The following is a 113,611-nucleotide window of genomic DNA, read 5'->3' as shown; positions in this document are numbered from 1 at the left end:
GAGCCTTACAAAGGCAAGGGTGTTCGTTACGCCGACGAAGTCGTGCGTACCAAAGAGGCTAAGAAGAAGTAAGGTAACACTATGGATAAGAATTCTGCTCGTATCCGTCGTGCGACCCGCGCACGCCGCAAGCTCAAAGAGCTGGGTGCAACTCGCCTGGTGGTACATCGTACCCCGCGTCATATTTACGCACAGGTAATTGCACCGAACGGTTCTGAAGTTCTGGTAGCTGCTTCTACTGTAGAAAAAGCTATCTCAGAACAATTGAAGTACACCGGTAACAAAGACGCCGCTGCAGCTGTAGGTAAAGCTGTTGCTGAACGCGCTCTGGAAAAAGGCATCAGCAATGTTTCCTTTGACCGTTCCGGGTTCCAATATCATGGTCGTGTCCAGGCACTGGCAGATGCTGCCCGTGAAGCTGGCCTTCAGTTCTAAGGTAGAGGTGTAAGATGGCTCACATCGAAAAACAGGCTGGCGAACTGCAGGAAAAGCTGATCGCGGTAAACCGCGTATCTAAAACCGTTAAAGGTGGTCGTATTTTCTCCTTCACAGCTCTGACTGTAGTAGGCGATGGTAACGGTCGCGTTGGTTTTGGTTACGGTAAAGCGCGTGAAGTTCCAGCAGCGATCCAGAAAGCGATGGAAAAAGCCCGTCGCAACATGATTAACGTCGCGCTGAACAACGGCACCCTGCAGCACCCAGTTAAAGGTGTTCACACGGGTTCTCGTGTATTCATGCAGCCAGCTTCAGAAGGTACCGGTATCATCGCCGGTGGTGCAATGCGCGCCGTTCTGGAAGTTGCTGGGGTTCATAACGTTCTGGCTAAAGCATATGGTTCCACCAACCCGATCAACGTGGTTCGTGCAACTATTGATGGCCTGGAAAATATGAATTCTCCAGAAATGGTCGCTGCCAAGCGTGGTAAATCCGTTGAAGAAATTCTGGGGTAATTGACCATGGCAAAGACTATTAAAATCACTCAAACCCGCAGTGCAATCGGTCGTCTGCCGAAACACAAGGCAACGCTGCTTGGCCTGGGTCTGCGTCGTATTGGTCATACCGTTGAGCGCGAGGATACTCCTGCTGTTCGTGGTATGGTCAACGCGGTTTACTTCATGGTTAAAGTTGAGGAGTAAGAGATGCGTTTAAATACTCTGTCTCCGGCCGAAGGCTCTAAAAAGGCGGGTAAACGCCTGGGTCGTGGTATCGGTTCTGGCCTCGGTAAAACCGGTGGTCGTGGTCACAAAGGTCAGAACTCTCGTTCTGGCGGTGGCGTACGTCGCGGTTTCGAGGGTGGCCAGATGCCACTGTACCGTCGTCTGCCGAAGTTCGGCTTCACCTCTCGCAAAGCAGCGATCACAGCGGAAATCCGTCTGTCTGACCTGGCGAAAGTTGAAGGCGGCGTTGTAGACCTGAACACGCTGAAAGCAGCAAACATTATCGGTATCCAGATCGAGTTCGCGAAAGTGATCCTGGCTGGTGAAGTTTCTACTCCGGTAACTGTTCGTGGCCTGCGTGTTACTAAAGGTGCTCGTGCTGCTATCGAAGCTGCTGGCGGTAAAATTGAGGAATAAGTAGCAGATGGCTAAGCAACCGGGATTAGATTTTCAAAGTGCCAAAGGTGGATTTGGCGAGCTGAAACGCAGACTGCTGTTTGTTATCGGCGCGCTGATTGTGTTCCGTATTGGCTCTTTTATTCCGATCCCTGGTATCGATGCCGCTGTACTTGCCAAACTGCTTGAGCAACAGCGAGGCACCATCATTGAAATGTTCAACATGTTCTCTGGTGGTGCTCTCAGCCGTGCTTCTATCTTTGCATTGGGTATTATGCCGTACATTTCGGCATCTATTATTATCCAGCTGCTGACGGTCGTTCATCCGGCCCTGGCAGAGTTGAAGAAAGAAGGGGAGTCTGGACGTCGTAAGATTAGTCAGTACACCCGTTACGGTACTCTGGTGCTGGCAATATTCCAGTCGATCGGTATTGCTACCGGTCTGCCGAATATGCCTGGTATGCAGGGCCTGGTGTTAAACCCGGGCTTTGCATTCTACTTCACCGCTGTTGTAAGTCTGGTCACAGGGACAATGTTCCTGATGTGGCTCGGCGAACAGATTACTGAGCGTGGTATCGGTAACGGTATCTCAATCATCATCTTCGCCGGTATTGTTGCGGGCCTCCCGCCAGCCATCGCCCATACTATCGAGCAAGCGCGTCAAGGCGACCTGCACTTCCTCCTGTTGCTGTTGGTTGCAGTATTAGTATTTGCAGTGACGTTCTTTGTTGTCTTCGTTGAACGTGGTCAACGCCGCATTGTGGTGAACTACGCTAAACGTCAGCAAGGTCGTCGTGTCTATGCTGCACAGAGCACACATTTACCGCTGAAAGTGAACATGGCGGGGGTTATCCCGGCTATCTTCGCTTCCAGTATTATTCTGTTCCCGGCGACCATCGCGTCATGGTTCGGGGGCGGTACTGGTTGGAACTGGCTGACAACAATTTCGCTGTATTTGCAGCCTGGGCAACCACTTTATGTGTTACTCTATGCGTCTGCGATCATCTTCTTCTGTTTCTTCTACACGGCGTTGGTCTTCAACCCGCGTGAAACAGCAGATAACCTGAAGAAGTCCGGTGCATTTGTACCAGGAATTCGTCCGGGAGAGCAAACGGCGAAGTATATCGATAAAGTAATGACCCGCCTGACTTTGGTTGGTGCGCTCTATATTACTTTTATCTGCCTGATCCCGGAGTTCATGCGTGATGCAATGAAAGTACCGTTCTACTTCGGTGGGACCTCACTGCTTATCGTTGTTGTCGTGATTATGGACTTTATGGCTCAAGTGCAAACTCTGATGATGTCCAGTCAGTATGAGTCTGCATTGAAGAAGGCGAACCTGAAAGGCTACGGCCGCTAATTGGTCGCCTGAGAAGTTACGGAGAGTAAAAATGAAAGTTCGTGCTTCCGTCAAGAAATTATGCCGTAACTGCAAAATCGTTAAGCGTGATGGTGTCATCCGTGTGATTTGCAGTGCCGAGCCGAAGCATAAACAGCGCCAAGGCTGATTATTTCGCATATTTTTCTTGCAAAGTTGGGTTGAGCTGGCTAGATTAGCCAGCCAATCTTTTGTATGTCTGTACGTTTCCATTTGAGTATCCTGAAAACGGGCTTTTCAGCATGGTGCGTACATATTAAATAGTAGGAGTGCATAGTGGCCCGTATAGCAGGCATTAACATTCCTGATCAGAAACATGCTGTGATCGCATTAACTTCGATCTACGGCGTCGGCAAGACCCGTTCTAAAGCCATTCTGGCTGCAGCGGGTATCGCTGAAGATGTTAAGATCAGTGAGCTGTCTGAAGAACAAATCGACACGCTGCGTGACGAAGTTGCCAAATTTGTCGTTGAAGGTGATCTGCGCCGTGAAATCAGCATGAGCATCAAGCGCCTGATGGATCTTGGTTGCTATCGCGGTTTGCGTCATCGTCGTGGTCTGCCAGTGCGCGGTCAGCGTACTAAGACCAACGCACGTACCCGTAAGGGTCCGCGCAAACCGATCAAGAAATAATCGGGGTGATTGAATAATGGCAAAGGCACCAGTTCGTGCACGTAAACGTGTAAGAAAACAAGTCTCTGACGGCGTGGCTCATATCCATGCTTCTTTCAACAACACCATCGTTACTATTACTGATCGTCAGGGTAACGCATTGGGTTGGGCAACAGCCGGTGGTTCCGGTTTCCGTGGTTCTCGCAAATCCACTCCGTTCGCAGCTCAGGTTGCAGCAGAGCGTTGCGCTGAAGCCGTAAAAGAATACGGTATCAAGAATCTGGAAGTTATGGTTAAAGGTCCGGGTCCGGGTCGTGAATCTACTGTTCGCGCTCTGAACGCCGCTGGTTTCCGCATCACGAATATTACTGATGTGACTCCGATCCCTCATAACGGTTGTCGTCCGCCGAAAAAACGTCGCGTATAACGCTCCGTTTTTTAGGTTAGTTGGAGATAGAAAATGGCAAGATATTTGGGTCCTAAGCTCAAGCTGAGCCGTCGTGAGGGCACCGACTTATTCCTTAAGTCTGGCGTTCGCGCGATCGATACCAAGTGTAAAATTGAACAAGCTCCTGGCCAGCACGGTGCGCGTAAACCGCGTCTGTCTGACTATGGTGTGCAGTTGCGTGAAAAGCAAAAAGTTCGCCGTATGTACGGTGTGCTGGAGCGTCAGTTCCGTAACTACTATAAAGAAGCAGCACGTCTGAAAGGCAACACAGGTGAAAACCTGCTGGCTCTGCTGGAAGGTCGTCTGGACAACGTTGTATACCGTATGGGCTTCGGCGCTACTCGTGCTGAATCACGTCAGCTGGTTAGCCACAAAGCAATCATGGTAAACGGTCGTGTTGTTAACATCGCTTCTTATCAGGTTAAAGCGAATGACGTTGTTAGCATTCGTGAGAAAGCGAAAAAGCAATCTCGCGTGAAGGCCGCTCTGGAGCTGGCTGAGCAGCGTGAAAAGCCAACCTGGCTGGAAGTTGATGCTGGCAAGATGGAAGGTACGTTCAAGCGTCAGCCAGAACGTTCTGATCTGTCTGCGGACATTAACGAACACCTGATCGTCGAGCTTTACTCCAAGTAAAGCTTAGTACCAAAGAGAGGACACAATGCAGGGTTCTGTGACAGAGTTTCTAAAACCGCGCCTGGTAGATATCGAGCAAGTGAGTTCGACGCACGCCAAGGTGACCCTTGAGCCTTTAGAGCGTGGCTTTGGCCATACTCTGGGTAACGCACTGCGCCGTATTCTGCTCTCATCGATGCCGGGTTGCGCGGTGACCGAGGTTGAGATTGATGGTGTACTTCATGAGTACAGCACCAAAGAAGGCGTTCAGGAAGATATCCTTGAAATCCTGCTCAACCTGAAAGGGCTGGCGGTGAGAGTTCAGGGTAAAGATGAAGTTATTCTTACTCTGAATAAATCTGGCATTGGCCCTGTGACTGCAGCCGACATCACCCACGACGGTGATGTTGAAATCGTCAAGCCGCAGCACGTGATCTGCCACCTGACCGATGAGAACGCAGCGATTAGCATGCGTATCAAAGTTCAGCGCGGTCGTGGTTATGTGCCGGCTTCTGCCCGAATTCATTCGGAAGAAGATGAGCGCCCAATCGGCCGTCTGCTGGTCGACGCATGCTACAGCCCTGTAGAGCGTATTGCCTACAATGTTGAAGCAGCGCGTGTAGAACAGCGTACCGACCTGGACAAGCTGGTCATCGAAATGGAAACCAACGGCACAATCGATCCTGAAGAGGCGATTCGTCGTGCGGCAACCATCCTGGCAGAACAACTGGAAGCTTTCGTTGACTTACGTGATGTACGTCAGCCGGAAGTGAAAGAAGAGAAACCAGAATTCGATCCGATCCTGCTGCGCCCTGTTGACGATCTCGAGTTGACTGTCCGCTCTGCTAACTGCCTCAAGGCAGAAGCTATCCACTATATCGGTGATCTGGTACAGCGTACCGAGGTTGAGTTGCTGAAAACGCCGAACCTGGGTAAAAAATCTCTTACTGAGATTAAAGACGTGCTGGCTTCTCGTGGTCTGTCTCTGGGCATGCGCCTGGAAAACTGGCCACCGGCAAGCATTGCTGACGAGTAACCGGATCACAGGTTAAGGTTTTACTGAGAAGGATAAGGTCATGCGCCATCGTAAGAGTGGTCGTCAACTGAACCGCAACAGCAGCCATCGCCAGGCTATGTTCCGCAACATGGCAGGTTCACTGGTTCGTCATGAGATCATCAAGACGACCCTGCCTAAAGCGAAAGAGCTGCGTCGCGTAGTTGAGCCGCTGATTACTCTTGCCAAGACTGACAGCGTTGCTAATCGTCGTCTGGCATTCGCCCGTACTCGTGATAACGAGATCGTGGCAAAACTGTTTAACGAACTGGGCCCGCGTTTCGCGAGCCGTGCAGGTGGTTACACTCGCATTCTGAAGTGTGGTTTCCGTGCAGGCGACAACGCGCCGATGGCTTACATCGAGCTGGTTGATCGTTCAGAGAAAGCAGAAGCTGCTGCAGAGTAATCTGCAGTAACGTAAAAAAACCCGCTTCGGCGGGTTTTTTTATATCCGCGATATCCCCACTTCTCTACAATATCTGTATCAATTCTGTTCATCTCCTGGAGCGGGTAATGTGGTTGCTTGACCAGTGGGCAGAACGCCATATTCGTGATGCCCAAAAAAAAGGTGAATTCGACGATCTTCCGGGACGCGGTGAACCCCTTGTGCTTGACGATGACTCGCACATTGCGCCTGAACTACGGGCGGGCTACCGTTTACTGAAAAATGCAGGCTGTCTCCCTCCGGAGCTTGAACAGCGCAGAGAGGCTGTTGAACTGGCCGATCTGCTTAAAGGCATCCGTCAGGACGATCCGCGACATTCTGAACTTAGCCGTCGTCTCGTCCTGATTGAACTCAAGCTTCGCCAGGCAGGAATGAACACTGACTTTCTGCACGGTGAATACGGTAAACGCTTGTTGCGAAGAATAAACGAGGAGTAGCTATGTACCGTATCGGTGAACTTGCGAAGCTCGCGAACGTGACGCCGGATACTATCCGATATTACGAAAAGCAGCAGATGATCGATCATGAAGTTCGTACTGAAGGTGGCTTTCGACTTTATACCGATAACGATCTGCAGCGCCTGCGGTTTATTCGTTATGCGCGCCAGCTCGGCTTCACATTAGACTCGATCCGCGAGTTATTATCGATCCGCATCGATCCGGCACATCACACCTGCCAGGAGTCTAAAAGCATTGTGCAGGCTCGGCTGGATGAAGTGGAAGCACGCATTCAGGAGCTGCAAACCATGCAGCGCTCTCTGCAAAGGCTGAATGATGCCTGCTGCGGTACGGCCCACAGCAGTATTTATTGTTCCATTCTCGAAGCCCTTGAACAGGGGGCCAGTGGAGAAACGCAGGGCTGTTGATTTTTAGTCAAACCGGATCTAGACTCCCGTCGTCATAAACCCTGCTCTGGAGACATTATGAGCCGCTATCAGCACACGAAAGGTCAGATCAAAGACAATGCCATTGAGGCACTACTTCACGACCCGCTATTCAGACAGCGCGTTGAGAAGAATAAAAAAGGGAAAGGAAGTTATCTGCGTAAAGACAAGCATGAAAAACGGAGTAATTGGGAGGCCAGTGGCAAGCAAGCGAATCGCTTATTTACCACTGGCCTTCCTGCTTTAAGCTCTTGATTAAACGCGGTTGTTCTGCTCTTTTAACAGATCGCGGATCTCACTCAGCAGCACTTCTTCTTTCGTTGGTGCAGGTGCTGCAGCCGGCTCTTCTTTCTTACGATTGAGCCTGTTGATCAGCTTGATAGCCATAAAAATGGCAAACGCAACAATCACAAAATCAAATACGTTCTGAATAAATACGCCGTAGTGCATCACGACCGCCGGCACATCACCCTGTGCTTCACGCAGCGTGAAAGCGAACTGTTTGAAATCTATGCCCCCGATTAACAACCCTAAAGGTGGCATGATAATGTCGGCCACTAATGATGAAACAATCTTGCCGAATGCCGCACCAATAATGACACCCACAGCTAAATCCACCACGTTCCCGCGCATCGCAAATTCGCGAAATTCTTTAATAAAACTCATTGTTCTCTCCTTGTGCCAGCTGACGAGTTTTAGTTTAACAAATGATTAGCCAATTGCCATTCGGGATAATTAAACATTATAAAAAATAAAAGGCACAGAAATGAAAAGGATAAAGTAAGGGTGCTCTTTCTGGAGCACCCAATTCTTTAAAGGAAGAATGGACTTGGCTGGAATAAACGTTCGACGTCGGTAATAAACTTTTTATCGGTAAGGAACATAATAACGTGATCGCCTTGCTCAATTCGTAAATTATCATTGGCAATCATGACATCATTTCCGCGCACAACGGCGCCGATGATCGTGCCTGGCGGAAGCTTAATTTCATCGATTGACCGACCCACTACGCGTGACGTGGTTTCATCTCCGTGAGCAACAGCTTCAATGGCTTCCGCCACGCCACGGCGGAGCGATGACACACCGACAATATCCGCTTTACGAACATGGCTCAGAAGCGCTGAAATTGTTGCCTGCTGAGGCGAAATGGCAATATCAATAACGCTGCCCTGAACCAGATCGACATACGCCTTGCGCTGGATAAGCACCATGACTTTTTTTGCCCCCATGCGCTTCGCGAGCATGGCGGACATTATATTTGCCTCGTCATCGTTGGTGACGGCAATAAAGAGATCGACTTGATCAATATGCTCTTCAGCCAGTAGCTCCTGATCGGACGCATCACCATAAAATACGATCGTATTTTGCAGTTTTTCCGCCAGTTCAGCAGCACGCTGTTGATCGCGCTCGATCAACTTCACGCTGTAATCTTTTTCTAACCGATGTGCCAGACCTGCACCGATATTGCCGCCGCCGACCAGCATAATGCGTTTATAGGGTTTTTCGAGACGCTGTAGTTCACTCATCACCGCACGAATATGCTGTGAGGCCGCAATAAAGAAGACCTCATCACCGGCTTCGACAATCGTGGAGCCCTGCGGGCGAATGGGTCTGTCGTGACGGAAAATGGCTGCGACGCGCGTATCGATATGCGGCATGTGCTCGCGCATGGTGGAAAGCGCATTGCCGATCAATGGTCCGCCGTAATAGGCCTTAACCACTGCCAGACTCACTTTGCCCTCGGCAAAGTTTACCACCTGCAGGGCACCCGGATATTCGATCAGGCGGTAGATATTGTCGATAACCAGCTGTTCTGGCGCGATAAGGTGGTCGATGGGGACCGCTTCGGAATTAAACAGTTTTTCAGCATCGCGAACATAGTCCGGAGAGCGAATACGCGCAATTCGGTTTGGCGTGTTGAAAAGCGAGTAGGCCACCTGACAGGCAACCATATTGGTTTCATCAGAACTGGTTACCGCAACCAGCATGTCGGCATCGTCGGCGCCTGCCTCACGAAGAACACGTGGGTGCGAACCATGACCCTGCACCACCCGCAGGTCAAATTTGTCCTGTAAAACACGCAGGCGATCGCCGTTGGTATCAACTATGGTGATGTCGTTGTTTTCCCCAACCAGGTTTTCCGCCAGCGTTCCGCCAACCTGTCCTGCGCCCAGAATGATAATCTTCATATCTCGTGACCTGTTCTCAACATCACTCTTTGATTAGCTTAGCGTAAAAGAAGCCATCACCCTCTTCTGTACCCGGCAGATTCTGCTGACCCGGGCATTCAGGCGTTCCCGTATCTCGCAGCGCCGCGTCCGGGGTACGTTTAAGGAAGGCCGAGATTTGCTGACTGTTTTCTTCCGGCAGCACTGAGCAGGTCGCATAGACCAGCGTGCCGCCGGGTTTGAGACGAGGCCAGATGGCGTCGAGAATGTCGGATTGCAGTTGGGCAAGCTCGTTAATATCACGATCGCGACGCAGCCACTTGATATCCGGATGACGACGAATCACGCCGGTTGCTGAGCAGGGGGCATCCAGCAAAATGCGGTCAAACTGGGTTTCACCACACCATTCCGCGGGTTTGCGCCCATCGCCTTGCTTAACCTGTGCCTTCATGCCCAGACGCTTGAGGTTGTCATAGACGCGTGAAAGACGCTGCTCATCAACATCCACCGCCATCACGCTGGCCTGCGGAGCCACTTCAAGAATATGCGTCGTTTTGCCCCCAGGCGCTGCGCAGAGATCGAGGATCTGCTCACCGTTTTGGGGTTCAAGCCAGGTCATGCAACCCTGAGCCGAGGCATCCTGTACCGTTACCCAACCGTCTTCAAAGCCGGGCAATGCATGTACCGGTGCAGGCGATGCTAAGCGCACGGCATCAGGGTATGCGTCATGGGTGAAGCCGCTCATTCCAGCTTCTTCAAGTAATGCCAGCCATGCGTCACGGGTGTGGTGATTACGATTCACGCGTAACCACATTGGTGGACGCTGGTTGTTAGCATCGGCAATGTCCTGCCACTGCTGCGGATAAGCTTTTTTCAGGCGCTTCAACAGCCAGTCCGGATGCAGGAAGCGCGCTTCGCTTTGGGCAAATTCAGCCAGAAGCTCATCCTGCTGTCGCTGGAACTGACGCAATACGCCGTTGATCAGCCCTTTCAGCTGAGGACGTTTAATCGCAACGGCACCTTCCACCGTCTCTGCCAGCGCGGCATGGGGTGGGATGCGGGTATGAAGAAGCTGATAAAAACCCACCATAATCAAATAGTGTACGGTGCGCTGTTTGCCTGTCATTGGGCGTGACATCAGCTTGTTAATCAACCACTCAAGTTGAGAAAGCGTGCGCAGGACGCCAAAGCAGAGCTCCTGAAGCAGGGCTTTATCCTTATCAGAGACTTTTTGCTGCAGGGGAGGCAGGACATTGCTCAATGACTGGCCCTGCTCAATAACCTGCTCGACGGCCTGAGCCGCCATACTGCGTAGATTTTGTTTTTTCATAACCGTAAAAATAAAAATGCCCGGAAACACCGGGCCTTAAGAATAAATTTGCTCAGGCAAGACGGTTGCCCGGGATAAACCATTCGCGACGGGAATTTAACAGATCCTGAGCGCTCATGGCTTTCTTACCGGCCGGTTGGAGCGATTCAAGATTCAATATCCCTTGCCCAGTCGCCACCTGGATACCGTTCTTGTTGGCGTCAACAATCGTACCGGGTTTGGCCGTAGTAGTACCGCTAATGACGGAGGCTTTCCACACTTTCACTGGCTGCTCATCAATCTCCATCCAGCTCATCGGCCATGGATTGAAAGCGCGAATGCAGCGTTCAAGCTGAGCGGCCGACAGCGACCAGTCGATCCGCGCTTCTTCTTTGCTCAGCTTTTGGGCATAAGTCACCAGCGCGTCATCCTGAACTTCCGGTTTCGCCGTATTGTCAGCAAGCTGCTGGAGCGTCTCGATAAGCCCTTGTGGACCGAGGTCTGCCAGTTTGTCATACAGCGTGGCGCTGGTATCGTCTGACGTAATGGGGCAGGCCAGTTTATACAGCATATCGCCGGTGTCTAAACCTACGTCCATCTTCATAATGGTAACGCCCGTTTCGGCATCGCCTGCCCACAGCGATCGCTGAATAGGTGCAGCACCACGCCAGCGCGGGAGCAAAGACCCATGCACGTTGATGCAACCCAGGCGAGGCATATCGAGCACAGCTTTTGGCAGGATTAAACCATAAGCCACCACCACCATTACGTCGGCTTTCAGGTCAGCGACCAGCTGCTGATTTTCCTGGGGGCGTAACGATGCGGGCTGGAAAACGGGTAGCCCATGCTCTTCTGCCAGCACTTTTACCGGGCTGGGCATCATTTTTTTGCCGCGACCAGCAGGACGGTCCGGCTGGGTAAAGACGCCAACAACCTTGTGACCGGAAGATAACAGCGCGTCAAGATGACGCGCTGCAAAATCAGGGGTTCCCGCGAAGATAATTCGTAGTGTTTTAGACACGATGATCCTTGTATCCGGGGGGCGTTATGCGCGAGAACGCAAACGATCCAGTTTTTCTACTTTCTGACGAATACGCTGCTGTTTCAGCGGTGAGAGGTAATCGATAAACAGTTTACCGACAAGGTGATCCATCTCATGCTGAATACAAATCGCCAGCAGGTCATCTGCTTCCAGTTCGAACGGATTACCGTCACGATCCAGGGCGCGAATTTTCACCTTTTCAGCTCGCGGCACTAACGCACGCTGTTCAGGAATAGACAGACAGCCTTCCTCAATACCGGTTTCGCCACTCTTTTCGAGCAGCTCAGGGTTGATCAGCACCAGGCGGCCATCGCGATTTTCAGAAACATCAATCACGATAATACGCTTATGAATGTCTACCTGCGTCGCCGCCAGGCCAATGCCTTCTTCGGCGTACATGGTATCGAACATATCATCAACGATACGCTGGATTTCTGCATTCACTTCTTTGACCGGTTCAGCGACGATGCGAAGGCGCTCGTCCGGAATATGTAACACTTGCAAAACTGCCATAAATTTCCAGAGTCGTGTTCAGGAGTTGATAAGAATACTACCTCTATTCTAGACAAATCCCCCATCGATTGACAGCATCAGTGACCAATCGCAATGATTGCGGAGGCCGCTTATGGCAGGGGAAAGGATGACGTTGACCGAGATATGGCTACGGCTAATACACACAGGGTCTCTGTGTGGTGATGTAATGCTGGAAGCGGCTGCACGACTGCAGAAGCAGGAAGGCATCGACACGCTTGTCTTAAGAAATGCTGGACTGACAGCAAAGCAGGCTGAACGATTCTTTGCGTTCAATGAGAGTGAGCTGGAACGTAGCCTGCTATGGCTTGAGCAGCCGGGGCATCATTTATTAACGGCCAACCATCCCCTTTATCCCCCTTTGCTCCGCACGATCCCTGATTATCCCGGTGCATTATTCATAAAAGGTAACCCAGAGACGCTTAATACCGTTCAGCTGGCGGTGGTAGGCAGTCGTGCGCCGTCATGGTACGGCGAGCGATGGGGGAAAATCCTGTGCGAACAGCTTACACAAAGTGGTTTCACGATTACCAGCGGGCTGGCCTGCGGTATTGACGGCGTTGCCCACAGCGCGGCACTGTCAGCTAAAGGACAAAGTGTCGCGGTCCTGGGGAACGGTCTTTTTAGCATTTATCCACGCCGACATCAGGCATTGGCGATGCGGCTTATTGAATCTGACGGCGCGATAGTCTCTGAGTTTCCGCTTTCCGCGCAGCCCAGGCCGGCAAACTTTCCGCGTCGTAATCGAATTATCAGCGGGCTTAGCAAAGGCGTGCTGGTAGTTGAAGCTGCGCGGCGAAGCGGTTCACTGGTCACGGCACGATGCGCGCTTGAACAGGGTAGAGAGGTCTTTGCCTTGCCCGGCCCGATAGGTAACCCCGGATGCGAGGGGCCCCACTGGCTGATTAAACAAGGGGCCACACCGGTAACGGAAGTACGGGATATTCTTGAAAATTTGCAATATGGGCTGCAATGGCTGCAGGAAGATCCCGAAAAGCGACAATATTCATCAGATCAGGGAAAGGTGGCATTGCCATTTCCCAAGCTCCTGGCTAACGTAGGAGATGAGGTAACACCTGTTGACGTTGTCGCTGAACGTGCCGGCCAACCTGTGCCAGTAACGGTAGCACAGCTACTCGAACTGGAGTTAGCAGGGTGGATCGCAGCTGTACCCGGCGGCTATGTCCGATTGAGGAGGGCATGCCATGTTCGACGTACTGATGTATTTGTTTGAGACTTACATCCATAACGAAGCAGAAATGCGAGTGGATCAGGACAAATTGACACAGGATCTTACCGATGCGGGGTTTGAGCGGGAAGACATCTATAATGCGTTGATGTGGTTGGAAAAACTGGCTGATTATCAGGAAGGCCTGGCCGAACCGATGCAGCTTGCTTCTGATCCATTGTCAGTACGCATTTATACCGCAGAAGAGTGTGAAAGGCTGGACGCCAGCTGTCGGGGATTCATCTTATTCCTTGAGCAGATTCAGGTGCTGAACCTCGAAACGAGAGAAATGGTGATAGAGCGCGTCATGGCGCTGGATACAGCAGAATTCGAACTGGAAGATCTTAAGTGGGTGATCCTGATGGTTCTGTTTAATATTCCGGGCTGTGAAAATGCCTATCAGCAAATGGAAGAATTACTCTTTGAAGTGAATGAAGGTATGCTGCACTAATTCAATGTGCAGCACCAAGAGTTGTTATGGCCAAATCAGCACTATTCACGGTGCATAAAAACGAGCCCTGCCCGCAGTGCGGGGCTGAACTTGTTATTCGGTCCGGGAAACACGGCCCGTTTCTCGGTTGTTCACACTATCCGGAATGTGATTATGTTCGTCCTCTGAAAAGCCAGGCGGATGGACATATCGTTAAAATTCTGGAGGGTCAGTATTGTCCCGTGTGCGGTGGTGAATTAGCCCTGCGGCAGGGGCGTTTCGGCATGTTTATTGGATGTAGCCGCTATCCAGAATGTGAGCATACGGAACAAATTGATAAGCCTGATGAAACGGCAATTGCGTGTCCTCAGTGTCAGCGCGGTCAGCTGGTACAGCGCCGTTCCCGTTATGGTAAGACCTTCCATTCGTGCGATCGCTACCCTGAATGCCAGTTCGTCATCAATTTTAAACCGGTAGCGGGAACCTGCCCTCATTGCAATTATCCGCTACTGATAGAGAAGAAAACCGCGCAAGGCATGAAACGCTTCTGCGCCAGTAAACAATGTGGAAAGCCGGTTACGGCGGATCAAAATAGTGAATAATAACCTGCCATTAGGCTCCATTGCGCATGCAGTGGACGTACTGAAAAATGAAGAAGTCATCGCCTATCCAACTGAAGCTGTTTTTGGGGTCGGTTGCGATCCTGACAGCGAGACGGCTGTGAGCCGTCTGCTTGCCCTGAAACAAAGACCCGTCGAGAAAGGGCTGATTTTGATCGCTGCGAATTACGAGCAGCTTAAACCTTATATCGATGACTCTATGCTGACGCCGGCGCAGCGCGAGACTATCTTCTCCGCGTGGCCGGGACCAGTGACCTTCGTCTTCCCGGCGCAGCCGACAACCCCGCGTTGGTTAACCGGACGCTTTGATTCCCTCGCCGTTCGCGTAACTGACCATCCGCTGGTGGTTGAGCTTTGTCTGGCATTTGGTAAACCGCTAGTCTCAACAAGTGCTAACCTGACCGGATTGCCGCCTTGTAGGACAACCGAAGAAGTGCTGGCGCAGTTCGGGGATGACTTCCCTGTTGCTGTCGGTGAAACGGGAGGGCGCCTGAACCCTTCTGAAATTCGCGACGCTTTGACCGGCGAACGTTTTCGCCAGGGGTAATCTCATGGAAACCTATGCTGTTTTTGGTAATCCGATTGCACACAGCAAGTCACCGTTGATTCATCAGCAATTTGCGAAGCAGCTGCAGATAAATCATCCCTATGGTCGCGTACTGGCACCGGTGGATGCATTTATTCCAACGCTGGAGGCTTTTTTCGCCGCGGGCGGTAAAGGCGCGAATGTGACGGTTCCTTTTAAAGAGGAAGCCTTCGAACGTGCGGATGAGCTGACCGAGCGTGCTTCACTGGCTGGTGCAGTCAATACCCTTAAACGGCTTGAGGATGGACGCCTTTTGGGTGACAACACCGACGGGATTGGTTTACTTAGCGATCTGGAACGACTTTCGTTTATTAAGCCCGGATTCCGGGTCCTACTGATTGGTGCGGGTGGCGCATCGCGGGGAGTACTGTTGCCTCTGCTTTCACTGGACTGTTCGGTGACCGTTACTAACAGAACCTTTTCCCGGGCAGAAGCGCTGGCGGCGTTGTTTGCGCATACCGGCAGCGTGAGCGCGGTAGCTCTTGACGATCTTGCCGATCGTGAGTTCGATCTTGTCATTAATGCTACATCCAGCGGCATTAGTGGTGAGATCCCGGCGATCCCCGCTTCGCTGGTCAGTGCGCATATGTATTTCTATGACATGTTTTATCAGAAAGGGAAGACGCCTTTCCTTAACTGGTGTGAACAACACGGTGCGAAACAGTTAGCCGATGGACTCGGCATGCTGGTGGGGCAGGCTGCGCATGCGGTGCTGCTCTGGCACGGGGTGTTGCCTGCAGTCGAGCCGGTCATTGAAAAGTTAAAGCAGGAGCTTTCGGCGTGAATCAGGCTATTCATTTTCCGGACAGAGAGAGCTGGGATGAAAGTAAGCAAGCGGTCTGTTTCCCGGTTCTGGTGCACGGTATGCAACTGACCTGTGCCATTCATGGGGAAACGCTGTTGCGTCGTTTTGGCGGTTCAGATCCGATAGCGGTATTTTGCGAAAATCGCTGGGATCTGGAAGAGGAAGCCAGCGATTTAATCCGCGAACAGCAAGAAGACGATCAGGGTTGGGTTTGGCTATCCTGATCCAAATAATCGTTTTTCCATCTTACGTAGTTGTTCGCCGAGTATTTTAATCCTTCGATCTCTGCCTCCTTAAGGGGGCGGATCTGTTTTACCGGACTTCCCAGATAGAGATAGCCGCTCTCCAGCCGTTTGTTCTGCGGGACCAGGCTACCGGCTCCAATCATCACGTCATCTTCTACTATGACGCCATCCAGCAAAATCGACCCCATGCCAACAAGTACGCGATTTCCGATAGTGCAGCCGTGAAGCATCACTTTATGGCCGACGGTAACCTCTTCTCCAATGATGAGGGGATTACCGTCCGGGTTATAGGAGGATTTGTGCGTGACGTGCAGGACGCTACCGTCCTGAATATTGGTACGTGCACCAATCGACACATAGTTAACATCACCCCTGATGGCGACGAGTGGCCAGATACTGACATCATCGGCCATTCGGACATCACCAATCACCACGCTGTTGGCATCGATCATCACGCGATCGCCTTTTTGGGGGAACAGATCTTTATAAGGACGTAATACTGCGGGCATATCTACCTCTAACAATGAGCGCTATACAGAAGACTTTGATCGTATTAATGGATCGAGGCAAGGCAACATACGTCAATATTTAAGCAGATCGGGCGGGATTTCAGCGAAAAGCGCGGAAAATCAGCAGTCGGAAAAAAAGATCTAAAAAATACTTGTGCTAAAAAATGGGATCCCTATAATGCGCCTCCATCGACACGGCGGATGTGAATCACTTCACAAACAGCCCGGTCGGTTGAAGAGAAAAAATCCTGCAATAACGGGTTGACTCTGAAAGAGGAAAGCGTAATATACGCCACCTCGCAACGGTGAGCGAAAGCCGCGTTGCACTGCTCTTTAACAATTTATCAGACAATCTGTGTGGGCACTCAAAGTGACATGGATTCTTAATGTCTTCGGACAATAAATGAATACCAAGTCTCTGAGTGAACATGCGTAATTCATTACGAAGTTTAATTCACGAGCATCAAACTTAAATTGAAGAGTTTGATCATGGCTCAGATTGAACGCTGGCGGCAGGCCTAACACATGCAAGTCGAGCGGCAGCGGAAAGTAGCTTGCTACTTTGCCGGCGAGCGGCGGACGGGTGAGTAATGTCTGGGAAACTGCCTGATGGAGGGGGATAACTACTGGAAACGGTAGCTAATACCGCATAACGTCGCAAGACCAAAGAGGGGGACCTTCGGGCCTCTTGCCATCAGATGTGCCCAGATGGGATTAGCTAGTAGGTGGGGTAACGGCTCACCTAGGCGACGATCCCTAGCTGGTCTGAGAGGATGACCAGCCACACTGGAACTGAGACACGGTCCAGACTCCTACGGGAGGCAGCAGTGGGGAATATTGCACAATGGGCGCAAGCCTGATGCAGCCATGCCGCGTGTATGAAGAAGGCCTTCGGGTTGTAAAGTACTTTCAGCGGGGAGGAAGGCGATAAGGTTAATAACCTTGTCGATTGACGTTACCCGCAGAAGAAGCACCGGCTAACTCCGTGCCAGCAGCCGCGGTAATACGGAGGGTGCAAGCGTTAATCGGAATTACTGGGCGTAAAGCGCACGCAGGCGGTCTGTCAAGTCGGATGTGAAATCCCCGGGCTCAACCTGGGAACTGCATTCGAAACTGGCAGGCTAGAGTCTTGTAGAGGGGGGTAGAATTCCAGGTGTAGCGGTGAAATGCGTAGAGATCTGGAGGAATACCGGTGGCGAAGGCGGCCCCCTGGACAAAGACTGACGCTCAGGTGCGAAAGCGTGGGGAGCAAACAGGATTAGATACCCTGGTAGTCCACGCCGTAAACGATGTCGACTTGGAGGTTGTGCCCTTGAGGCGTGGCTTCCGGAGCTAACGCGTTAAGTCGACCGCCTGGGGAGTACGGCCGCAAGGTTAAAACTCAAATGAATTGACGGGGGCCCGCACAAGCGGTGGAGCATGTGGTTTAATTCGATGCAACGCGAAGAACCTTACCTACTCTTGACATCCAGAGAACTTTCCAGAGATGGATTGGTGCCTTCGGGAACTCTGAGACAGGTGCTGCATGGCTGTCGTCAGCTCGTGTTGTGAAATGTTGGGTTAAGTCCCGCAACGAGCGCAACCCTTATCCTTTGTTGCCAGCGGTCCGGCCGGGAACTCAAAGGAGACTGCCAGTGATAAACTGGAGGAAGGTGGGGATGACGTCAAGTCATCATGGCCCTTACGAGTAGGGCTACACACGTGCTACAATGGCGCATACAAAGAGAAGCGACCTCGCGAGAGCAAGCGGACCTCATAAAGTGCGTCGTAGTCCGGATTGGAGTCTGCAACTCGACTCCATGAAGTCGGAATCGCTAGTAATCGTAGATCAGAATGCTACGGTGAATACGTTCCCGGGCCTTGTACACACCGCCCGTCACACCATGGGAGTGGGTTGCAAAAGAAGTAGGTAGCTTAACCTTCGGGAGGGCGCTTACCACTTTGTGATTCATGACTGGGGTGAAGTCGTAACAAGGTAACCGTAGGGGAACCTGCGGTTGGATCACCTCCTTACCTTAAAGAACCTGCCTTTGCAGTGCTCACACAGATTGTCTGATGAAAAGTAAATAGCAAGGCGTCTTGCGATTGAGACTTCAGTGTCCCCTTCGTCTAGAGGCCCAGGACACCGCCCTTTCACGGCGGTAACAGGGGTTCGAATCCCCTAGGGGACGCCACTTGCTGGTTCGTGAGTGAAAGTCACCTGCCGTCATATCTCAAAACTGACTTACGAGTCACGTTTGAGATATTTGCTCTTTAAAAATCTGGATCAAGCTGAAAATTGAAACGACACATCTTTAATGGTGTGTTCGAGTCTCTCAAATTTTCGCAATCAGAAGTGAAACATCTTCGGGTTGTGAGGTTAAGCGACTAAGCGTACACGGTGGATGCCCTGGCAGTCAGAGGCGATGAAGGACGTGCTAATCTGCGAAAAGCGCCGGCGAGGTGATATGAACCTTTGACCCGGCGATGTCCGAATGGGGAAACCCAGTGCAATTCGTTGCACTATCGTTAACTGAATACATAGGTTAACGAGGCGAACCGGGGGAACTGAAACATCTAAGTACCCCGAGGAAAAGAAATCAACCGAGATTCCCCCAGTAGCGGCGAGCGAACGGGGAGCAGCCCAGAGTCTGAATCAGCTTGTGTGTTAGTGGAAGCGTCTGGAAAGTCGCACGGTACAGGGTGACAGTCCCGTACACGAAAGCACACAGGCTGTGAACTCGAAGAGTAGGGCGGGACACGTGGTATCCTGTCTGAATATGGGGGGACCATCCTCCAAGGCTAAATACTCCTGACTGACCGATAGTGAACCAGTACCGTGAGGGAAAGGCGAAAAGAACCCCGGCGAGGGGAGTGAAAAAGAACCTGAAACCGTGTACGTACAAGCAGTGGGAGCACCTTCGTGGTGTGACTGCGTACCTTTTGTATAATGGGTCAGCGACTTATATTCTGTAGCAAGGTTAACCGTATAGGGGAGCCGAAGGGAAACCGAGTCTTAACTGGGCGTTAAGTTGCAGGGTATAGACCCGAAACCCGGTGATCTAGCCATGGGCAGGTTGAAGGTTGGGTAACACTAACTGGAGGACCGAACCGACTAATGTTGAAAAATTAGCGGATGACTTGTGGCTGGGGGTGAAAGGCCAATCAAACCGGGAGATAGCTGGTTCTCCCCGAAAGCTATTTAGGTAGCGCCTCGTGAACTCATCTTCGGGGGTAGAGCACTGTTTCGGCTAGGGGGCCATCCCGGCTTACCAACCCGATGCAAACTACGAATACCGAAGAATGTTATCACGGGAGACACACGGCGGGTGCTAACGTCCGTCGTGAAGAGGGAAACAACCCAGACCGCCAGCTAAGGTCCCAAAGTCATGGTTAAGTGGGAAACGATGTGGGAAGGCACAGACAGCCAGGATGTTGGCTTAGAAGCAGCCATCATTTAAAGAAAGCGTAATAGCTCACTGGTCGAGTCGGCCTGCGCGGAAGATGTAACGGGGCTAAACCATGCACCGAAGCTGCGGCAGCGACGCTTATGCGTTGTTGGGTAGGGGAGCGTTCTGTAAGCCGTTGAAGGTGGCCTGTGAGGGTTGCTGGAGGTATCAGAAGTGCGAATGCTGACATAAGTAACGATAAAGCGGGTGAAAAGCCCGCTCGCCGGAAGACCAAGGGTTCCTGTCCAACGTTAATCGGGGCAGGGTGAGTCGACCCCTAAGGCGAGGCCGAAAGGCGTAGTCGATGGGAAACAGGTTAATATTCCTGTACTTGGTGTTACTGCGAAGGGGGGACGGAGAAGGCTATGTTAGCCGGGCGACGGTTGTCCCGGTTTAAGCATGTAGGCGGAGGTTCCAGGTAAATCCGGTACCTTTTAACGCTGAGGTGTGATGACGAGGCACTACGGTGCTGAAGTAACAAATGCCCTGCTTCCAGGAAAAGCCTCTAAGCATCAGGTAACATCAAATCGTACCCCAAACCGACACAGGTGGTCAGGTAGAGAATACCAAGGCGCTTGAGAGAACTCGGGTGAAGGAACTAGGCAAAATGGTGCCGTAACTTCGGGAGAAGGCACGCTGATATGTAGGTGAAGCCCCTGCGGGTGGAGCTGAAATCAGTCGAAGATACCAGCTGGCTGCAACTGTTTATTAAAAACACAGCACTGTGCAAACACGAAAGTGGACGTATACGGTGTGACGCCTGCCCGGTGCCGGAAGGTTAATTGATGGGGTTAGCGGCAACGCGAAGCTCTTGATCGAAGCCCCGGTAAACGGCGGCCGTAACTATAACGGTCCTAAGGTAGCGAAATTCCTTGTCGGGTAAGTTCCGACCTGCACGAATGGCGTAATGATGGCCAGGCTGTCTCCACCCGAGACTCAGTGAAATTGAACTCGCTGTGAAGATGCAGTGTACCCGCGGCAAGACGGAAAGACCCCGTGAACCTTTACTATAGCTTGACACTGAACACTGGTCCTTGATGTGTAGGATAGGTGGGAGGCTTTGAAGCGTGGACGCCAGTCTGCGTGGAGCCGTCCTTGAAATACCACCCTTTAATGGCTGGTGTTCTAACGTAGACCCGTGATCCGGGTTGCGGACAGTGTCTGGTGGGTAGTTTGACTGGGGCGGTCTCCTCCCAAAGAGTAACGGAGGAGCACGAAGGTTAGCTAATCCTGGTCGGACATCAGGAGGTTAGTGCAATGGCATAAGCTAGCTTGACTGCGAGAGTGACGGCTCGAGCAGGTGCGAAAGCAGGTCATAGTGATCCGGTGGTTCTGAATGGAAGGGCCATCGCTCAACGGATAAAAGGTACTCCGGGGATAACAGGCTGATACCGCCCAAGAGTTCATATCGACGGCGGTGTTTGGCACCTCGATGTCGGCTCATCACATCCTGGGGCTGAAGTAGGTCCCAAGGGTATGGCTGTTCGCCATTTAAAGTGGTACGCGAGCTGGGTTTAGAACGTCGTGAGACAGTTCGGTCCCTATCTGCCGTGGGCGCTGGAGAATTGAGGGGGGCTGCTCCTAGTACGAGAGGACCGGAGTGGACGCATCACTGGTGTTCGGGTTGTCATGCCAATGGCACTGCCCGGTAGCTAAATGCGGAAGAGATAAGTGCTGAAAGCATCTAAGCACGAAACTTGCCCCGAGATGAGTTCTCCCTGACCCTTTAAGGGTCCTGAAGGAACGTTGAAGACGACGACGTTGATAGGTCGGGTGTGTAAGCGCAGCGATGCGTTGAGCTAACCGATACTAATGAACCGTGAGGCTTAACCTTACAACGCCGAAGATGTTTTGGCGAAGAGACAGAACAATCAATTTCAGCCTGATACAGATTAACAGAATTTGCCTGGCGGCTTTAGCGCGGTGGTCCCACCTGACCCCATGCCGAACTCAGAAGTGAAACGCCGTAGCGCCGATGGTAGTGTGGGGTCTCCCCATGTGAGAGTAGGGAACTGCCAGGCATCAAATTTAGCGTGCTGATATGGCTCAGTTGGTAGAGCGCACCCTTGGTAAGGGTGAGGTCCCCAGTTCGACTCTGGGTATCAGCACCATTTTATACTTAGGTTAAAGTTCGGCAAGAAGTAAAAGAATTTGTCTGGCGGCTTTAGCGCGGTGGTCCCACCTGACCCCATGCCGAACTCAGAAGTGAAACGCCGTAGCGCCGATGGTAGTGTGGGGTCTCCCCATGTGAGAGTAGGGAACTGCCAGACATCAAATAAGTGAGAAGGCCATCCGAAAGGATGGCCTTTTTGCGTTATGATTCTCGTGAAAACCGTAAGCCCGGTAAGCGCAGCGCTACCGGGCAAAAACTGCTGATTAATGAATCACCTGCGACAGGAATGCTCGCGTACGCTCTGACTTCGGATGCGCAAAGAACTCATCCGGTGGCGCCTGCTCAACAATCTCCCCACGGTCCATAAAGATCACCCGATCGGCGACGGTTCGTGCAAAACCCATCTCATGCGTCACGCACAGCATGGTCATGCCGGATTGTGCCAGCCCAATCATGGTGTCCAGAACCTCTTTCACCATTTCCGGATCGAGGGCAGATGTCGGTTCATCAAACAGCATAATTTTCGGTTTCATACACAGAGAACGGGCGATAGCCACACGCTGCTGCTGGCCACCCGATATCTGGCCAGGGAACTTATTGGCATGCTCTGCGATGCGCACTCGCTCCAGGTAGTGCATTGCCAACGCCTCGGCTTCCTTTTTCGGCATCTTCCGTACCCAAATCGGTGCAAGCGTACAGTTCTGCAGAACGGTCAGGTGCGGAAACAGATTAAAGTGCTGAAAGACCATACCCACTTCCTGACGCACGCGTTCGATATTGCGGATATCTTCATTCAGCTCGATACCATCAACCACAATGCGTCCTTGCTGATGTTCTTCAAGATGATTAATACAGCGAATGGTTGTGGATTTCCCGGAGCCAGAAGGGCCGCAAAGGACGATGCGTTCGCCCTGCTTGACCTTGAGATTAATGTCCTTCAGGACATGAAACTGTCCGTACCATTTATTCACATTTTCCAGCGTAATCATCGCGTCGGCAGGTGTCATAGTTATTTGGCTCATAATTTCCTCAGTGCGGTGTACGCCCGGTGTTAAAGCGCTTTTCCAGATGCTGGCTGTAGCGCGACATGCTAAAACAAAAGATCCAGTAGATCAGGGCAGCAAAGACATATCCTTCGGTGGACATACCCAGCCAGACTGGGTCAACGGTTGCCTGCTGCACGCTGCTAAAGAGATCGAACAATCCGATGATGATCACCAGGCTGGTATCCTTGAAGAGGGCAATGATCGTGTTGACCAGACCCGGGATGACCAGCTTGAGTGCCTGGGGAAGAATGACCAGCCCCTGCGTTTTCCAGTAACCGAGAGCCAGTGACTCCGCCGCTTCGTACTGCCCTTTAGGCAACGCCTGCAGACCACCACGAACAACTTCAGCGACATAGGCGGACTGGAAGAGAATCACCCCGACCAGGGCACGGATCAGTTTGTCGATCGTTGTACCTTCTGCCATAAACAGCGGTAGCATGACCGACGACATAAAGAGAACGGTAATAAGAGGTACGCCGCGCCAGAACTCAATGAAGATAACGGAGAGCACGCGGACGATCGGCATTTTTGAACGTCGCCCCAGAGCAAGTAGAATCCCCCACGGTAGCGCACCGGCTATCCCCACTGATGCGATAATCAGCGTCAGCGTCAGCCCGCCCCACTGGCGTGTTTCAACGCGTTCCAGCCCCAGAAAACCGCCATAGAGCAGCACCCAGACAATAATCGGATAAACCACCGCCCAGACGGCAATATAGTGTCCACGGTGAGGCAGCTTTTTCCAGAACATGACTGCGACAGAGAGCAGGCCGATAACCAGCGCCAGATTAATCCGCCAGCGCTGTTCATGCGGATACAGCCCATACATGAACTGACCAAAGCGTTCATGGATAAACACCCAGCAGGCGCCGGCTTTTGTACAGTCTGCCCGGGTTGAACCGACCCAGTTGGCCTGTAAAAACGCCCAGTTCAGCAGGGGAGGAATCAACTCCCACATGAGCCACAGGCAGACAATCGTCAGCAGGCTGTTACTCCAGCTGGAGAACAGATTCTTGCGCGCCCAGAGAATGAAACGTCCACCTGTCGAGTTGGCAGGGCGCGAGGAGTGCGACAGTATCGCTTTTGTCATCATAAATCCTTAGCGCTCGACCAGTGCTATACGACGGTTATAGAGGTTCATCAGCAATGAAATCACCAGGCTGATGATCAGATAGACAGACATCGTGATGGCGATGGTTTCAATGGCTTGTCCGGTCTGGTTAAGCACGGTTCCGGCGAAGAGCGACACCATATCGGGATAACCAATGGCAGCGGCCAGCGACGAGTTTTTGACAATATTAAGATACTGGCTGGTCAGCGGCGGAATGATGACCCGTAAAGCCTGCGGGATGATGACCTGGCGAAGCGTCACGGTATGCGGTAATCCCAGTGAGCGTGCCGCCTCGTGCTGTCCGTAAGGTACGGCCTGGATCCCGGCACGGATAATCTCGGCAATAAACGCGGACGTATAAATCGACAGCGCCAATGTCAGAGCTGCCAGCTCGGGAATTAATACCATCCCGCCCTGAAAGTTGAAGCCCCGCAGATGGGGAATGTCCCAGTGCAGTGCGGCCCCAAACAGCCAGTGAGCCACCAGCGGCAGGCTAACGATCAGGACGACTGCCGTGGGCCAGGTTCTGCGAAGCTGACCGGTTTTGATCTGATGCGTGCGGTTAAAACGGAATACCCCAACAGTGAGAGCAAGCGCGATTGCAATCGCGCCGATAAAAGCGTACAGACCTTCACCTGGCAGAGGAGAAGGAATGGATAGCCCACGGTTGCTCAGGAAAAAAAGCTCAAACGCGTCGACGGCCTGACGGGGGCCGGGTAGGTTACGCAAGACGGCAAAATACCAGAAGAAGATCTGCAGGAGCGGGGGGATATTGCGGAACGTTTCAATATAAACAGTCGACAGCTTCCGCAGGAGCCAGTTTTCAGAAAGACGCGCCAGACCGATAAAGAAGCCCAGTATCGATGCGAAGACGATACAAAGCGCCGATACCAGCAGCGTATTCAGTAAACCGACCACGAACACGCGTCCATACGTGTCACCTTCCTGGTAATCAATAAGATGCTGAACAATGCCAAATCCCGCGCTGCGGTCTAAAAACGCGAAACCGGAGGTAATGCCGCGATTATTCAGGTTGGTGATGGTGTTATGGATGAGATACACGGCGATGAGAACAACCGCAACAATAGCAATAATCTGGAATAGCCAGGCGCGGACCGCGGGATGAGAAAAGGATAGCGATCCTTTTACGGCTGAGCGGCGATGGGACATAAGAAACCTCAGTAACCATGACTCTGGAGTGGGCACTGCCGGAGCAGTGCCCGTTACAGCTATGACTTAACGTACTGGTGGTGCGTACTGAATACCGCCGTTGTTCCAGAGATTGTTCTGGCCGCGTTTGATCTTCAGCGGGCTTTCCGATCCCACGTTGCGTTCAAAGATCTCAGAGTAGTTGCCCACCTGTTTGATGATGTTGTAGGCCCACTTGTTATCCAGCTTCAGATCCTTGCCGAAATCACCTTCTGTACCCAGCAGGTGTGCCATATCCGGGTTGGATGGTTTAGCCGCTTTCTCATCCACGTTTTTCGAGTTGATGCCCATCTCTTCTGCGTTCAGCATGGCAAACAGCGTCCAGCGAACAATGGAGAACCAGTCTTCATCGCCACGACGTACCACCGGTCCGAGAGGTTCTTTGGAGATCACTTCAGGCAGAACAATCCACTCTGCCGGGTTGCTCAGCTTAATGCGTAAGGCATACAGCTGTGACTGGTCAGAGGCCAGCGTGTCGCAACGGCCCGATTCCAGCGCTTTAGCCGATTCATCCGAGCGGTCGAATGTCACTGGCGTGTATTTCATGTTATTTGCTTTGAAATAATCGGCGACGTTCAGCTCGGTATCGGTGCCCGCCTGAATACAAACGGTAGCGCCATCCAGCTCTTTGGCGCTTTTCAGGCCCGCTTTATTGTGGGTCAGGAAGCCGATACCGTCATAATAGGTCACGCCCGTGAATGACATCCCCATCCCTGCGTCGCGGGAGGAAGTCCAGGTGGTATTACGGGAGAGCATGTCAACCTCACCGGACTGCAGCGCCGTAAAGCGTTCTTTCGCCGTCAGCGGGGTATATTTTACTTTGCTGTCATCACCAAAAACGGCGGCAGCAACGCCACGGCAGACGTCCACATCGATACCGGTAAATTTGCCGTTCGCATCGGCATAAGAGAAGCCAGGCAAACCGTCACTGATACCGCATTGAACAAAACCTTTCTTTTTAACGGCATCCAGTGTCGTTCCCGCATGGGCTTGACCGGCTAAGGCAAACATCATGCCTGCAGCGGCCAGGCTGGCTATCATCGTCTTTTTCATAATGCATCCTGTGTGGCGAAATTTATCGTTATAGAGGCGTTTTTAAACGCTTTACCTGTCTGTGGCGTTGGCCAACGTTTATAAAGCAAACGTAATGCCAGTTTTGCGTTCGACAAAATAAGAGATGAGTGAACGCTTAATGCTGAGTGTAGACAGGCTTAAATAAAACGAGCGCCCTGAAACGGTGCGAAATTACAACCTGTGCCACAAATTGGAGCAAAAGTTTTGAGTCGCGTCAGGAAAAAGACAAGATAGTTTCCAGCGTGAATATTGGCAGGGTAGTCAATAATATTAATGTGTGAAAATCATCACAATAGAACCGGTAATTTAAATGAGTATACGAAAAAGATGTGACTGGTTTCAGGATGAAATGAACAGCGCGAATAAATACGGGGCTATTTTTTTACTTATTTGAAAATAGTGCACTGATTAAAAGCAAAAGCGCGGTCAGAGCCGCGCTTTCTTAACAGCAGTTACTTCGTCAGGGCAACAATACCCAGCGTCAAACCCGCCACTGCGGCAGCACCGCCGGCGATAGCACCCGCAGTTTCCCAGTTATCCTGGGTGGTGCCTTTCATACAGGTATTGGTATGAACCAGTCGGCCCTGGTCGTCGTAAACCGGTACACATGGAGAGTCGTGCGCGCAACCAGCAAGCAGCGCAGCGAGGAGTGCAACGGAAATGAATCTTTTCATGATGTTACCTCAGTATTATTTCTCGTCCGCTATAAAGCCAGGAGGGCAATTAACGAACTGGAGGTTATTTTACCACCGGGGTAAGTCCACGTTACACGAGGAATAATCTCAAATTATGTAGTTTGTAAAAATCGTGGAGAAAAGTCGGTTTCAGGACGAATTAATGGAGACATTATGAAGGGATAATAGAGTGTTTTTACTTAATGCAAATCATCGTATTTTTAACATGACTTTTGCTTAATGCCTAATTCATTGTTTATCTTAAAAATAAAAAAGGCACCCGAGGTGCCTTTTTAGGGACATGTTAATCTTTATGACGGGTAAAGCGTCGACGGACAACCACAAAGAAGACGGGCACGAAGAAAATCGCCAGAAGCGTTGCGGAAAGCATTCCCCCCATCACGCCCGTACCGACGGCGTTTTGCGCGCCGCTCCCGGCCCCTGAGCTGATCACCAGCGGCATGACGCCAAGGATAAAAGCCAGGGAAGTCATCAGGATCGGTCGAAGGCGCATCCTTGACGCCTCCAGTGTGGCTTCAATGATGCCTTTACCTTCTTTCTCCATCAGGTCCTTAGCAAATTCGACGATCAAAATGGCGTTTTTCGCCGATAAACCAATCGTCGTCAGCAGACCGACCTGGAAATAGACGTCATTGTTTAATCCACGCAGCGACGCTGCGAGAAGCGCCCCAATGACCCCCAGCGGCACAACCAGCATAACGGAGAACGGAATGGACCAGCTTTCATACAGCGCTGCCAGACACAGGAACACCACGATCAGTGAAATGGCGTACAGGGCAGGTGCCTGGTTACCCGAAAGCCGCTCCTGATAAGACATCCCCGTCCAGTCATATCCGATACCGGAAGGCAGTTTTGCCGCGAGGCTTTCCATCATAGCCATAGCCTCACCGGTACTTTTACCCGGGGCTGACTCACCGAGGATCTCCATAGAGGGCATCCCGTTATAGCGCTCCAGTCGGGGTGAACCATAGACCCAGCGAGCGTTGCTAAAGGCTGAGAAAGGGACCATTTCTCCATTCGCGCTGCGCACGTAAAGGTTGTTAATATCTCCTGGCAACATACGGAATTTTGCGTCGGCCTGTACGTAGACTTTTTTCACGCGCCCATGATCGATAAAGTCGTTCACATAGGTGCCACCTAAGGCCGTTGAAATCGTCTGGTTGACGTCAGAAAGACTGACGCCCAGCGCCTGTGCTTTCTCCTGGTCGACATCCAGCTTGAACTGGGGCGTATCTTCAAGACCGTTAGGACGCACGCTAACCAGCAGATCAGAGTGCTCTTTCACCATGCTAAGCAGTTGGTTACGCGCCTGAGTCAGCTGGGTATGCCCCAGGTTAGCCTGATCGATCAATTCAAAATCGAAGCCCGTAGCGGTACCCAGTTCGATAATTGCAGGCAGGTTAAACGGGAACACGAGGCCATCTTTAATCTGACTGAAGGCTTTAGTCGCGCGACCGACAATCGCCTCAACGCCGTTTTTCTGTCCCGGGCGTTTCTCCCAGGGCTTCAGGCTGACGAAGGCAATGCCGGCGTTCTGACCCTGGCCGCTAAAGCTAAAGCCATTTACGGTAAAGACGGATTGGACGTTCGCCTTCTCTTTGTTCAGGTAATAGTCCTGTACCTGGTCGAGCACCTGTTGAGTACGCGTCTGAGTTGCACCTGCCGGGAGTTGAACCATCGTCATGAACACCCCCTGATCCTCTTCGGGCAGAAAGGAGGTAGGTAAGCGCAGGAAGAGCACCGCCATCCCACCGACGATGATGACGTACACCACCAGATAGCGCCCTGTCTTGCGCAAAATACCGCTCACGCTGTTGCTGTAGTGCTCCACGCTTTTATCAAAGAGCGCATTAAACCAGCTGAAAAAGCCACCTTTTTTCTGACGATGGTCGTCGGATACGGGCTTAAGCAACGTTGCGCAGAGTGCGGGCGTCAGGATTAGCGCAACCAGTACCGACAGCGCCATAGCGGACACGATAGTCAGTGAGAACTGGCGATATATTGCTCCAGTCGAGCCGCCAAAAAAGGCCATTGGAATAAAGACCGCCGAGAGCACCATGGCGATCCCCACCAGCGCACCCTGGATCTGCTCCATCGACTTCTGCGTGGCCTCTTTGGGCGGCAGGTTATCCTCGACCATGACGCGTTCAACGTTCTCAACGACCACAATAGCGTCATCGACCAGCAGACCTATCGCCAGCACCATGCCGAACATCGTCAGGGTATTGATGGAGAAACCAAATGCCGCCAGAACCGCGAAGGTACCCAGCAGAACGACCGGCACCGCGATAGTCGGGATGAGCGTTGCCCGCAGGTTTTGCAGGAAGAGGTACATGACCAGGAAGACGAGAATGATTGCTTCAAACAGGGTCTTCACCACTTCGTGGATAGAGATTTTTACAAAAGGCGTGGTGTCATAGGGATAGACAACTTTCAGACCCTGTGGGAAGAACTGCTGCAGTTGCGTCAGCTTGCTCTTAATGGCAGCCGCAGTGTCCAGCGCATTTGCTCCGGTTGCCAGCTTGATCCCGAGACCGGTTGCCGCCTGCCCGTTGATTTTAGTGACCATGTTGTAGTTTTCGCCACCGAGCTCAATGCGAGCCACATCCTTAAGATGAACCATCGAGCCGTCCTGATTCACCTTGAGCGTCACGCGGCCAAATTCCCCCGGTGATTTCAGGCGAGTTTGCGCGATGATCGAGGCATTCAGCTGCTGACCGGGAATGGACGGCGTTCCGCCCAGCTGGCCTGCCGCTATCTGGTCGTTCTGCGTTTTCAGCTGGCTGATAATATCCAGCGGCGTCAGCTGGTATTTGTTCATCGCGTTGCTGTCGAGCCAGATGCGCATCGCATACTGAGCACCAAACAGCTGCACGTCGCCAACGCCAGACGTTCGGCTGATGGCATCTTTGACGTTTGAGGCGACGTAATCAGAGATGTCGTTCTGCGTGAGATTTTTGTTGTCAGAAACAAAACCGGCGACCAGCAGGAAGCTGCTGCTGGATTTCTCCACGCCGATCCCTTGCTGCTGCACCTCTTGCGGCAGCAGCGGCATGGCGAGCTGCAGCTTGTTTTGCACTTGTACCTGAGCGATATCCGGATCGGTTCCTGACTCGAAGGTCAGAGTGATGGTGACGTTGCCCGCTGAATCGCTGGTGGATGACATATACATCAGGTTATCGATACCGTTCATGTTCTGTTCGATAACCTGAGTCACGGTATCCTGTACCGTTTGAGCGTCAGCTCCAGGGTAGGTCGCGGATATCGCCACGGCGGGAGGTGCAATGGTTGGGTACTGTGCGACGGGGAGTTTGAGAATGGCCAGCCCGCCAGCAATCATCAAAATGATAGCAAGTACCCAGGCGAAAACCGGTCTCTGAATAAAGAAATTAGCCATGTCGTCGTCCCTTAACCGGCTGGAGTCGTTGTGGTATCCGGCGTGGCGACGACGGTTACCCCCGGTCTGATTTTCTGTAGCCCGCTGACGATCACGCGGTCACCGTTTTTCAGCCCTTCGGTTACCAGCCAGCGGTCCCCAATCGCCTGAGGCGCAACGACGGTACGCGACTCAACCTGGTTTTTATCGTTCACCACCATCACGGTGGCTTCGCCTCGCGGCGTGCGGGTCACGCCTTGCTGGGGAACCAGAATCGCATCCGGCTGCGTACCTTCATCAATGCGGGCGCGAACGAACATGCCGGGTAACAGCAGATGTTGAGGATTCGGGAAAATGGCGCGCAGGGTAATCGAGCCGGTACTTTCGTCCACCGTGACGTCAGAGAACTGCAATGTGCCTTTCAGCGGATAGGGCTGTCCGTTCTCCATCAGTAGCTCAACGCTGCTGGCGTTACCGCCTTTTTGCAGGCTCGTTTGTTTAAGGCGCATAAAATCATTGCTGGACTGGGTGACATCGACATAAATAGGATCGAGCTGCTGGACCGTTGCCAGTGCAGCGGTTTGTCCGTTCGTCACCAGCGCCCCTTCCGTCACGCTGGATTTGCCGATGCGACCATCGACGGGAGACGTCACCTTGGTATAAGCAAGATTGATTCGTGCACTTTCAACGCCCGCTTTGGCGGCGACGACGCTGGCATCTGCCTGCTGGGCCGTGGCGACGGCCTGGTCATACTCTTGCTTGCTGACATACTGTGTGCCGACCAGCGGGAGATAACGTTTCACCGTCAGGTGCGCAATATTGGCCGCCGCCTGGGCCTTCGCCAGCTCGCCTTTCGCGTTATCGTATGCCGCCTGATAGGTTGCAGGATCAATCTGATAAAGCGAATCCCCGGCTTTTACATCGCTACCTTCCGTGAAGTTGCGGCGCAGGATGATACCGCTAACCTGCGGACGAACCTCTGCAACGCGGAACGCATCTGTTCTTCCCGGGAGTTCAGTGGTGACAGCCAGAGGCGCGCTTTGCACAATATGCACGCTGACCTGAGGTGCCTGCAGGTGTTGTTGATTTTCCTGACCATCGCATCCAGTGAGCAGTACCGCGCAGACAATGAAACCGGATAAGGGCAAGCGTCTGAAATGATTCGTCATTACTGTTCCTTTAAATACCCATAAACCGATATATGCCGCGAATCGGTAGCGGGGCAGAGGGATAAAAAAATAAAATGTAGCTGCGTATAATAATGAGGGTATTTAATCTTTTTTAATTTATAAGTGCGAATGACCATGCTTGCAGAAAAAATCAGAATCAGACCATGTCCATTCAGGGGTATACTTCATGTATATTAATCAGGTAAGTGAGTTTAATGCTTCTTGTTATTCATGCCGCCAATTTAATTGATTTAATGTATTTGTATTAATTATAAATTAATAGAGGTGACTTTTTTTGTGCAAAATTAAAACGGATTTTAGTGAATACTTACATTTGCATGAACGCAATATTACCTTTAAACCTTCTGAGTCACGAGTAGTTGCCTATGGCGCGTAAAAAGAAAGACGAAGCTCAACAAACCCGGCAGAAACTGATTGAGGCGGCTATCGGACAGTTTGCGACGCGTGGCGTAGCCAGCACGACGCTGACGGATATCGCTGATGCTGCTAAGGTGACGCGCGGCGCTATCTACTGGCACTTCACCAGTAAATCTGAAATATTTAATGCCATCTGGGAACAGCAATTACCCCTTCGCGACATTATCCGCGACAGGCTTTCCCTTTCCGATAGTGACGATCCCTTGTTAAAACTTCGTGAGCAATTTATTACTGCGCTGCAGTATATTGCCCATGAACCCCGGCAATGTGCGCTTTTACAAATCCTGTATCATAAGTGTGAATTTAGCGGTGATATGATTTCAGAGCATGAAATCAGAAAACGTATTGGATTTAATGATGATACGCTCCGTGCCACGCTGGAGACCTGTATTTCGCGGAATATCATTTCGCCAAAGGTGAATGTTGATCTCACCTTGATTGTATTCCACGGGTTTTTTAGCGGCATAATTAAAAACTGGCTAATGAATACCGACAGTTTTAATCTTTATCAGCAGGCCCCCGCCCTGGTTGATAGCATTCTGGCGACACTTCCTGTCATTCGCGTGTCGCCTGATGATGCTTACTACTCAGCGGCAGGTAACATTTCCCCTCGGGCACAAAGTGCTTCGATGGTTTCCGCGCTGACGGGTTTACCTAACAGATAACCCTGAAGGGTGTTACAGCCTAGCTCGGTCAAAAAGGCCTGCTGCGCTTCGGTTTCTACACCTTCAGCCACGACTTTCAGGTTAAGTGTTTTTGCAAGGGCTACAATCGCTGAGACAATAGTCGCATCCTCACTCTCCCCGCTAAGCTCTTGTACAAACGCCCTGTCGATTTTTAGTTCGCAGGCCGGTAAGCGTTTGAGGTACAGCAGGCTTGAATATCCGGTGCCAAAATCATCAATGGAGGCTTTCACCCCCGCATCCGTCAGCTCTGTCAGCACTCGTACGCTCTCATTCGGGTTGCTCATCGCCGTGGTTTCCGTCACTTCGAGGATCAACAATTCCGGTGGCACCTGGTGAAGTGCCAGGCAGTCGAGAACCGTTTTAACCAGCGAAGGTTGTTCAAACTGCAGTGTCGACAGGTTTACCGCCATTGACCAGCTTTGATGCCCCTGCAGATGCCATTCCCGCAGCTGGCGACAGGCTTCATTAATCACCCAGTTGCCTATGGGGATGATCAGCCCCGTTTTTTCCGCCAGCGGCAGGAAAAGGTCAGGGGTCAGTAACCCCTGCTTAGGATGCTGCCAGCGTAATAACGCCTCGAATCCGAGGACAGGACCCGCGGGGGCGTTGAATTTTGGCTGATAAAGCAGGCGCAGCTCATTGCGCTCGATTGCCATCCACAAATCGTTCATTAACTGGAGATGGGTCTGCGCCAGGGTGTTCATGGAGGGCTGGAAAAAATGGTAACCGTTACGGCCCATATGCTTCGTGTGATACATCGCCGCGTCGGCGTTAAACATCAGCTCACGCTCGGTTTTGCCGTCGTGAGGGTACAGCGCAATACCAATGCTGAGGGTAACCACCAGTTCATAGGGACTGAGATTGAATGGACTATCGATCGCGCGTACCAGCGAATTCGCCAGCGACGCCGCGTCGTCCGGACCTTCTCCCTCTGCCAGCAGAACAAACTCATCACCGCCAATACGTGCAAGGGTGAACTGGCCTTTCAGGAGAAGCAGCAGACGCTGTGTAACGGCGACCAGCAGCCTGTCACCGACATCATGGCCGTAGGCATCATTGATGGCTTTAAAACCGTCAAGATCCATGAACATCAGGGCAAAATGGGTTCTTTCACGATCGGCTTTGCTGATGGCCTGATCGAGTCTGTCTTCCAGCAGGATACGGTTGGGCAGACGCGTGAGGGTATCGTGTAGAGCCAGTTGAGCGAGTTGCCGGTTAGCTTCTGCAAGCGACGAGGCCAAAAGGGCGGTACGAGCCTGAAGGCGGGCATCCAGCATCGAGACCAGCAGGGTGATCCCAAGAATAGAGAGCGCGACGACGCTGACCAGCACCGCCAGCCAGCTCCCGTTGATACCCTCATGATGACCCATTGTGGACATCGGAAACTGCGCCGCTTTCATCCCGGCATAGTGCATACCGGCAATGGCAATTCCCATCGTGATGGCGGCACCCATGCGCATCAGCACGACCTGCGCTGCTTCGTGGCGCAGGCGGAAGGTCAGCCATAACGCCGCGAGTGAAGCGGCAAGCGCAATCGCGACCGAAATGGCCACCCAGACCTTGTCCCAGATAATCCCGGGCATCACTTCCAGCGCCGCCATACCGGTGTAATGCATTGCAACTATACCGCTTCCCATCACCAACGCTCCGGGCAGCAGTCGGCGCAGGCGTAATTGCTCGCAGCTAACGAGCCATAGCGCAAATAGCGACGACCCCACGGCGATGACCATGGATAAGACCGTCAGGGTGGCGTTGTAGCTCATGCTCATGGAGAGGTCCGTCGCCAGCATGCCGATAAAATGCATGGCCCACACGCCAATACCCATAGCAATACCGCCGCCAGCCAGCCAGACGCGGGCAGCGACGCCCTCGCTTCCGGCAACGCGTGCAGCCATATTCAATGCGGTATACGCAGCAAGGATGGCAACAACAAAGGAGAGGACGACAAGGATATGGTTGTATTGGCTGACCAGCATGGACGGTTCTACTCGAGTGTGGGGTTACGCTAGAGCGGTTGAGAAGGGCGAGACATTATCACCGTCAGGTAATGGCTCAAAGGGATTTAAATCCCCGTTTTTAGTGGGTAATAACAGGTGATTTGCGCAATCGGACGCTTAGTCGAGCTCTGAGCAGTTCACGAGTTTAAGGGGATTCACGGAGTTCATATTGCGACACTTATCGGTTTCGGTGCTCATCAGTTCAATCCACTGCATCAGGAGTGCATCGAAAATGAGAACGGAGATTGCAAAGACAACCAGCCACCAGTATTTACGAATCATTGTGTCATTCCGCGAGAAGAGCGCCAGTAAGGTGGGGGAAATATACACCAAAATCTGCGGTTTTAAAGCGGGATAAGTGAAGGTTTACAAAGCGTTGACGGACTGAAGCAGGGGAATAAAAAAGGCGCTTCCCCATGCCGAAGAGCGCCTTTTTAAACAAGCATTCAACTGATTAGTATCAGTTCATGCCGTATTTTTTCAGTTTCTTACGCAGAGTACCACGGTTGATACCCATCATCAGCGCAGCGCGGGTTTGGTTACCGCGGGTGTATTGCATCACCATGTCCAACAGTGGCTGTTCAACTTCAGCCAGTACCAGCTCATACAGGTCATTAACATCCTGACCATTCAGTTGAGCAAAATAGTTCTTCAGTGCCTGTTTAACCGAGTCACGCAGGGGTTTTTGAGTTACCTGGTCCTGAGAGTTAACGGTAGAAACGGTCAGTACGTCAGAATTTACGCGTTGTTCGAACATAGTTCTGTCAGCTCTTTATTTCATTACGCAAGATTTTCGAAGTATGCCTCCAACGCCTCCAGCTGTACGCTGGCATCCTCTATGGCGTTGAATGTGCGCCGAAACTGGTCATCTGGAGCGTGCTCCTGGAGATACCAGGAGACGTGTTTACGCGCAATTCGGTACCCTTTTGCATGACCGTAGTGGTCATGCAGTTCCCGAACATGCGAACAAAGCAAGCGCTTAACCTCTGCCAGAGGCAGCGGGGCAAGCAGCTCCCCAGTGTCCAGATAATGCTGGATTTCCCGGAAGATCCAGGGTCTTCCCTGAGCTGCACGTCCTATCATCAGAGCATCAGCTCCCGTATAGTCGAGTACAGCCCTGGCTTTAAGCGGGTCAGTTATGTCGCCATTCGCGATAATCGGAATGGAAACTTTCTGCTTAACTGCCCGAATGCTGTCGTATTCAGCTTCGCCGTTGAACAAACAGGCGCGAGTGCGTCCATGAATGGTCAGGGCCTGAATGCCACAGTCTTCGGCCAGTTGGGCAATCTCTACACAGTTACGGTGTTCCGGCGACCAACCCGTGCGAATCTTCAACGTAACAGGAACGTCCACCGCGCTGACAACCGCCGTCAGGATAGCTTTCACCTGGTCGGGGTATTGCAGAAGGGCTGAACCTGCAAGCTTGCGATTCACCTTTTTGGCCGGGCACCCCATATTGATATCAATAATTTGGGCACCACTTTCCACGTTAATTCGCGCGGCATCTGCCATCTCTTCAGGCACGCTTCCGGCAATTTGCACGGTGCGAATACCTGGTTCATCAACGTGCACCATCCGAAGGCGGGATTTATCGCTTTCCCAAACCTGCGGGTTAGACGACATCATCTCGGATACGGTTAAACCGGCTCCCATCTCATAGCACAGCGTCCTGAACGGCCGGTCTGTAATACCTGCCATTGGGGCTGCGATCAGGCGATTTCTAAGCTGGTGGTGTCCGATGCGCATGAGTTAAGAAATGACCATACTGTGACTGCAAGGCGGCGTATATTACGCATTTTTTGCATGAGATGAAAGGCCAAACTTTGAACAATCCACTGTTGTAGATCAAGGAATCGCCGCTCAATCTTTCCGTTAAGAATTATTCACTATTTAAATCATTGTGTTATGCGAGAATGACTATTTTATGGGCGCTTACAATTTCCCGTAACTTCTCATCATTTCTGAATAAAGGGCTTACCTGAGCGGGATAATCTGCTGTTTTTAGCAGCAGATTTCCCGTCTTCTTTGCGATCTGCGTCGCATTTTAGAACATGATCTTTAGCCTCTGGATGGGCGTTATTCGACCACAACACGCCCATGCAGAGACTGTACCGGACGGTTATTATCGTGATGCATTGTCCCGGTGAATCTGGCAAGTTGTTCTGCAGAAACCGTCAAGGGTTGCTTGAGCACAATCCAGGTGACGCCTTCTGAACACGGCGGGGTGGTCAGTGAACCGCTAAAGCGCCAGTACGTTTTATCTTTCGGCAGCAGTTTGTTCAGGTTGAGATCCTGTTTGATGGAGACGTTCTGCTCGGCCTGCTGAGGCATAACGCGCCACAGTTTTTCAAGCTCCGGGTTTGTGGCCCCTTTATCAAACATGACCGCCACCACCGTCAGTTCCCCGCCGGCATTTTTATGAACCAGATGCATTTCCATCGCGTACCTTTTGCCATGCACGGTATTTTCGCTCGGCGCGTGAAAATGGAACTGTTGTAACGTCCAGGTTTGCTTATCAAGAGTAAGGGTATCGCGGGTGTCAGCCTGTTCACCAGCCTGAATGGTATGGCCATTGTTTGTCAGTGTAACAGGGCCATCAACGTAGTGGGTTTGCAGCGGGGAAAGATGGGCGTTAGCGGTGGAATCAATATTAATCGGAGACTGGTTCATCCCGCTTTGACAGGTCTTGTAGGCCTCGTCCAGCTCGCCCCAGTGTTCCGGTGAACCTTCCCCTTCGTAGTTCCAGTGTGATGCAAATGCTGAAGCCGAGATCATGCTCAGCGCCAGCAGCGCTGCCTTGCCTGTAATGTGTTTCATCATATTCTTCCGGTGAATTTTTGTAATACAAACCAACGTGATTTGTGTGGTTATTTTACCGAAGAATGACCGGGGGAGAGAGGATTATCAAAGGGAGAAAGGCGTGGTCAGATGACCACGCCAGATTCTTATTTTTTACGGCCGGTGATGCGGCACCACTCTTCTTTTTCCACGACCGGATCGAGGGCAAAGAGATCGGCGTAGGCTTCACATACGCTGTCGGCCTGGCTTGCCAGGATACCGGAAAGCCCCAGCAGACCGCCCTCAACGGGCAGCACGCTGATTAGCGGGGCCAGCTCGCGCAGTGGGCCCGCCAGAATGTTTGCGACCACCACGTCGGCTTTCATCGCTTCTGGCTGCGCATCCGGCAAATACAGCTCCAGTCGATCGGAAACGCCATTACGCTCGGCGTTGTCACGGCTGGCCTGAATCGCCTGCGGATCGATATCGATCCCGATAGCTTTTGCCGCGCCCAGTTTCAGGGCGGCAATCGCAAGGATCCCGGATCCACAGCCGAAGTCGATTACCGTCTTACCGTCCAGATCGAGACCATCCAGCCACTGCAGACACAGGGAGGTCGTTGGATGGGTGCCGGTACCAAACGCCAGACCCGGATCGAGCATGACGTTAACCGCGTTTTCATCAGGAACCTCGCGCCAGCTCGGGCAGATCCACAGGCGTTTGCCGAACTGCATCGGGTGGAAGTTATCCATCCACTCGCGTTCCCAGTCTTTATCTTCCAGCTGTTCGATTTTATGGGCAAAACCCGCACCCAGCAGAGGATGATTCTCCAGAATCGCGACAACCTCTTTCATGTCGGTTTCGGCATCAAACAGGCCAATAACGTCGGTATCACCCCACAGGCGGGTTTCGCCCGGCAACGGCTCAAAGACCGGCGTGTCATGCGTGTCCTGGAAGGTGATAGAGACCGAACCAGCCTCCATCAGCGCATCGCTCAGTTCCTCGGCGTTAGCGCCGGTTGTGTTCAGTTTTAGTTGGATCCACGGCATGGCAAAACTCTTTATTTATCAGTAGAAATCACAGCGGGCTGTGGGACGGGCTGACCGAAACGGTTTCCCACCACAAACGCCAGTAAACTCAGCAGTAACGAAGGCACAATCGGATGGAAGCCCAGGTACTGAATCTTAAACGTTGCAAGGACGGCGTACAGCACACCGCCGACAATCATGCCGCTCAGCGCGCCCGCAGCGTTTGCACGCTCCCAGTAGAGCCCTAACACCAGCGGCCACAGGAATACCGCTTCAAGCCCACCAAACGCCAGCAGGTTCAGCCAGATGATCATCTCAGGCGGGCGCCATGCGGCTAACAGCAGCAATGCCCCTAACGTCAGAGTAATAATGGCCGACATGCGCTTCAGGCGCCGTTCATTCTCTGCCTGCTCAGGACGCAGGTTCAGATAGAGATCTTTAATGATCGTAGCGGAACTTTGCAGCAGCTGAGCGTTGATTGTCGACATAATGGCGGCCATCGGGGCGGCGAGGAAGATCCCGGCGGCAAATGGCGGCAGCACTTTAACCATCAGGGTTGGGATAACCAGATCGGGTACGGTAAGGTCAGGAATAACTGCCCGGCCTAACGCGCCCGCCAGGTGCATACCAAACATCAGGATCGCAACCACGATAGTGCCGATAATGATACCTCTGTGCACGGCTTTGCTGTCTTTGTAAGAGATACAGCGCACGGCGGTATGCGGCAGGCCAATCACTCCAAAGCACACCAACACCCAGAACGAGGTCATAAAGGTTGGCGAAAGGATGTCATCTGCGCCCTGCGGAGAGACCAGTTTCGGGTCGATGGTTTCCAGCGTTTCGACTGCGTGGCTCAGGCCACCAGCAGCATGCACAATGCCCACCAGCAGAACAATGGTGCCAACAAGCATCACCAATCCCTGCATAGTATCGTTCAGCACGCTGGCGCGGAATCCTCCGAACGCGGTATACAGCGCAATGCTGACTCCGAAGATGATCAAGCCTGTCTCGTAGGGGATCCCGGCCGCCGTTTCCAGCAGACGTGCCCCGCCGATAAACTGCACCGTCATTGCGCCAATAAAGGCCACCAGCAGGCTTAAGCTGGCCAGCCACACCAGTAAACGGCTCTGATAGCGGGCAAACAGCATATCATTGAGCGTCACGGCATTATAACGGCGCGCCAGAATGGCAAATTTTTTGCCCAGTATGCCCAGTGAGAGCCAGACGGCTGGAAGCTGGATCATCGCCAGAAGCACCCAGCCTAACCCATATTTATAGGCTGCTCCGGGTCCGCCGATAAACGAACTGGCACTGATGTAGGTCGCGGTCAGCGTCATGGCCAGCACGACGCCGCCCATCGAGCGGCTACCAAGAAAATACTCGTTCAGGAAGGTGCCCGTCGTTCTTTTACGCATGGCGTAAACGGATAAACCAAACACCACTAACAAGTAAGCGATAAGCGGCAGAATGACTTCAAGCTGCATCATCGTCCTCCAGCGGGATATCGCGATAGATGAATTTCACCATTGCCCAGCACAGCAGGATGAAGACCAGCGGTACCAGCAGGCACGCCATTTCGAACCAGTGCGGTAGGCCGGTGAAGCCAATAGCGGAGTCAGGTAAGTAAGCAGTTACCAACCATGCTGCGAGATAGAGAAGGGTCAGCCACAGCGCCCAGCGCGCTTCTTTATGGGCCTGAACAAAACGTTTGTCCATTTATTGTCCCTTGTGGATGAAGAAAGCGGGGATTGTACATGATGAGCCTTTCCTGGCCCCAGAAATAAAAAAAGCCGGATAATCCGGCCTTTTAGCAACACAGGTCTCTTACTTCTCGTTCAGACCGAGTTTTTTCTCCAGATAGTGGATGTTAGTTCCACCATTCTGGAAGTGCTCGTCGCTCATGATGCGCATCTGCAGATCAACGTTGGTTTTGATACCGTCGATGATCAGCTCCTGCAGGGCATTCTTCATGCGGGCAATCGCCACGTCACGATTTTCGCCGTAGCAGATGAGCTTGCCGATCATTGAGTCATAGTACGGCGGTACGGTGTAACCGGCGTAGATATGAGACTCCCAGCGCACGCCAAAGCCACCCGGCGCGTGGAAACGCGTGATTTTGCCCGGGCTTGGCAGGAAGGTGTTCGGGTCTTCGGCGTTGATACGGCATTCTACCGCATGGCCTTTCACCACAACTTCTTCCTGCTTGATGGAAAGCGGCTGGCCTGCAGCGATACGCAGCTGCTCTTTGATCAGGTCAACGCCGGTGATCATTTCGGTAACCGGATGCTCAACCTGAATACGGGTGTTCATTTCGATGAAATAGAACTCGCCGTTCTCGAACAGGAACTCAAAGGTACCCGCTCCACGATAGCCGATATCGACACACGCTTTAGCGCAACGCTCGCCGATGTAGCGACGCAGTTCCGGGGTAATGCCCGGCGCTGGTGCTTCTTCGACCACTTTCTGGTGACGACGCTGCATGGAGCAGTCACGTTCTGCCAGATAGATTGCGTTGCCCTGACCGTCAGCCAGCACCTGAATTTCGATGTGGCGTGGGTTTTCCAGGTATTTTTCCATGTATACCATGTCATTGCTGAAAGCGGCTTTCGCTTCTGCTTTGGTCATGGAGATGGACTGCGCCAGTTCAGCATCGCTACGCACAACGCGCATACCGCGACCGCCGCCGCCGCCGGACGCCTTGATGATAACCGGGTAGCCAATGCGTTTAGCATGAGCACGGTTAGCATCCATGTCGTCGGTCAGAGGGCCGTCAGAGCCTGGTACGGTTGGAACACCGGCTTTTTTCATCGCGGTGATTGCAGACACTTTGTCGCCCATCAGGCGGATGGTGTCGGCTTTCGGGCCGATGAAAATGAAGCCAGAGCGTTCAACCTGCTCAGCAAAGTTGGCGTTCTCAGAGAGGAAGCCATAACCCGGATGAATTGCCACCGCGCCGGTGATTTCAGCGGCGCTGATGATAGCCGGGATGTTCAGATAGCTTTTTACGGACGGAGCCGGGCCAATACAGACCGTCTCATCCGCCAGCAATACGTGTTTTAAATCGCGATCCGCGCTTGAGTGCACAGCGACGGTCTTGATGCCCAGTTCTTTACAGGCACGAAGAATACGCAGTGCGATCTCGCCGCGGTTGGCGATAACAATTTTATCCAGCATGTACGCCTCGTTACTCGATGACGACCAGCGGCTCGTCAAATTCAACCGGCTGACCACTTTCGACCAGAATCGCTTTCACAGTACCTGATTTGTCTGCTTCGATCTGGTTCATCATTTTCATCGCTTCTACGATGCACAGGGTATCGCCGACGTTGACTTTCTGACCCACTTCGATGAACGCCTTCGCGTCAGGGCTCGGGGTGCGGTAGAAAGTACCAACCATTGGGGAACGTACGATGTGACCACTGATTTCTGCTGCAGCGGCAGGTGCGGCTTCAGCTGCTGGTGCAACGGCTGCGGAGAGCGCAGGCTGCTGCACTGGCGCAGCATAAGCCTGCTGCATTACCGGGAAGCTAGCGGCTGGGGCTGCACGGCTGATGCGTACAGACTCTTCGCCTTCAGAAATTTCCAGTTCGGAGATGCCTGATTCTTCAACCAGCTCGATCAGTTTTTTAATCTTACGAATATCCATGAGTGGGTTCCGTACTCTTGTTTAGTGTGATTGTGACAAGCGTTTTACCGCTGTCTGTAAAGCGTATGAATAGCCGTCTGCGCCCAGTCCACAGATAACGCCAGCAGCGATATCCGACAGATACGAATGGTGGCGGAACGGCTCTCGGGCGTGCACATTACTCAGGTGGATCTCGATAAACGGGATACTCACCGCGAGAAGTGCGTCGCGGATAGCAACACTGGTGTGCGTAAACGCGGCCGGATTGATCAGGATATAGTCCACATTGTCTTTAGCCTGATGAATACGGTCGATGAGTGCGTACTCCGCATTCGACTGAAAATGATCCAAATCCACATTCAGCGACGCTGCTTCCGTTCCAAGACGGTTAACAATTTCACTCAATGTCAGCGTGCCGTACTTCTCTGGCTCACGGGTGCCGAGCATGTTCAGGTTCGGTCCGTTCAAAACTAAGATATGGAACTTATCAGTCATTATGCCGCTATCTCCTGCGATTTTCGGGTAAAAAACAAAATATACCTTCGAAACGCAAATGTCACCTTTTCAGAGGCTTAAAACCGCTGTCAGGCGAACCAAGGTCGCACATTATAACGATTTCGTAGCATTTAGCAGCTAAATACTGGTCTTATCAGGGAAGATTATCAACCGCTATCCGAAAAAGATTTGCGGTTGACCGGTAATCTGCGGGAAAACGCACAGTTTCGCGAACTATCGCAACCACTGGCGGAACTTCTTATAACGCCATGCTAAAAGCGCCACGGCGGCCAGTGCGTACAGGACCGGCTGCGGGGAGAGGATCTTCACTGACCACAGGTAATGAATGGGAGCGAGGATCGCGACAAGATAGACGAAGTTGTGCAGCAGCTGCCAGCGCCTGCCCAGTTTTCGCTGTGCATATTGCGTGGAGGTCAGCGCTAACGCCAGTAAAATCACCCAGCTCACGATGCCCAGGGTCAGATAAGGGCGTGTCACCAGTTCGCGGCCAAGCAGCGCCAGATTGTTAATTCCCAGTTCCAGCAGGGCATAGCTGGTAAGGTGCAGCGTTGCCCAGGCAAAACACCATAGTCCTAACAGCCGACGGGTGCGTATCAATAAGGGCTGTTTAGCGTAGCGCGCCAGCGGCGAGACGAGCAAGGTGGCCAGCAAAAATTTCAGAGCCATCCGACCGGTAAAATGCTGGATATCCTTGGCCGGGTCTGCGCTAAAGAGCCCCTGGCTGGCGGCCCAGAACAGCCATATAAAAGGAAGTACCCCGGCCAGGTGCAGAAGCACTTTTAGCCAGGTAATCTGTTTTGCCGTTAAACGCACTCAGAAGTTCTCCCGTAAGTTGAGACCACGATAAAGCGAGGCCACTTCATCCGCATAACCGTTAAACAGTAGCGTCGGCTGGCGCTTAACGTCCAGCGCACCGCCGGAACCAATAAACCGCTCGGTCGCTTGCGACCAGCGTGGATGATCCACCTGCGGGTTCACGTTGGCGAAGAAACCGTATTCGTCCGGGGCCGCCAGATTCCACGTGGTTGGTGGACGTTCACGGGTAAGCTTGATGCTGACGATAGATTTAATCCCTTTGAAGCCATATTTCCACGGTACGGTTAAACGGATGGGGGCACCGTTCTGCGGCGGAAGCGCTTTACCGTACACACCGACGGTCAGCAGGGTGAGGGGGTGCATAGCTTCATCGAGACGTAACCCTTCCACATACGGATAATCAAGCCCGCCGCCGATAAACCGATCTTTCTGCCCGGGCATCTCGTCCGGCGCATACCGCGTCTGGAAGGCGACATATTTTGCATTGCTGGTGGGCTCAACCATCGCCAGCAATTTATGCAGCGGGAAGCCGACCCAGGGCACTACCATCGACCAGGCTTCCACGCAGCGCATGCGATAGATACGCTCTTCGAGCGGGAAACGGGTGGTGAGATCGTGGTGGTCCAGCGTCAGGGGTTTCGCCACTTCACCGTCGATTTTCAGCGTCCACGGATCGGTTTTGAGGCTTCCCGCGTTGGCGGCAGGATCGGCCTTGTCGAGACCAAATTCGTAGAAGTTGTTGTAGCCGGTGACTTTATCTTCCGGCGTAAGCGTCAGTTTGTTTTGCCATTCAGCTGGTTTCGTAAAGGTGAGCGGGGCGCCGGAAGGAGCCTTTGGCCGATCGTTGCCTTTAAACCAGTCGAGCAGGTCGGCGTGAGCCGAAGGCGAGAGCGAGAGCGCGGTGGCGCTGATGCCAAGCATTTTCAGGATCTGGCGGCGCTGTAGCATAAAGACAGACTCAGACGTTACGTCGGCTTCCGTCAGTTTTCGGTTTTTCATGGCATCCTCCGTCATGCGTTTTCCTAAGCATGACGGAGGAGAGTGATTCGCGCGAATATGTCACGAAAATTTGAAGATTAGGCGATTTTCACCAGCGCGCGACCGTGGAACTGGTTATCCATGATCTTAGAGGCGTATTCCGGCGCCTGGCTCAGGTTTATCTCCGTCGCGCTCTGGGTATAGAAAGATTCCGGCAGATCGCGCACCAGCCGTTCCCAGGCTTCATGGCGACGAGCCGCAGGGGTCATCACGGAATCCACGCCCTGCAGGCGGACGTTACGCAGAATAAACGGCATCACGGTGGTTGGCAGGGCAAATCCGCCCGCCAGACCGCAGGCTGCCACGCAGCCGCCGTAGTTCATCTGCGCCAGGATTTTGGCCAGCACCTTATCACCTACGGTATCCACAGCCCCTGCCCAGACCTGTTTTTCCAGCGGACGGGTTTCAGCGAATTCGTCACGGCTGAGAATGCGGTTTGCACCGAGCTGGCGCAGATAGTCATGGGTGCTTTCACGGCCGGAAACCGCAGCGACCTGATAGCCTAGCTTGTGGAGCAGCGTGACAGCCGTGCTGCCCACGCCGCCGCTGGCGCCGGTGACGACAATGTCACCCGACTCAGGGCGGATACCCGCATCTTCCAGCGCCATCACGCACAGCATGGCGGTAAAGCCTGCCGTACCGACGATCATCGCCTTGCGTCCATCCATGCCTTTCGGCATCGGCACCAGCCAGTCGCCCTTCACGCGCGCCTGCGTGGCCAGCCCACCCCAGTGATTTTCACCCACGCCCCAGCCGGTGAGCAGCACCTGCTGGCCCGGATGGAAGCGCGGATCCTCGCTGGTATGAACCCGGCCCGCGAAATCAATACCAGGCACCATAGGGAAATTTCGGATGATTTTACCCTTACCTGTAATAGCCAGCGCATCTTTATAATTTAAACTGGACCAGTCGATGTCGACGGTTACTTCGCCTTCCGGCAGGCGGCTCTCTTCTACCGGCTGCACTGAGGCAAGCGTTTTGCCGTCCTGCTGTTCTAAGATCAAAGCCTGCATACGGGGTCCTCTCAACTCATATGATTGGAAAATAATTTCTGAAGACTATACTCGCTCAGGGAAACGCGGTGCCGATTTAACGCAATAAATTGCCAGATACACCCGATTTGGTAGTATGCCGCATTTGAAATGCAAGTTAGCGCTTACTCGCTACCCCCATCAACCCACGGAGTAATCTCAAGGATGCGATTAACGACGAAGTTCTCAGCTTTTATCACCTTGCTGACGGGGCTTACCATTTTTGTCACCCTTCTGGGCTGCTCTCTGAGCTTTTACAACGCCATTCAGGACAAACTGGTCAACCGGGTACAGTCTGTCGCGTCGGTGATTGATACGCGTCTGCTAACGACGCCGCTACCAGCGCTCACCAGTGAGCTTGATGAGTTGATGGTACCTGTTGATATTGTTCAGATCGACATTCAGCAGGGAAAGCATCGTATTTTAAGCCATGAACGGCCGGGGAGTTATCGGCCTGCGGGCGTGGTGAGCCAGTATCGGGAAGTGACGGTGCATTCCCTCAAAAATCCAGGGATGACCATACGCATGGTCTATCTCGATCCGATGGCCAGCTATTTCCGATCCATGATGACCACCGCGCCGCTCACCGTCGCGGTGGCGTTTATCGTCCTGCTGATCTTTCTCGCGGTCCGCTGGCTGCGACGCCAGCTCTCCGGCCAGGAGCTGCTGGAGATGCGCTCCGTACGTATCCTGAACGGTGAACGCGGCCCGCAGGTGCGCGGCTCGGTTCATGAATGGCCTTCACGCGCCAGCAGCGCGCTGGATACCTTGCTCTCCGAAGTCCAGTTTGCCAGCGACCAGCGCAGCCGTATGGATACGCTGATCCGCTCTTATGCAGCGCAGGATAATAAAACTGGCCTTAACAATCGTCTTTTCTTTGATAATCAGCTGGCCACGCTGCTCGACGATTCAGAAAAAGTGGGGACACATGGGGTAGTGATGATGATTCGCCTGCCCGATTTCGATCTCCTGCGCGACACCTGGGGACAGCGGGCCGCGGAAGAAAATCTCTTTACGCTGATCAACCTGCTCTCCACCTTTATTATGCGCTACCCGGGCGCATTACTGGCCCGCTATCACCGCAGTGACTTTGCCGTGCTACTGCCGCACCGTACGCTGAAGGAGTCGGAAAGCATCGCCAGCCAGCTGCTGAAGGCGGTGGATGCGCTGCCGCAGAGCAAAATGCTCGACAGGGACGATATGGTCCATATGGGGATCTGCGCCTGGCGTGGCGGACAATCGACAGAACAGGTAATGGAACATGCTGAAGCCGCTACCCGCAACGCTGTCTTGCAGGGGGCGAACGGATGGGCGGTGTATGATGACTCGCTGCCGGAAAAAGGGCGCGGCAACGTGCGCTGGCGAACGCTGATTGAGCAAATGCTTAGCCGCGGCGGACCGCGTATTTATCAAAAACCCGCGGTCATGAAAAACGGCAATGTTCATCACCGAGAGCTGATGTGTCGTATTTTTGACGGTACCGAAGAGGTCATTTCGGCGGAATATCTGCCGATGGTGCTGCAATTTGGGCTGTCCGAAGAGTATGACCGCCAGCAAATTACCCGGCTGATTCCGTTTTTATCCTTCTGGCCTGAAGAAAACCTGGCGTTACAGGTCACCGTTGAGTCGTTAATACGCCCACGTTTTCAGCGCTGGCTACGTGATACATTAATGCAATGCGAAAAATCACAGCGCAAACACATTATTTTTGAACTTGCTGAGGCCGATGTAGGTCAACACATCAGCCGGTTACGTCCGGTGGTACGTTTGATCAATGCGCTCGGTGCGCGTGTAGCGGTGACGCAGGCTGGTTTAACGCTGGTCAGTACCAACTGGATCAAGGAACTGGATGTGGAGTTATTAAAGCTACATCCGGGGCTGGTAAGGAATATCGAGAAGCGTACGGAAAACCAGCTTCTGGTACAGAGTCTGGTAGAAGCATGCAAGGGAACGCGAACACAAGTGTTTGCCACGGGCGTGCGCTCCAGAAGCGAATGGCAGATGTTAACAGCGCGCGGCGTGATGGGTGGTCAGGGGGATTTTTTTGCTGCCTCTCAACCGCTTGACACCAACGTGAAAAAATATTTGCAAAGATACTCTGTTTGACCTGCCGTTTACGCTGTTTTCACGTAGAATATCGCGCCTGTAGCTTTGAGTATGTCGAGCAAAAAGCCAGTGAACGACCTTTAATGGGTTACAAACGTCAGTGGGGAACGCAACTGTTTACTCAGCCCTGAAGGAGTCAGGGGATGATTTTGTAACATCAGGAAACGTACTGCATAAATTTTCACCGTTGCAGATGATTTTTGCGCCTTGTCGCTGCTGCGTGTGGTTGGTAAAGTAAGCGGATTTTGTTTTCCGCCCCAGCTTTCAGGATTATCCCTTAGTATGTTGAAAAAATTTCGTGGCATGTTTTCCAATGACCTGTCCATTGACCTGGGTACCGCGAATACCCTTATTTATGTAAAAGGACAAGGCATCGTATTGAATGAGCCTTCCGTTGTGGCCATTCGTCAGGATCGTGCAGGCTCGCCAAAAAGCGTGGCCGCAGTGGGTCATGACGCGAAGCAGATGCTGGGTCGTACCCCAGGCAACATTGCCGCTATCCGCCCAATGAAAGACGGCGTTATCGCCGACTTCTTCGTGACTGAAAAAATGCTTCAGCACTTCATCAAGCAGGTTCACAGCAACAGCTTCATGCGTCCAAGCCCGCGTGTTCTGGTGTGTGTGCCGGTTGGCGCAACCCAGGTAGAACGTCGCGCAATCCGTGAATCTGCCCAGGGGGCAGGTGCGCGTGAAGTGTTCCTGATTGAAGAGCCAATGGCGGCGGCAATCGGTGCAGGTCTGCCTGTGTCTGAAGCGACCGGTTCCATGGTGGTGGATATCGGTGGTGGTACCACTGAAGTGGCCGTTATCTCTCTGAACGGCGTGGTGTACTCTTCTTCCGTACGTATCGGTGGTGACCGCTTCGACGAAGCCATCATTAATTATGTGCGCCGTAACTACGGCTCTCTGATCGGTGAAGCCACCGCAGAGCGTATCAAACATGAAATCGGCTCTGCGTATCCGGGCGATGAAGTGCGTGAGATCGAAGTACGTGGCCGTAACCTGGCTGAGGGTGTTCCACGCGGTTTCACCCTGAACTCCAACGAAATTCTGGAAGCACTGCAGGAACCACTGACGGGCATCGTGAGCGCGGTAATGGTCGCGCTGGAACAGTGTCCACCAGAGCTGGCGTCCGATATCTCCGAGCGCGGTATGGTTCTGACCGGTGGTGGTGCGCTGCTGCGTAACCTCGACCGCCTGTTAATGGAAGAGACAGGTATTCCTGTCGTAGTTGCAGAAGATCCACTGACTTGCGTCGCCCGTGGTGGTGGCAAGGCGCTGGAAATGATCGACATGCACGGCGGCGATTTGTTCAGCGAAGAGTAGTCGAGTTTGAGAGGGTAGCAATTTGCTACCCTTTCTCTCTGACGCGAGAATACGCATAGCCTATGAAGCCAATTTTTAGCCGTGGCCCATCGCTACAGTTTCGCCTCATTCTGGCGGTTCTGGTTGCGCTTGGGGTCATTATTGCCGATAGCCGCCTCGGTACGTTCAGCCAGATCAGAACGTACATGGATACCGCCGTCAGTCCTTTCTACTTTGTTTCAAATGGTCCCCGTGAACTGCTCGACTCCGTTTCTCAAACGCTGTCTTCGCGTGACCAACTCGAACTCGAAAACCGGGCATTACGTCAGGAACTGTTGCTGAAAAACAGCGAACTGCTGATGCTGGGGCAATACAAGCAGGAAAACGCGCGCCTGCGTGAACTGCTCGGCTCGCCGCTGCGTCAGGATGAGCAGAAAATGGTCACGCAGGTGATCTCCACCGTGAACGACCCCTATAGCGATCAGGTTGTGATCGACAAAGGCAGCGTGAACGGGGTGTATGAAGGCCAGCCAGTTATCAGCGATAAAGGCGTAGTAGGCCAGGTTGTTGCCGTGGCTAAACTGACCAGCCGCGTGCTGCTGATTTGCGACGCCACGCATGCGCTGCCGATCCAGGTCCTGCGCAACGACATCCGCGTGATCGCGGCCGGTAACGGCTGTACGGACGACCTGCAGCTGGAACACCTGCCGGCTAACACGGATATCCGCGTAGGCGACGTGCTGGTGACGTCTGGTCTGGGTGGACGCTTCCCTGAAGGTTATCCGGTTGCGGTGGTCTCTTCGGTCAAGCTGGATACCCAGCGTGCCTATACCGTGATTCAGGCGCGTCCAACCGCTGGTCTGCAGCGTCTGCGCTATCTGCTGCTGCTGTGGGGTGCCGATCGTAACGGGGCTAACCCGATGACGCCTGAAGAGGTCCATCGAGTGGCAAATGAGCGCCTGATGCAGATGATGCCGCAGGTTCTTCCGCCTGCGGATTCCATGGGGCCGCCTGCGCCAGTCCCGGCGCCGGCAACCGGGTTAACGCAGCCGCTGCCGGATGCGCCGCCACCGCCTAAACTCTCTTCGGGAGGGCAGTAGTGGCAAGCTATCGTAGCCAGGGACGCTGGGTCATCTGGCTCTCGTTTCTTATTGCACTGTTACTGCAGGTTATGCCCTGGCCGGATGACATTCTCGTTTTCCGGCCAAACTGGGTATTGCTCATTTTACTCTACTGGATCCTTGCCCTACCGCATCGCGTAAATGTCGGCACGGGTTTCGTGATGGGTGCCATACTGGATCTCATTAGCGGCTCTACGCTTGGCGTGCGCGCCTTGTCCATGAGCATTATTGCGTACCTCGTCGCACTCAAATTCCAGCTCTTTCGTAACCTTGCGCTCTGGCAACAGGCCCTGGTAGTGATGCTATTGTCGCTCGCTGCGGATATCGTTGTTTTCTGGGCAGAGTTTTTAGTGATCAACGTCTCTTTCCGACCGGAAGTGTTCTGGAGTAGTGTAGTAAACGGTGTGCTCTGGCCATGGTTATTCCTGCTGATGCGTAAGGTTCGCCAGCAGTTTGCTGTGCAATAAAAGGTTTCTATGACGTCTTTGTATCTCGCTTCCGGCTCCCCGCGCCGTCAGGAACTCCTGACGCAGCTAGGGGTCTCTTTTGAACGCATCGTGACCGGCATTGAAGAAAAACGTGCTGAGGGCGAAAGTGCTCAACAGTACGTGTCACGTCTGGCGCGGGAGAAAGCGCAGGCGGGCGTGGCCAGTGTGCCACGCGATCTTCCCGTGCTGGGGGCAGATACCATCGTTATCCTGAACGGTGAAGTGCTGGAGAAACCGCACGACGCCGATCATGCAGCGCGCATGCTGCGCAAGCTGTCCGGACAAACGCATCAGGTGATGACGGCCGTCGCGCTGGCTGACAGCCAGCATGTGCTGGACTGCCTGGTGGTGACGGAAGTGACCTTCAGAGTACTTACCGACGACGACATCGCCGCTTATATTGCCAGCGGTGAACCGATGGATAAAGCAGGTGCATACGGTATTCAGGGGCTGGGTGGCTGTTTTGTCAGGAAGATTCATGGCAGCTATCACGCCGTAGTCGGCTTACCGCTGGTGGAAACGTATGAGTTGCTGAGCAATTTTAACTCACTGCGTGAGGGAAGGGATAATTATGACGGCTGAATTGTTGGTAAACGTAACGCCCTCGGAAACCCGTGTGGCCTATATTGATGGTGGCATTCTTCAGGAAATTCATATTGAGCGTGAAGCGCGGCGCGGAATAGTAGGCAATATCTACAAAGGTCGTGTCAGTCGTGTACTACCGGGTATGCAGGCGGCTTTTGTAGATATTGGACTCGATAAGGCGGCATTTTTACATGCCTCCGATATCATGCCGCACACCGAGTGCGTCGCAGGCGAAGAGCAAAAGCAGTTTGCCGTGCGCGACATTTCTGAACTGGTGCGTCAGGGACAGGATCTGATGGTGCAGGTGGTGAAAGATCCCCTCGGTACCAAAGGTGCCCGTCTGACCACCGACATCACCTTACCTTCCCGCTATCTGGTCTTTATGCCCGGCGCGTCGCACGTGGGCGTTTCGCAGCGTATTGAGAGCGAAACCGAGCGCGAGCGTCTGAAGAAAGTGGTCAGCGCCTACTGCGATGAACAGGGCGGATTTATCATCCGTACCGCCGCGGAAGGGATCAGCGAGGAAGACCTGGCGTCGGATGCGGCTTACCTGAAGCGCGTCTGGACAAAAGTGATGGAGCGTAAAAAACGTAACCAGACCCGCTATCAGCTCTATGGTGAGCTGGCGCTGGCGCAGCGCGTTCTGCGTGATTTTGCCGACGCGCAGCTCGACCGCATTCGCGTGGACTCTCGTCTGACGTACGAGGCCCTGCTCGAGTTTACCGCCGAATATATCCCTGAGATGCCTGGCCTGCTGGAGCACTACACCGGGCGTCAGCCGATCTTCGATCTCTATGATGTCGAAAACGAGATCCAGCGTGCCCTGGAGCGTAAGGTCGAGCTGAAGTCAGGCGGCTATCTGATCATCGATCAGACTGAAGCGATGACTACCGTCGATATCAACACCGGCGCTTTTGTCGGCCATCGCAACCTGGATGACACCATCTTCAACACCAATATCGAAGCCACGCAGGCAATTGCGCGCCAGCTTCGTCTGCGCAATCTGGGCGGCATTATCATCATCGACTTCATCGATATGAGTAATGAAGACCACCGTCGCCGCGTGCTGCACTCGCTTGAGCAGGCGCTGAGCAAAGACCGCGTGAAAACCAGCATTAACGGCTTCTCGCAGCTGGGGCTGGTGGAAATGACGCGTAAGCGTACCCGCGAGAGCGTGGAGCATGTGCTGTGCAATGAATGCCCAACCTGCCATGGACGCGGAACGGTAAAGACGGTTGAGACCGTCTGCTACGAAATTATGCGTGAAATCGTCCGTGTTCATCATGCCTACGACTCCGATCGTTTTCTGGTCTATGCTTCCCCTGCGGTGGCTGAAGCGCTGAAAGGCGAAGAGTCGCACGCGCTGGCGGAAGTGGAAATCTTTGTCGGCAAACAGGTAAAAGTACAAATTGAACCGCTCTATAACCAGGAGCAGTTTGACGTCGTGATGATGTAAGCGCAGTACGCTGCGTGACGAAGCTGACAAGGAGAGATGCGTGAGGCGATTGCCGGGGATTTTATTGCTTACAGGGGCAACGCTGGTCGTGATTGTCGCGTTGCTCGTGAGCGGGCTACGCCTCGTTTTACCGCATCTGGACAGCTGGCGTCCGCAGCTGCTGGCGAAAATCGAATCCACCACCGGCGTGCCGGTGAACGTAAGCCAGGTTAGCGCTAACTGGCAGAATTTTGGCCCGACGCTTGATGTCCGGGATATCAACGCCAGCCTGAAAGATGGCGGCTACCTGAAAATCAAACGCGTGACCCTGGCGCTGGACGTCTGGCAAAGCCTGCTGCATCTGCGCTGGCAGTTTCGCGATCTCACCTTTTATCAGCTCCAGTTTCTGACCAATACGCCGCTGTCTGGCGGCGATAGCGGTCAGGGTCTTGAAGCTAACCGCTTCAGCGATCTTTTCCTCCGCCAGTTCGATCATTTCGATCTGCGCGACAGCGAAGTGAGCTTTATTACCCTTTCCGGGCAGCGCGCCGAGCTGGCGATCCCGCAGCTTACCTGGCTTAACGGTAAGGATCGGCACCGCGCCGAGGGGCAGGTCAATCTCTCGAGCCTGAACGGCCAGCACGGCGTGATGCAGGTGCGTATGGATCTGCGCGACGATGACGGCCTGTTAAATAACGGCAAAGTCTGGCTGCAGGCCGACGATGTGGACGTCAAGCCGTGGCTGGGCGACTGGCTCCAGCAAAACATGCAGCTGGAAACGGCCCGCTTCAGCCTTGAGGGCTGGTTGACCCTGACGAAAGGCGAATTTGCCAGCGGCGATATCTGGCTCAAGCAGGGGGGCGCGAGCTGGAAAGGCGAAAAACAACAGCATCAGCTTTCCGTCGATAACCTCACCGCGCACGTGACGCAGGAGAAAGAGGGCTGGCAGTTTGCCATTCCCGATACGCGCATCACGATGGACGGCAAGCCGTGGCCGCGCGGTGCGCTGACGCTGGCCTGGATGCCGGAGCAGGACGTTGGCGGCACGGCCAGTAAACGCAGCGACGAGCTGCGCATCCGTGCCAGTAACCTGGATTTGGCCGCCATTGAAGGGCTACGCTCGATGGCGGCAAAGCTCTCTCCTGACCTGGGCGAGATCTGGCTGGCTACGCAGCCGAGCGGAAAGATTGATTCTCTGGCGCTGGATATTCCGCTTCAGGCGACGGAAAAAACCCGTTTCCAGGCGACATGGAAAGATCTTGCCTGGAAGCAGTGGAAGCTGCTGCCGGGTGCGGAGCACTTTAGCGGCAAGCTGGAAGGCAGCGTGGAGAACGGCAGGCTGACGGTTGATATGCACGACGCCAAAATGCCTTACGAGACGGTCTTCCGCGCGCCGCTGGAAATCGAACAGGGCAACGCAGTGCTTAACTGGCTCCGTAACGATAAGGGTTTCCAGCTCGATGGTCGGCATATCGACGTCAAAGCGAAAGCGGTGCACGCGCGCGGCGATTTCCGCTATCTGCAGCCTGAAGGCGATGAGCCATGGCTGGGGATTCTGGCCGGGATCAGTACCGATGATGGCTCCCAGGCCTGGCGCTATTTCCCGGAAAACCTGATGGGGAAAGCGCTGGTAGACTATCTCAGCGGCGCGATTCAGGGCGGTCAGGCGGATAATGCCACGCTGGTCTACGGCGGTAATCCCCATCTGTTCCCGTACAAACACAATGAAGGTCAGTTCCAGGTTCTGGTCCCGCTGCATGACGCCACCTTTGCGTTCCAGCCTGGCTGGCCCGCGCTGAAAAACCTGGATATCGAACTTAATTTCCTCAATGACGGCCTCTGGATGAAGTCCGACAGCGTGGCGCTGGGCGGCGTGACGGCCAGCAACCTGACGGCCAACATCCCGGATTACTCCAAAGAGAAGCTGCTGATTGATGCCGAGATCAACGGTCCCGGCAAGGCGGTGGGACCGTACTTTGAGGAGACGCCGCTGAAAGAGTCGCTGGCCGCGACGCTTCAGCAGCTCCAGCTTGATGGCGATGTGAATGCTCGCTTACATCTTGATATCCCGCTGGACGGAGAGATGACCACCGCCAAAGGTGATGTCCGCCTGAAAAACAACAGCCTGTTCATCAAACCCCTTGAGAGCACGCTGAAAAATCTCAGCGGGCAGTTCAGCTTTGAAAACGGTAACCTGAAGAGCGAGCCGCTTACTGCCAGCTGGTTTAATCAGCCCGTGAATATCGACTTCACGACCACAGAGGGTGAAAAGGCTTATCAGGTGGCCGTCAATCTGGACGGCAACTGGCAGCCAGCGCGTATGGACGTCCTGCCGAAGCCCATCGAGGCGTCGGTGGATGGCGCGGTCGCCTGGCAGGGTAAAGTGGCAATCGACCTGCCTTATCACGCGGGCGCCCAGTATAAGGTCGACATCACGGGTGACCTGAAGAATATTCGAAGCCAGCTGCCAGCGCCGCTGGATAAACAGGCCGGACAGCCGCTGCCGGTAAAGCTGAACGTCGATGGCAACCTGAACAGCTTCGCGCTAACCGGCAGCGCGGGCCGGACAAACCACTTCAACAGCCGCTGGCTGCTTAACCGCAAGCTCACCCTCGACAAAGCCATCTGGACAACGGATAGCCGCTCCACGCCGCCGCTGCCGGAGCAGACGGGCGTTGAGCTGAATCTCCCACCGATGGACGGTGCAGAGTGGCTGGCGCTGTTCCAGAAAGGCGTTGGGCAAAACGTTGATGAAACCGCCCAGTTCCCGCAAACCATTACCGTACGTACGCCTTCGCTGATGCTGGGCGGGCAGCAGTGGAACAACCTGAGCATCGTCTCGCAGCCTGGCGCTAACGGCACGAAGGTAGAGGCCCAGGGCAGAGAGATCAACGGTACTTTGACCATGCGCAATCACGCGCCATGGCAGGCGGCGATTCGCTATCTCTACTACAACCCGGCAAGCGCCACGAGCGGGAAAGATAAACCGGCGGAAGCGTCTCCGCTGAGTAATGCCTCCCGCGTCGATTTTAGCGGCTGGCCCGATCTCCAGCTGCGCTGCGCTGAGTGCTGGCTGTGGGGGCAGAAATATGGCCGTATTGACGGTGATTTCACTATTCAGGCCAACACGCTTACGCTCTCCGGTGGCCTGGTTGATACCGGCTTTGGCCGCATGACGGCCGCAGGGGAGTGGGTGAATAACCCGGGCGAGCAGCGAACGTCCCTCAAGGGCGACATCAAAGGCAACAAGCTGGATGCGGCAGCCAATTTCTTTGGTATCAGCACGCCGCTGCGCGGTTCGTCATTTGATGTTAATTACGATCTTCACTGGCGCGACGCCCCGTGGAAGCCCGATGAGGCCTCGCTGAACGGCATTCTGAAAACCCGCTTTGGTAAAGGTGAGATAGCCGACGTGAGCACGGGGCGCGCCGGGCAGATCCTGCGCCTGCTGAGTTTTGATGCGCTGCTGCGCAAGCTGCGCTTCGATTTCAGCGATACGTTCAGCGAAGGTTTCTACTACGATTCCATCCGCAGTACGGCATGGATTAAGGACGGCGTTCTGCATACGGACGATACGCTGGTGGATGGCCTGGAAGCAGATATCGCCATGAAAGGCTCAGTCAACCTCGTGCGCCGCGAACTGGATATGGAAGCCGTGGTGGCACCGGAAATTTCCGCGAGCGTGGGCGTGGCGGCGGCCTTTGTGGTGAACCCGATTGTCGGTGCGGCGGTGTTTGCCGCCAGCAAAGTGCTGGGTCCGCTGTGGAGCAAAGTCTCCATTCTGCGCTACCGCATTACCGGTCCGGTCGATAAGCCGCAGATTAACGAGGTGCTGCGCCAGCCGCGCAAAGATGCACAGCAATGATTTGACGTGGGCAGGTAATTGCCTCACTCTCAATAAATACGATCTTTATACCGCCACGGGCGGCAACGAACGAGTAGCAATACGATGAGTCTGAACCTGGTAAGTGAACATTTGCTCGCAGCGAACGGCCTGAATCATCAGGACCTGTTCTCCATTCTTGGTCAACTGACCGAACGCCGTCTCGACTACGGCGACCTTTATTTCCAGTCGAGCTATCACGAATCCTGGGTTTTAGAAGACAGCATCATTAAAGATGGCTCTTACAACATCGACCAGGGCGTCGGCGTCCGCGCCGTCAGCGGCGAGAAAACCGGTTTTGCCTATGCCGATCAGATTAGCCTGGCTGCACTTGAGCAGAGCGCGCAGGCCGCGCGCACCATTGTGCGTGATACCGGCGATGGTCGCGTGAAAACCCTTGGAGAAGTGCAGCACTCTGCGCTCTATACCAGCATCGATCCTCTGCAGAGCATGAGCCGTGAAGAGAAGCTGGATATCCTGCGTCGCGTGGACAAAGTCGCCCGCGCGGCGGATAAACGCGTGCAGGAAGTTTCAGCCAGCCTGAGCGGTGTGTATGAACTGATTCTGGTGGCGGCAACGGACGGCACTCTGGCGGCAGACGTTCGCCCGCTGGTACGTCTCTCCATCAGCGTGCAGGTCGACGACGATGGCAAACGCGAGCGCGGCTCAAGCGGTGGCGGCGGTCGTTTCGGCTATGACTGGTTCCTGGGCGACGTTGACGGTGAAGCGCGCGCTGACGCGTGGGCAAAAGAAGCCGTGCGCATGGCGCTGGTGAATCTGAATGCCGTCGCGGCGCCGGCGGGCTCATTCCCGGTGGTGCTGGGTGCTGGCTGGCCGGGCGTGCTGCTACACGAGGCGGTAGGCCACGGCCTGGAAGGCGACTTTAATCGTCGCGGGACGTCGGTGTTCAGCGGTCAGATCGGGCAGCTTGTCTCCTCTGAACTGTGCACCGTGGTGGATGACGGCACGATACGCGATCGTCGCGGCTCGGTGGCTATCGACGATGAAGGTACGCCCGGCCAGTACAACGTGCTGATCGAAAATGGCGTGCTGAAAGGCTACATGCAGGACAAACTCAACGCGCGCCTGATGGGCGTCGCGCCGACGGGCAACGGACGTCGCGAATCTTACGCGCACCTGCCGATGCCGCGCATGACCAACACGTATATGCTGCCGGGTAAATCCACGCCGCAGGAGATTATCGAATCCGTTGATTACGGTATCTTTGCGCCAAACTTTGGCGGCGGCCAGGTGGACATCACCTCCGGTAAGTTTGTCTTCTCTACTTCAGAAGCGTACCTGATCGAGAAGGGCAAAGTGACCAAAGCGGTGAAAGGTGCGACGCTGATTGGCTCCGGTATTGAAGCCATGCAGCAGATCTCGATGGTCGGTAACGATCTGAAGCTGGATAACGGCGTGGGCGTCTGCGGTAAAGAGGGCCAGAGCCTGCCGGTTGGCGTGGGCCAGCCAACGCTGAAAGTGGACAACCTGACGGTGGGCGGCACGGCGTAAGTTTTCCCGTCACTCTAACCCTCTCCCAAACCGGGAGAGGTGTCTTGAATTACAAAACCTATTCTTTCCTTCTTCCCCGCATCCCCTGAAACAGCTCTGCTACGTCAACAAAATACTCGGTCAGATAGTTAATACACACCTGCACCTTGAGCGGGAGTTTGTCTTTTTCGGTATACAGGGCGTACACCGGACGAGGATCGGACTGGTAGCGCGGGAAGAGGATCTCAAGCACGCCGCTGTTGATCTCGTTGATGACCCACATTAACGGCACGTAGGCAATCCCGGCGCCAGCCACCAGCCAGCGCGAAATGGTCATCGGATCGTTAGTGACAAATCGCCCTTCCGGCAGCAGTTTGGTGGAGATCCCTTCCGGGGCAATCAGCTCAAATTCATTGTCGGGCCGCACGCTGTATTCCAGCCACGAGTGGTTGGTGAGATCGGCGGGTTTCTCCGGAACACCGTACTGGGCCAGATAGCTCTTCGAAGCGCAGACGACCATCGGCATGCTGCCCAGCCGACGCGAGAACAGGCTGGAATCCTGCAGCGCGCCGACGCGGATCACCACGTCCAGACCGTCGGCAATCAGGTCCGGTGCCGGGATACCCGTCACCAGATTAACGGTAAGCCCGGGATACTCTTTCAGCATATCCGCCGTCATGGCAGCGAGAACATTTTGTGCCATAGTTGAAGAACACCCGATGCGCAGCGTGCCGATGGGGGTGTTGTTGAAGGCGTAGAGCTGTTCGTGAACATCCTGCACTTCCAGCAGCATACGGCGACAGCCCTGATAGTAAATTTTGCCCGCTTCCGTCAGGCCAATGCTGCGGGTGCTGCGGTTGAGCAGCTTGACCTGAAGCTCATCTTCCAGTTTGGACACCGTCTGGCTGATGGATGAGACGCTCATCTGAAGCTGGCGTGCAGCGGCGGTAAAGGAGCCCAGTTCAACCACTTTGGCGAAGACCGACATGCGTTTTAAACGTTCCATTGTTCACTCTGGCTTAAAAGTGATTTAGATCACATATTATAGATAACAGCATAACAGTTACGTTAATATATTATTTATTACATAACGGCTGCGCCATTCTCGCCCGGCGTTTCTTGCTCTCCTGCGATGGCGTGCGCTAAAAAAATTCTGAAGCCTGCACTCTCTCTAATCAAGGTCAACATGAGTCTGTTTCCCGTTATCGTGGTGTTCGGTCTGTCCTTCCCACCGATATTTTTCGAGCTTCTTTTATCACTGGCGATCTTCTGGCTGGTGCGCAAGGTGCTGGTCCCTACCGGGATCTACGATTTCGTCTGGCACCCTGCATTGTTCAATACCGCGCTGTATTGCTGCCTGTTTTACCTGATATCGCGCATGTTTGTCTGAGGTTGATGTGAAAACGCTAACAAGAAAAATCTCCCGCACTGCCATCACCATGGCGCTGGTTATCCTCGCCTTCATCGCTATTTTCCGCGCCTGGGTCTATTACACTGAATCACCGTGGACGCGTGATGCACGCTTCAGCGCCGATGTGGTGGCAATCGCTCCTGACGTGGCCGGTCTTATCACGGCGGTCAACGTTCACGATAACCAGCTGGTGAAAAAAGATCAGGTTCTGTTCACCATCGACCAGCCTCGTTACCAGAAAGCGCTGGAAGAGGCAGAAGCGGACGTGGCCTATTATCAGGCGCTCGCTGCGGAGAAACGCCGCGAGGCAGGCCGCCGTAATCAGCTGGGCGTACAGGCAATGTCCCGTGAAGAGATTGACCAGTCCAACAACGTGCTGCAAACCGTGCTGCACCAGCTGGCGAAAGCGCAGGCAACGCGCGATCTGGCGAAGCTCGATCTCGAGCGCACCGTGATCCGCGCGCCGTCCGATGGCTGGGTCACCAACCTCAACGTCTATGCCGGGGAATTCATTACCCGTGGCTCAACCGCCGTGGCGCTGGTTAAACAGAACTCCTTCTACGTGCTCGCCTATATGGAAGAGACCAAGCTGGAAGGCGTGCGTCCGGGCTACCGGGCAGAAATTACGCCGCTGGGCAGCAATCGCGTCTTTAAAGGAACTGTCGACAGCGTCGCCGCAGGGGTGACTAACTCCAGCAGTTCGAATGATGCCAAAGGGATGGCAACGGTGGATTCCAACCTCGAGTGGGTGCGTCTGGCCCAGCGCGTGCCGGTCCGTATCCACCTGGACGAACAGCAGGGCAATCTGTGGCCTGCGGGTACCACGGCGACGGTGGTGATTACCGGTGAAAAAGATCGGGATGCCAGCCAGGACTCGTTCTTCCGTAAAATCGCCCACCGTCTGCGCGAGTTTGGTTAATCGCTATGGGCATCTTTTCCATCGCCAGCCAGCACATTCGCTTCGCCGTGAAGCTGGCGTGTGCCATTGTGCTGGCGCTGTTTGTTGGCTTTCACTTCCAGCTTGAAACACCTCGCTGGGCAGTGCTGACGGCTGCGATTGTCGCGGCGGGCCCGGCCTTTGCCGCGGGTGGGGAACCTTATTCAGGCGCGATCCGCTATCGCGGGATGCTGCGTATCATCGGAACGTTCATCGGCTGTCTCGCGGCGCTCACCATTATTATTCTGATGATCCGCACGCCATTGCTGATGCTGATGGTGTGCTGTATCTGGGCGGGTTTTTGCACCTGGATCTCGTCTCTGGTGAAAGTGGAGAACTCCTACGCCTGGGGGCTGGCGGGCTATACCGCGCTGATTATTGTCATCACCATTCAGTCCGAGCCGCTGCTCGCCCCGCAGTTTGCAGTTGAGCGCTGCAGCGAGATTGTCATTGGTATCGTGAGTGCGATTGTCGCGGATCTGCTGTTCTCTCCGCGCTCCATCAAGCAGGAAGTCGACCGTGAGCTTGACGCGCTGATCGTTGCTCAATACCAGCTGATGCAGCTGTGTATTAAACACGGCGACAGCGAAGAGGTCGATAAAGCCTGGAGCGGGCTTGTTCGTCGCACGCAGGCGCTGGAAGGGATGCGCAGCAACCTTAACATGGAGTCCTCGCGCTGGGCCCGCGCAAATCGTCGCCTTAAAGCCCTTAATACTGTCTCTCTGACGCTGATTACCCAGGCATGTGAAACCTATCTGATTCAGAACACCCGGCCGGAAGCGGTCACCGATACGTTCCGCGAACTGTTCGCCGAGCCGGTGGAAACCGTGCAGGACGTGCATAAGCAGCTTAAACGTATGCGCCGGGTGATTGCCTGGACCGGGGAGCGCGACACGCCGGTAACGATCTACACCTGGGTCGGCGCTGCGACGCGCTACCTGCTGCTGAAGCGCGGCGTGATTGGTAACACCAAAATCAGCGCGGCGGAAGAAGAGGTGCTGCAGGGGGAAGTGGTGATCAAGGCGGAATCCGCCGAGCGCCATCATGCCATGGTCAATTTCTGGCGTACGACGCTTGCCTGCATGCTCGGCACGCTGTTCTGGCTGTGGACGGGCTGGACGTCCGGCAGCGGCGCGATGGTGATGATTGCCGTTGTGACCGCACTGGCGATGCGTCTGCCTAATCCGCGTATGGTCGCCATTGATTTCCTTTACGGCACGATTGCCGCGTTGCCGATAGGCGCACTCTATTTCCTGGTCATCATCCCGTCGACGCAACAGAGCATGCTGCTGCTCTGTATTAGCCTGGCGGTAATGGCGTTCTTTATAGGCATTGAAGTGCAAAAGCGGCGTCTGGGATCGCTGGGGGCGCTGGCGAGTACGATTAACATCATCGTGCTCGATAACCCGATGACCTTCCATTTCAGCCAGTTCCTCGACAGCGCGTTAGGCCAGCTGGTGGGCTGCTTCCTGGCCATGATGGTGATACTGCTGGTGCGGGATAACTCGCAGGCAAGAACGGGCCGCGTGCTGCTGAACCAGTTCGTGTCGGCTGCCGTGTCATCTTTGACAACCAATACCGCGCGCCGTAAAGAGAACCACCTCCCCGCGCTGTACCAGCAGCTGTTTTTGCTGCTGAACAAGTTCCCGGGCGATATCGCGAAGTTCCGCCTGGCGTTAACCATGATCATTGCGCACCAGCGTTTGCGTAACGCGCCCGTGCCGATCAACGACGATCTGTCGGCATACCACCGCCAGCTGCGTCGTACCGCCGATCACGTGCTTTCTGCCAGCAGCGATGACAAACGGCGCCGCTACTTTACGCAGCTGCTTGAAGAGCTCGATATCTATCAGGAAAAGCTCAAGCAATGGGAAGCGCCGCCTCAGGTGACCGAGCCGGTAGGAAGGCTAGTGTTTATGCTGCATCGTTACCAGAATGCCCTCACTGATAGCTGACTGAAGTAAAAAAACCGACGCCAAAAGCGTCGGTTTTTTTGTGGCTATACTTATTCCAGCACATTCTTACATTTCAGAAAGGGAGGACACATGACGACCCAGGCGCTTCAGGACCACATCCTTTTTCAGACCGGCTATCTGGTCAACGGAATCTGGAAAACGCTGGACACGACGTTTGATGTGCTGAATCCCGCGACCGGTGAGGTCATTGCTAAAGTCGCAAAAGCGGGTAAAGCACAAACCGAAGAGGCTATCGCAGCGGCTACCAAAGCGTTCCCGGCATGGCGTGCCAAAACCGCGAAAGAACGCTCGGCGATTCTCTACCGCTGGTATGAATTGATTATTGAGAATAAAAGCTGGCTCGGGCGGTTAATGACCACCGAACAGGGCAAACCCCTGAAAGAAGCGGAGGGCGAAGTGGAGTACGCTGCCAGCTTTATCCAGTGGTTTGCCGAAGAGGCTAAACGCGCGAATGGTGAAATTATTCCACCGATCAAACCTGGCTCACGCATTCTGGCGACCCGTGAACCCATTGGTGTGGTCGCTGCGATTACGCCGTGGAACTTCCCAATGGCCATGCTCACCCGCAAGTTAGGCCCGGCGCTGGCGGCCGGATGTACCGGAGTTATTAAACCGGCCAACAACACGCCGCTCAGCGCCTTTGCGCTGCTTACTCTGGCGAAACAGGCCGGTGTGCCCGACGGCGTTCTCAACGCCGTTGCCGGGAATACGCATGAAATCAGCGATGCGATTATGGCAAGTCGCGACGTGCGTAAGATCTCCTTTACCGGCTCAACCTCCGTCGGCAAAACGCTGGTGCGTAACGCAGCCGAAACCATGAAGAAAGTCTCGATGGAGCTGGGCGGAAATGCCCCGTATATCGTTTTTGAGGATGCGGACATCGACGCAGCGGTTAAGGGCGCGATCGCCAACAAGTTTCGCAATGCCGGGCAGGTCTGCGTCAGCGTGAACCGTTTTTATATTCAGGAAACCGTCTACGACAAATTTGTGAATAAACTTGCCGATGCCGTGAAGGCGCTGAAGGTGGGTAACGGTCTTGAGGAGGGGGTGGTCGTCGGGCCGCTGATTGAACCTTCTGCGGTGAACAAAGTGCGTGAGCATGTCGACGACGCCGTTGCCCGGGGGGCAACCGTACTGGCAGGAGGTAAGCCCCATCCGCTTGGCGGGAATTTCTGGATGCCAACCGTATTGGGCGACTGCCATGAAGGCATGAAGCTGGCAGAAGAAGAGACGTTTGGCCCGGTGGCGGCGTGCTTTCGTTTCACCTCGGAGGATGAGGTCATCCAGCGCGCCAACAATACGCCTTATGGGCTGGCGGCTTACTTTTATACCCAGAATCTCTCACGGGTCTTCCGCGTTTCACAGGCCATCGAGAGCGGGATGATTGGCATTAATGAGTGCGCCGTCTCCACGGAGCTCGGGCCTTTTGGCGGCGTAAAAGAGTCAGGTCTTGGACGAGAAGGCTCCGTGCTGGGACTGGAAGAGTATCTGGAAGTTAAAACCCTGCATATTGGGGGATTATAATAGACAGGGCGGCAGCTGCCGCTCGCCTGGACTGGGTGGCTGGCAATGAAAACCTATACGTTTGATTTTGACGAGATCGACAGTCAGGAAGACTTCTACCGGGAATTTATCCGGGTGTTTGATCTTGAAAGGGAAAGCGTGACGAATCTGGATACGCTTTGGGACGTGGTCACCGGCAGTCTGTTGCCGCTCCCGCTGGAGATTGAGTTTATCCATTTGCCCGATAAGCTGCGAAGACGTTTTGGCGCGCTGATATTGCTGTTCGATGAAGCGGAAGAAGAGCTTGAAGGGCAGTTGCGCTTTAACGCGCGGCACTGAATGAAAAAAGCCCCTGACCATGAGGCCAGGGGCAAGTCGTATGATGAGATACGACGAGGGTTTATTTATACAGTTCTGCAGTTGCATGCCAGTGGTCACCCTGATTCAGTTCGGTGACGCGATAGCTGCTGGCGCCTGCTTTTTCAGCTTTGGCGGCCAGTTCGTGACGGATATCCATCGGTGAGCCAGTGACAGACGTCACGGAGACGCTGCCCATACGCTGTAGATTTTGTGCCTGGTCGGCATTCACCTGCTGTACGGCTGCACTTGCGCCGAAAGAGATAACGGATGCCAGACCGAGGGTTGCGATGATCAATTTGGTTTTCATAGTCTTTACTCCTGAATAGGGTTTTTACTCAACGGCGAGAAGGGTTGAACCGCTATTTTTATGCCTGGTGCCGTTGAGTGGAGATTTACGTTTTCAGCTATTACTAAAACTTATTTGTAGAGCTCAGCGGTGGCGTGCCAGTGGTCGCCAGAACGCGCTTCGATGATGCGATATGATGATGCACCCTGTTCTTCCGCTTTTTTGTTCAGCATCTCATGCATGTCCATTGGCGATGTGCCGACCGCGCCGACAGAAACCGTACCGATGGCCTGACGGGATTGCGCCTGGTCAGCATTAATAGAGTCAGCCGCGAAAGCACCGAATGACAGGACAGACAGGACGCTCAGAGCCGCTACAGTTGATTTGATTTTCATGATTCTTACCTCGTCGAATTTTTTAGTGGGGTCTTGTTTCGTGACCCTCATCACAAAATCAAGCATACACTAATAACGGAAAAAATTAATACCAGACTAATGGTTTCTATTGTTATTACGTGTTAACCAGTCCTTTTTTTATAACCAAATTGCATAATATTGGGTGTTTTTTACACGTTTTTGTTGGTGATAGCTAATGAAATCATATGGATATCAACTTTTGATTTTTTGTGCGATTCTTTGATTTAGCATTCACCATGTGAATGTTAATGAGTGGTAAAAAGCACTATTTGTCAAAGTGAAGGGCAGTAGAAAAGAGGGGAGAACGCAGCGGAAGCAGAACGATCCCCGCAGCGGCGCTACGGGGAGAGGGGATTAGAGTTCCTGTTCGAACAGAACCAGAATCGCTTCGTGGAGATCTTTCACGGAAAAACCGCTAGCCGGTGTGGTAAAGATGGTGTCATCGCCGGCGATAGTCCCGAGGATACCCTCCGTTTTACCCAGCGAGTCCAGCATGCGGGCAATCAGCTGTGCGGCGCCGGGGCTTGTGTGGATCACCACTACGGCGTCGTTATGATCGATATCCAGAACCAGATTTTTGAGCGGGCTGGAGGTGGTCGGCACGCCAAGTTCTGCTGGCAGGCAATAGACCATCTCCATCTTGGCGTTACGGGTACGCACCGCGCCAAATTTCGTTAACATGCGGGAGACTTTCGACTGATTGATATTATCGAAGCCTTGTTCCTGCAGCGCCTGAACAATTTCTCCCTGAGAACTGAATTTCTCTTCTTTAAGTAGCGCCTTAAACGCCTTAACTAATTCTTCTTGCTTAGACGAGCTTCGCATAAGTCACCCGGAATATGACGATAGAAACAACATTATTATGCATGTGGATGAATTTTTATGCAAATTATCTACTCAGCGCCAGGCTGAAATAATGTTATGAAAGGGAGTGATTTTATCAGATTTCGTTATCAGAAAACATGCCTGGGTCACGCCGCGCAAATAAGCTTAAAAGTAAATTAAATGTTATCAAAATGATGTTGTTTTGGTGGCGGGGCAGGGTGTATTGTAACCACCTCTTAATGCGTTGCCCTCTGTCGTCAGATAGTTTTCTGGTGAGAGATAAAGTCGCGTGACCTCAAATTCTTTAGCTACGAAAATTGTAATTATTTACTTGCTGAATTATGGTCGCCGCAACGGATTTACAGATACTTAAGTTAACCATAATAAGGAGTTTAGGATGAAAGTCGCAGTCCTCGGCGCTGCTGGTGGTATCGGCCAGGCGCTTGCCCTACTACTGAAAACCCAACTGCCTTCAGGCTCAGAACTCTCCCTGTACGATATTGCTCCGGTAACCCCAGGCGTGGCGGTTGACCTGAGCCACATCCCAACTGCTGTAAAAATCAAAGGCTTCTCCGGTGAAGATGCACGTCCTGCACTGCAGGGTGCCGACGTGGTGCTGATTTCTGCAGGCGTAGCGCGTAAGCCGGGCATGGATCGTTCAGACCTGTTCAACGTCAACGCGGGCATCGTGAAAAACCTGGTGCAGCAGATTGCTGAAGTGTGCCCGAAAGCGTGCATCGGTATCATCACTAATCCGGTGAACACCACCGTTGCTATCGCGGCAGAAGTGCTGAAGAAAGCAGGTGTTTACGACAAAAACAAACTGTTCGGCGTAACCACGCTGGATATCATCCGTTCCAACACCTTTGTTGCTGAGCTGAAAGGCAAACAGCCAACAGAAGTGGAAGTTCCGGTCATCGGCGGTCACTCTGGCGTTACCATCCTGCCTCTGCTGTCGCAGATCCCAGGCGTGAGCTTCACCGAGCAGGAAGTGGCTGACCTGACTAAACGCATCCAGAATGCGGGCACCGAAGTGGTGGAAGCGAAGGCGGGTGGCGGTTCTGCAACCCTGTCTATGGGCCAGGCGGCTGCACGTTTCGGTCTGTCACTGGTTCGCGCTCTGCAGGGCGAGAAAGGCGTTGTTGAATGCGCTTACGTTGAAGGCGATGGCGAACACGCTCGCTTCTTCTCTCAGCCGCTGCTGCTGGGTAAAAACGGTATCGAAGAGCGTAAATCCATTGGTAGCCTGAGCGCGTTTGAACAACACGCGATGGAAGGCATGCTGGATACGCTGAAGAAAGATATCACCCTGGGCGAAGAGTTCGTTAACAAGTAATACGAACCGTCTCCCGGCAAAAAACGGAGCTCATCGCTCCGTTTTTTTATGCCTGTCAGTTTGTTGCCGGGTATTCCTGAATCGTTACGTGCAGCGTCAGTTTCTTATCGTTGCGCATGACCTCAACAGGGATGATAGAACCCGGGCGAATTTCCGCCACCTGATCCATCGTCTCCAGCGCAGAGACCGCCGGCGTGCCGTTGACCGACACAATCACATCGTTTACCTGAATTCCCGCGTTGGCCGCCGGACCCCCTGGCGCCACCTCGTTAACCACGATGCCCTGGATCTGATCGATTCCGCCGCCCTGGGTATGCATCGGCGCAATTTCGCGCCCGCCGATACCGATATAGCCGCGGATAACGCGTCCGTCGCGGATCAGCTTATCCATAATTTTGGTCGCCAGCTGGAACGGAATGGCAAAGCCGATCCCTTCCGGCGTCTCACCGTCGTTACTCTTGTCGAACGAGAGGGTGTTGATGCCCATCAGTTCGCCCAGCGAGTTGACCAGCGCACCGCCGGAGTTACCGTGGTTGATGGAGGCATCGGTTTGCAGGAAATTCTGCCGTCCGGATGGGTTGAGGCCGATACGACCGGTCGCGCTGATAATCCCCTGGGTGATGGTCTGGCCCAGGTTGTAAGGGTTACCAATCGCCAGGACGACATCACCAATATGCGGGGTACGTTTACGGTTGATCGGGATGACCGGCAAACCGCCCGTGGCGTTAATCTTCAGGACGGCCAGATCGGTCAGGCTGTCAGACCCAACGAGTAATGCCTCAAACACGCGGCCATCCTGCAGAGCGACGATGATCTGGTCGGCATCGTTAATCACGTGCTTGTTGGTAATAATGTAGCCGCGCTCGTCCATGATCACGCCGGAGCCGAGGGTACGGATCTCCAGCTGGTTGTGGGCTGAGCTATTCAGGCCGCGGTTATAGACGTTAACTACGGCGGGGGCGGCTCGGCGGACGGCCTGGTTATAGGTGGCCGGCGTTTCATCCGTGCTATCAAACTGGGGAGCAGACAGTTTATTGAACTGACGTAAAGACGGCAGCGCCAGCAGCAGCAGGCCAGCGACAATCAAACCGATGACAATAGAACGTAAGAGCTTTGAAAGCATGATGCGCGTTTCGTTAAAAAAGGAACGATTTGCAGCATAACATGAGTTATCCGGACATCACATGCAGCGGTGATGTCCGGATCGCAAATGCTTAGCGCAACAGAATATAGATGGACTCATTGCCACGCATGACCTGCAGGGCAACAACCGCCGGTTTGCTTTCCAGCACTTTGCGCAGTTCGGCAATAGACTGCACGCGATTGCGGTTTACACCGATGATCACGTCATCCTGATGCAATCCGGCCTGCGCGGCAGGGCTGCTCTTCTCGACGGTGTCGATGCTAATGCCTTTCGTACCGTCTTTCAGCTGACCGTCGCTCAACGTAGCCCCTTGCAGCGCCGGGGCAATAAGCTCCGCGCTGGCCGAGGAAGAGGTGCTCTTATCCAGCGTCACTTCAACGTCAAGCGGCTTACCGTCACGTATCAGGCCCAGCTTCACTTTGGCGCCTGGTTCGGTTGTGGCAATCCGCGAACGCAGTTCTGCAAAGCTGTTCAGCGGTTTGTCGTTCAGGCTGACGATCACATCCCCCGATTTCACGCCCGCTTTTGCGGAGCCGGAGTTTGGCAGCACTTCACTGACAAACGCCCCGCGCTGTACATTGATGTTGAACGCTTTTGCGATATCAGCGCTCATCTCCATACCTTTAATGCCCAGCAGCCCGCGTTTGATTTCACCGAACTGGATCAGCTGCTGCGCCAGGGTTTTGGCCATATTGCTGGGGATAGCAAAACCGATCCCGATGCTGCCGCCGCCTGGGGCCAGAATCGCCGTGTTAATCCCAATCAGCTCGCCGTTAAGGTTGAGCAATGCCCCTCCGGAGTTTCCACGGTTGATTGAGGCATCGGTCTGGATAAAGTTTTCCAGCCCCTCCAGATTCAGGCCGCTACGCCCCAGCGCGGAGACGATCCCGGAGGTGGCGGTTTGCCCTAAGCCAAAGGGGTTGCCCACGGCGACGGCAAAGTCGCCGACGCGCAGTTTGTCAGAATCCGCGATGGCAATCTGGGTCAGATTGCTGGGGTTTTGCACCTGCAGCAGCGCGATGTCGCTCTGGTCATCGCCGCCGATCAGTTTGGCATCAAATTCGCGGCCATCGTTCAGCTGGACGCTGATTTTATCGGCCTGGCTGATGACGTGATTGTTGGTCAGGATATAGCCTTTTGCCGCATCAATAATTACGCCAGAGCCCAGGCCTTCAAAAGGCTGCGCCTGCTGGTCGGGAGACTCATCGCCGAAATATTTTTTCAGTTCTTCAGGGACGCGTTGGCTTTGTACCGCGGTGCCCTCAACCTGAACGCTGACGACCGCAGGCAACACTTTTTCCAGCATGGGCGCGAGGCTTGGAATGGCCGCCTGGCCAGGCACCTGGGAAGGTATGGCGGCAAATACAGGGACGGACGCCGAGAGAGATAACCCGACACTTAACGCGATAGCGCTCAACAGCTGGTTTTTTTTCTTCATCGATGTTGACTCTCGTAACCTGGAATAAAGGAAAAACGGCCCCAAAAACACGTTGATGTTATTGAATTTTAAACCGCTGAACAATGAGGTGTTTAACTAAATGATAGCTGGGGTCATGAAGAAAGGACGGGCGCAATCGCTGCGCCCGTAAAATAAATTCAGGTTGTGCGATTAATCGCGTTTTACACCGCCGCGCAGCAGGCCGGACGCGCCATCGGAGTAGTCGCGAGGCATCTGAACGGGCGCCTGATCGTTACCGGCCTCAGAGTCAGCCAGACGGTTGCGGAATGGGTTAGTTTCAGCGGTCATTTCCGGCAGCAGGCTGCTGGAGCTTTTTGCCATATGTTGATACAGCTGACGATAGTCGGTCGCCATGTTGTCCAGCAGCTCGGCGCTGCGGGCAAAATGGCTGACCAGCTCTTCACGATACTCTTCCAGCTCGGCTTTGTTCTTTTCCAGTTCGTATTGCAGTGACTGCTGCTGACGCAATTTGCGATTACCGAAACGCATGGCCACAGCACCGATGACGATGCCGACGACTAAACCGATTAGCGCATATTCCCAGGTCATGAACTTCTCCCGTTGTCTTGTTGTTCCGTAGGGTGTTGGCTCGGCTCCTGCCTGTGCCTGATAATGCCACTATAACCGCTATTTCTGCAGAAGTGGAATCCTGACGTATCATCGCGTAGTGTAGAACGGCCTTTTTTTCATCAGTCACGTCTGCTGATGAGCGTTAATTGAAGGAATAACAATAAGATTATGCAAAACCTGTCCCCTGCATCGCGATATCAACTGGCCCTTAACGAGGGCACTCATCAGCCTGACGACGTTCAACGTGAGGCGGTAAACCGTCTGGAGATGATTTACCAGGAGCTCACGGCAAAACCCGCTGAAACCGAACAGAATGGCGGGCTAAAGGCGGCGTTTGGGCGGTTGCTCGGTAAAAAAGCGCCACAGGCTCACGCGCCGGCGCGCGGTTTATACATGTGGGGCGGGGTCGGTCGCGGAAAAACCTGGCTGATGGACATGTTCTACCAGAGCCTGCCAGGTACACGTAAACAGCGTCTGCACTTCCACCGCTTTATGCTGCGGGTGCATGAAGAGCTGACTGCGCTGCAGGGTAAAAGCGATCCGCTGGAGATTGTGGCCGACCGGTTCAAGGCGGAAACGGACGTACTCTGCTTCGATGAGTTTTTTGTGTCTGACATCACCGATGCCATGCTGTTAGGCGGCCTGATGAAGGTGCTATTTGCCCGCGGGATTACGCTGGTGGCCACGTCGAATATCCCGCCGGACGATCTGTACCGCAACGGCCTGCAGCGAGCACGCTTCCTGCCCGCCATTGACGCTATCAAACAGCATTGTGACATTATGAACGTCGATGCCGGTGTCGATTATCGTCTGCGCACGCTGACCCAGGCGCACCTGTGGCTTTCGCCGCTAAATGCCGATACCACCCGCGAGATGGATAAACTTTGGCTGGCGCTGGCGGGAGCAAAGCGCGAGCACGCCCCGGAACTCGAGATTAACCATCGCCCGCTCCCCACCCTTGGCGTCGAAAACCAAACGCTGGCGGTCTGCTTTACGACGCTTTGCGTGGATGCCCGTAGCCAGCACGACTACATTGCGCTTTCACGTCTGTTCCACACCGTGATGGTGCTGGATGTGCCGGTGATGACGCGGCTGATGGAGAGCGAGGCGCGACGCTTCATTGCGCTGGTGGACGAGTTTTATGAGCGCCACGTCAAGCTGGTGGTCAGCGCCGAGGTACCTTTATATGAGATTTACCAGGGAGAGCGACTGAAGTTTGAGTTCCAGCGCTGCCTGTCTCGCCTGCAGGAGATGCAGAGCGAGGAGTACCTGAAGCTGGAGCATATGCCTTAATAAATACCACCCTCTCCCTGAGAAGGGAGCCTTGTAGGCCGGGTAAGGCGCAGCCGCCACCCGGCATTTGCCGTGGCCCCGAAAAACCCATTCCAAATCACATTTAAGGGTCGATCTTTGACCTCAACTTCTCTATAATCTTGCGACCCCACGTTACGAGAAGGTTTTTTTCCCGAAACTTTCTATGTGTCGGCATGTGCTATTCGAAGGGGTAGGTTTGCCGGACTTTGTCGTGTGAACCTCAACTGACTAAACGTTTGGGTGTTCACCAACGTGTAACTTATTATTTGGGTAAGCTTTTAATGAAAACTTTTACAGCTAAACCAGAAACCGTACAGCGCGACTGGTATGTTGTTGACGCGACCGGTAAAACTCTGGGCCGTCTGGCTACTGAACTGGCTCGTCGCCTGCGCGGTAAGCATAAAGCGGAATACACTCCGCACGTTGATACCGGTGATTACATCATCGTTCTGAACGCTGATAAAGTTGCTGTAACCGGCAACAAGCGTACTGACAAAATGTACTACCACCACACCGGCCACATCGGTGGTATCAAAGAAGCGACCTTTGAAGAGATGATTGCCCGCCGTCCTGAGCGTGTGATTGAAATCGCGGTTAAAGGCATGCTGCCAAAAGGCCCGCTGGGTCGTGCTATGTTCCGTAAACTGAAAGTTTACGCAGGCAACGAGCACAACCACGCGGCACAGCAACCGCAAGTTCTTGACATCTAATCGGGATTATAGGCAATGGCTGAAAATCAATACTACGGCACTGGTCGCCGCAAAAGTTCCGCAGCTCGCGTTTTCATCAAACCGGGCAGTGGTAAAATCGTAATCAACCAGCGTTCTCTGGAACAATACTTCGGTCGCGAAACTGCCCGCATGGTAGTTCGCCAGCCGCTGGAACTGGTTGACATGGTAGAAAAACTGGATCTGTACATCACCGTTAAAGGTGGTGGTATCTCCGGTCAGGCAGGTGCGATCCGTCACGGTATCACCCGCGCTCTGATGGAGTACGACGAATCCCTGCGTTCTGAACTGCGTAAAGCTGGCTTCGTTACTCGTGACGCGCGTCAGGTTGAACGTAAGAAAGTGGGTCTGCGTAAAGCACGTCGTCGTCCACAGTTCTCCAAACGTTAATCCATTCTGCTTACGCAGAACGATTGGCGAAAAACCCGCTTCGGCGGGTTTTTTTATGGATAATGCGCAGGTTATCCACAATATCCATGCATATATCTTCTCTTTTTCCACATTTCCAGAATCCCCTCACCACAAAGCCATCAAAATCTGGTAAACTATCATCCAATTTTCTGCCCAAATATCGGTGAATACTCGATTTTTGTTCGATTCTTGAACAATGTGTTTTCTCTGGGATGGGCGATACAACATCTGGCTGGCCCCTGTTGGGCTGGTAGCAGTAAAAATTCTGAATATACCTGGAGGTTTTCATGGCTGTCGCTGCCAACAAACGTTCGGTAATGACGCTGTTTTCTGGTCCTACTGACATTTATAGCCATCAGGTTCGTATCGTGCTGGCCGAGAAGGGTGTCAGTTTTGAGATCGAGCATGTGGAAAAGGATAACCCGCCTCAGGATCTGATCGATCTCAACCCGAGCCAAAGCGTACCGACGCTGGTGGATCGCGAGCTGACCCTGTGGGAATCCCGTATCATTATGGAATATCTGGATGAGCGTTTCCCGCATCCGCCGCTGATGCCTGTTTACCCTGTCGCGCGTGGTGAAAGCCGCCTGTACATGCAGCGTATCGAAAAAGACTGGTACTCGCTGATGAACGTGATTACCAGCGGTTCCGCTTCTGAAGCTGACGCTGCGCGTAAGCAACTGCGTGAAGAGCTGCTGGCAATCGCCCCGGTGTTTGGTCAGAAACCGTTCTTCCTGAGCGATGAGTTCAGCCTGGTGGATTGCTACCTGGCACCGCTGCTGTGGCGTCTGCCGACCCTGGGCGTAGAGTTCAGCGGTCCTGGCGCGAAAGAGCTGAAGGGCTACATGACTCGCGTCTTTGAGCGCGACTCTTTCCTGGCATCCTTAACTGAACCGGAACGTGAAATGCGTCTCGGCCGAGGCTAATGACTGTGGAAATGTCACAACTTACCCCACGCCGTCCTTATCTGCTGCGCGCCTTCTATGAATGGCTGCTGGATAACCAGCTCACGCCGCACCTGGTTGTGGATGTGACGTTGCCGGGCGTGCTGGTTCCAATGGAATACGCACGTGACGGGCAGATCGTACTGAACATCGCCCCGCGCGCGGTGGGTAACCTGGAGCTGGCGAACGATGAAGTGCGCTTCAACGCGCGTTTCGGCGGCGTGCCGCGTCAGGTTTCCGTTCCGCTGGCCGCTGTGCTGGCCATCTACGCGCGTGAAAACGGTGCGGGAACTATGTTCGAGCCGGAAGCGGCGTATGATGAAGAGGTTGCCAGCCTGAATGATGAGAATGCATCTGATGAGCGCGAAAGCGACACGGTGATGTCACTTATCGATGGCGATAAACCCGATCATCACGATGACAATGACCCTGATGACGATCCGCCTCCGCGCGGTGGTCGTCCGGCTCTTCGCGTCGTGAAATAAAAAAACAGGCCCAATCGGGCCTGTTTTTTTACACTTCCAGGTAGTTCAGGATCCCGTCAGCCGCCTTGCGGCCTTCGGCAATCGCCGTCACCACCAGGTCGGAACCGCGAACGATATCGCCACCGGCGAAGATTTTCGGGTTGCTGGTCTGGAACGCATTATCGCTGCCTTCTGGCGCGATTACGCGGCCCTGCGAATCCAGCTCAACGCTGTGCTTCGCCAGCCACTCCATGCTGTGAGGGCGGAAACCGAACGCCATCACCACGGCATCGGCCGGGATCACGTGTTCAGAACCGGCGACGATCTCGGCGCGACGGCGACCTTTCGCATCCGGTGCGCCCATCTCGGTACGCGCCATCTTCACGCCGCTCACTTTGCCGTTGGCATTCACTTCAATACCCAGAGGCTGGATGTTGAACTGGAACTCCACGCCCTCTTCACGCGCGTTTTTCACTTCGCGCTTAGAGCCCGGCATGTTCTCTTCGTCACGACGGTAGGCGCAGATCACGTGTGCCGCATTCTGACGAATGGAGGTACGCACGCAGTCCATCGCGGTATCACCGCCGCCCAGCACCACCACGCGTTTGCCTTCCATGCTGACGAACGGCTCATCGGCGGTTTCGCCATAGCCCATGATCTGCTTGGTGTTGGCAATCAGGAACGGCAGCGCGTCGTACACGCCTGGCGCGTCTTCGTTTTCCAGACCGCCGCGCATGGACTGATAGGTGCCCACGCCCAGGAATACGGCGTCGTAATCCTTCAGCAGGTCGTCGAGCTGCACGTCGCGGCCCACTTCCACGTTCAGTTTGAACTCAATGCCCATGCCGGTGAAGATTTCCCGGCGACGGGTCATGACCTCTTTTTCCAGCTTGAAGGCCGGGATACCGAAGGTCAGCAGACCGCCGATTTCCGGATGACGGTCAAAGACCACCGCCTTCACGCCGTTGCGGGTCAGTACGTCCGCACAGGCCAGGCCCGCCGGGCCCGCGCCGATGATCGCCACGCGCTTGTCGGTTTGCTTCACGCCGGTCATGTCCGGACGCCAGCCCATCTCGAACGCTTTATCGTTGATATAACGCTCAATGTTGCCGATGGTCACCGCACCGAACTCGTCGTTCAACGTACAGGAGCCTTCGCACAGACGGTCCTGAGGACACACGCGGCCGCACACTTCCGGCAGGGTATTGGTCTGGTGAGACAGCTCGGCGGCTTCAAAAATACGTCCTTCGTTGGCCAGCTTCAGCCAGTTAGGGATGTAGTTGTGTACCGGACATTTCCATTCGCAGTAAGGGTTACCGCAGGACAGGCAGCGGTCTGCCTGTGCTTTGGCCTGGCCTTCTGAAAACGGCTCGTAGATTTCAACAAATTCAATTTTGCGGATCTTCAGCGGTTTCTTTGGCGGATCAACACGCTGCAGGTCGATAAACTGGTATACGTTCTGGCTCATCTGAATTCCTTACTGCGCCTGCACGCGCAGCTCTGCTGCGCTACGACTACGGTGACCCAACAGGGCTTTAACATCGCTGGACTTCGGCTTAACCAGCGCGAATTTCGCAGAGAACGCCGGCCAGTTCGCCAGGATCTCTTCGCCGCGCGAAGAACCGGTATGCTGCACGTGTTCGGTAATTAAACCGCGCAGGTGTTCTTCGTGAATGGCCAGCGTGTCAACGTCCAGCACTTCCACCAGCTCCGGGTTCACGCGTTTGCGGAACTCGCCGTCTTCGTCCAGGACGTACGCAAAACCGCCCGTCATGCCCGCGCCGAAGTTCACGCCGGTTTTACCCAGAACGCAAACAATCCCGCCCGTCATGTATTCACAACCGTTATCGCCAATGCCTTCCACCACGGTGATGGCACCGGAGTTACGCACCGCAAAACGCTCGCCCGCACGGCCTGCTGCAAACAGACGACCGCCGGTCGCGCCGTACAGGCAGGTGTTACCGATGATGCTGGCCTCATGGCTGCGGAAGGCTGAGCCGACCGGAGGACGCACCGCCAGCAGACCGCCCGCCATGCCTTTACCGACGTAGTCGTTGGCATCGCCGGTCAGGTACAGCTCAACACCACCTGCGTTCCACACGCCGAAGCTCTGACCCGCGGTACCGCTGAAGTGCGCGGTAATCGGATCCGACGCCAGCCCCTGGTCACCGTGCGTCTGCGCGATGTAGCCGGAGAGCGATGCACCCACGGAACGGTCGGTGTTACGGATATCAAACCAGAACGTTTTGCTCTGCTTGTCGTCCACGTACGGCTTCGCCTGCTGCAGCAGCTGTGCGTTCAGCACGCCGTTATCAAACGGAGGGTTGTTCTCGGTGCAGTAGACCGCTTTGCCAGGATGCGGCTGCGCGGTTTCCAGCAGCTTAGACAGCTCCAGCTTTTGCTGCTTGGCGGTGAAGCCTTCCAGCTCTTTCAGCAGGTCGGTACGGCCAATCAGGTCCACCAGACGTTTCACGCCCAGCTGCGCCATCAGCTCGCGGGTTTCACGGGCGATGAACTCAAAGTAGTTTGTCACTTTGAACGGCAGGCCGTGATAGTGGTTCTTACGCAGCTTCTCGTCCTGGGTTGCAACGCCGGTTGCGCAGTTGTTCAGGTGGCAAATACGCAGGTATTTACAGCCCAGCGCGACCATTGGACCCGTACCGAAACCGAAGCTTTCCGCACCGAGGATCGCCGCCTTGATGATGTCGAGGCCAGTTTTCAGACCGCCATCCACCTGCAGACGGATCTTATGACGCAGACCGTTAGCCACCAGCGCCTGCTGGGTTTCCACCAGGCCAAGCTCCCACGGACAGCCCGCATATTTCACGGAGGAGAGCGGGCTTGCGCCGGTACCGCCGTCATAACCGGCAATGGTGATGAGATCCGCATAGGCCTTCGCCACGCCGGTCGCGATGGTGCCAACGCCCGGTTCGGAAACCAGCTTCACGGAGATCATCGCCTTCGGGTTGACCTGTTTCAGGTCGAAAATAAGCTGCGCCAGGTCCTCGATAGAGTAGATATCGTGGTGCGGCGGCGGGGAGATCAGCGTCACGCCCGGCACGGAATAGCGCAGTTTGGCGATGTACGGGGTGACTTTATCACCCGGCAGCTGACCGCCTTCGCCCGGTTTAGCACCCTGAGCAACTTTAATCTGAATCACGTCGGCGTTGACCAGGTACGCAGGCGTTACGCCAAAGCGACCGGATGCCACCTGCTTGATACGGGACACTTTGTTGGTGCCGTAACGCGCAGGGTCTTCACCGCCTTCGCCGGAGTTGGAGTTGCCGCCGATGCTGTTCATGGCTTCCGCCAGCGCTTCGTGGGCTTCCGGGCTCAGCGCGCCGATGGACATCGCCGCGGTATCGAAGCGTTTGAACAGTTCCGATGCCGGTTCAACTTCGTCAATGCTGACCGCTTCATCGCCCGGATTGAGGGCAATAAGGTCGCGCAGCGTCGCCGCCGGACGGTTATTCACCAGCTCAGCGTACTGCTGATAATCGCTGTATTCACCGCTCTGAACCGCCTGCTGCAGCGTGCGCACCACGTCCGGGTTATAGGCGTGGTATTCGCCACCGTGAACGTATTTCAGCAGACCGCCCTGATCCAGCGGCTTACGTGCCAGCCAGGCGCGCTTGGACAGGTTCACCAGATCCTGCTGGAAGTCCGCAAAACCGGCGCCGCCGATGCGGCTGACCACGCCCTGGAAGCAGAGGTTGGCAACCTCGTCATGCAGGCCGACCGCTTCAAACAGCTTAGAACAGCGGTAGGAGGCAATGGTCGAGATGCCCATTTTGGACATGATCTTGTACAGACCTTTGTTGATGCCGTTACGGTAGTTCAGCATCACCGCGCGGTAATCTTTGTCGATCGCGCGGGTATCCACCAGACGGGCCAGCGTTTCGTAGGCCAGGTACGGGTAGATCGCCGTCGCGCCGAAGCCCAACAGCACGGCAAAGTGATGCGGGTCGCGGGCGCTTGCGGTTTCAACAATGATGTTCGCGTCGCAGCGCAGGCTCTTATCGACCAAACGCGTCTGGATAGCGCCGACCGCCATCGGGGCAGGTACAGGCAGACGGTTTTTCGCGATATTACGGTCGGACAACACCAGCAGCACGGTGCCGTTACGCACCATCTGTTCGGCTTTGTCACACAGCGCATTCACCGTCTCTTCAAGGCTCGCTTCGTTCACGTCGAAGGTAATGTCGAGCGTGTCGGCGCGGTAGTGCTCCTCTTTCATGGTGGTGAGCTGTTTGAAATCTGAATACAGCAGGATCGGCGATTTAAAGGTCAGACGATGCGCCTGGCCTTCGGCCTCGCAGAAGACGTTCATCTCACGACCGATGCTGGTGGCCAGCGACATCACGTGTGCTTCACGCAGCGGATCGATTGGCGGGTTGGTCACCTGCGCGAACTGCTGGCGGAAGTAGTCGTAAATGATGCGCGGCTGGCTGGAGAGCACGGCAAACGGGGTATCGTCACCCATCGAGCCGACCGCTTCCTGGCCGTTTTCACCGAGCACGCGGATGACAGAGTCCAGCTCTTCCGCGCTGTAGTTAAACTGCTTCTGGTAGCTCGCGAGAGTATCGTCGTCCAGCTCGCGGCTGCCCACTTCTTCGTCCGTAAGATCTTCGAACGGCACCAGGCGACGCACGTTCTTCTCCATCCACTCTTTGTACGGGTGGCGGCTCTTCAGATCGTTGTCGGTTTCGGCGGAGTGCAGGATGCGCCCACCGCGTGTGTCGATAACCATCAGCTCGCCCGGACCAACGCGGCCTTTCTCGACCACTTCGTCAGGCTGGTAATCCCAGATGCCGACTTCAGAGGCGCAGGTGATGAGCTTGTCTTTGGTGATAACGTAGCGCGCCGGACGCAGACCGTTACGGTCCAGGTTACAGGCGGCAAAACGGCCGTCGGACATAACGATGCCTGCTGGGCCGTCCCACGGCTCCATGTGCATGGAGTTGAAGTCGAAGAACGCGCGCAGCTCAGGATCCATATCCGGGTTGTTCTGCCAGGCCGGCGGCACGAGCAGACGCATGGCGCGCACGATATCCATCCCGCCCGCCAGCAGAAGTTCCAGCATATTATCCATCGAGCTGGAGTCCGAGCCGGTTTCGTTCACGAACGGCGCGGCATCGTGCAGATCGGGGATCAGTGGCGTCTGGAACTTATAGGTACGGGCGCGGGCCCACTGGCGGTTACCGGTGATGGTGTTGATCTCGCCGTTGTGCGCCAGGTAGCGGAACGGCTGAGCCAGCGGCCAGCGTGGAACGGTGTTGGTGGAGAAGCGCTGGTGGAACAGGCAAATGGCCGATTCCAGACGCAGGTCCGCCAGGTCCAGGTAGAAGCGCGGCAGGTCAGCCGGCATACACAGACCTTTATAGATATTCACCAGGTTAGAGAGGCTACAGACGTAGAACTCTTTATCGTCCTGGAGACGTTTTTCAATGCGGCGGCGGGCGATAAACAGACGGCGTTCCATATCACGTGGACGCCAGCCCGCAGGCGCGTTGACGAAAATCTGTTCAATACGAGGCAGCGAGGAGAGGGCGATTTCACCGAGCACCCCTTCGTTGGTTGGCACATCGCGCCAGCCGACAATCGACAGGGTTTCACGCTGAAGTTCTTCTTCGACGATGCGGCGTGAGGCGGCAGCCTTTTCAGGATCCTGATTCAGGAACAGCATGCCGACAGCGTAGTTTTTGGCTAAACGCCAGCCGCGCTCTTCCGCCACGATGCGGAAGAAACGATCCGGTTTTTGCAGCAGCAGGCCGCAACCGTCGCCGGTTTTACCATCTGCAAGGATGGCGCCACGGTGCTGCATACGGGCCAGTGCGTGAATAGCAGTACGCACTACCTTGTGGCTAGGTTCGCCTTCTATGTGGGCGATCAGGCCGAAACCACAGTTATCCTTCTCAAGGGATTTATCGTACAACATATCAGTGAACCTCCCCAGGCTCGTCGGGCTTCCCACTGAACTTTACCGTGGCGCACAGGCACAGAAAGAGCATGGCGACGGGGTTTGCGTTTCATACGCGGACCTCGCATTCGCCCTCTTTTTCATCCTTTCGCGCAGGTAAACAAGTTTGAGGACTTGCTTCAGAGGGAATCTCAATTACTGCATAAATATGATGAGCAGGCCGCTCATCCAGAAAGCTTCCAGCGGATTTCCAACTTATCGGGAATTGGTACACAGGTCAAATGGCAATCTTATTTATACAAAAATGTGCTAAAGAGAGTATATGTAATTGTATTTTAAGTGTATTTAACTATTTTTACATTGATTGAATGACCTGAGAGCGCGCAGCGGAGTGTGATCTGACTCACTATATGAAAGCGGTATTATCAACGTAGCGTGCTGAATAGCGGTTTTATATCAGAACAATAATCTGTAAATGGATGCAAACCCGCATAAACCCACTGTTTTTCAGTGGTGGCGCTATAAATGAAAAAAACAATCAGAACATAAGGAAAAGTAATCACAGACGGCGTGAATGAAATTGCAGTAATCGTGAGTATTTATTCATATGGATAAAGGCCGTCCAGGGCGATTGATCCAGGTCATCGCCGACAGAGGCTAAAAGTGGCAGGCTTGTCCCCTTTCTCCGGGACGGTCTATCAGATTATGCAGTTACAGAAATTAGTCAATATGTTTGGTGGGGATCTTTTGCAGCGGTACGGGCAAAAGGTTCATAAGCTGACGCTGCACGGCGGGTTTAGCTGCCCGAATCGCGATGGCACCATCGGGCGCGGCGGCTGCACCTTCTGTAACGTTGCGTCCTTTGCTGACGAGGCCCAGCGGCATAAATCTATCGCTGAACAGCTTGCCCACCAGGCCAGCCTGGTGAACCGCGCGAAGCAATATCTGGCCTATTTCCAGGCCTACACCAGCACGTGGGCGGAGGTGCAGGTATTGCGTTCGATGTATCAGCAGGCCGTCAGCCAGGCCAATATTGTTGGGCTTTGCGTGGGCACACGCCCGGACTGCGTACCGGACGCGGTGCTGGACCTGCTCAGCGAGTACAAAGAACAAGGCTACGAGATCTGGCTGGAGCTGGGCTTGCAGACCGCGCACGACAAAACGCTGCACCGTATTAACCGTGGCCATGATTTCGCCTGCTACCAGCGCACCACGCGCCTGGCCCGCGAGCGCGGGCTGAAGGTCTGCTCGCATCTGATTGTTGGGTTACCCGGCGAGGGTCAACAGCATGGTCTTGAAACGCTGGAAAAGGTGGTTGAAACCGGCGTGGACGGCATTAAGCTGCACCCGCTGCATATCGTGAAGGGCAGTATTATGGCGAAAGCCTGGGAGGCTGGGCGGTTAAGCGGTATTGAGCTTGAAGACTATACGGTGACAGCGGGGGAGATGATTCGCCATACGCCGCCGGATATTGTCTACCACCGCATCTCGGCCAGCGCCCGCCGTCCAACGCTTCTGGCACCGCTATGGTGTGAGAACCGCTGGACGGGGATGGTGGAAATTGACCGCTATCTTCAGGAGAACGGCGTACAGGGTTCGGCGCTGGGCCGCCCCTGGATTCCGCGTCTAGCGGCGACGGCCGCCTAACAAACTACCCAGCATGCCGCGCACGATCTGATTGGTGACCTGTCGGGCTGCGCTTTTCGCCATGGTCTGCACCACGCCGTCGCGCTTGCCGCCGCGCGGCCCGGTGCTGCCGAAAAGAATGTCTTTGAGCCCACCGAGAATGCCGTCATCGACGGCGACAGATTGCCCTTTAGCGGCAGGCGCAGCCTGCGATTCTGTTGTCGCCTGGACCCCTTTTTGCAGCATCTCGAACGCGGACTCGCGATCCTCCTCGTCTTCGTATTTCCCGTAAACCGGAGAGTGGTTAATCAGGCCGTTGCGCTCATCGTCGGTCACCGGCCCCATACGCGAGCAAGGCGCGATCACCATGGCGCGTTCTACCACAGACGGGCTGCCCTTCGCATCCAGGAACGAGATCAGCGCTTCACCGGTGCCTAGCGCCTGAATCGCCGCTTCGGTATCAAAGGCAGGATTGGCGCGCATGGTTTGCGCGGCGGCTTTCACCGCTTTCTGATCTTTTGGCGTAAAGGCGCGCAGGGCATGCTGCACGCGGTTGCCGAGCTGCCCGAGCACGTTGTCGGGGATATCCGACGGGTTTTGCGAGACAAACCAGACGCCGACTCCTTTGGAGCGGATCAGGCGGATAACCTGTTCGATCTTATCCAGCAATACCTGCGGCGCGTCGTTAAACAGCAGATGCGCTTCGTCAAAGAAGAACACCAGCTTCGGTTTTTCCAGATCGCCCGCTTCCGGTAATTGTTCATAGAGCTCGGAGAGCATCCACAGCAGGCTAGCGGCGTAGAGTTTCGGCATCTGGTAGAGCTTCTCTGAGCTCAGGATGTTAATAATGCCTTTGCCGCTGCTGTCGGTGCGCATCCAGTCCTTGATATCCAGCATCGGCTCGCCGAAGAAGTGTTCGGCCCCCTGCTGCTCAAGCGTCAGTAGACCGCGCTGAATAGCGCCCACCGAGGCGCTGCTGATATTGCCGTACTGGTTCTGGAAGGATTTGGCGTTATCGCCGATGTATTGCGTAATGGCGCGTAGATCTTTGAAATCAAGCAGCAGCAATCCCTGATCGTCGGCAATGCGGAAGATAATATTCAGCACGCCGGACTGCACGTCGTTGAGGTTAAGCAGACGGGCCAGCAGCAGCGGGCCGAGATCGGAGACGGTGGCGCGCACCGGGTGGCCTTTCTCACCAAAGATATCCCACACCACCACCGGGTTACCGTGCGGCGTCCAGTCCGTGATGCCAATATTTTTCAGCCGCTCGAGCAGTTTTTCAGATGCCGTCCCATCCTGAGCCACACCGGTTAAATCGCCTTTCACGTCAGCCATAAAGACCGGTACGCCAATCTCCGAAAGCGACTCCGCCAGCTTTTGCAGGGTGACGGTTTTCCCCGTCCCGGTCGCTCCGGTGATCAGACCGTGGCGGTTCGCCATCGCGGGTAGTAAATACAGCTCTTTTTCCAGCGTCCTGGCAATTAACAATGGTGTACTCATGATGCGCTTCCTCTCTTAGTCCTGGGTGGAGTATAGGCAACCTGGCCGCAATTTGGTTGAGTAAATTCCTGACTTTGCGGCGCATTATCCAGCGCGGGCTATGCTTTTGCATACGGTTCACAAAATAGTGGGAAACTATGTCCAGATTCTTCTTTAACGATCGTAAACAGCTGGTCAACGATGCCATTGAAGGCATACTGCTTTCTGCGCCACACGCCAATCTCGTCAAGCTTGATATCGATCCGGCCATCAGGATCGTCGCACGCGGCGACTGGGACAAAAGCCGCGTGGCGGTGATCTCCGGCGGCGGCTCAGGCCACGAACCCGCGCACGCCGGGTTTGTCGGCAAAGGAATGCTGACGGCGGCAGTGTGTGGCGATCTGTTCGCCTCGCCGAGCGTGGATGCGGTGCTGAACGCCATTGTGGCGGTCACGGGCGATCGCGGCTGTCTGCTGATCGTCAAAAACTACACCGGCGATCGCCTGAACTTTGGTCTGGCGGCGGAAAAGGCCAAACGCTACGGCCTCAAGGTGGAGATGGTGATCGTGGCGGACGATATCGCGCTGCCGGATAACAAGCAGCCGCGCGGTATTGCCGGAACGGCACTGGTGCACAAGATTGCCGGCTATGCGGCGGAGCAGGGGAAATCGCTGAGCGAGGTGCGGGATATTGCGCAACAGGCCTGCGATAACCTCTGGAGCCTGGGCGTGGCGATGCAAACGTGCAACCTGCCGGGCAGCGACGATGAAGAGGGGCGGATTAAACAAGGCCATGTCGAGCTGGGCCTGGGCATTCACGGAGAGCCCGGGGCTTCCGTGGTGGATACGCAAAACAGCAAAGCCATTATCGACACCCTGGTGACGCCGTTACGCGCGCAGGCGGGCGAGGGGCGTTTTGCGGTATTGATTAACAATCTTGGCGGCGTATCTGCGCTGGAGATGGCGCTGCTGACCAAAGAGCTGGCGCACTCGGCGCTGAAAGAGAACATCGCGTACCTGATTGGCCCTGCGCCGCTGGTCAGCGCGCTGGATATGAAAGGCTTTTCGCTGACGCTGCTGAAGCTCAATGATTTCTTCGAAAAAGCGATTCACGCCGATGTCGAGACGCTGGGCTGGCAGAAGCCCGTGGCGTTTGCGCCACTGCGTACCGTGGCGCACAGCGCCATTCATGATCGAGTGGAATATACCTCATCGGACAATCCGCAGGTGGGAGCGTGTGTCTTCTCAGTGACAAAAACGCTGATCCAGCTGGAAAACCGCCTGAACGCGCTGGATGCGAAAGTGGGTGATGGCGATACCGGCTCCACCTTTGCGCAAGGGGCGCGGGATATTGCGCAGCGACTGGAGGAGAACACGCTCCCGCTTAATGATGTGTCTAAGCTGCTGCTGCTGGTTGGCGAGCGGCTGGCGACGGTGATGGGCGGGTCGAGCGGGGTGCTGATGTCGATCTTCTTCACCGCGGCCGGGCAAAAGCTTCACGATGGTCAGACGCTCCCTGAGGCCTTGCTCAGCGGACTGGCGCAGATGAAGCAGTACGGCGGGGCAGATCTCGGCGATCGCACGCTGATCGATGCGCTGCAACCGGCGCTGGAGGCGTTGCTGAAGGGAGATATCGAGGCAGCGGCGAAGGCTGCACAGCACGGTGCCGAAGCAACGGCGAAAATGGCGAAAGCCGGCGCGGGACGCTCGTCGTATGTCAATAAAGAGAACCTGGATGGGGTAATGGATCCGGGAGCGGTCGCGGTAGCGGAAGTATTTAACGTATTGGCGCAGCAGTGAAGGTAGGCCGGGTAAGGCGAAGCCGCCACCCGGCAAACTCACATCAGAAATCCGCTTTCAGCACCACGCGGTAGCGGGCTTTACCGTCGCGCACGTGCTGGATCGCTTCGTTGATTTTCGACATTGGATACAGTTCGGTGGTCGGCGCCACTTTGGTGCGTCCGGCGAATTTCATCAGTTTGCGCAGCTCGTACGGCGTACCGGTAGCAGAACCGGATATGCTGCGATCCCCACCGATCAGGGTAAACGCCGGAACCGGCAGCGCCTTCATCACCGCACCCACGGTGTGGAAGTTACCGCCGTAGGCCAGCGCTTCAAAGTACGGCTGCCAGTCGAGATCCACGTTAACGGTGTTGATGATCAGATCAAACTGGCCCGCCAGCGCGTTCAGCGCCTGCGGATCGCGGCTATTCACCACTTTATCCGCCCCCATCGCCAGTACTTCTTTCTCTTTCGCCGGGTTCGAGCTGAACGCCGTGACTTCACAGCCCATCGCGTGCAGCAGCTTGATGGCGATATGGCCCAGTCCGCCAATACCGATGACGCCCACGCGGCTGGTGGCGGTGATATGGTGCATCAGCAGGGGCTTGAAGACGGTGATACCGCCGCACAGCAGCGGACCGGCGGATTCGATATCAATGCTCTCCGGCAGCGGGATCACCCATTGCCAGTCGGCGCGCAGCTTATCGGCAAAACCGCCTTTGTTCAGGATGGTAGGAACGGCGCCTTCGAGGCAGTTGATCTGATTTCCGCTGATACAGGCGTCGCAGTGACCACAGCTGCGTGCCGTCCAGCCAATGCCCACACGCTGGCCCACTTTCAGCCCTTTGTCCTGCGCGGCGCTACCGAGCGCCACGACGCGGCCAATGACTTCGTGTCCGGCAACCAGCGGATAGCTGGAGAAGCCCCATTCGTTGTCGATCATCGAGAGATCCGAGTGGCAGATCCCGCAGTAATCAACCTGTACTTCGACGTCTTCTGCTTTTAGTTCGCCCGCATCGTACTCGTACAGCTCAAGTTCTGCACCCGCCTGCGGTGCGGCGTAGCTTTTTATCTTCGACATCGTGTTTCCCTCGTTGTGGTGTGAACTGAGAGTGTAGAGCATTCAGTTTACAGCCGCTTAACAGAAGAGGGCAGGAACGAAAGTTACAGACTTTTCAGCATTCTGACTTCGCAGTCAACGTGACCGGTACAGCCCAGGGGCGCATCGATATGCTCAAAGCCCAGATGTTCATACAGGCCGATGGCCTCTTTGAGGAACGCGGTCGTTTCAAGGTAGCAGCGGTTGAAGCCCTGCTTGCGCGCATGATCCAGAGCAATCAGCGCCAGCTTTTTCGCCAGTCCTTGCCCACGCGCCGTTGGCAGAAAATACATTTTCTGCAGCTCGCAGATATCCGGCTCGCTGCAGCTGAGGGGCGCCACGCCGCCGCCTCCGACAACCTGGCCGTTCTGCTCGATTATCCAGTAGGCGTGCCCTGGCTGGCTGTAGAGCTGGTAAAGCGCGTCCAGGTTCGGGTCGGCAACCGTGTAGCCTTTGTCAGCCGTCAGGCCATATTCGGCAGAAACGGTGCGGATAACGGCGGCGATAGCCGGGTTATCCTGCTCAGCGATCCGGCGCATCGTCGTCGCGACGGGGGTAATCACGCTCATAGCATTACTCATTACAAAAATTGACACATAACTGCTGTTAATAGCACCGCAGAAAGGGGAGTGCAAGCGAGGAGTTTTCAGGAAGGTTACCCCTTACGCTCTGAAGCGTAAGGGGTAAAAGCATTACAGGGCAGCGATAACCGCCTGCTGCTCAATCAGCTTGGTCTTCGCATCGGCGAAGGCAACCAGACGCTCACGCTCTTTCGCGATGACCGCTTCCGGCGCGCGGGCGACAAAGCCTTCGTTAGCGAGCTTGCTTTCGATTTTGCCAATTTCCACGTCGACTTTCGCCACTTCTTTCGCCAGACGAGCCAGCTCGGCGTCTTTGTCGATCAGACCCGCCATCGGGATCAGCAGCTCGGCGCCGTCGATGATTTTGGTCACGGAAACCGGACCTTTGTCATCCGCAGGCAGCACGGTGATGCTTTCCAGACGCGCCATGGTTTTCAGGAAGGTGTTGTTCTCTGTGACGCGACGAACGGCAGCTTCGCTGCAGCCACGAAGCAGCAGCTCCAGCGGTTTGCCAGGGGCAATGTTCATTTCAGCACGGATGTTACGTACTGCAACGATCGCCTGCTTCAGCCACTCGGTATCCGCTGATGCCGCTTCATCCACTTTCGCCGCATCGAATTCCGGGAACGGCTGCAGCATGATGGTATCTGCGTTGATGCCAGCAATCACCTTCACGCGCTGCCAGATAGTCTCGGTGATGAATGGAATAACCGGGTGCGCCAGGCGCAGCAGGCCTTCCAGAACGGTAATCAGCGTGTTGCGCGTGCCGCGCAGTTCCGCTTCAGTGCCGCCGTTCATGACCGGCTTCGCCAGCTCCAGATACCAGTCGCAGAACTGGTTCCAGGTGAATTCATACAGGATGCCCGCCGCGATGTCGAAGCGGTAGCTGTCCAGCGCCTCGCGGAACGCTTTCACCGTCTGGTTGAATTCCGCCAGGATCCAGCGGTCAGCCAGAGACAGCGTCATTTCGCCGCCGTTGAAGCCACAATCCTGATCTTCGGTGTTCATCAGCACGAAGCGGCTGGCGTTCCACAGCTTGTTACAGAAGTTACGGTAACCTTCCAGACGCTTCATGTCCCAGTTGATGTCACGGCCGGTAGAGGCCAGTGCCGCCAGGGTGAAGCGCAGGGCGTCGGTACCGTGAGCCTCAATCCCGTTCGGGAACTGCTTCTCGGTGCGCTTGCGGATTTTCTCCGCCAGCTGCGGCTGCATCATGTTGCCGGTACGTTTTTCCAGCAGATCTTCCAGAGAGATACCGTCAACCATGTCCAGCGGGTCGATAACGTTCCCCTTGGACTTGGACATCTTCTGGCCTTCGTCGTCGCGGATCAGACCGGTCATGTAGACGGTATGGAACGGAACCTGTGGCTTGCCGTCTTCGTCTTTGATGAAGTGCATGGTCATCATGATCATGCGGGCAATCCAGAAGAAGATGATGTCGAAACCGGACACCATCACGCTGGTTGGATGGAACTGACGCAGCGCGTCGGTGTTCTCTGGCCAGCCGAGGGTGGAGAAGGTCCACAGCGCGGAGGAGAACCAGGTGTCCAGCACGTCTTCGTCCTGACGCAGCGCAACGTCTGCACTCAGGTTGTTTTCCTGACGCACTTCATCTTCGCTGCGGCCAACGTAGACGTTGCCTTCATTGTCGTACCATGCCGGGATACGGTGACCCCACCACAGCTGACGAGAGATACACCAGTCCTGAATATCGCGCATCCAGGAGAAGTACATGTTTTCGTACTGCTTCGGCACGAACTGAATGCTGCCGTTCTCAACCGCTTCCACAGCCGGTTTCGCCAGCACGTCGGCACGCACGTACCACTGGTCGGTCAGCATTGGCTCGATTACCACGCCACCACGGTCGCCGTACGGCACGGTCAGGTCGTGAGGCTTGATCTCTTCCAGCAGGCCCAGTGCGTCAACGGCTGCCACGATAGCTTTACGCGCGGCAAAACGTTCCAGCTTCTGGAACTCAGCCGGGATCTCGCTGGAATAAACGTCGGATTCGTTGCCTTTGGTGTCGTACACTTCTGCGCTTTCGCGGATATCGCCGTCGAAGGTCAGGATGTTGATCATCGGCAGGGCGTGACGACGACCCACTTCATAGTCGTTGAAGTCGTGCGCCGGGGTGATTTTCACGCAGCCGGTGCCTTTTTCCATGTCGGCGTGTTCGTCGCCCACAATCGGAATACGGCGGTTTACCAGCGGCAGCACCACGAATTTGCCGATCAAATCTTTATAACGCGGATCTTCCGGGTTAACGGCCACGCCGGTATCGCCCAGCAGAGTTTCCGGACGGGTGGTCGCGACCACCAGGTAATCTTTGCCGTCGGCGGTTTTTGCACCGTCGGCCAGCGGATAGCGGATGTGCCACATGGAGCCTTTAGACTCGCGGTTTTCCACTTCCAGGTCAGAAATTGCGGTGCGCAGTTTCGGATCCCAGTTTACCAGGCGTTTGCCGCGGTAAATCAGGTCTTCTTTATACAGGCGAACGAAGACTTCTTTAACGGCATTGGACAGGCCTTCATCCATGGTGAAGCGCTCGCGCTCCCAGTCTACGGAGTTGCCGAGACGACGCATCTGACGGGTAATGGTGCCGCCAGATTCCGCTTTCCACTGCCAGATTTTGTCGATAAAAGCGTCGCGACCGTAGTCGTGGCGGGTTTTTCCTTCTTCAGCGGCAATTTTACGCTCAACCACCATCTGGGTCGCGATACCCGCGTGGTCAGTCCCCGCCTGCCACAGGGTGTTTTTGCCCTGCATGCGCTGGTAACGGATCATGGTGTCCATGATGGTCTGCTGGAAAGCATGACCCATATGCAAACTGCCGGTGACGTTCGGCGGCGGGATCATGATGCAGAAGGACTCTTTGCTTTCGTCGCCGTTAGGCTTGAAATAGCCCTGCTGTTCCCAGTGCTCGTAAAGCGGCTGTTCGATATCGCGTGGGTTATATGTCTTTTCCATTATTTCCAGGTTGCCGTATTCAGGTTAAAACCAGCCAGGCGGTACGCTTTGTAGCGTTCGCGCGCCAGTTGTTTCAAAGATTCTTCGTAAGGGACAAAGTCTACCACTTCTGTGAAAGCGGTGGCAAAATCTGCAAAATCTATCCGCAGGCTAATCAGAATATCGCGCGCGCTACTGTTGCGCTTTTGCGGCCAGGCAATTTCAACCGGCGCCCCGCCGCGCGGACCTTCGCCTGACAGGTTATGCGGAACAAAACTCTCCGGCGGGCGGGCCCACAGCGCTTCATCGAGACGAATCGCCTGCTGCTCATCTTCACAGGCTATCAACACGCGTTTGCCTGCGCGCCAACGTTCTGCGGCAATTTCACACACCAGCTGTTCGACGGCGCTGAGGCCATCCTGATGGGTGTCGTTGTCCAGAAGGTAGAACGTTGCATTCTTCATATATGGGGCTTCTTGTGCTCACTTTAAATGCTTAAGCCGGGCGGCGGCTTCGCCTTACCCGGCCTACGGTTTACTGCCGTTTTGACTTACTCGTCGCCGTTAAAACCCGCACGATTGAGCAGGAACTGCGACAACAGCGCTACCGGGCGACCGGTTGCGCCTTTGGCCTTGCCGGAGCGCCACGCGGTGCCCGCGATATCCAGGTGCGCCCAGTTGTACTTGCGGGTGAAGCGCGCCAGGAAGCAGCCCGCGGTGATCGCCCCGCCAGGACGTCCGCCGATGTTCGCCATATCCGCAAAGTTAGACTCAAGCTGATCCTGATATTCGTCACCCAGCGGCAGACGCCATGCACGGTCCCCGGCCTGCTCTGACGCACCAATCAGCTCGTGCGCCAGCGGATTGTGGTTCGACATCAGGCCGGTAATGTGATGGCCCAGCGCAATCACACAGGCTCCGGTGAGCGTGGCGACGTCAATCACCGCTTCCGGCTCGAAGCGCTCAACGTAGGTCAACACGTCACAGAGTACCAGACGGCCTTCGGCGTCGGTATTCAGCACTTCAACGGTCTGGCCGGACATGGTGGTCAGAACGTCCCCCGGACGATAGGCGCGGCCGCCAGGCATATTTTCGCAACCCGCCAGAACGCCGATCACGTTGATAGGCAACTGAAGTTCCGCAACCATCCGCATCACGCCGTAAACCGCCGCCGCACCGCACATGTCGTACTTCATCTCATCCATGCCTTCGGCAGGCTTGATGGAGATACCGCCGGAGTCGAAGGTCAGGCCTTTACCGACGAGCACAATCGGGCGTGCGTCTTCGGACGGGTTGCCTTTGTACTCAATGACCGACATCAGGGATTCGTTTTGCGAGCCGTTACCGACCGCCAGATAAGAGTGCATCCCCAGCTCTTTCATCTGCTGTTCGCCGATGACGCGGGTAATGACGTTTTTGCTGTAGGCGTCGGCCAGCTGACGCGCCTGAGAAGCCAGGTACGCCGCGTTACAGATGTTCGGCGGCATGTTGCCGAGATCTTTAGCCGCTTTAATGCCGGCTGCAATGGCCAGACCGTGTTGAATAGCGCGTTCACCGCTGGTCAGTTCACGACGGGTTGGCACGTTAAAGACCATTTTACGCAGCGGACGACGCGGCTCGCTTTTATTGGTTTTCAGCTGATCGAAGCTGTACAGGCTCTCTTTTGCCGTTTCAACCGCCTGACGCACTTTCCAGTAGGTGTTACGCCCTTTGACGTGCAGCTCGGTCAGGAAGCAGACGGCTTCCATTGAGCCAGTATCATTCAGCGTATTGATTGTTTTCTGAATCACCTGCTTATACTGACGTTCATCCAGCTCGCGTTCTTTGCCGCAGCCAATCAGCAGAATACGCTCTGACAGTACGTTCGGAACATGGTGCAGTAACAGCGTCTGCCCAGGTTTGCCTTCCAGTTCGCCACGGCGCAGCAGGGCGCTAATATAGCCGTCACTGATTTTATCGAGTTGCTCGGCGATCGGGGAGAGTCGGCGTGGTTCAAAGACGCCCACAACGATGCAGGCACTCCGCTGTTTCTCCGGGCTACCGCTTTTTACACTGAACTCCATGCACTACGCTCCTGAATCTTAAAGACAACGGCGGCAGCTACGGATAGAATTGAAACCTTTCGTAACTCATGTCCGCTGTTGTGGTGACTTCGTGTTAATCTTACGTTACTACGGTTTCGACACGTCAGAAACAATCCTGAAGCGTGAATCCGCCGGATGTTTTAATCTTAGCGATGATTTCGACGACTCAAGAGAATAAATGACGTTTAAGCCATGAAACAAGCGATTTTCCAGCAAAGAGACGGGTTTTTACGGGCGTATTTAAAGTGATAATCATAAGATATCTGGTGCGGGAGACGCTCAAAAGCCAACTGGCGATCCTTTTCATCCTGCTGCTGATTTTTTTCTGTCAGAAGCTGGTTAAGATCCTCGGTGCGGCCGTTGACGGCGAAATTCCAACAAATCTGGTACTTTCCCTGCTTGGTTTAGGGATCCCGGAAATGGCGCAGCTTATCCTGCCGCTAAGTCTTTTCCTTGGCCTTCTCATGACGCTTGGGAAACTCTACACCGAGAGTGAAATCACGGTGATGCACGCCTGCGGCCTGAGCAAAGCGGTGCTGGTGAAAGCCGCCATGATACTGGCGCTGTTCACGGGGATCGTTGCGGCGGTGAATGTGATGTGGGCGGGCCCCATGTCTTCCCGCCATCAGGACGAAGTGCTGGCCGAAGCGAAAGCCAACCCCGGCATGGCGGCGTTAGCCCAGGGGCAGTTCCAGCAGGCAACCGACGGAAACTCCGTGCTGTTTATTGAGAGCGTTGACGGCAGTAAATTCAACGACGTCTTCCTTGCGCAGCTGCGTCCCAAAGGAAATGCGCGTCCTTCAGTGGTGGTTGCAGACTCCGGTCAGCTGGCTCAGCGCAAAGATGGTTCACAGGTCGTGACGCTGAACAAAGGTACCCGTTTTGAAGGCACCGCGATGCTGCGGGACTTCCGTATTACGGATTTCCAGAACTATCAGGCCATTATCGGCCATCAGACCGTGGCGCTCGATCCAACGGATACCGAGCAAATGGACATGCGTACCCTCTGGAATACCGATACTGACCGGGCGCGCGCTGAGTTCCACTGGCGTATCACGCTCGTCTTCACCGTTTTTATGATGGCGCTGATTGTCGTTCCGCTGAGCGTGGTGAACCCGCGTCAGGGACGCGTGCTATCTATGCTGCCGGCGATGCTGCTTTACCTGATCTATTTCCTGCTGCAAACCTCGATTCGTTCCAACGGCGCGAAGGGTAAGCTGGACCCTATGGTCTGGACATGGTTCGTCAACAGCCTGTACATCTTACTGGCGCTGGGGTTAAACCTGTGGGATACGGTGCCTGTGCGCCGTATACGTGCCCGATTCTCGCGTAAAGGAGCCATCTAATGCAGGCGTTTGGCGTTCTTGATCGCTATATCGGTAAAACCATTTTTACCACCATCATGATGACGTTGTTCATGCTGGTGTCGCTCTCCGGCATTATCAAATTTGTCGATCAGCTGAAAAAAGCCGGGCAGGGGAGCTATGACGCGCTGGGCGCGGGGATGTATACCCTGCTCAGCGTGCCGAAAGATGTGCAGATCTTCTTCCCGATGGCGGCCCTGCTGGGTGCGCTGCTGGGGCTGGGAATGCTGGCGCAGCGCAGCGAGCTGGTCGTAATGCAGGCCTCGGGTTTTACCCGCATGCAGGTTGCGCTGTCGGTGATGAAAACCGCAATCCCACTGGTGCTGTTGACCATGGCGATTGGCGAATGGGTTGCGCCTCAGGGTGAACAGATGGCGCGTAACTACCGTGCTCAGGCCATGTACGGTGGTTCACTGCTCTCGACTCAGCAAGGTTTATGGGCTAAAGACGGTAAAAACTTCGTCTACATCGAACGGGTGAAGGGGAATGATGAACTGGGCGGGGTGAGCATCTACGCTTTCGATGACCAGCGCCGTCTGCAGTCCGTTCGCCACGCCTCTTCGGCGAAATTTGACGCCGAACATAAGCAGTGGCGGTTGTCCCAGGTTGATGAATCCGACCTGACCGCTCCGAAACAGATTACGGGTTCTCAGACGGTAACCGGCACGTGGAAGACCAACCTGACGCCTGACAAGCTCGGTGTTGTTGCCTTGGATCCTGACGCGCTCTCTATCAGCGGTCTGCACAACTATGTGAAATATCTGAAGTCGAGCGGACAGGATGCGGGACGTTATCAGCTCAACATGTGGAGCAAAATCTTCCAGCCAATGTCCGTGGCGGTAATGATGCTGATGGCGCTGTCGTTTATCTTCGGTCCGTTGCGCAGCGTGCCGATGGGGGTTCGCGTCGTGACCGGCATCAGCTTCGGCTTTGTGTTCTACGTGCTCGATCAGATCTTCGGTCCGCTGACGCTGGTTTATGGCATTCCGCCGATAATTGGTGCGCTGTTGCCAAGCGCCAGCTTCCTCCTGATCAGCCTGTGGCTGATGTTGAAACGCTCCTGAATGACCTCTCCTCGCTTCCGGTTACCCGGGAGCGAGGCTAATCTCCTGTTTCATCCCGCACTTTTTCTCACAACCTTCAACGCCTCGCCCTGAATTTGAGTATTATTGAGCGATAACGTCGTGAAGGGATCCTCTATGAAGCAAATTCGAATGCTTGCCCAGTATTACGTCGACCTGATGATGAAGCTTGGGCTGGTGCGTTTCTCCATGCTGCTTGCGCTGGCGCTGGTCGTTCTGGCCATTGTCGTGCAAATGGCCGTTACTATGGTTCTGCATGGTCAGGTCGAGAGTATCGACGTCATCCGCTCCATCTTCTTTGGCTTGCTCATTACCCCCTGGGCGGTCTATTTCCTTTCCGTGGTGGTTGAACAGCTGGAAGAGTCCCGTCAGCGTTTGTCTAAGCTGGTCGATAAACTGGAAGAGATGCGTGAGCGCGACCTGAAGCTCAACGTCCAGCTCAAAGACAACATTGCGCAGCTGAATCAGGAGATCTCCGATCGTGAGAAGGCGGAAGCCGAACGTCAGGCCACGCTGGAGCAGCTGAAAATCGAAATGAAAGAGCGCGAGGTCACGCAGATCCAGCTTGAGCAGCAATCCTCTTTCCTGCGGTCGTTCCTCGATGCGTCGCCGGACCTGGTGTTTTACCGCAATGAAGATAAAGAGTTTTCCGGCTGTAACCGGGCGATGGAGTTACTCACCGGGAAAAGCGAGAAGCAGCTGATTCACCTGAAGCCGCAGGACGTTTACTCTGAAGAGGCGGCGGCCAAGGTCATGGAGACCGACGAAAAAGTCTTCCGTCATAACGTCTCGCTAACCTATGAACAGTGGCTGGATTACCCGGACGGACGCAAAGCCTGTTTTGAGATCCGTAAGGTGCCGTACTATGACCGCGTGGGGAAACGCCACGGCCTGATGGGCTTTGGCCGCGATATCACCGAGCGTAAGCGCTATCAGGATGCCCTGGAGCGCGCCAGTCGCGACAAGACCACCTTTATCTCCACCATCAGCCACGAGCTGCGCACGCCGCTTAACGGCATTGTCGGGCTGAGCCGTATTCTGCTGGATACCGACCTGACCGCAGAGCAGGAAAAATACCTCAAGACTATTCATGTCTCAGCGGTCACGCTGGGTAATATCTTCAACGATATTATTGATATGGATAAGATGGAGCGCCGTAAAGTTCAGCTTGATAATCAGCCTGTTGATTTCACCAGCTTCCTTGCCGATCTCGAAAACCTGTCTGGCCTGCAGGCGCAGCAGAAGGGACTGAGTTTTGTCATGGAGCCAACCCTGCCGCTGCCGCATAAAGTGGTGACTGACGGCACGCGTCTGCGCCAGATCCTGTGGAACCTTATCAGCAACGCGGTGAAATTTACCCAGAAGGGGCAGGTGGCGGTGCGCATACGCTATGACGAAGGAGATATGCTGCACTTCGAGGTGGAGGATTCCGGGATTGGTATTCCGCAGGAGGAGCAGGACAAAATCTTTGCCATGTACTACCAGGTGAAGGACAGCAACGGCGGAAAACCGGCGACCGGAACAGGTATTGGCCTGGCGGTCTCTAAACGTCTGGCGAAGAGCATGGGCGGCGATATCACCGTTGCCAGCCAGCCGGGCAAAGGGTCAACCTTCACGCTGACGGTCCATGCGCCGGCGGTGGCGGAAGAGGTAGAAGATACCTTCGAAAATGACGATATGCCGCTGCCTGCCCTGCACGTTCTGCTGGTGGAGGATATTGAGCTGAACGTGATTGTGGCTCGCTCGGTGCTGGAAAAACTGGGCAACAGCGTGGATGTCGCGATGACCGGTAAGGCCGCACTGGAGATGTTTAAACCGGGCGAATACGACCTTGTGCTGCTTGATATCCAGCTGCCGGATATGACCGGGCTGGATATCTCGCGTGAGCTGACGCGTCAGTACGCGGCCGACGAACTGCCGCCGCTGGTGGCGCTGACGGCGAACGTGCTAAAAGATAAAAAAGAGTATCTCGATGCCGGTATGGACGATGTACTCAGCAAGCCGCTGGCGGTGCCTGCTCTGACCGCCATGATTAAGAAGTTCTGGGATACTCGTGATGAAGAGGAGAGCACCATGACGTCTGTTGATAGCGCAAAAGCCCAAACGATACTCGATACCGCGATGCTGGAGCAGTATATCGATCTGGTAGGCCCGAAACTTATTACCGATGGTCTGGCGGTCTTCGAAAAAATGATGCCGGGCTATCTGAGCGTTCTTGAATCAAACCTGACGGCCCGGGACCAGAAAGGCATCGTCGAAGAAGGACATAAAATCAAAGGTGCCGCCGGCTCGGTCGGTTTGCGCCATCTTCAGCAACTGGGTCAACAGATTCAGTCGCCTGATTTACCTGCATGGGAAGATAACGTGGGTGATTGGGTTGAAGAGATGAAACAAGAGTGGCAAAACGATGTTGCGGTGCTTAAAGCCTGGGTCGACGCCAGAAAAAAATGACCCCGGCTTAACCGGGGTGCGCGAATACTGCGCCAACACCAGGGAAATCGTGGCTGCGCCTGTTTTTTTAAAGTTATTTTCGAAAGGGCGCTGCCTGAAAAATTTAGGCCGCACGCAGATAAGATAGCAAATCTTAAATGATTTGTTACATGAATCAGTGAAATGTGTGAAGCATAGCGTTTTAATCAAAATTATTAATGTGCTTCAGCAAGTTGCAGAAAAGGATTGTCATGATGAAAAAGATTGGTGTCGTGCTGAGCGGATGCGGTGTTTACGATGGTTCTGAGATACATGAAGCCGTAATCACGCTGCTGGCCCTGGCTAAGCAGGGAGCGGAGGTTATTTGTTTTGCGCCAGACAAAAATCAGTCGGATGTGATTAACCATCTGACCGGTGAACCAATGGCGGAAACCCGTAACGTGCTGATTGAAGCCGCACGTATTGCGCGAGGTGATATCCATCCTCTTATTCAGGCAGACGCCGCAGAGCTTGATGCGCTCATTGTGCCGGGAGGATTTGGCGCGGCCAAAAATCTCAGTACCTTTGCTGCACAGGGGGCGGAGTGTCAGATCGATCCTCATCTCAAAGCGCTGTCGCAGGCCATGCATGCGGCAGGGAAACCGCTGGGCTTTATCTGCATCGCGCCGGCAATGCTGCCCAGGATTTTTGATTTCCCGCTGCGCCTGACTATCGGGACGGATATTGATACCGCGGAAATCGTCGAGGAAATGGGGGGAGAGCACGTTCCTTGCCCGGTGGATGACATTGTGGTTGATGAAGATAACAAAATAGTCACCACGCCTGCGTATATGCTGGCGCAGAATATTGCAGAAGCGGCTATGGGGATCGAAAAGCTGGTCGCCCGAGTGCTGGTGCTGGCTGAATGAGTCGTCAATCTGGTGCTGGCGCGTGGGTAAAACGTATCCTGTTGCGCATCGTTCTGGTGCTGGCGGTGTTTTGGGGCGGTGGACTCGCCCTGTTCAGCATTATGCCGGTCCCGTTCTCTGCCGTGATGGTTGAGCGTCAGCTCGGCGCGTGGCTCAGCGGTGATTTCGGCTATGTTGCCCATTCTGACTGGGTGAGCATGGACGAGATCTCACCGCTTATGGGGCTCGCGGTCATCGCGGCGGAGGATCAAAAATTCCCGGAGCACTGGGGATTCGACGTTGCGGCCATTGAGAAAGCGCTAGCCCATAATGAACGCCATGAAAACCGCGTGCGCGGTGCGTCAACCTTGTCGCAGCAGACGGCCAAAAATCTGTTTCTGTGGGACGGCCGCAGCTGGGTGCGAAAGGGGCTGGAAGCGGGGTTGACCCTGGGGATGGAAACGGTCTGGAGCAAAAAACGCATTCTGACCGTGTATCTCAACGTTGCCGAGTTTGGTGACGGGGTATTTGGTGTTGAAGCTGCATCTCAACGCTATTTTAATAAACCCGCCAGCAAGCTGAGCATGTCTGAAGCGGCGCTGCTCGCGGCTGTTCTGCCTAATCCCATTCGTTTTAAAGCCAGTGCCCCGTCAGGGTACGTGCGTAGCCGTCAGGCGTGGATCATGCGCCAGATGCGTCAGTTGGGAGGGGACGGGTTTATGGAGAGCAATAAATTAATGTAGGGCGGGTAAGCGCAGCGCTACCCGCCTGAATAGCAGATCTTAATCTTCGTCAAACCCTGCATTAAACAGCGCGATCACAGCCGCCAACGCTTCCTCTTCCTGAGGTCCGGTGGCTTCGACTTCAATCTGGCGCCCTTTGGCGGAATCCAGCATCAGCAGGGCGATCACGCTGTTCGCTTCCGCTTCGGTACCTTCGTCATTCCGCAGCAGAACTTCTGCATCGAAACCCTGCATCAGCTCAAACAGCTTCATCGCCGGGCGGGCGTGCATGCCCAGCTTATTGGTGATCTCAACGGTCTGTTTTACGGTCATGTTTTACGTTTTTCCAGCGTGCGATGACGGGACTGAACGTTCTTACCGCGCGAGCGGAAATAGTCGGCCAGCTGTTCGGCGATATAAACCGAACGATGTTTACCACCGGTACAGCCAATCGCTACCGTCAGGTAGCTACGATTGTTTGTCTCCAGCATAGGTAACCATAGCTCAAGGTAGCTTCGCGTCTGGTAGATAAAATTGTGTACTTCTGTGTGCCTGTCGAGGAAGGCCGCGACGGGTTTGTCCAGGCCTGTCATGGGACGCAGCTTCGGATCCCAGTGCGGGTTCGGCAGGAAGCGCACGTCGAAAACATAATCCGCATCAATCGGGATACCGTGCTTGAAGCCAAAGGATTCGAACACCATCGTCAGTTCACGCTCGCGTTTACCCAATAACCGGGTACGCAGCATTTCTGCCAGCTCGTGAACGGACATCTCAGAGGTGTCGACAATCAGGTCGGCACGAGAACGCAGTGGCTCCAGCAGATCGCTCTCTTCATCGATAGCACTCTCCAGAGAGAGGTTCTTACTGGAAAGCGGGTGCAAGCGACGGGTATCGCTGTAGCGACGGATTAGCGTATTGCGGTCTGCATCAAGGAACAGCAGCTGAGGCGAGAACGTGTCAGGCAGGTTGCTCATTGCCTGTTCGAAGATCTCTGGCGATTCAGGCATGTTACGGACGTCGATACTGACGGCTGCAGAGGTTTGTCTCTCCGCAAGCGTGCGCGCCAGATCGGGCAACAACACGACCGGCAGGTTATCAACGCAGTAAAAACCCATGTCTTCCAGCGCCCGCAGAGCAACGGATTTCCCCGACCCTGAACGGCCACTGACAATCATCAGCACCATGTTCCGTTTCTCCTCAGGACAACAGATGTGAAGGCCATCTCCTGGTTATGCATCATCCTGATTGCCTTCTGCTTCAGTGATAATTTGGTAGAGCTCTTCATCACTTTGGGCCGAGCGCAGTCGACGGCAAATAGTTTTATCGGCCAGACGTTTTGCGACCAGCGACAGCGTATGCAGGTGGGTTTTCGTCTGATCGGCAGGCACCAGCAGCGCGAAAAGGAGATCGACGGGCTGGTTATCAATGGCATCAAAGGCGATGGGTGTTTCAAGCTGCACAAACACACCAACGGCACGCAGGGTATCCTCTTCCAGTTTGCCGTGCGGGATCGCGATGCCGTTGCCGATACCGGTACTGCCCATTTTTTCACGGGTCAGAATCGCTTCGAACACCACCTGCGGCGGCAGGCCCAGCTGTTTAGCAGCCAGTTCACTGATGATCTCCAGCGCACGTTTTTTGCTCTGGCAGTGAACCGCACTGCGGGTACATTCCTGGTTAAGGACATTGCTCAGTTGAAGAGCGGAATCGTTGTTCATCATAATTTCACCTAAGCGCTAACTGTACAAATGGCCTGTTGTGTTTCACAACAGGCCGTCCTGCACCCGTTAACTGCCCGGACAATTAGTGTTGTTTCAGTTTATCTTTATGTTTATTGAGCTGTCGCGCAAGCTTATCAATCAAGCCGTCGATAGCAGCGTACATGTCTTGCCCTTCCGCACTGGCATGCAGTTCACCCCCGTTAACATGCAGGGTGGCATCCGAGATATGAGTCACTTTCTCCACTTTCAACACAATATAGACCTGATTGATCCTTTCGAAATACTGCTCGAGTTTTGCAAACTTCGCGTTCACGAATTCGCGTAAAGCCTCAGTAATTTCGACGTTTTGTCCAGTGATGTTGAGCTGCATAGTGTCTTCCTTATCGGTTGTGTCAGACCAGCTGTTTACGCTGGTTGGACGGCGGAATGGATAAAGACTCTCGATACTTCGCAACAGTACGACGTGCCACCATAATACCCTGATCGGACAGCATGGTGGTTAACTTACTGTCGCTTAGCGGCTTCGCGGGGTTCTCCGCGGCGATCAACTTCTTCACCAGGGCACGAATGGCCGTTGACGACGCTTCACCGCCGCCCTCGGTATTCACATGGCTGGAGAAGAAATACTTAAGCTCAAAAATACCGCGTGGACTGTGCAGATACTTCTGCGTGGTGACACGGGAAATGGTTGATTCATGCATCTCGACGGCCTGGGCGATATCCGCCAGCACCATCGGTTTCATATACTCTTCGCCCTGCTCAAAGAAAGCCTGCTGCTGTTCGACAATACAGCGGCTGACGCGTAGCAGCGTATCATTTCGGCTCTCAAGACTTTTGATCAGCCATCGCGCTTCCTGAAGATTGCTACGAATATATTGATTGTCGGAGTCGTTACGCACGCTGGTGCACATGGAGGCATACTGCTGGTTGATTTGCAGGCGAGGGATGCTGTCTGAATTCAGTTCAACGACCCAGCGGCCATTGTGTTTTCTGACCAGCACGTCCGGAATAACGTACTCAGGCTCGCTGGTCTGGATTGACTGTCCCGGGCGTGGATCGAGTGACTGGATCAGATTCACCGCTTCTTTCAGCACATCTTCTTTCAGGCGCGTGACGCGCATCAGGGTGCGGAAATCGTGGTTCGCCAGCAGATCCAGGTGATCGCTGATGATCACGCGCGCCTCGTCGAGCCATGGCGTCTCTTTGCTGAACTGAGAAAGCTGGATTAGCAGGCAGTCGCGCAGATCTTTTGCGGCTACGCCTACCGGATCGAAACGCTGGATGCGCTTCAGAACGGCTTCAACTTCCTCAAGCTCTATCTCTTCGTCGCCCATGCTTTCCAGAATATCGTCAAGCGTGACGGTCAAATAGCCGGTGTCGTCAACGGCATCGACAATTGAGGTGGCAATCGCGCGGTCGGTATCGGAGAAGGGAGTGAGTTCCACCTGCCACATCAGGTAATCCTGCAGCGACTGGGTGGTTTCTCCCTGATAGACCGGTAGCTCATCATCCTGGTAGTCCGCACGCGTACCGGAAGGCGTTCCGGCGGTGTAGATTTCATCCCAGCTAGCATCCAGCGGAAGCTCGTCGGGCATCTCTTTTTGTTCGAGTGCGTCGGCGGTATCAAGCGCTTCAGTGTCCTGTGACAGCTGAGTATCTACCTCGTCATGAAGATCGGTTTGTTCCAGCAGGGGGTTGCTGTCCAGCGCCTGCTGGAGCTCCTGCTGAAGTTCTAACGTGGACAGTTGCAACAGGCGAATTGCCTGCTGTAGCTGCGGCGTCATCGCCAGTTGTTGGCTGAGCCTTAATTGCAAACCTTGCTTCATGTTCAGAGCATTTTTCTCCGGTTCGGCGTTACGTTACCTCTACCCTATCAGAGTCTGAAGTCTTCCCCAAGATAGACGCGCTTAACATGATCGTCTTCGAGGATCTGCTGTGGCGTACCGTGGGCGATCAGATTGCCCTGGCTCACAATATACGCGCGTTCACATACGGCCAGCGTTTCACGGACGTTGTGGTCGGTGATCAGTACGCCAAGCCCGCTGTCGCGTAGGTGTTCAATGATACGTTTAATGTCGATAACCGAGATCGGGTCAACACCCGCAAACGGTTCATCCAGAAGGATAAATTTAGGGTTTGCGGCCAGCGCACGCGCGATCTCAACGCGACGGCGTTCGCCCCCGGAGAGTGCCTGACCGAGGCTGTCGCGCAGATGCTCAATGTGGAACTCTTCCATCAGCTCGTTGGCACGATCCTGACGCTGTTCGCTGGTCAGATCGTTACGAATTTGCAGGACCGCCATCAGGTTGTCGTAAACGCTAAGACGACGGAAAATGGAGGCTTCCTGCGGCAGATAGCCGATCCCGCGACGCGCGCGCGCGTGAAGCGGCAGAAGACTGATGTCTTCATCGTCAATGATTATGTTGCCGGCATCGCGCGGCACAATGCCAACGACCATGTAGAAGGTTGTCGTTTTACCCGCACCGTTAGGGCCAAGCAGCCCCACGATTTCGCCAGAGTTGACGGTCAAACTGACATCTTCTACGACACGGCGGCCCTTATAGGCCTTCGCGAGGTTTTTTGCAGTTAATGTTGCCATAACGGATTAGTTACTCTTCTTCTGTGCCGGGGCCTGGCCCTTGCCTTTGTCCTGCAGCTGCGACGGAACCAGTACGGTCGTGACGCGTTTACCTTTCTCGCTGGAGGCCTGCATTTTTTGCTCTTTCACCAGATAGGTGATTTGGTCGCCGGTAATGTTGCTGTCCAGCTGTTCCAGATACGCGTTTCCGGTCAGGATAACCAGGTCCTTCGCCAGCTCGTAGTGCATATGCGAGGCGCGGCCTTTCACCGGCTTGCCGTTGTCCTGCATCTGGTAGAAGGTTGCCGGGTTGCCGTAACCATCAATGATCTCTTTGCCCTGCTCGCCACCCGGACGGGTCACGACCACTTTGTCAGCGTTAATTTTGATGGTGCCCTGGGTCATGACGACGTTACCCGTGAAGGTGACGACGTTACCCTGCATATCGAGAGACTGGGTGTCGGACTCGATATGAATCGGCTGGTCGGTATCGCCCGTTACAGCAAGCGCGGGGAGACTGGTCGCCAGCATCGCGCTGGCGATAATTACTTTAAGGCTGAGTTTGTTTGTTTTGAATTTCATAGGAGGTTCTAACCTTTTCAATCAGCTCGGCGTTCTTGCTGCGTAAGTTCCCGCGCATTCTCAAACCGCTGGAATTAAATGTTGTGCCATACAGTGTGACCAGATCCTGCGACGTCACGTCCTGGGTTACCAGGTTGATCTGGGCATTATCCGTCGTAATTTTTCGCAGTTGCGAGTCAGCGGTCAGGGCGTTGACTTCAACGTGGCCGTACAGATAAAGCATACGGTCATTTGTCAGTTTGGCCCGATCTGACTTAATTGACCACGTCGGCACTTTGTCTTTATCGAATGTGGTCATCACCGGTTGGGTAAACCACGAAATACCGTCATCTGAAAAATATTCAACATGCTGGGCAATCAGGCGATAGTTCAGCGCGCCTTCCGGGCTGTAGACCACGGTTTCGCTGTGATCGCTTTTATAGGTTGGATCGCTATTGTTAACCACTTCCGTTTGCGTGTCGTCGCGATCGGCAAGGTTCACGCCAATCAATACCAGTGCGACTAGCGAAAGCAAAATGATAATCCAGCGTCTGGTTTTACTCATATCGATTGCCCTTTGGCCTCATCAAGCTTGCCCTGCGCCAGCAGGAGCAGATCGCAGACTTCACGGACGGCACCACGGCCCCCGTTGATGTGGGTAACGTAGTCAGCGCGCGGGATCAGCAGCGGATGCGCATCGGCAACGGCGATGCTCAGCCCGACCTCAGTCATCACAGGCCAGTCAATCAGATCGTCCCCGACGTAGGCCACGTTTTCCGGTGCGATAGCCAGTTTACCCAGTAAATCCTTAAACGCCGCCATCTTATCGGACTGCCCCTGATACAGATGGGTAATTCCTAAGGTTTCACAGCGGTCTTCTACCAGTTTAGCTTTTCGCCCGGTGATGATAGCCACCTCAATACCCGAGGTGAGCGCACAGCGGATACCATAGCCGTCGCGGACGTTAAATGCTTTCAGCTCTTCACCATTATTGCCCATGTAAATCAGGCCATCGGAGAGTACGCCATCCACATCCAGGATGAGCAGACGAATGTTTTTCGCCTTTGCCATCATCTGGGTACTGACCGGGCCATAACAGGTTGCAAGGGATGCACCCGCATTACTCATTGTCTTATCCTTCATTACACTACGCCTGCGCGCAGCAGATCATGCATATGTACCACACCCAGCAACTGGTCGCCATCTGCAACCATAACGGAGGTGATATGGCGGGACTGCATCAGGTTCAGCACATCCACGGCCAGCGTACCCGGACGCACGCGGATACCGCCCGGCGTCATCACGTCGGCAATGCCCAGGGTACGGACATCAACACCCATGTCGAACACGCGGCGCAGGTCGCCATCGGTGAAGATCCCCTGAATTTTCAACAGATCGTCGCACACGACCGTCATACCCAGATTCTTACGGGTGATTTCCAGCAGCGCATCACGTAGGGAGGCTTCTTTGCTGACGTGAGGGATCTCATCCCCGGTGTGCATAATATCGTTTACCCGAAGCAGCAGCTTGCGCCCCAGCGCGCCGCCCGGATGGGAAAGCGCGAAATCTTCCGGCGTAAAACCGCGGGCTTCAAGCAGTGCGACGGCAAGCGCATCACCCATGACCAGCGCTGCGGTGGTGCTGGACGTTGGCGCCAGGCCGAGCGGACAGGCCTCCTTGGGAACCTTCACGCACAGGTGAATATCGGCCGCACGCGCCATGCTACTTTCCGGACGGCTGGTCATGCAAATAAGCGGAACCTGCAATCGTTTCAGTACCGGGATCAGCGCCAGAATTTCATTGGACTCACCGGAGTTAGACAGTGCGATGACGATATCCTGCGGCGTGACCATACCCAGGTCGCCGTGCGCGGCTTCCCCCGGGTGTACAAAGAAGGAAGAGGTTCCGGTGCTGGCAAATGTTGCCGCCATTTTACGTCCAATGTGGCCGGACTTACCCATCCCCATCACCACGACTTTGCCGGCACAGTAGAACATCTTCTCACATGCCAGACTAAAATCCTGATTAATGTACCGATCTAACTGCGCCAGACCTTCACGTTCAATCTCCAGAACCTCTTTGCCTGCTTTCTGAAAGTCAAAACCCGGCTGCAATTCTATTTGCGACATAATGCGTTTCCGATTACCCAGAGAGAAGAGGCGAGAGCCAGTACAGCATCGCCATCCATACGATAAATCCACCCGTCAGCAGCGCGCCTGCGCCTTTGCCGATCTGTCGTTGCCGCCGCCAGCAGAGCAGGGCAAATATCACGCTGACCAATAACATCACGCCGTAGTCACGCGAGAATGCCAGGGGATTAAAGGGCCCTGGCGTAATGAGGGCCGGAAGGCCCATCACAATGGCGATATTAAATATGTTGGAACCGATGATATTACCAATGGCAATGTCATCTTCGCCTTTACGTGCCCCCGCAATGGCCGTGGCCAGCTCCGGCAGGCTGGTACCGATGGCAATCACCGTCAGACCAATGGTAAGTTCACTGATGGCGAAATAGTTCGCCAGCACCGTCGCGTTATCCACGACCATACGCGTTGCCATCGGCATGATGATCAGCGCAACGCCAAGCCAGAGCAGGGCAACAGGCAGCGTGCCTTCTCGCGGAAGTTCGGCGACCTGCTCACGCGTGAGGCTATCCTGACCCTGTTTTTCCGCCTGACGGGCGATTTTAACACTATACAGCAACCAAATGACGGCCAGCGCCAGCAGGAAAATACCGTCGCTGTAGCTCAGTACGCCATCGTAAAATACGCAGCCTGCCAACAGGCTTACGATTAACATTAGCGGCAATTCACGGCGCAGAACATCAGAATGCACGCGAAATGGATGGAGCAGTGCGGCCAGGCCTAAAATCAAGAGTATATTGACGATGTTAGAGCCAATCGCGGTGCCTACTGCAAGGTCTAACTGACCATGCAGCGATGCCGAGACAGAGACGATGATTTCAGGAAGTGACGTTCCCACACTGACCACGGTCATCCCGATGACGACAGGCGGTACGCCCGTCAGGCGACACAGGATAGATGCAGCAAATACTAAACGGTCAGCACTGTAGACGACCAAAAGTAAACCAATTATTAACAGTGCTGTTGCTAAAAGCATCAAAAGTCCTTTCTTCAGGTATACTCGTCGGTCCATCGCGCGTGCACGGCTGGACTGCATACAGTCTGAGGCGTAACGAATTCCTAATTTTGACTTTATGCGCCGGAAAAGTAAAACAAATGCCAGCTTTCGCTAACCTCTACGGTTATTATTCTGTAAAAATGCTGAGTTTAGGGCTGATTCAGGCTACATGCCTTAACGTGAGCAGGATAAGAAAGGAACTATAAATGAGCCAAACCATGGCGAATTTAGTCGATGTCCGCGGGGTGAGTTTTTCTCGCTCCAGCAGATTGATATTTGATGATATTTCGTTGACCGTTCCGCGTGGCAAGATCACTGCCATTATGGGGCCGTCCGGGATCGGTAAAACGACCCTGCTTCGCCTTATTGGTGGGCAGATCCCACCGGATAGCGGTGAAATCCTCTTTGATGGCGAAAACATCCCGGAGATGTCGCGCTCGCGCCTGTATACTGTCCGCAAACGCATGAGCATGCTCTTTCAGTCGGGCGCCTTGTTCACCGACATGAACGTCTTTGATAACGTGGCTTATCCGCTGCGCGAGCATACCAGTCTGCCACCTGAACTGCTGAAAAGCACGGTGATGATGAAGCTCGAAGCCGTTGGCTTGCGGGGGGCCGCGAAGCTGATGCCTTCGGAGCTGTCCGGCGGCATGGCGCGCCGCGCCGCGCTGGCGAGAGCCATTGCATTAGAACCTGATTTAATCATGTTCGACGAACCGTTTGTTGGACAGGATCCCATTACGATGGGCGTGCTGGTGAAGCTCATCTCTGAACTGAACAGCGCGCTTGGCGTCACCTGCATTGTGGTGTCTCACGATGTACCGGAAGTATTGAGCATTGCCGATTACGCCTATATCGTGGCGGACAAAAAGATCGTCGCACACGGTAGCGCTCAGGCGCTGCAGGAAAATTGCGATCCGCGTGTTAGACAGTTCCTCGACGGTATTGCCGATGGCCCTGTGCCGTTCCGCTACCCGGCAGGCGACTATCGTGACGATTTACTGGGAATAGGGAGTTAAGCCACTCATGCTGTTAAATGCGTTGGCCGCTCTCGGACACCGTGGCATAAAAACCATCAGGACGTTCGGGCGTGCCGGATTGATGTTATTCAACGCCCTGGTTGGCAGGCCGGAATTCCGTAAGCACGCGCCGCTATTGGTGCGCCAGCTTTATAATGTCGGAGTGCTGTCGATGCTCATCATCATTGTCTCCGGTCTGTTTATCGGTATGGTGCTTGGGCTGCAGGGCTATCTTGTTCTGACAACCTACAGTGCGGAAACTAGCCTCGGGATGCTGGTGGCGCTCTCGCTGCTGCGCGAGCTGGGGCCCGTTGTGGCGGCGCTGCTTTTCGCCGGGCGCGCGGGGTCGGCATTAACAGCTGAAATTGGCCTGATGCGCGCGACCGAGCAGCTTTCCAGCATGGAGATGATGGCGGTCGATCCGCTGCGTCGCGTGATCTCGCCGCGTTTCTGGGCTGGGGTGATCTCTTTACCGTTACTGACTATTCTGTTTGTCGCCGTGGGTATCTGGGGCGGCTCGCTGGTTGGCGTGCACTGGAAAGGCATCGATGCCGGTTTCTTCTGGTCCGCGATGCAGGACGCCATTGACCTGCGAATGGATCTGGTTAACTGCCTGATTAAAAGCGTGGTATTTGCCATTACGGTCACCTGGATTGCATTGTTCAATGGTTACGATGCCATCCCGACGTCGGCGGGCATTAGCCGCGCAACTACACGTACAGTCGTTCATTCGTCGCTGGCCGTACTGGGTCTGGATTTTGTGCTCACCGCACTGATGTTTGGGAATTGAGTTCATGCAAACGAGAAAAAATGAAATTTGGGTCGGTGTATTCCTGCTGCTGGCGCTGCTAGCCGCACTGTTTATCTGCCTGAGAGCGGCGGATATCACGTCTGTGCGCACAGAACCGACGTATCGCATCTATGCCACCTTCGATAACATCGGCGGGCTGAAGGCGCGTTCACCGGTCCGTATCGGCGGCGTGGTGATCGGGCGCGTATCCGACATTACGCTGGATGAGAAGACCTATCTGCCTCGCGTCGCGATGGATATCGAAGAGCGTTACAACCACATTCCGGACACCAGCTCCCTGTCTATCCGGACTTCCGGTCTGCTGGGCGAACAATATCTGGCGCTTAACGTTGGCTTTGAAGATCCCGAGCTGGGAACGACTATCCTTAAAGACGGTAGCGTCATTCAGGATACGAAATCCGCGATGGTGCTGGAGGATATGATTGGTCAGTTCCTTTACAACAGTAAAGGAGATGGCAAAAAATCTGACGCTGCCCCTGCGCAGAGCGAAGACCATACCAATGCCGCGCCGACCCCAGGTGCTGCGAATTAATATCAGGAGAAGTCATTCATGTTTAAACGACTGTTAATGGTTGCCATGCTGGTCATCGCCCCTCTCACCGCGGTGCACGCGGCGGATCAGAGTAACCCGTACAAACTGATGGACGAAGCGGCGAAGAAGACATTCGACCGTCTTAAAAACGAACAGCCTAAGATTCGTTCTAATCCTGATTACCTGCGTGACGTGGTTGACCAGGAGCTGCTGCCGTACGTGCAGATCAAATATGCGGGTGCGCTGGTGCTGGGCCGCTATTACAAAGACGCGACTCCTGCGCAGCGTGAGGCCTACTTTGCCGCGTTCCGTGAATACCTGAAACAGGCCTATGGCCAGGCGCTGGCGATGTACCACGGTCAGACCTATCAGATTGCGCCCGAGCAGCCGCTGGGCGATGCGACCATCGTCCCTATCCGTGTGACGATCAACGATCCTAACGGTCGTCCGCCGGTTCGTCTGGATTTCCAGTGGCGTAAAAACAGCCAGACCGGTCACTGGCAGGCGTATGACATGATCGCCGAAGGCGTAAGCATGATCACCACCAAACAGAACGAATGGAGCGATCTGCTGCGCACCAAAGGCATTGATGGCCTGACCGCTCAGCTGCAGTCCATTGCTCGTCAGAAAATCACGCTGGACGAGAAGAAGTAATGTCACAGCAACTCAGCTGGTCGCGTGAAGGCGAGACGTTAAAGCTGTCCGGTGAGCTGGATCAGGATCTGCTCAACCCCTTATGGGATAAACGCCATGAGGCTATGCAGGGCGTGACGCTTATCGACTTAACCGAGGTCACGCGGGTGGATACGGCCGGGGTTGCGCTGCTTGCCCATCTGATTGCTGTAGGGAAAAAGCAGGGGGCTAGCGTCACGCTTCGCGGCGCGAGCGAGAATGTCGTGACCCTTGCTCAGCTCTACAATCTTCCTCAGGACGTATTGCCTCGTTAATATTTTCAGTGCGTTACTTCCGAAAGCCCTGACAGTTTCATCGTCAGGGCTTTTTGCTTGTTTAAGACAACGCCACTTTGCTCTAAGATGTTGGGCTTGTTTTCACTATCAGATGATTAAGAACCCATGGAAAATCATGAAATCCAGACAGTGCTGATGAATGCACTCTCCCTTCAGGAAGCCCACGTCACTGGCGATGGCAGTCACTTCCAGGTTATTGCTGTGGGTGAGATGTTCGACGGTATGAGCCGCGTGAAGAAACAGCAGGCTGTGTACGCGCCGCTGATGGAATATATTGCGGATAACCGCATCCACGCCCTGTCGATTAAAGCGTTCACCCCGCAAGAGTGGGCACGCGATCGCAAACTAAACGGTTTTTGAGCTGAGGGCGACAGGCCCGCAGCACGGTTGAATTTATAAGAGAGCACACAATGGATAAATTTCGTGTACAGGGGCCAACGCGTCTCCAGGGCGAAGTCACAATTTCTGGCGCGAAAAACGCCGCGCTGCCAATCCTCTTTGCTGCGCTGCTGGCTGAAGAGCCGGTAGAAATTCAGAACGTACCGAAGCTGAAAGATATCGACACCACCATGAAGCTGCTCACCCAGCTGGGCACGAAAGTTGAGCGTAACGGTTCCGTCTGGATCGACGCCAGCAAGGTGAACAACTTCTCAGCACCTTACGATCTGGTGAAAACCATGCGTGCATCCATCTGGGCGCTTGGCCCGCTGGTGGCGCGTTTTGGTCAGGGTCAGGTTTCTCTGCCGGGCGGTTGCGCCATCGGTGCGCGTCCGGTTGACCTGCACATCTTTGGTCTGGAAAAACTGGGCGCAGAGATCAAGCTGGAAGAAGGTTACGTTAAAGCGTCCGTTAATGGTCGTCTGAAAGGCGCGCACATTGTCATGGACAAAGTGAGCGTGGGCGCAACGGTCACCATTATGTCTGCGGCGACGCTGGCAGAAGGCACCACCATCATCGAAAACGCCGCGCGTGAACCGGAGATTGTGGATACCGCCAACTTCCTCGTGGCGCTGGGTGCGAAGATCTCCGGCCAGGGTACCGACCGTATCACCATCGAAGGCGTTGAGCGTCTGGGCGGTGGTGTCTATCGCGTTCTGCCGGACCGTATCGAAACCGGTACATTCCTGGTCGCAGCGGCGATTTCTGGCGGTAAGATTGTTTGTCGCAACGCGCAGCCAGATACCCTGGATGCGGTGCTGGCGAAACTGCGCGATGCGGGTGCGGATATTGAAGTCGGTGAAGACTGGATCAGCCTCGATATGCATGGCCAGCGTCCAAAAGCAGTCAATGTGCGTACGGCGCCACACCCGGCTTTCCCAACTGACATGCAGGCGCAGTTCACCCTGCTGAACCTGGTCGCCGAGGGTACTGGCTTCATCACAGAAACCATTTTCGAGAACCGCTTTATGCACGTACCGGAGCTGATCCGTATGGGTGCACGTGCTGAGATCGAAAGTAATACCGTGATTTGCCATGGCGTTGAGACGCTGTCCGGCGCTCAGGTGATGGCAACCGATCTGCGTGCGTCTGCAAGCCTGGTGCTGGCGGGTTGTATCGCGGAAGGTACAACGATTGTGGATCGTATCTATCACATCGATCGTGGCTATGAGCGTATCGAAGATAAACTGCGCGCGCTGGGTGCCAACATCGAGCGTGTGAAGGGCGAGTAATCGTTCCGGCAGCCCCCTGCCAGAAATGACCGGGGGGTTGCTGTTCCTGTCAAAAAACGCGTTATTCCTGCGGTTCTCTTTTTACTCTTCTCTGGCGAATCATGCGCGATCTGTCGATAAATTCATGGGTAATGGGATCGTGGTAGCGTGAAGGCCAAATCACCCACGGATGCGTATCCAGCGCCGTTGCGATAATTAATTCTCCTTTGGGCCAGGGGCGGGTGAGGGCGTTTGCCAGAGTTGAAGAACTCAGTCCATGGCGGCGGGACTCTGCTGCCAGTGAAGTGCCTTTTTTGCGCAGTGCGGCAATAATATCAGCCGTGTGCCAGTCGATAAATTTCGTATCCATAACGCTGTCCTTAAGTTCGGATTCACCTACGCCGTTTCTTCTGAAACGACGGGGTTTACTATACCCATTTCAACTTCTTGTTCTAAAAAGTTCGCGTTACTTGATGGGATATTCAGAATAAGACACGGCTTTATTCATGCGGTCTCTAAACCGATGAATTTACATGAACACGGAATTTACAGGCGTGTACAGGAACTCCCCGCTATCGCTGCGGGGAGATACAAGGGGATTAACGGTCGCGCTGGACGGCGATGTGGGCAAGACCAATCAGTGCCTCGCGCCACGGACTGTCTGGAATAACCTGAAGCGCTTCGATGGCTTTGTCGGCTTCTTCTTCCGCACGCTGACGCGTCCATTCCAGCGATCCGCAGATAGCCATGGTTTCCAGTACAGGTTCCAGAAGATGGCGACCATTTCCCTGCTCAATCGCTTCGCGGATCATTTTCGCCTGGTCGGCTGTTCCGTTCCGCATTGCATGCAGCAGCGGCAGGGTCGGTTTGCCTTCGTTCAGGTCATCGCCCACGTTTTTGCCGAGCGTCTCGCCGTCCGCACTGTAGTCCAGTAAATCATCGATCAGCTGGAATGCCGTACCCAGATAGCGGCCATAGTCCTGCAGGCCCTTTTCCTGTGCTTCGGTACAGTCAGCCAGAATGCCGGAACACTGGGCCGCCGCTTCAAACAGGCGCGCGGTTTTGCTGTAGATGACGCGCATGTAGTTTTCTTCGGTGATGTCAGGGTCGTTCACGTTCATAAGCTGCAGCACTTCACCTTCAGCAATGACGTTTACGGCTTCGGACATTACTTCCAGCACTTTAAGGGAGCCCAGACTGGTCATCATCTGGAAGGCGCGGGTATAAATAAAATCCCCCACCAGGACGCTGGCTGCGTTCCCGAAAGCGGCGTTTGCCGTGGCTTTGCCACGACGCATATCCGATTCATCCACCACATCGTCATGCAGAAGCGTCGCCGTGTGGATAAATTCGATGAGCGCTGCGATAGTAATGTGGGCATTTCCCTGATAGCCAACGGCTCTGGCAGCCAGAATGGCAATCATCGGACGAATGCGTTTACCGCCGCCGCTGACGATGTAATAACCCAACTGATTGATCAGTTGAACGTCAGAGTTGAGTTGCTCCAGGATTGCTGCATTCACACCCGCCATATCTTGCGCGGTTAACTCGTTGATTTTTTCTAAATTCATCGCAAAAGCCGGGCTTTTTATCCTGTTGATCCCATCTTCAATGGGGTAACGAAGGGTTTCGGTTTATCAATAGTAGTGCTGATTGTACTGAAAAAACGGCTCAGATAAACGTTACCGTACGTGTTGTGTTTTTTTTCTTCATGTATTGACGGTAGCACTTGTCAAAGGCTCGCGTTTTGCGTAATATTCGCGCCCTATTGTGAATATTTATAGCGCACTCTGATTCATACGAGGACGTGCGCGGAAGCGGAGTTTATATGTACGCGGTTTTCCAAAGTGGTGGTAAACAACACCGAGTAAGCGAAGGTCAGACCGTTCGCCTGGAAAAGCTGGACATCGCAACTGGCGAATCTGTTGAGTTCGCTGAAGTTCTGATGATCGCAAACGGTGAAGAAGTCAAAATCGGCGTTCCTTTCGTTGATGGCGGCGTTATCAAAGCTGAAGTTGTTGCACACGGTCGTGGCGAGAAAGTTAAAATCGTTAAGTTTCGTCGTCGTAAGCACTACCGTAAGCAGCAGGGCCACCGTCAGTGGTTCACTGATGTGAAAATTACTGGCATCAGCGCCTAAGACCTGAGGAGAGATTTAAATGGCACATAAAAAGGCTGGCGGCTCCACACGTAACGGTCGCGATTCAGAAGCTAAACGCCTGGGCGTTAAGCGTTTCGGTGGCGAATCCGTTCTGGCGGGTAGCATCATCGTTCGTCAACGTGGTACCAAATTCCACGCTGGCAACAACGTAGGTTGCGGTCGTGACCACACTCTGTTTGCTAAGGCAGACGGTAAAGTGAAATTTGAAGTTAAAGGCCCGAACAACCGTAAATACATCAGCATAGTTGCTGAGTAAGGTTTTCTCGGTCCGGTAACGGATTAAAGCCCCGCAACCTGTTGCGGGGCTTTTTACATTGGAAACCCGGTAATTTTTTCTGTA

Annotated in this window: 112 protein-coding genes, 2 tRNA genes and 4 rRNA genes (1 of these 118 only partly in view); 63 read left to right on the top strand and 55 right to left on the bottom strand. The window is 54.3% G+C overall.

Annotated features, from left to right (window positions below; translation table 11 throughout):
- The 15 genes from rplF to FOY93_RS20385 all read left to right on the top strand — a co-directional run.
- Nucleotides 1-72: the final stretch of a 50S ribosomal protein L6 gene (gene rplF, locus FOY93_RS20455; protein ID WP_003863296.1), read on the top strand. Its footprint begins 462 nt before the window's first position; only the last 72 of its 534 coding nucleotides appear in the window; the start codon falls outside the window, past its left edge; the stop codon is at nucleotides 70-72.
- Nucleotides 73-81: 9 nt separating this feature from the next.
- The gene (gene rplR, locus FOY93_RS20450; RefSeq protein ID WP_143345606.1) at nucleotides 82-435 is read left to right on the top strand and encodes a 50S ribosomal protein L18; all 354 of its coding nucleotides are present in this window, start codon (nucleotides 82-84) and stop codon (nucleotides 433-435) included.
- A 14-nt stretch (nucleotides 436-449) separates the two neighbouring features.
- Nucleotides 450-950, top strand: a complete 501-nt coding sequence (rpsE, locus tag FOY93_RS20445; RefSeq protein WP_003863299.1) for a 30S ribosomal protein S5 — start codon at nucleotides 450-452, stop codon at nucleotides 948-950.
- A 6-nt stretch (nucleotides 951-956) separates the two neighbouring features.
- Nucleotides 957-1,136, top strand: a complete 180-nt coding sequence (rpmD, locus tag FOY93_RS20440) for a 50S ribosomal protein L30 (protein ID WP_003863301.1) — start codon at nucleotides 957-959, stop codon at nucleotides 1,134-1,136.
- A gap of 3 nt (nucleotides 1,137-1,139) precedes the next feature.
- Nucleotides 1,140-1,574 carry a 50S ribosomal protein L15 gene (gene rplO / locus FOY93_RS20435; RefSeq protein WP_003863304.1) on the top strand — a complete coding sequence of 145 codons (435 nt, stop codon included), beginning with the start codon at nucleotides 1,140-1,142 and terminating at the stop codon, nucleotides 1,572-1,574.
- A 7-nt stretch (nucleotides 1,575-1,581) separates the two neighbouring features.
- Nucleotides 1,582-2,913 carry a preprotein translocase subunit SecY gene (gene secY, locus FOY93_RS20430; protein ID WP_003863305.1) on the top strand — a complete coding sequence of 444 codons (1,332 nt, stop codon included), beginning with the start codon at nucleotides 1,582-1,584 and terminating at the stop codon, nucleotides 2,911-2,913.
- A 31-nt stretch (nucleotides 2,914-2,944) separates the two neighbouring features.
- Entirely contained in the window at nucleotides 2,945-3,061 is a 117-nt protein-coding gene (gene rpmJ, locus FOY93_RS20425) for a 50S ribosomal protein L36 (protein ID WP_000868187.1), read from the top strand.
- Between the two features lie 146 nt (nucleotides 3,062-3,207).
- Nucleotides 3,208-3,564: a 30S ribosomal protein S13 gene (gene rpsM, locus FOY93_RS20420; RefSeq protein ID WP_003863308.1), complete on the top strand. Its 357-nt coding sequence runs from the start codon at nucleotides 3,208-3,210 to the stop codon at nucleotides 3,562-3,564.
- A 16-nt stretch (nucleotides 3,565-3,580) separates the two neighbouring features.
- Nucleotides 3,581-3,970 (top strand): 30S ribosomal protein S11, encoded by a 390-nt coding sequence (rpsK, locus tag FOY93_RS20415; protein ID WP_003863312.1) that lies wholly within the window; start codon nucleotides 3,581-3,583, stop codon nucleotides 3,968-3,970.
- 33 nt (nucleotides 3,971-4,003) lie between these two features.
- The gene (gene rpsD / locus FOY93_RS20410) at nucleotides 4,004-4,624 is read left to right on the top strand and encodes a 30S ribosomal protein S4 (RefSeq protein WP_004868345.1); all 621 of its coding nucleotides are present in this window, start codon (nucleotides 4,004-4,006) and stop codon (nucleotides 4,622-4,624) included.
- Between the two features lie 25 nt (nucleotides 4,625-4,649).
- Complete coding sequence (locus FOY93_RS20405; protein ID WP_002919219.1) at nucleotides 4,650-5,639, top strand: DNA-directed RNA polymerase subunit alpha; 990 nt, start codon at nucleotides 4,650-4,652, stop codon at nucleotides 5,637-5,639.
- A gap of 40 nt (nucleotides 5,640-5,679) precedes the next feature.
- Nucleotides 5,680-6,063: a 50S ribosomal protein L17 gene (rplQ, locus tag FOY93_RS20400; RefSeq protein WP_001216368.1), complete on the top strand. Its 384-nt coding sequence runs from the start codon at nucleotides 5,680-5,682 to the stop codon at nucleotides 6,061-6,063.
- A gap of 107 nt (nucleotides 6,064-6,170) precedes the next feature.
- The gene (locus FOY93_RS20395) at nucleotides 6,171-6,539 is read left to right on the top strand and encodes a DnaJ family domain-containing protein (RefSeq protein WP_133295236.1); all 369 of its coding nucleotides are present in this window, start codon (nucleotides 6,171-6,173) and stop codon (nucleotides 6,537-6,539) included.
- 2 nt (nucleotides 6,540-6,541) lie between these two features.
- A complete protein-coding gene (zntR, locus tag FOY93_RS20390) occupies nucleotides 6,542-6,967 on the top strand; it encodes a Zn(2+)-responsive transcriptional regulator (RefSeq protein ID WP_014833516.1) in 426 nt (141 codons plus the stop codon).
- 57 nt (nucleotides 6,968-7,024) lie between these two features.
- Nucleotides 7,025-7,240, top strand: a complete 216-nt coding sequence (locus FOY93_RS20385; protein WP_133295235.1) for an alternative ribosome-rescue factor A — start codon at nucleotides 7,025-7,027, stop codon at nucleotides 7,238-7,240.
- Here FOY93_RS20385 and mscL read toward each other — a convergent pair whose 3' ends face one another.
- The 5 genes from mscL to def form a co-directional block, all read right to left on the bottom strand.
- A complete protein-coding gene (gene mscL, locus FOY93_RS20380; RefSeq protein WP_023309449.1) occupies nucleotides 7,241-7,651 on the bottom strand; it encodes a large-conductance mechanosensitive channel protein MscL in 411 nt (136 codons plus the stop codon).
- 146 nt (nucleotides 7,652-7,797) lie between these two features.
- Nucleotides 7,798-9,174 (bottom strand): Trk system potassium transporter TrkA, encoded by a 1,377-nt coding sequence (trkA, locus tag FOY93_RS20375; RefSeq protein ID WP_008503482.1) that lies wholly within the window; start codon nucleotides 9,172-9,174, stop codon nucleotides 7,798-7,800.
- 22 nt (nucleotides 9,175-9,196) lie between these two features.
- Complete coding sequence (rsmB, locus tag FOY93_RS20370; protein WP_143345605.1) at nucleotides 9,197-10,483, bottom strand: 16S rRNA (cytosine(967)-C(5))-methyltransferase RsmB; 1,287 nt, start codon at nucleotides 10,481-10,483, stop codon at nucleotides 9,197-9,199.
- A 52-nt stretch (nucleotides 10,484-10,535) separates the two neighbouring features.
- Nucleotides 10,536-11,483: a methionyl-tRNA formyltransferase gene (gene fmt, locus FOY93_RS20365; RefSeq protein ID WP_143345604.1), complete on the bottom strand. Its 948-nt coding sequence runs from the start codon at nucleotides 11,481-11,483 to the stop codon at nucleotides 10,536-10,538.
- Nucleotides 11,484-11,507: 24 nt separating this feature from the next.
- Nucleotides 11,508-12,017 (bottom strand): peptide deformylase, encoded by a 510-nt coding sequence (gene def / locus FOY93_RS20360; protein WP_008503479.1) that lies wholly within the window; start codon nucleotides 12,015-12,017, stop codon nucleotides 11,508-11,510.
- Nucleotides 12,018-12,144: 127 nt separating this feature from the next.
- On the opposite strand from def, the gene dprA reads away from it, so the two are divergent.
- The 6 genes from dprA to FOY93_RS20330 are packed head-to-tail and all read left to right on the top strand — an operon-like array spanning nucleotide 12,145 to nucleotide 15,928.
- Nucleotides 12,145-13,269, top strand: a complete 1,125-nt coding sequence (gene dprA, locus FOY93_RS20355; protein WP_143345603.1) for a DNA-protecting protein DprA — start codon at nucleotides 12,145-12,147, stop codon at nucleotides 13,267-13,269.
- Nucleotides 13,241-13,714, top strand: coding sequence for a DUF494 family protein Smg (gene smg, locus FOY93_RS20350; protein ID WP_008503477.1), 474 nt, complete (start codon nucleotides 13,241-13,243; stop codon nucleotides 13,712-13,714). Before dprA ends, smg begins: the two co-directional genes overlap by 29 nt.
- Nucleotides 13,715-13,740: 26 nt before the next feature.
- On the top strand, nucleotides 13,741-14,295 hold the full coding sequence (locus tag FOY93_RS20345) for a DNA topoisomerase family protein (protein ID WP_047652855.1): 555 nt from the start codon (nucleotides 13,741-13,743) through the stop codon (nucleotides 14,293-14,295).
- Complete coding sequence (tsaC, locus tag FOY93_RS20340) at nucleotides 14,288-14,860, top strand: L-threonylcarbamoyladenylate synthase type 1 TsaC (RefSeq protein ID WP_115874277.1); 573 nt, start codon at nucleotides 14,288-14,290, stop codon at nucleotides 14,858-14,860. The genes FOY93_RS20345 and tsaC overlap by 8 nt, the downstream gene beginning before the upstream one ends.
- 4 nt (nucleotides 14,861-14,864) lie before the next feature.
- The gene (gene aroE, locus FOY93_RS20335; protein WP_143345602.1) at nucleotides 14,865-15,683 is read left to right on the top strand and encodes a shikimate dehydrogenase; all 819 of its coding nucleotides are present in this window, start codon (nucleotides 14,865-14,867) and stop codon (nucleotides 15,681-15,683) included.
- Complete coding sequence (locus tag FOY93_RS20330) at nucleotides 15,680-15,928, top strand: DUF1488 family protein (protein WP_143345601.1); 249 nt, start codon at nucleotides 15,680-15,682, stop codon at nucleotides 15,926-15,928. Before aroE ends, FOY93_RS20330 begins: the two co-directional genes overlap by 4 nt.
- On the opposite strand, the gene FOY93_RS20325 is transcribed toward FOY93_RS20330, so the two are convergent.
- Complete coding sequence (locus FOY93_RS20325; protein ID WP_143345600.1) at nucleotides 15,904-16,458, bottom strand: gamma carbonic anhydrase family protein; 555 nt, start codon at nucleotides 16,456-16,458, stop codon at nucleotides 15,904-15,906. The genes FOY93_RS20330 and FOY93_RS20325 overlap by 25 nt on opposite strands.
- Nucleotides 16,459-16,929: 471 nt before the next feature.
- Between FOY93_RS20325 and FOY93_RS20320 the strand changes: the two genes are divergently transcribed.
- The 6 genes from FOY93_RS20320 to rrf (FOY93_RS20295) all read left to right on the top strand — a co-directional run bounded on the left by FOY93_RS20320 (nucleotide 16,930) and on the right by rrf (FOY93_RS20295) (nucleotide 22,156).
- Nucleotides 16,930-18,471: ribosomal RNA gene (locus tag FOY93_RS20320) — 16S ribosomal RNA — on the top strand.
- Between the two features lie 85 nt (nucleotides 18,472-18,556).
- A tRNA-Glu gene (locus FOY93_RS20315) sits at nucleotides 18,557-18,632 on the top strand.
- 183 nt (nucleotides 18,633-18,815) lie between these two features.
- Nucleotides 18,816-21,720 (top strand): 23S ribosomal RNA (locus tag FOY93_RS20310).
- Nucleotides 21,721-21,791: 71 nt separating this feature from the next.
- Nucleotides 21,792-21,907, top strand: a 5S ribosomal RNA gene (gene rrf, locus FOY93_RS20305).
- A 14-nt stretch (nucleotides 21,908-21,921) separates the two neighbouring features.
- Nucleotides 21,922-21,997, top strand: a tRNA-Thr gene (locus FOY93_RS20300).
- A gap of 43 nt (nucleotides 21,998-22,040) precedes the next feature.
- Nucleotides 22,041-22,156, top strand: a 5S ribosomal RNA gene (gene rrf / locus FOY93_RS20295).
- Together the 16S, 23S and 5S rRNA genes with 2 tRNA genes alongside form the textbook arrangement of a ribosomal RNA operon.
- Before the next feature lie 106 nt (nucleotides 22,157-22,262).
- Here rrf (FOY93_RS20295) and FOY93_RS20290 read toward each other — a convergent pair.
- The 7 genes from FOY93_RS20290 to FOY93_RS20260 form a co-directional block, all read right to left on the bottom strand.
- Nucleotides 22,263-23,021, bottom strand: coding sequence for an amino acid ABC transporter ATP-binding protein (locus FOY93_RS20290; RefSeq protein ID WP_014171880.1), 759 nt, complete (start codon nucleotides 23,019-23,021; stop codon nucleotides 22,263-22,265).
- A gap of 7 nt (nucleotides 23,022-23,028) precedes the next feature.
- Nucleotides 23,029-24,132: an amino acid ABC transporter permease gene (locus FOY93_RS20285; RefSeq protein ID WP_143345747.1), complete on the bottom strand. Its 1,104-nt coding sequence runs from the start codon at nucleotides 24,130-24,132 to the stop codon at nucleotides 23,029-23,031.
- Nucleotides 24,133-24,141: 9 nt separating this feature from the next.
- Entirely contained in the window at nucleotides 24,142-25,323 is a 1,182-nt protein-coding gene (locus tag FOY93_RS20280) for an amino acid ABC transporter permease (RefSeq protein ID WP_143345599.1), read from the bottom strand.
- Between the two features lie 66 nt (nucleotides 25,324-25,389).
- Complete coding sequence (locus FOY93_RS20275; protein ID WP_143345598.1) at nucleotides 25,390-26,415, bottom strand: amino acid ABC transporter substrate-binding protein; 1,026 nt, start codon at nucleotides 26,413-26,415, stop codon at nucleotides 25,390-25,392.
- Between the two features lie 473 nt (nucleotides 26,416-26,888).
- Entirely contained in the window at nucleotides 26,889-27,110 is a 222-nt protein-coding gene (locus FOY93_RS20270; RefSeq protein ID WP_008502867.1) for a lipoprotein, read from the bottom strand.
- A gap of 304 nt (nucleotides 27,111-27,414) precedes the next feature.
- Complete coding sequence (locus tag FOY93_RS20265; RefSeq protein ID WP_143345597.1) at nucleotides 27,415-30,528, bottom strand: efflux RND transporter permease subunit; 3,114 nt, start codon at nucleotides 30,526-30,528, stop codon at nucleotides 27,415-27,417.
- 11 nt (nucleotides 30,529-30,539) lie between these two features.
- Nucleotides 30,540-31,676 carry an efflux RND transporter periplasmic adaptor subunit gene (locus FOY93_RS20260; protein WP_136195020.1) on the bottom strand — a complete coding sequence of 379 codons (1,137 nt, stop codon included), beginning with the start codon at nucleotides 31,674-31,676 and terminating at the stop codon, nucleotides 30,540-30,542.
- 386 nt (nucleotides 31,677-32,062) lie between these two features.
- On the opposite strand from FOY93_RS20260, the gene envR reads away from it, so the two are divergent.
- Complete coding sequence (gene envR / locus FOY93_RS20255; RefSeq protein ID WP_136195021.1) at nucleotides 32,063-32,779, top strand: acrEF/envCD operon transcriptional regulator; 717 nt, start codon at nucleotides 32,063-32,065, stop codon at nucleotides 32,777-32,779.
- Here the strand turns inward: envR and FOY93_RS20250 are convergent.
- The 14 genes from FOY93_RS20250 to acuI all read right to left on the bottom strand — a co-directional run bounded on the left by FOY93_RS20250 (nucleotide 32,698) and on the right by acuI (nucleotide 45,611).
- Complete coding sequence (locus FOY93_RS20250) at nucleotides 32,698-34,776, bottom strand: putative bifunctional diguanylate cyclase/phosphodiesterase (protein ID WP_143345596.1); 2,079 nt, start codon at nucleotides 34,774-34,776, stop codon at nucleotides 32,698-32,700. The two genes, envR and FOY93_RS20250, sit on opposite strands and share 82 nt — an antisense overlap.
- A 138-nt stretch (nucleotides 34,777-34,914) precedes the next feature.
- A complete protein-coding gene (locus FOY93_RS20245) occupies nucleotides 34,915-35,079 on the bottom strand; it encodes a DUF2556 family protein (protein ID WP_008502862.1) in 165 nt (54 codons plus the stop codon).
- 178 nt (nucleotides 35,080-35,257) lie between these two features.
- Complete coding sequence (gene fis, locus FOY93_RS20240) at nucleotides 35,258-35,554, bottom strand: DNA-binding transcriptional regulator Fis (RefSeq protein ID WP_000462905.1); 297 nt, start codon at nucleotides 35,552-35,554, stop codon at nucleotides 35,258-35,260.
- 23 nt (nucleotides 35,555-35,577) lie between these two features.
- Nucleotides 35,578-36,543, bottom strand: a complete 966-nt coding sequence (gene dusB / locus FOY93_RS20235; protein WP_136195022.1) for a tRNA dihydrouridine synthase DusB — start codon at nucleotides 36,541-36,543, stop codon at nucleotides 35,578-35,580.
- A 330-nt stretch (nucleotides 36,544-36,873) separates the two neighbouring features.
- Complete coding sequence (locus FOY93_RS20230) at nucleotides 36,874-37,614, bottom strand: carbonic anhydrase (RefSeq protein ID WP_136195210.1); 741 nt, start codon at nucleotides 37,612-37,614, stop codon at nucleotides 36,874-36,876.
- A gap of 128 nt (nucleotides 37,615-37,742) precedes the next feature.
- Entirely contained in the window at nucleotides 37,743-38,624 is an 882-nt protein-coding gene (prmA, locus tag FOY93_RS20225; protein WP_008502859.1) for a 50S ribosomal protein L11 methyltransferase, read from the bottom strand.
- Between the two features lie 11 nt (nucleotides 38,625-38,635).
- Nucleotides 38,636-40,087 (bottom strand): sodium/pantothenate symporter, encoded by a 1,452-nt coding sequence (gene panF / locus FOY93_RS20220; RefSeq protein ID WP_133295473.1) that lies wholly within the window; start codon nucleotides 40,085-40,087, stop codon nucleotides 38,636-38,638.
- Nucleotides 40,077-40,319: a YhdT family protein gene (locus FOY93_RS20215; protein ID WP_111964999.1), complete on the bottom strand. Its 243-nt coding sequence runs from the start codon at nucleotides 40,317-40,319 to the stop codon at nucleotides 40,077-40,079. Before FOY93_RS20215 ends, panF begins: the two co-directional genes overlap by 11 nt.
- 108 nt (nucleotides 40,320-40,427) lie before the next feature.
- Nucleotides 40,428-41,777, bottom strand: coding sequence for an acetyl-CoA carboxylase biotin carboxylase subunit (accC, locus tag FOY93_RS20210; RefSeq protein WP_003860388.1), 1,350 nt, complete (start codon nucleotides 41,775-41,777; stop codon nucleotides 40,428-40,430).
- Nucleotides 41,778-41,787: 10 nt separating this feature from the next.
- On the bottom strand, nucleotides 41,788-42,249 hold the full coding sequence (gene accB / locus FOY93_RS20205) for an acetyl-CoA carboxylase biotin carboxyl carrier protein (protein WP_010436174.1): 462 nt from the start codon (nucleotides 42,247-42,249) through the stop codon (nucleotides 41,788-41,790).
- 21 nt (nucleotides 42,250-42,270) lie between these two features.
- A complete protein-coding gene (aroQ, locus tag FOY93_RS20200) occupies nucleotides 42,271-42,723 on the bottom strand; it encodes a type II 3-dehydroquinate dehydratase (RefSeq protein ID WP_023309405.1) in 453 nt (150 codons plus the stop codon).
- A gap of 234 nt (nucleotides 42,724-42,957) precedes the next feature.
- Nucleotides 42,958-43,557 carry a protein-methionine-sulfoxide reductase heme-binding subunit MsrQ gene (gene msrQ, locus FOY93_RS20190; RefSeq protein WP_115876373.1) on the bottom strand — a complete coding sequence of 200 codons (600 nt, stop codon included), beginning with the start codon at nucleotides 43,555-43,557 and terminating at the stop codon, nucleotides 42,958-42,960.
- On the bottom strand, nucleotides 43,558-44,559 hold the full coding sequence (gene msrP, locus FOY93_RS20185; protein WP_143345594.1) for a protein-methionine-sulfoxide reductase catalytic subunit MsrP: 1,002 nt from the start codon (nucleotides 44,557-44,559) through the stop codon (nucleotides 43,558-43,560).
- A gap of 77 nt (nucleotides 44,560-44,636) precedes the next feature.
- On the bottom strand, nucleotides 44,637-45,611 hold the full coding sequence (gene acuI, locus FOY93_RS20180) for an acrylyl-CoA reductase (NADPH) (RefSeq protein WP_115876371.1): 975 nt from the start codon (nucleotides 45,609-45,611) through the stop codon (nucleotides 44,637-44,639).
- Between the two features lie 183 nt (nucleotides 45,612-45,794).
- Here acuI and csrD point away from each other — a divergent pair, with 183 nt between their 5' ends.
- The 8 genes from csrD to tldD all read left to right on the top strand — a co-directional run bounded on the left by csrD (nucleotide 45,795) and on the right by tldD (nucleotide 58,064).
- Nucleotides 45,795-47,735 (top strand): RNase E specificity factor CsrD, encoded by a 1,941-nt coding sequence (gene csrD, locus FOY93_RS20175; RefSeq protein WP_143345593.1) that lies wholly within the window; start codon nucleotides 45,795-45,797, stop codon nucleotides 47,733-47,735.
- 282 nt (nucleotides 47,736-48,017) lie between these two features.
- Nucleotides 48,018-49,061: a rod shape-determining protein MreB gene (mreB, locus tag FOY93_RS20170; protein ID WP_000913396.1), complete on the top strand. Its 1,044-nt coding sequence runs from the start codon at nucleotides 48,018-48,020 to the stop codon at nucleotides 49,059-49,061.
- Nucleotides 49,062-49,123: 62 nt separating this feature from the next.
- A complete protein-coding gene (mreC, locus tag FOY93_RS20165; RefSeq protein ID WP_023309400.1) occupies nucleotides 49,124-50,140 on the top strand; it encodes a rod shape-determining protein MreC in 1,017 nt (338 codons plus the stop codon).
- Nucleotides 50,140-50,628 carry a rod shape-determining protein MreD gene (gene mreD / locus FOY93_RS20160; protein WP_023309399.1) on the top strand — a complete coding sequence of 163 codons (489 nt, stop codon included), beginning with the start codon at nucleotides 50,140-50,142 and terminating at the stop codon, nucleotides 50,626-50,628. The genes mreC and mreD overlap by 1 nt, the downstream gene beginning before the upstream one ends.
- A 9-nt stretch (nucleotides 50,629-50,637) precedes the next feature.
- Nucleotides 50,638-51,231, top strand: a complete 594-nt coding sequence (locus FOY93_RS20155; protein WP_111964994.1) for a Maf family protein — start codon at nucleotides 50,638-50,640, stop codon at nucleotides 51,229-51,231.
- Complete coding sequence (gene rng / locus FOY93_RS20150) at nucleotides 51,221-52,690, top strand: ribonuclease G (RefSeq protein ID WP_111964993.1); 1,470 nt, start codon at nucleotides 51,221-51,223, stop codon at nucleotides 52,688-52,690. The genes FOY93_RS20155 and rng overlap by 11 nt, the downstream gene beginning before the upstream one ends.
- Nucleotides 52,691-52,730: 40 nt before the next feature.
- Nucleotides 52,731-56,534: an AsmA2 domain-containing protein YhdP gene (yhdP, locus tag FOY93_RS20145; protein WP_133295222.1), complete on the top strand. Its 3,804-nt coding sequence runs from the start codon at nucleotides 52,731-52,733 to the stop codon at nucleotides 56,532-56,534.
- A gap of 84 nt (nucleotides 56,535-56,618) precedes the next feature.
- The gene (tldD, locus tag FOY93_RS20140) at nucleotides 56,619-58,064 is read left to right on the top strand and encodes a metalloprotease TldD (RefSeq protein ID WP_127732430.1); all 1,446 of its coding nucleotides are present in this window, start codon (nucleotides 56,619-56,621) and stop codon (nucleotides 58,062-58,064) included.
- 58 nt (nucleotides 58,065-58,122) lie between these two features.
- On the opposite strand, the gene aaeR is transcribed toward tldD, so the two are convergent.
- Nucleotides 58,123-59,049 carry an HTH-type transcriptional activator AaeR gene (aaeR, locus tag FOY93_RS20135; protein WP_023616809.1) on the bottom strand — a complete coding sequence of 309 codons (927 nt, stop codon included), beginning with the start codon at nucleotides 59,047-59,049 and terminating at the stop codon, nucleotides 58,123-58,125.
- A gap of 180 nt (nucleotides 59,050-59,229) precedes the next feature.
- On the opposite strand from aaeR, the gene aaeX reads away from it, so the two are divergent.
- From aaeX to FOY93_RS20110, 5 genes are all read left to right on the top strand, one after another.
- A complete protein-coding gene (gene aaeX / locus FOY93_RS20130) occupies nucleotides 59,230-59,433 on the top strand; it encodes a p-hydroxybenzoic acid efflux pump operon protein AaeX (RefSeq protein WP_003860416.1) in 204 nt (67 codons plus the stop codon).
- 7 nt (nucleotides 59,434-59,440) lie between these two features.
- Nucleotides 59,441-60,373, top strand: a complete 933-nt coding sequence (aaeA, locus tag FOY93_RS20125) for a p-hydroxybenzoic acid efflux pump subunit AaeA (RefSeq protein WP_023309394.1) — start codon at nucleotides 59,441-59,443, stop codon at nucleotides 60,371-60,373.
- A 5-nt stretch (nucleotides 60,374-60,378) separates the two neighbouring features.
- The gene (aaeB, locus tag FOY93_RS20120; RefSeq protein ID WP_143345592.1) at nucleotides 60,379-62,346 is read left to right on the top strand and encodes a p-hydroxybenzoic acid efflux pump subunit AaeB; all 1,968 of its coding nucleotides are present in this window, start codon (nucleotides 60,379-60,381) and stop codon (nucleotides 62,344-62,346) included.
- A 90-nt stretch (nucleotides 62,347-62,436) separates the two neighbouring features.
- Entirely contained in the window at nucleotides 62,437-63,891 is a 1,455-nt protein-coding gene (locus FOY93_RS20115; RefSeq protein ID WP_143345591.1) for an NAD-dependent succinate-semialdehyde dehydrogenase, read from the top strand.
- Between the two features lie 45 nt (nucleotides 63,892-63,936).
- The gene (locus FOY93_RS20110; RefSeq protein WP_008502839.1) at nucleotides 63,937-64,209 is read left to right on the top strand and encodes a barstar family protein; all 273 of its coding nucleotides are present in this window, start codon (nucleotides 63,937-63,939) and stop codon (nucleotides 64,207-64,209) included.
- Nucleotides 64,210-64,270: 61 nt separating this feature from the next.
- Here the strand turns inward: FOY93_RS20110 and yhcN (FOY93_RS20105) are convergent, their stop codons facing one another.
- The 3 genes from yhcN (FOY93_RS20105) to argR form a co-directional block, all read right to left on the bottom strand.
- Nucleotides 64,271-64,537, bottom strand: a complete 267-nt coding sequence (gene yhcN / locus FOY93_RS20105; RefSeq protein WP_133295219.1) for a peroxide/acid stress response protein YhcN — start codon at nucleotides 64,535-64,537, stop codon at nucleotides 64,271-64,273.
- A gap of 110 nt (nucleotides 64,538-64,647) precedes the next feature.
- Nucleotides 64,648-64,911 (bottom strand): peroxide/acid stress response protein YhcN, encoded by a 264-nt coding sequence (yhcN, locus tag FOY93_RS20100; protein WP_023309389.1) that lies wholly within the window; start codon nucleotides 64,909-64,911, stop codon nucleotides 64,648-64,650.
- A 375-nt stretch (nucleotides 64,912-65,286) separates the two neighbouring features.
- A complete protein-coding gene (gene argR, locus FOY93_RS20095) occupies nucleotides 65,287-65,757 on the bottom strand; it encodes a transcriptional regulator ArgR (protein WP_023309388.1) in 471 nt (156 codons plus the stop codon).
- 397 nt (nucleotides 65,758-66,154) lie between these two features.
- Between argR and mdh the strand changes: the two genes are divergently transcribed.
- Nucleotides 66,155-67,093 carry a malate dehydrogenase gene (gene mdh / locus FOY93_RS20090; protein WP_045329693.1) on the top strand — a complete coding sequence of 313 codons (939 nt, stop codon included), beginning with the start codon at nucleotides 66,155-66,157 and terminating at the stop codon, nucleotides 67,091-67,093.
- Between the two features lie 55 nt (nucleotides 67,094-67,148).
- On the opposite strand, the gene degS is transcribed toward mdh, so the two are convergent.
- The 3 genes from degS to zapG all read right to left on the bottom strand — a co-directional run bounded on the left by degS (nucleotide 67,149) and on the right by zapG (nucleotide 70,245).
- Nucleotides 67,149-68,216: an outer membrane-stress sensor serine endopeptidase DegS gene (degS, locus tag FOY93_RS20085; protein ID WP_111964987.1), complete on the bottom strand. Its 1,068-nt coding sequence runs from the start codon at nucleotides 68,214-68,216 to the stop codon at nucleotides 67,149-67,151.
- A gap of 91 nt (nucleotides 68,217-68,307) precedes the next feature.
- Nucleotides 68,308-69,675: a serine endoprotease DegQ gene (gene degQ, locus FOY93_RS20080; RefSeq protein ID WP_143345590.1), complete on the bottom strand. Its 1,368-nt coding sequence runs from the start codon at nucleotides 69,673-69,675 to the stop codon at nucleotides 68,308-68,310.
- Between the two features lie 171 nt (nucleotides 69,676-69,846).
- Nucleotides 69,847-70,245, bottom strand: a complete 399-nt coding sequence (zapG, locus tag FOY93_RS20075; protein ID WP_008502832.1) for a Z-ring associated protein ZapG — start codon at nucleotides 70,243-70,245, stop codon at nucleotides 69,847-69,849.
- Between the two features lie 189 nt (nucleotides 70,246-70,434).
- Between zapG and zapE the strand changes: the two genes are divergently transcribed.
- The 5 genes from zapE (at nucleotide 70,435) to sspB (ending at nucleotide 74,148) form a co-directional block, all read left to right on the top strand.
- Complete coding sequence (gene zapE, locus FOY93_RS20070; RefSeq protein ID WP_143345589.1) at nucleotides 70,435-71,559, top strand: cell division protein ZapE; 1,125 nt, start codon at nucleotides 70,435-70,437, stop codon at nucleotides 71,557-71,559.
- Between the two features lie 302 nt (nucleotides 71,560-71,861).
- Nucleotides 71,862-72,290, top strand: coding sequence for a 50S ribosomal protein L13 (gene rplM, locus FOY93_RS20060; protein WP_003860434.1), 429 nt, complete (start codon nucleotides 71,862-71,864; stop codon nucleotides 72,288-72,290).
- Between the two features lie 15 nt (nucleotides 72,291-72,305).
- A complete protein-coding gene (gene rpsI, locus FOY93_RS20055; protein ID WP_003860436.1) occupies nucleotides 72,306-72,698 on the top strand; it encodes a 30S ribosomal protein S9 in 393 nt (130 codons plus the stop codon).
- Between the two features lie 308 nt (nucleotides 72,699-73,006).
- Nucleotides 73,007-73,645 (top strand): stringent starvation protein SspA, encoded by a 639-nt coding sequence (sspA, locus tag FOY93_RS20045; protein WP_014885418.1) that lies wholly within the window; start codon nucleotides 73,007-73,009, stop codon nucleotides 73,643-73,645.
- Nucleotides 73,646-73,650: 5 nt separating this feature from the next.
- Nucleotides 73,651-74,148, top strand: a complete 498-nt coding sequence (gene sspB, locus FOY93_RS20040; RefSeq protein WP_115876392.1) for a ClpXP protease specificity-enhancing factor — start codon at nucleotides 73,651-73,653, stop codon at nucleotides 74,146-74,148.
- A 28-nt stretch (nucleotides 74,149-74,176) separates the two neighbouring features.
- On the opposite strand, the gene gltD is transcribed toward sspB, so the two are convergent.
- Both gltD and gltB read right to left on the bottom strand, forming a co-directional pair.
- Entirely contained in the window at nucleotides 74,177-75,595 is a 1,419-nt protein-coding gene (gltD, locus tag FOY93_RS20035) for a glutamate synthase subunit GltD (protein WP_023309377.1), read from the bottom strand.
- A gap of 9 nt (nucleotides 75,596-75,604) precedes the next feature.
- Complete coding sequence (gltB, locus tag FOY93_RS20030; protein ID WP_115876363.1) at nucleotides 75,605-80,065, bottom strand: glutamate synthase large subunit; 4,461 nt, start codon at nucleotides 80,063-80,065, stop codon at nucleotides 75,605-75,607.
- A 687-nt stretch (nucleotides 80,066-80,752) separates the two neighbouring features.
- On the opposite strand from gltB, the gene mnmL reads away from it, so the two are divergent.
- Nucleotides 80,753-81,694: a tRNA modification radical SAM protein MnmL/YtqA gene (mnmL, locus tag FOY93_RS20025; RefSeq protein ID WP_133295472.1), complete on the top strand. Its 942-nt coding sequence runs from the start codon at nucleotides 80,753-80,755 to the stop codon at nucleotides 81,692-81,694.
- Here mnmL and FOY93_RS20020 read toward each other — a convergent pair.
- Complete coding sequence (locus FOY93_RS20020) at nucleotides 81,674-83,176, bottom strand: helicase HerA-like C-terminal domain-containing protein (RefSeq protein WP_126303140.1); 1,503 nt, start codon at nucleotides 83,174-83,176, stop codon at nucleotides 81,674-81,676. The two genes, mnmL and FOY93_RS20020, sit on opposite strands and share 21 nt — an antisense overlap.
- A 137-nt stretch (nucleotides 83,177-83,313) precedes the next feature.
- Here FOY93_RS20020 and FOY93_RS20015 point away from each other — a divergent pair, with 137 nt between their 5' ends.
- Nucleotides 83,314-84,954 (top strand): dihydroxyacetone kinase subunit DhaK, encoded by a 1,641-nt coding sequence (locus FOY93_RS20015; protein WP_133295215.1) that lies wholly within the window; start codon nucleotides 83,314-83,316, stop codon nucleotides 84,952-84,954.
- A 43-nt stretch (nucleotides 84,955-84,997) separates the two neighbouring features.
- Here the strand turns inward: FOY93_RS20015 and ahr are convergent, their stop codons facing one another.
- The 5 genes from ahr to pepA form a co-directional block, all read right to left on the bottom strand.
- Nucleotides 84,998-86,017: an NADPH-dependent aldehyde reductase Ahr gene (gene ahr / locus FOY93_RS20010; protein WP_143345588.1), complete on the bottom strand. Its 1,020-nt coding sequence runs from the start codon at nucleotides 86,015-86,017 to the stop codon at nucleotides 84,998-85,000.
- Nucleotides 86,018-86,100: 83 nt separating this feature from the next.
- Nucleotides 86,101-86,604: a GNAT family N-acetyltransferase gene (locus FOY93_RS20005; RefSeq protein ID WP_143345587.1), complete on the bottom strand. Its 504-nt coding sequence runs from the start codon at nucleotides 86,602-86,604 to the stop codon at nucleotides 86,101-86,103.
- Nucleotides 86,605-86,727: 123 nt separating this feature from the next.
- Nucleotides 86,728-89,583, bottom strand: coding sequence for a valine--tRNA ligase (locus FOY93_RS20000; RefSeq protein WP_143345586.1), 2,856 nt, complete (start codon nucleotides 89,581-89,583; stop codon nucleotides 86,728-86,730).
- The gene (gene holC, locus FOY93_RS19995; protein ID WP_008502815.1) at nucleotides 89,583-90,026 is read right to left on the bottom strand and encodes a DNA polymerase III subunit chi; all 444 of its coding nucleotides are present in this window, start codon (nucleotides 90,024-90,026) and stop codon (nucleotides 89,583-89,585) included. The genes FOY93_RS20000 and holC overlap by 1 nt, the downstream gene beginning before the upstream one ends.
- An 86-nt stretch (nucleotides 90,027-90,112) precedes the next feature.
- Nucleotides 90,113-91,624 (bottom strand): leucyl aminopeptidase, encoded by a 1,512-nt coding sequence (gene pepA / locus FOY93_RS19990; RefSeq protein ID WP_023309366.1) that lies wholly within the window; start codon nucleotides 91,622-91,624, stop codon nucleotides 90,113-90,115.
- Between the two features lie 266 nt (nucleotides 91,625-91,890).
- Here pepA and lptF point away from each other — a divergent pair, with 266 nt between their 5' ends.
- The 5 genes from lptF to mtgA all read left to right on the top strand — a co-directional run bounded on the left by lptF (nucleotide 91,891) and on the right by mtgA (nucleotide 98,151).
- Complete coding sequence (gene lptF / locus FOY93_RS19985; protein ID WP_047650945.1) at nucleotides 91,891-92,991, top strand: LPS export ABC transporter permease LptF; 1,101 nt, start codon at nucleotides 91,891-91,893, stop codon at nucleotides 92,989-92,991.
- Nucleotides 92,991-94,073: an LPS export ABC transporter permease LptG gene (gene lptG / locus FOY93_RS19980; protein WP_143345585.1), complete on the top strand. Its 1,083-nt coding sequence runs from the start codon at nucleotides 92,991-92,993 to the stop codon at nucleotides 94,071-94,073. The genes lptF and lptG overlap by 1 nt, the downstream gene beginning before the upstream one ends.
- Before the next feature lie 135 nt (nucleotides 94,074-94,208).
- Entirely contained in the window at nucleotides 94,209-96,542 is a 2,334-nt protein-coding gene (gene arcB / locus FOY93_RS19975; protein ID WP_111964978.1) for an aerobic respiration two-component sensor histidine kinase ArcB, read from the top strand.
- 233 nt (nucleotides 96,543-96,775) lie between these two features.
- On the top strand, nucleotides 96,776-97,429 hold the full coding sequence (gene elbB, locus FOY93_RS19970; RefSeq protein WP_111964977.1) for an isoprenoid biosynthesis glyoxalase ElbB: 654 nt from the start codon (nucleotides 96,776-96,778) through the stop codon (nucleotides 97,427-97,429).
- A complete protein-coding gene (gene mtgA / locus FOY93_RS19965; protein WP_133295213.1) occupies nucleotides 97,426-98,151 on the top strand; it encodes a monofunctional biosynthetic peptidoglycan transglycosylase in 726 nt (241 codons plus the stop codon). The genes elbB and mtgA overlap by 4 nt, the downstream gene beginning before the upstream one ends.
- A gap of 39 nt (nucleotides 98,152-98,190) precedes the next feature.
- Here mtgA and npr read toward each other — a convergent pair whose 3' ends face one another.
- The 11 genes from npr to FOY93_RS19910 form a co-directional block, all read right to left on the bottom strand.
- Nucleotides 98,191-98,463 (bottom strand): PTS phosphocarrier protein NPr, encoded by a 273-nt coding sequence (npr, locus tag FOY93_RS19960; RefSeq protein WP_003861872.1) that lies wholly within the window; start codon nucleotides 98,461-98,463, stop codon nucleotides 98,191-98,193.
- A complete protein-coding gene (rapZ, locus tag FOY93_RS19955; RefSeq protein WP_008501442.1) occupies nucleotides 98,460-99,314 on the bottom strand; it encodes an RNase adapter RapZ in 855 nt (284 codons plus the stop codon). The genes npr and rapZ overlap by 4 nt, the downstream gene beginning before the upstream one ends.
- A 45-nt stretch (nucleotides 99,315-99,359) precedes the next feature.
- Nucleotides 99,360-99,851 (bottom strand): PTS IIA-like nitrogen regulatory protein PtsN, encoded by a 492-nt coding sequence (gene ptsN / locus FOY93_RS19950; protein ID WP_008501443.1) that lies wholly within the window; start codon nucleotides 99,849-99,851, stop codon nucleotides 99,360-99,362.
- An 82-nt stretch (nucleotides 99,852-99,933) separates the two neighbouring features.
- The gene (hpf, locus tag FOY93_RS19945) at nucleotides 99,934-100,221 is read right to left on the bottom strand and encodes a ribosome hibernation promoting factor (RefSeq protein WP_111964975.1); all 288 of its coding nucleotides are present in this window, start codon (nucleotides 100,219-100,221) and stop codon (nucleotides 99,934-99,936) included.
- 22 nt (nucleotides 100,222-100,243) lie between these two features.
- Nucleotides 100,244-101,677 (bottom strand): RNA polymerase factor sigma-54, encoded by a 1,434-nt coding sequence (rpoN, locus tag FOY93_RS19940; RefSeq protein WP_143345584.1) that lies wholly within the window; start codon nucleotides 101,675-101,677, stop codon nucleotides 100,244-100,246.
- Nucleotides 101,678-101,724: 47 nt separating this feature from the next.
- Nucleotides 101,725-102,450, bottom strand: coding sequence for an LPS export ABC transporter ATP-binding protein (gene lptB / locus FOY93_RS19935; RefSeq protein WP_023309359.1), 726 nt, complete (start codon nucleotides 102,448-102,450; stop codon nucleotides 101,725-101,727).
- A 6-nt stretch (nucleotides 102,451-102,456) separates the two neighbouring features.
- Entirely contained in the window at nucleotides 102,457-103,011 is a 555-nt protein-coding gene (gene lptA / locus FOY93_RS19930) for a lipopolysaccharide ABC transporter substrate-binding protein LptA (protein ID WP_033146750.1), read from the bottom strand.
- On the bottom strand, nucleotides 102,980-103,555 hold the full coding sequence (gene lptC / locus FOY93_RS19925) for an LPS export ABC transporter periplasmic protein LptC (RefSeq protein ID WP_115876356.1): 576 nt from the start codon (nucleotides 103,553-103,555) through the stop codon (nucleotides 102,980-102,982). The genes lptA and lptC overlap by 32 nt, the downstream gene beginning before the upstream one ends.
- Nucleotides 103,552-104,118, bottom strand: coding sequence for a 3-deoxy-manno-octulosonate-8-phosphatase KdsC (gene kdsC / locus FOY93_RS19920; protein ID WP_136195212.1), 567 nt, complete (start codon nucleotides 104,116-104,118; stop codon nucleotides 103,552-103,554). Before kdsC ends, lptC begins: the two co-directional genes overlap by 4 nt.
- 14 nt (nucleotides 104,119-104,132) lie before the next feature.
- The gene (kdsD, locus tag FOY93_RS19915) at nucleotides 104,133-105,119 is read right to left on the bottom strand and encodes an arabinose-5-phosphate isomerase KdsD (protein ID WP_133295211.1); all 987 of its coding nucleotides are present in this window, start codon (nucleotides 105,117-105,119) and stop codon (nucleotides 104,133-104,135) included.
- A 13-nt stretch (nucleotides 105,120-105,132) separates the two neighbouring features.
- Nucleotides 105,133-106,110 carry a calcium/sodium antiporter gene (locus FOY93_RS19910; RefSeq protein WP_039260412.1) on the bottom strand — a complete coding sequence of 326 codons (978 nt, stop codon included), beginning with the start codon at nucleotides 106,108-106,110 and terminating at the stop codon, nucleotides 105,133-105,135.
- Between the two features lie 227 nt (nucleotides 106,111-106,337).
- Between FOY93_RS19910 and mlaF the strand changes: the two genes are divergently transcribed.
- The 7 genes from mlaF to murA all read left to right on the top strand — a co-directional run bounded on the left by mlaF (nucleotide 106,338) and on the right by murA (nucleotide 111,131).
- A complete protein-coding gene (gene mlaF / locus FOY93_RS19905; protein ID WP_133295210.1) occupies nucleotides 106,338-107,150 on the top strand; it encodes a phospholipid ABC transporter ATP-binding protein MlaF in 813 nt (270 codons plus the stop codon).
- Nucleotides 107,151-107,157: 7 nt separating this feature from the next.
- On the top strand, nucleotides 107,158-107,940 hold the full coding sequence (mlaE, locus tag FOY93_RS19900; protein WP_115876354.1) for a lipid asymmetry maintenance ABC transporter permease subunit MlaE: 783 nt from the start codon (nucleotides 107,158-107,160) through the stop codon (nucleotides 107,938-107,940).
- A gap of 4 nt (nucleotides 107,941-107,944) precedes the next feature.
- Entirely contained in the window at nucleotides 107,945-108,493 is a 549-nt protein-coding gene (gene mlaD, locus FOY93_RS19895) for an outer membrane lipid asymmetry maintenance protein MlaD (RefSeq protein ID WP_143345583.1), read from the top strand.
- Nucleotides 108,494-108,511: 18 nt separating this feature from the next.
- Nucleotides 108,512-109,147 (top strand): phospholipid-binding protein MlaC, encoded by a 636-nt coding sequence (gene mlaC / locus FOY93_RS19890; RefSeq protein ID WP_133295209.1) that lies wholly within the window; start codon nucleotides 108,512-108,514, stop codon nucleotides 109,145-109,147.
- A complete protein-coding gene (mlaB, locus tag FOY93_RS19885) occupies nucleotides 109,147-109,440 on the top strand; it encodes a lipid asymmetry maintenance protein MlaB (protein ID WP_115876353.1) in 294 nt (97 codons plus the stop codon). Before mlaC ends, mlaB begins: the two co-directional genes overlap by 1 nt.
- A 126-nt stretch (nucleotides 109,441-109,566) precedes the next feature.
- Complete coding sequence (gene ibaG / locus FOY93_RS19880) at nucleotides 109,567-109,821, top strand: BolA family iron metabolism protein IbaG (protein WP_008501458.1); 255 nt, start codon at nucleotides 109,567-109,569, stop codon at nucleotides 109,819-109,821.
- A gap of 50 nt (nucleotides 109,822-109,871) precedes the next feature.
- Nucleotides 109,872-111,131 carry a UDP-N-acetylglucosamine 1-carboxyvinyltransferase gene (murA, locus tag FOY93_RS19875; RefSeq protein WP_115876352.1) on the top strand — a complete coding sequence of 420 codons (1,260 nt, stop codon included), beginning with the start codon at nucleotides 109,872-109,874 and terminating at the stop codon, nucleotides 111,129-111,131.
- A 61-nt stretch (nucleotides 111,132-111,192) separates the two neighbouring features.
- Here murA and sfsB read toward each other — a convergent pair whose 3' ends face one another.
- Together sfsB and ispB are read right to left on the bottom strand one after the other, a co-directional pair.
- Entirely contained in the window at nucleotides 111,193-111,480 is a 288-nt protein-coding gene (gene sfsB, locus FOY93_RS19870; RefSeq protein ID WP_111964968.1) for a DNA-binding transcriptional regulator SfsB, read from the bottom strand.
- Between the two features lie 229 nt (nucleotides 111,481-111,709).
- Complete coding sequence (ispB, locus tag FOY93_RS19865) at nucleotides 111,710-112,681, bottom strand: octaprenyl diphosphate synthase (protein WP_024906360.1); 972 nt, start codon at nucleotides 112,679-112,681, stop codon at nucleotides 111,710-111,712.
- A 257-nt stretch (nucleotides 112,682-112,938) separates the two neighbouring features.
- Between ispB and rplU the strand changes: the two genes are divergently transcribed.
- Together rplU and rpmA are read left to right on the top strand one after the other, a co-directional pair.
- A complete protein-coding gene (rplU, locus tag FOY93_RS19860) occupies nucleotides 112,939-113,250 on the top strand; it encodes a 50S ribosomal protein L21 (protein WP_003025032.1) in 312 nt (103 codons plus the stop codon).
- Between the two features lie 19 nt (nucleotides 113,251-113,269).
- On the top strand, nucleotides 113,270-113,527 hold the full coding sequence (rpmA, locus tag FOY93_RS19855) for a 50S ribosomal protein L27 (protein WP_004385076.1): 258 nt from the start codon (nucleotides 113,270-113,272) through the stop codon (nucleotides 113,525-113,527).
- Nucleotides 113,528-113,611: the final 84 nt, after the last annotated feature.

Origin of the sequence: Enterobacter sp. 18A13, from assembly GCF_007035975.1 — a bacterium.
GTDB classification, from domain to species: domain Bacteria; phylum Pseudomonadota; class Gammaproteobacteria; order Enterobacterales; family Enterobacteriaceae; genus Enterobacter; species Enterobacter vonholyi.
Note: the sequence above shows the minus strand (reverse complement) of the source record. Positions and strands in the feature narration are given on the sequence as shown.

Coding starts and splice junctions, on each gene's coding strand:
- mnmL (WP_133295472.1), top strand. CDS start 80,753: ATGCAGTTACAGAAATTAGTCAATATGTTTGGTGGGGATCTTTTGCAG.
- FOY93_RS20020 (WP_126303140.1), bottom strand. CDS start 83,176: ATGAGTACACCATTGTTAATTGCCAGGACGCTGGAAAAAGAGCTGTAT.
- FOY93_RS20000 (WP_143345586.1), bottom strand. CDS start 89,583: ATGGAAAAGACATATAACCCACGCGATATCGAACAGCCGCTTTACGAG.
- rplM (WP_003860434.1), top strand. CDS start 71,862: ATGAAAACTTTTACAGCTAAACCAGAAACCGTACAGCGCGACTGGTAT.
- rpsI (WP_003860436.1), top strand. CDS start 72,306: ATGGCTGAAAATCAATACTACGGCACTGGTCGCCGCAAAAGTTCCGCA.
- FOY93_RS20395 (WP_133295236.1), top strand. CDS start 6,171: ATGTGGTTGCTTGACCAGTGGGCAGAACGCCATATTCGTGATGCCCAA.
- FOY93_RS20260 (WP_136195020.1), bottom strand. CDS start 31,676: ATGACGAATCATTTCAGACGCTTGCCCTTATCCGGTTTCATTGTCTGC.
- FOY93_RS19910 (WP_039260412.1), bottom strand. CDS start 106,110: ATGCTTTTAGCAACAGCACTGTTAATAATTGGTTTACTTTTGGTCGTC.
- pepA (WP_023309366.1), bottom strand. CDS start 91,624: ATGGAGTTCAGTGTAAAAAGCGGTAGCCCGGAGAAACAGCGGAGTGCC.
- FOY93_RS20270 (WP_008502867.1), bottom strand. CDS start 27,110: ATGAAAAGATTCATTTCCGTTGCACTCCTCGCTGCGCTGCTTGCTGGT.
- mscL (WP_023309449.1), bottom strand. CDS start 7,651: ATGAGTTTTATTAAAGAATTTCGCGAATTTGCGATGCGCGGGAACGTG.
- accC (WP_003860388.1), bottom strand. CDS start 41,777: ATGCTGGATAAAATTGTTATCGCCAACCGCGGCGAGATCGCACTGCGT.
- FOY93_RS20265 (WP_143345597.1), bottom strand. CDS start 30,528: ATGGCTAATTTCTTTATTCAGAGACCGGTTTTCGCCTGGGTACTTGCT.
- murA (WP_115876352.1), top strand. CDS start 109,872: ATGGATAAATTTCGTGTACAGGGGCCAACGCGTCTCCAGGGCGAAGTC.
- smg (WP_008503477.1), top strand. CDS start 13,241: ATGTTCGACGTACTGATGTATTTGTTTGAGACTTACATCCATAACGAA.
- rpsD (WP_004868345.1), top strand. CDS start 4,004: ATGGCAAGATATTTGGGTCCTAAGCTCAAGCTGAGCCGTCGTGAGGGC.
- npr (WP_003861872.1), bottom strand. CDS start 98,463: ATGACCGTAAAACAGACCGTTGAGATCACCAATAAGCTGGGCATGCAC.
- mlaF (WP_133295210.1), top strand. CDS start 106,338: ATGAGCCAAACCATGGCGAATTTAGTCGATGTCCGCGGGGTGAGTTTT.
- FOY93_RS20155 (WP_111964994.1), top strand. CDS start 50,638: ATGACGTCTTTGTATCTCGCTTCCGGCTCCCCGCGCCGTCAGGAACTC.
- degQ (WP_143345590.1), bottom strand. CDS start 69,675: ATGAAGAAAAAAAACCAGCTGTTGAGCGCTATCGCGTTAAGTGTCGGG.
- FOY93_RS20015 (WP_133295215.1), top strand. CDS start 83,314: ATGTCCAGATTCTTCTTTAACGATCGTAAACAGCTGGTCAACGATGCC.
- lptC (WP_115876356.1), bottom strand. CDS start 103,555: ATGAGTAAAACCAGACGCTGGATTATCATTTTGCTTTCGCTAGTCGCA.
- mlaC (WP_133295209.1), top strand. CDS start 108,512: ATGTTTAAACGACTGTTAATGGTTGCCATGCTGGTCATCGCCCCTCTC.
- tldD (WP_127732430.1), top strand. CDS start 56,619: ATGAGTCTGAACCTGGTAAGTGAACATTTGCTCGCAGCGAACGGCCTG.
- arcB (WP_111964978.1), top strand. CDS start 94,209: ATGAAGCAAATTCGAATGCTTGCCCAGTATTACGTCGACCTGATGATG.
- rapZ (WP_008501442.1), bottom strand. CDS start 99,314: ATGGTGCTGATGATTGTCAGTGGCCGTTCAGGGTCGGGGAAATCCGTT.
- rplO (WP_003863304.1), top strand. CDS start 1,140: ATGCGTTTAAATACTCTGTCTCCGGCCGAAGGCTCTAAAAAGGCGGGT.
- ibaG (WP_008501458.1), top strand. CDS start 109,567: ATGGAAAATCATGAAATCCAGACAGTGCTGATGAATGCACTCTCCCTT.
- ptsN (WP_008501443.1), bottom strand. CDS start 99,851: ATGATGAACAACGATTCCGCTCTTCAACTGAGCAATGTCCTTAACCAG.
- aroE (WP_143345602.1), top strand. CDS start 14,865: ATGGAAACCTATGCTGTTTTTGGTAATCCGATTGCACACAGCAAGTCA.
- rpoN (WP_143345584.1), bottom strand. CDS start 101,677: ATGAAGCAAGGTTTGCAATTAAGGCTCAGCCAACAACTGGCGATGACG.
- gltD (WP_023309377.1), bottom strand. CDS start 75,595: ATGAGCCAGAACGTATACCAGTTTATCGACCTGCAGCGTGTTGATCCG.
- FOY93_RS20405 (WP_002919219.1), top strand. CDS start 4,650: ATGCAGGGTTCTGTGACAGAGTTTCTAAAACCGCGCCTGGTAGATATC.
- aaeB (WP_143345592.1), top strand. CDS start 60,379: ATGGGCATCTTTTCCATCGCCAGCCAGCACATTCGCTTCGCCGTGAAG.
- zapE (WP_143345589.1), top strand. CDS start 70,435: ATGCAAAACCTGTCCCCTGCATCGCGATATCAACTGGCCCTTAACGAG.
- mlaD (WP_143345583.1), top strand. CDS start 107,945: ATGCAAACGAGAAAAAATGAAATTTGGGTCGGTGTATTCCTGCTGCTG.
- yhcN (WP_023309389.1), bottom strand. CDS start 64,911: ATGAAAATCAAATCAACTGTAGCGGCTCTGAGCGTCCTGTCTGTCCTG.
- degS (WP_111964987.1), bottom strand. CDS start 68,216: ATGCTTTCAAAGCTCTTACGTTCTATTGTCATCGGTTTGATTGTCGCT.
- yhcN (WP_133295219.1), bottom strand. CDS start 64,537: ATGAAAACCAAATTGATCATCGCAACCCTCGGTCTGGCATCCGTTATC.
- csrD (WP_143345593.1), top strand. CDS start 45,795: ATGCGATTAACGACGAAGTTCTCAGCTTTTATCACCTTGCTGACGGGG.
- rsmB (WP_143345605.1), bottom strand. CDS start 10,483: ATGAAAAAACAAAATCTACGCAGTATGGCGGCTCAGGCCGTCGAGCAG.
- FOY93_RS20115 (WP_143345591.1), top strand. CDS start 62,437: ATGACGACCCAGGCGCTTCAGGACCACATCCTTTTTCAGACCGGCTAT.
- aaeX (WP_003860416.1), top strand. CDS start 59,230: ATGAGTCTGTTTCCCGTTATCGTGGTGTTCGGTCTGTCCTTCCCACCG.
- mreB (WP_000913396.1), top strand. CDS start 48,018: ATGTTGAAAAAATTTCGTGGCATGTTTTCCAATGACCTGTCCATTGAC.
- FOY93_RS20275 (WP_143345598.1), bottom strand. CDS start 26,415: ATGAAAAAGACGATGATAGCCAGCCTGGCCGCTGCAGGCATGATGTTT.
- aroQ (WP_023309405.1), bottom strand. CDS start 42,723: ATGACTGATAAGTTCCATATCTTAGTTTTGAACGGACCGAACCTGAAC.
- FOY93_RS20285 (WP_143345747.1), bottom strand. CDS start 24,132: ATGACAAAAGCGATACTGTCGCACTCCTCGCGCCCTGCCAACTCGACA.
- rplU (WP_003025032.1), top strand. CDS start 112,939: ATGTACGCGGTTTTCCAAAGTGGTGGTAAACAACACCGAGTAAGCGAA.
- dusB (WP_136195022.1), bottom strand. CDS start 36,543: ATGCGCATCGGACACCACCAGCTTAGAAATCGCCTGATCGCAGCCCCA.
- fis (WP_000462905.1), bottom strand. CDS start 35,554: ATGTTCGAACAACGCGTAAATTCTGACGTACTGACCGTTTCTACCGTT.
- rng (WP_111964993.1), top strand. CDS start 51,221: ATGACGGCTGAATTGTTGGTAAACGTAACGCCCTCGGAAACCCGTGTG.
- mtgA (WP_133295213.1), top strand. CDS start 97,426: ATGAGTCGTCAATCTGGTGCTGGCGCGTGGGTAAAACGTATCCTGTTG.
- kdsD (WP_133295211.1), bottom strand. CDS start 105,119: ATGTCGCAAATAGAATTGCAGCCGGGTTTTGACTTTCAGAAAGCAGGC.
- hpf (WP_111964975.1), bottom strand. CDS start 100,221: ATGCAGCTCAACATCACTGGACAAAACGTCGAAATTACTGAGGCTTTA.
- gltB (WP_115876363.1), bottom strand. CDS start 80,065: ATGTTGTACGATAAATCCCTTGAGAAGGATAACTGTGGTTTCGGCCTG.
- zntR (WP_014833516.1), top strand. CDS start 6,542: ATGTACCGTATCGGTGAACTTGCGAAGCTCGCGAACGTGACGCCGGAT.
- lptG (WP_143345585.1), top strand. CDS start 92,991: ATGCAGGCGTTTGGCGTTCTTGATCGCTATATCGGTAAAACCATTTTT.
- ispB (WP_024906360.1), bottom strand. CDS start 112,681: ATGAATTTAGAAAAAATCAACGAGTTAACCGCGCAAGATATGGCGGGT.
- rpsE (WP_003863299.1), top strand. CDS start 450: ATGGCTCACATCGAAAAACAGGCTGGCGAACTGCAGGAAAAGCTGATC.
- ahr (WP_143345588.1), bottom strand. CDS start 86,017: ATGTCGAAGATAAAAAGCTACGCCGCACCGCAGGCGGGTGCAGAACTT.
- dprA (WP_143345603.1), top strand. CDS start 12,145: ATGACGTTGACCGAGATATGGCTACGGCTAATACACACAGGGTCTCTG.
- FOY93_RS20250 (WP_143345596.1), bottom strand. CDS start 34,776: ATGCTGGTCAGCCAATACAACCATATCCTTGTCGTCCTCTCCTTTGTT.
- elbB (WP_111964977.1), top strand. CDS start 96,776: ATGAAAAAGATTGGTGTCGTGCTGAGCGGATGCGGTGTTTACGATGGT.
- rplR (WP_143345606.1), top strand. CDS start 82: ATGGATAAGAATTCTGCTCGTATCCGTCGTGCGACCCGCGCACGCCGC.
- accB (WP_010436174.1), bottom strand. CDS start 42,249: ATGGATATTCGTAAGATTAAAAAACTGATCGAGCTGGTTGAAGAATCA.
- lptB (WP_023309359.1), bottom strand. CDS start 102,450: ATGGCAACATTAACTGCAAAAAACCTCGCGAAGGCCTATAAGGGCCGC.
- zapG (WP_008502832.1), bottom strand. CDS start 70,245: ATGACCTGGGAATATGCGCTAATCGGTTTAGTCGTCGGCATCGTCATC.
- mdh (WP_045329693.1), top strand. CDS start 66,155: ATGAAAGTCGCAGTCCTCGGCGCTGCTGGTGGTATCGGCCAGGCGCTT.
- argR (WP_023309388.1), bottom strand. CDS start 65,757: ATGCGAAGCTCGTCTAAGCAAGAAGAATTAGTTAAGGCGTTTAAGGCG.
- holC (WP_008502815.1), bottom strand. CDS start 90,026: ATGAAGAATGCAACGTTCTACCTTCTGGACAACGACACCCATCAGGAT.
- FOY93_RS20230 (WP_136195210.1), bottom strand. CDS start 37,614: ATGAAACACATTACAGGCAAGGCAGCGCTGCTGGCGCTGAGCATGATC.
- FOY93_RS20005 (WP_143345587.1), bottom strand. CDS start 86,604: ATGAGCGTGATTACCCCCGTCGCGACGACGATGCGCCGGATCGCTGAG.
- rplQ (WP_001216368.1), top strand. CDS start 5,680: ATGCGCCATCGTAAGAGTGGTCGTCAACTGAACCGCAACAGCAGCCAT.
- FOY93_RS20245 (WP_008502862.1), bottom strand. CDS start 35,079: ATGATTCGTAAATACTGGTGGCTGGTTGTCTTTGCAATCTCCGTTCTC.
- envR (WP_136195021.1), top strand. CDS start 32,063: ATGGCGCGTAAAAAGAAAGACGAAGCTCAACAAACCCGGCAGAAACTG.
- FOY93_RS20215 (WP_111964999.1), bottom strand. CDS start 40,319: ATGGACAAACGTTTTGTTCAGGCCCATAAAGAAGCGCGCTGGGCGCTG.
- panF (WP_133295473.1), bottom strand. CDS start 40,087: ATGCAGCTTGAAGTCATTCTGCCGCTTATCGCTTACTTGTTAGTGGTG.
- mreC (WP_023309400.1), top strand. CDS start 49,124: ATGAAGCCAATTTTTAGCCGTGGCCCATCGCTACAGTTTCGCCTCATT.
- rpmD (WP_003863301.1), top strand. CDS start 957: ATGGCAAAGACTATTAAAATCACTCAAACCCGCAGTGCAATCGGTCGT.
- trkA (WP_008503482.1), bottom strand. CDS start 9,174: ATGAAGATTATCATTCTGGGCGCAGGACAGGTTGGCGGAACGCTGGCG.
- FOY93_RS20325 (WP_143345600.1), bottom strand. CDS start 16,458: ATGCCCGCAGTATTACGTCCTTATAAAGATCTGTTCCCCCAAAAAGGC.
- sspA (WP_014885418.1), top strand. CDS start 73,007: ATGGCTGTCGCTGCCAACAAACGTTCGGTAATGACGCTGTTTTCTGGT.
- rpsK (WP_003863312.1), top strand. CDS start 3,581: ATGGCAAAGGCACCAGTTCGTGCACGTAAACGTGTAAGAAAACAAGTC.
- sfsB (WP_111964968.1), bottom strand. CDS start 111,480: ATGGATACGAAATTTATCGACTGGCACACGGCTGATATTATTGCCGCA.
- kdsC (WP_136195212.1), bottom strand. CDS start 104,118: ATGAGTAATGCGGGTGCATCCCTTGCAACCTGTTATGGCCCGGTCAGT.
- FOY93_RS20110 (WP_008502839.1), top strand. CDS start 63,937: ATGAAAACCTATACGTTTGATTTTGACGAGATCGACAGTCAGGAAGAC.
- acuI (WP_115876371.1), bottom strand. CDS start 45,611: ATGCAGGCTTTGATCTTAGAACAGCAGGACGGCAAAACGCTTGCCTCA.
- rpmA (WP_004385076.1), top strand. CDS start 113,270: ATGGCACATAAAAAGGCTGGCGGCTCCACACGTAACGGTCGCGATTCA.
- rpmJ (WP_000868187.1), top strand. CDS start 2,945: ATGAAAGTTCGTGCTTCCGTCAAGAAATTATGCCGTAACTGCAAAATC.
- FOY93_RS20290 (WP_014171880.1), bottom strand. CDS start 23,021: ATGAGCCAAATAACTATGACACCTGCCGACGCGATGATTACGCTGGAA.
- FOY93_RS20280 (WP_143345599.1), bottom strand. CDS start 25,323: ATGTCCCATCGCCGCTCAGCCGTAAAAGGATCGCTATCCTTTTCTCAT.
- FOY93_RS20345 (WP_047652855.1), top strand. CDS start 13,741: ATGGCCAAATCAGCACTATTCACGGTGCATAAAAACGAGCCCTGCCCG.
- lptA (WP_033146750.1), bottom strand. CDS start 103,011: ATGAAATTCAAAACAAACAAACTCAGCCTTAAAGTAATTATCGCCAGC.
- secY (WP_003863305.1), top strand. CDS start 1,582: ATGGCTAAGCAACCGGGATTAGATTTTCAAAGTGCCAAAGGTGGATTT.
- aaeR (WP_023616809.1), bottom strand. CDS start 59,049: ATGGAACGTTTAAAACGCATGTCGGTCTTCGCCAAAGTGGTTGAACTG.
- FOY93_RS20385 (WP_133295235.1), top strand. CDS start 7,025: ATGAGCCGCTATCAGCACACGAAAGGTCAGATCAAAGACAATGCCATT.
- prmA (WP_008502859.1), bottom strand. CDS start 38,624: ATGCCGTGGATCCAACTAAAACTGAACACAACCGGCGCTAACGCCGAG.
- def (WP_008503479.1), bottom strand. CDS start 12,017: ATGGCAGTTTTGCAAGTGTTACATATTCCGGACGAGCGCCTTCGCATC.
- mlaE (WP_115876354.1), top strand. CDS start 107,158: ATGCTGTTAAATGCGTTGGCCGCTCTCGGACACCGTGGCATAAAAACC.
- msrP (WP_143345594.1), bottom strand. CDS start 44,559: ATGAAAAACCGAAAACTGACGGAAGCCGACGTAACGTCTGAGTCTGTC.
- mlaB (WP_115876353.1), top strand. CDS start 109,147: ATGTCACAGCAACTCAGCTGGTCGCGTGAAGGCGAGACGTTAAAGCTG.